This is a genomic window from Lancefieldella sp. (assembly GCF_057237245.1).
In genome coordinates this window covers 230687-346029 of record NZ_DBHHJM010000001.1, presented here as the reverse complement: position 1 = coordinate 346029, position 115343 = coordinate 230687, and the positions used below count along the sequence as shown (strand labels likewise).

The window sequence follows — 115343 nt, the reverse complement described above, 5'->3', positions numbered from 1 at the left end:
CGACGAGCGTGCTCAGCGCCGTTCCCGTCGCCAGGCGCTCATCGACACTGGCATTGACCCATACCCAATCAAGTCCACCGTCACCGCTCACGTCGCTGAGCTGGAGGAGCGCTATGCTGACCTCGAGGACGGCCAGACTGGCGAGGAAGTCTATTCCGTGGCCGGCCGCGTCCGTGCCATCCGCAACCAGGGCAAGATCGCGTTTGTCGTGGTAGAGGACTTCACCGGCCAGATTCAGCTTTTCTGTCGCATCAACAACCTTGACGAGAAGAACTGGGAGCTCCTGGGTCTTCTCGACCTTGGCGACATCATCGGCGCAACCGGCGCCATCATGCGTACGCGCCGTGGCCAGCTTTCCCTGGCAGTCACCTCGCTGGAGGTCCTCTCCAAGTCGCTGCGTCCTCTGCCTGAGAAGTTCCACGGCCTCACCGACCGCGAGGTTCGTTATCGTCAGCGCTATGTTGACCTCATCATGAACCCCGAGGTCCGCGACGTGTTTCGCAAGCGCTCCCAGATCATCTCCATCATCCGCCAGTTCATGGAGGCGGACGGTTACATGGAGGTTGAGACCCCTGTTCTTCAGGAGATTCTTGGCGGCGCAAACGCAAAGCCGTTCATCACGCACTACAACGCTCTGAACACCGAGAACTACCTGCGCATTGCAACCGAGCTTCCACTGAAGCGCCTGCTTGTTGGCGGTCTTGAGCGCGTCTACGAGCTTGGTCGTCAGTTCAGAAACGAGGGCACCGACCTCACGCATAACCCAGAGTTCACCTCTATGGAGGCATATGCCGCCTACTCTGACCTGGCCGGCATGCGCGAGCTTTCCCAGAACCTCTTCCAGGAGATTGCCCGTAAGGCTTGCGGCTGCGAGGAGGGACACGAGGTCATCACTTATCAGGGCACCGAAGTTGACCTATCCGGCAACTGGCGCGTTGCGTCCCTGGCAGAGATTGCTTCCGAGGTCACCGGCGAGGAGCTCTCCATTGACACCCCTGTCGAGAAGCTCCGCGCAGTCCTGGACCGCTATGAGATTGAGTGGAACCCAGAGTGGCAGGCCGGCAAGCTGCTGTTTGAGATCTACGACGAGCTTGGCGAGAAGAGCATCGTAAACCCAACCTTTGTCTGCGATTATCCTGCAGAGGTTTCTCCGCTCACCAAGCGTAAAGCAGACGATCCTCGTCTGACCGACCGCTTTGAGCTCATTATCTGCGGTGCAGAGTACGCAAACGCATACTCCGAGCTCAACGACCCCGTTGACCAGGAGGAGCGCTTTGCTGCCCAGATGGAGGCTAAGCGTCAGGGTGACGAAGAGGCCATGGAGTACGATTACGACTTCATCCGCGCGCTTGAGTACGGCATGCCACCAGCGGGCGGCATTGGCTATGGCATCGACCGCATGATTATGCTTTTCTGCGATCAGCCTTCAATCCGCGACGTCCTTCTCTTCCCACAGCTCAAGCCCGAGAAGCGCTAAGAGTTTGAGCGCACTGCGGATTCAACGCTCGCGACATACCACAATGAGACTTGAAACTTTGTGACACGCCTGTCTTAAAATCCTTTGTGTTCACACGATAGTCACATCAATTAAAACCGGTACCTGCACTTTTACGGGTACCGGTTTCTTGTGATTGTGGGTTTAACCTTTTGGGTACATACCTATCCAAATCAAGAGAGTTTTGAGAGGTTTCAGCACATGTTTGATAAATTCACTGACAGAGCGCGTAAAGTCATGAGCCTGGCTCAGGACGAGGCTCGCGGTCTTGGCCAGATGTATGTCGGTACCGAGCACCTGCTACTTGCTCTCATCAAAGAGGGGGAGGGCATTGCTGCTCAGGCTCTGGCTAAGCTGGAGGTCTCGTATGATGAGGCCCTAGCAACCGTAAAAGAGCTCACCACGGGCGCAGGAGATCCTATTCCTGGCGGCCACATTCCGTTTACTCCTCGCGCAAAGCGCGTGCTTGAGGACGCGTACAGAGAAACTATGACCCACGGTCAAAGCTATATTGCAACAGAGCACCTGCTCTTGGGCATTGTATCTGAGGGCAATGGTCGCGCTATGGATGCCCTGCGTACCATGGGTGTCTCGGGCGACGCGGTAAGAAACGCCGTTGATGAGCTGGTTGCCCAGACTCCAGATGATGCACCAGCTGGTCCTCGTATGGCAGAGCCTCGCATTGAGGGTGGCATCTTTGGCATGCCTGTTGGCGCTGGTCAGATGCGTCCTAACGCAAACGACGATGCCTCCATGCTGGAGCAGTTTGGCCGCAACCTTACCAAGCTTGCCGCAGATAAAAAGCTTGACCCTGTCATCGGTCGTGACCGCGAGATTGAGCGTGTCATGCAGGTTCTTGCCCGCCGCCAGAAGAACAACCCACTTATCCTGGGCGATCCCGGCGTTGGTAAGACCGCCATTGTTGAGGGCTTGGCTCAGCTCATTGCATCCGGCAACGTCCCTGACATCCTGCGCGGAAAGCAGGTTTGGACGCTTGACCTGGCAAGTCTGGTAGCAGGTTCTAAGTATCGCGGTGAGTTCGAGGACCGCATGAAGAAGGTTGTTGCTGAGCTGGAGAAATCCAAGAATGACATCCTCTTCATTGACGAGATTCACACCGTCATTGGCGCCGGCTCCGCAGAGGGCTCCATCGACGCCGCGTCCATCTTGAAGCCACCGCTGTCTCGTGGAGAAATCCAGGTCATTGGTGCAACTACGGCAGAAGAGTATCGTAAACATGTCGAGAAGGACGCTGCATTTGAGAGGCGTTTCCAGCCTGTCAACATCGGCGAGCCAAACAACGACGACACCATTTCTATCATCCACGGTCTTCAGGACCGCTACGAGAAGCACCACCACGTCCACTACACCGAGGCTGCTATCAAGGCTGCCGTTGTGCTTTCGAGCCGCTACATTCAGGACCGCTTCCTGCCAGACAAGGCAATTGACGTCCTTGATGAGGCTGGTGCTCGCGCTCGCATCCACAAGATGAGCCTTCCACCAGAGATTGCCCAGGTAGACGCAGATCTTCTCCGCGTTCGTACCCAGAAATCCGAGGCAGCAAGCGCTCAAGAGTTTGAGCAGGCAGCCCGTCTGCGCGACCAGGAGAAATCCTTGGTAGCAGAGAGGGATCGCCTAGAAACTGAGTGGCGCGAGCAGCTGGACAAGAATATTGTCACCGTTGACGAGGACGACATTGCAAAGGTTGTCTCTGGCATCACCGGCGTTCCTGTCTCTAACCTAACCGAGACTGAGGCTTCAAGGCTGCTTCGTACAGAAGACATCCTTCACCAGCGTGTTGTTGGTCAGGACGAGGCTGTTGTTAAGGTTGCAAAAGCAATCCGCAGAAGCCGTAGTCCTCTCAAAGACCCAAAGCGTCCTGGTGGCTCCTTCATCTTCTTGGGACCTTCCGGCGTAGGTAAGACTGAGCTTGCAAAAGCCCTGGCAGAGTTCCTGTTTGGCTCCGAAGACGCCCTGCTTTCTTACGACATGTCCGAGTACATGGAGCGTCACACTGTAGCTAAGCTGGTTGGTGCTCCTCCAGGATACGTGGGCTACGATGAGGGCGGAGAGCTCACCAAGGCTGTTCGTCGTCGTCCATACTCTGTCCTGCTCTTTGATGAGATTGAGAAGGCACATCCTGACGTCTTCAACATCTTGCTGCAGATTCTGGACGAGGGCCGCTTGACTGACGGTCAAGGCCGTCACGTGGACTTCTCCAACACGGTTGTCATCATGACCTCCAACATTGGCGCTCGCGAGATTGCCCGCACCAACACTATGGGCTTCTCGTCAGAGGGTTCTAAGGGCCTCTCCGACAAAGAGATTACCAGCCGCGTTATGTCCGAGCTCAAGCGTGGATTCCGTCCAGAGTTCTTGAACCGTGTGGACGAGATTGTTGTCTTCAAGTCGCTCTCTACCGAGCAGCTTCGTGGTATTGTTGACCTCATGGTTCTTGAGCTGCGCGATCGCCTGATTGCCAACGGTATGTCCATTGAGCTCACCGAGGCTGCAAAGGATCTGATTGCCAAAGACGGAACCGATCCTGTCTACGGCGCTCGTCCACTGCGTCGCACCATTCAGTCGATGATTGAAGATCCGCTGTCTGAGGAGCTTCTCTCTGGTCAGTGGGCTGCAGGAGACATTGTTGCTGTTGATGTTGATGCTGAGGGTAAAAAGCTTGTGTTCACCAAGACCACGGGCGTTATCCCTGAGCCTCGCAAGAAAGAGACCATGGCGCAGCTTGACCAGATGGATGTCAGCATGGGTCCATCCTCGCTGCCACAGGGTAGTGCAGGCGGTTCGTCCGACCTGATGTCTTCCGCCGAGTAAGACACTCCGACCCGAGGTTCTGCCTCGGGTCTTTTTGTATCGCAGCTAAAACACACAGTTCTCTTGGCAGAAGCTCTTGGCGAGAAACCCGTCTTCTCCAAACCGTCACTACACGCGCCGGCAACAAAACCGTATACTTGAAATGATGAAACAAATTGAAGCCGTAAACGTACCAGATCGCAAAACGCAGCCTGTAAGCTGCAAGTAATTGAGGGAGAGCCATGGAGCCAACGCAACTTGATCCAAGCGCAACAGAAAACGAGGACCGTATTGCCACCGCTCTGAAGATGACTGCTCCTGGCACAGCGCTCCGCGTTGCACTGGACATGATTATCGCTGGTCGTCTGGGCGCCCTCATTTGTGTAGGAGATACAGAAAACGTCCTTGCTGCGGGCGGAGATGGTTTCAAACTTGATGTTTCCTTCACAGCAAACCGACTGTTTGAGCTCTGCAAGATGGACGGCGCTGTAGTGGTGGACAAAGACCTCACCAGAATTCTGCGCGCCAACTTCCACCTCAATCCTGATGCAACGCTTCCAACTGCAGAAACAGGTACTCGTCACCGTACTGCCGCTCGCATGAGCTTGCTCACCAAGTCTATTGTGATTGCAGTGTCTTCTCGCCGTTCGTTGATTACGGTCTACGTTGATGGTCACGTTATTCCGCTGAAGTCGGTACCAGCCATTATGTCTACCGTCAATCAGCTCTCGGTTGCTATGCAAAATACGCGCCAGCAGCTTGATCGCGCTCTTTTACGCCTAACCGCGCTTGAGCTTGATAACTACGTCACCCTGGGCGATGTAGCAGGCATTTTCTACCTGTTTGAGGTGCTTTTGAGTGCCGCTGACCAGCTTGATTCTTGTCTTTTGGAGCTAGGTAGTGAGGGCAAAACCACCGCTATGCAGCGCGAGGAATATTTGGGCGGTATCGACGAGGCCTATAACCTGATGATTCGCGACTACGCTGTAGATTCTTCTGCTGAAGAGGCGCGCGCCATTCGCCGCCGCTTCCACGAGACAGCAAACACTGAGCTCCGTTCCGCAGAAAGTGTTGGCCAGATTCTTGGTTACTCCGATGGCCGCGGAGAAGATGCATCCATGGAGCCTCTGGGCCTGCGCACGCTTTCCCGCGTTCATGTGGTCAACGATGAGATTGCAGCTAGAATTGTTGACGCCTACGATAATCTGCAGCAGCTGCTTCACGTTGCAGAAAACGATACGTCTAGCCTCAAATCTCTGGGTGTCGAGAACCCCGGTGCACTTGCTAACAGTCTCCGCAGAATGTGGGGTAAGTCAGAATAATGGCTGCAAGCAGCACCTGTGCAAAGGTCGTGTCAAAGCCACGTCCTTCTCGCCTCACAACTCATGGAGCAAAAGCCGATACCGTGGCCGTCATTGTGGCTGGCGGCATTGGCGAGCGCTTTGGATATCCTGACGGTAAACAGTTTATTTCTGTCTGCGGTCTTCCGCTGATGAGCTGGTCAATCCTTGCGTTTGATCACGCGCCAAGTGTGGCTCACATTGTGATTGCTTGCTCTGACGAGAAACGCGCTGCAGTTCAGGATGGTGTTGTGGGCAAGCTTGTACTCCACAATCCTGTTCACTTTGCAACGTCTGGTGCTACCAGACAGGAATCGGTTTACAACGCGCTCCAGGTAGTACCTGCCGGATACGATTTTGTTTCTGTTCATGATGCGGTACGTCCGCTCATTGAGGTGGAGACAATTGAGCAGGTCATTGGCACGGTTCGCAAGTCTCCTAAGATTGCGGGAGCAATTTTGGCTCACCGCGCAACTGATACATTGAAGCGCGTAGACGGCGCAACCATCGTAGATACACCTGACCGCTCTACTTTCTGGGCTGCCCAGACCCCTCAAGTGTTCAAGACGCGCACGCTCGTTGAAGCTCACGAAGTAGCTCGTCAGGAGGGTTACCAGGGAACCGATGACTCGTCGTTAGTTGAGCGACTTGGTCTTACGGTATTGTGCGTTGAGTCGCAACGAGAAAACGTGAAGGTCACGTACCCGTCTGACCTTGCAATTGTTGAAGCAACGCTCAGCCGACGCCTAGTAGAAGGCGCAACCGGAAGTGGGGCTGTAGAGTGAGTATGCCAGAGCTTAAAATCGGTCACGGATACGATGTTCATCGCCTGGTAGAGGGTAGAGATCTTATCTTAGGCGGTATCAAAATTGAGCACACCAAGGGTCTTCTCGGCCACTCCGATGCTGATGTTTTGGCTCATGCACTTATGGATGCACTGCTAGGAGCCATGCGCGCTGGTGACATTGGCCAGCTTTTCCCCGATACAGACCCCGCTTATGAGGGCGCTGATTCTATGGTGCTCCTGTCCCATGTTATGCAGCTTGTTCGTAATGAGGGCTTTGAGCTTCTGGACTGTGATTGCACCGTTGCAGCTCAGGCGCCTAAGTTGCTCCCTCATCGCGATGCTATGAGAAACCGCATGGCTGAGGTCATGGGTGTTTCACCAGATAAAGTTGGTGTAAAAGCAACCACCACCGAAGGCCTTGGCTTTGTGGGCACTCAAGAAGGTATTGCTGCCTGGGCAGTTGTGCTGCTGGGACGTAGCGCGCAATAAATTACAGCTCTACGATATGATCGGCTGCCTCCACCACTTTAGGGTCATGAGATATGAGCAGTATTATGTGGTCTTGTTTGACCTTCTTTAGAAGAGTAAGTAGGACGTCAACACTTTTTTGATCTAACGCAGAAGTAGGCTCGTCAAGCAACATAACACTTGGATTCATAAGCATCATGCGGATAATTGCAATCTTTTGTTTTTCTCCACCAGAGATAGCAGAGCTTCTTTCACCCAGGCGAACGTCAAGATTTTGATCGTCACCAAGCAGCAATTTTTCCAGGTTGAATAGCTTGATATAGCTGATTATCTCTTCATCTGTTGGTTGGTTTTTGCACAGCAGCGTCAGATTATTTCTTACTGTATCGTCAACAATGCTTGGCTCTTGCTCGGTAAATCCAAGCGTATTTTTTCGAAGTTCATACTGATTAATTTGAGCTAGCAAATCTTCATTAATGGCAATATTGCCTGACAGGTGAGAAGACCACTCTCCGTTAATGAGCTTCAGAAATGTTGATTTGCCTGTACCGTTTCCACCGGTAATGGCATATATATTTCCTTTTGTAAAACTACAAGACAAGTTGTTCATTAGTACTTTATTTGCATGTGGATAAGAGAATGACACGTTTGTGCAGGTAATTTGATTGACATCGTCTGATGGGATGATGCTACCAACGGATTCTTGAGGTAAATCTAGAATCTGTTCAATTCGATTAAGACTTACCGTAATGCTCTGATAAGCCATACCAAATTCCATGAGAAGCGTAATAGAACCTAAAAGCGATACAAAATAGCTTGAGATTGTTGCAATATAGCCAGGCTGCAGTGCTCCAAGGAAAATTTGATATGCACAGGTAATAAAGACAATGGCTTGGAATACGGCAATCACAGCATTGTTTAATTCTTGTACGCCAAACTCAAGCTTGTACTGCTCATGAATGGCACTACGAAGCTTTTGATTGACGGCATAGTGCTGATTAAAGAAACGCTCAAAGAGAGAATGACGCCTGATAAAATCTACATCAGTGAACTGTGAGAGTTCAATCGATCCATACTGGGACCGTAGCTCTTTAGATTCTTTGTATCTTTTATAGGCCGAAGCTTGGATTTGCTTATAGATAATAAAGCTCACCAATAGTAGAACAGCTGTTACAAGAGCGGTTAATGGGTTCAAATATAAAATAATCGCAAGCGTGCCTATGACGGAGACCACAGTTGTTGCAAAGCTCACACATTGTGTAAGTATAAACATTGAAACGTCATTAGCGTCGTTATTTACTGTCTGGCGGTAATGTCCAGAATCATATGACGAGAAAAACGATGAATCTGCATGTTGAATCTTGTCAATTAGCTGTCGCTCAATAGTAAACGCAGAATCAATCTGCAATTGACAATAGCGCGTTTTAGCAAGATAGGAACAGCCGGCAATAAGGATTCCTAGTGCGGCAACTACAGCGCAATAGAAAAGTATTTCATTCCAAGTTGTTCCTGCAATAAAAAGATTAATTACAAATCCAACAAGAAGCGGCTGGATCACCATAAGCGCTGTGACAAAGAATGACAGAAAGAGAAAAATCGCAAGACTGCCTTTATTCAGAATGGTAGATATACAGTAGCGGATAATGTTAAAAAACTTACTCATTCGAATCACCTCTATCATTATTTAATGCGTATGAGATTAGTTTTAACTTTTTATCGAGATTATAAAGACTTGTACAACAACCAAGTTGACCTGTCTGGTTAAATTGATTTGGACAACCACCATTACACATAGGAAGGACCTTACAATTAATGCATCTTTCCTTATATGGATTATATAAAAGCCATTTACAGTGGTTGTGATTTAGTTGTATTGAATCAAATATTGTTCCGATTTTTTCAGTTGTATCTCCTATTAAGTCCCAGCATTTATAAAGGTCACCGGAAGGATCAATTACATAGGAATTGTATGAAATTGCTCCACAAATTTGCCTTCGATGCAAAAGATTATCTATAACATTAAATCCTTCTTGCATTGCTTTTTTATAGAAAATGTATTCCTCTTCTGCAAATTGAGGAGATGAAAAACACATCCCCAAATCATTATTTTTCTCATTGTAATTTGTTACCGGTGCTAAGCTTATAGAAACGTTGTCTCTTAGACCAGACTTTTTAAGGTCTTCCAGGAGTTCATCAGCATGCTCAATATTAGTCTTATCAGCATTAATTCTGATTGTAATGTCCAGTAAGTCAGCGCAAGACCGGACGTTGTTAAGGATGCGGTCAAAAGTTGGTACACCAGTTTTAGGGATTCGGCGTGAATCATGGTCGTTTCTTGAGCCATCGATTGTGACCTGAGCGTAGTTTATTCCAAGTTCAGTAAGTTGATAAGCAACTTGCCTATTTAATAGATATCCATTTGTGACGATTGAAGCTGGCAACAAGCAATAGTTGTTGTCAATCAATTTGTTAGTTATTGTAGTGATTTTTTCTAATTCAAGAAGTGGTTCTCCACCATACCAAACGATTTGAAGTGATTTTAAATTAGGAAAATTCGCTTCAATGAAGTGTGGTATTTGATCAATTGTGTTATTCGACATTGATGTTTGATTATCAATGTTTTCATAGCAGTAAGGACATCTAAAATTACAATGTGTGGTAGGTGCAATCGTCAATGTTAAATTATCTGTTGTATATCGAGCGATTTGTGACGAGCAATGAAGAGCTTTTGCTTCGTCGACAGAACTATCTACTAGGATTCCACCTGAAATTAAATCCTCTAATGTTTCATCGGATAATGAATTAAGCAAAGTTGGAATTTGCTCGAAACCCTTTTCTATTTTAAAGTATCTTTCTAAAGTTTCCTCAACTTCTAGTAATCCACCAGTGAATGAATTATAAATGTATAGATTATTTTCATTTTCAAAGACAGTATTATATTGTGAGAATTTAATATCATTATAGCTGCTTGACATATCTGTTCACCTACAGTTCAAACTGCTGGAGAGACATTCTCTCCAGCAGCAATTAAGTTAGACGTTGTGCCTTGCGCCACAAATATCAATACGAATTCCACAGTAACCTAATGTTGTGACTTGTTTTGTTGGTTTAACAATCCATTTCATTGTTCTCTCCTTATAAAGTAGAAATATATGTGTTAGCTAACACGTTTTGAATAATGTAGGAGGTTTTATAGATAAAGAAAACCTCTATATCGGTAAGCGGTTGATAATAAAATACATTAATTTTTTAATAAATGTATTTTAACTGCGAATTCTTATTCAGTTTGTATGAGTATTAATTTAAATAAATTATTTTCACCGAAGTTTTTATTTCTGAAACATTCGTTTTGTAAAATTGACTTTGATTGTGTGCTAAAAATGCTAGCCAATAATTTTAATAAAATTTTATAAACCGTTTATACTTACACCAATACACAATGGTTGCGAGGAGTATGCATGCTTGTCTATAACACTCAGACGCATAAAAAAGAAGAGTTCAAGCCAATCGACGAGGGTAAAATCCGCATGTACGTGTGCGGTCCTACGGTTTACGATCAGATTCACATCGGAAATGCCCGTACCTTCCTCTCGTTTGACGTTATTCGCCGTTATCTGATGCATAAGGGTTTTGAGGTTACCTTTGCTCAGAACCTGACTGACGTTGACGACAAGATTATTCAGCGCGCTATTGAGCAGGGAAGGACTGCTCAAGAGGTTTCTGAAGAGTTTTCTCAGGCGTTTATCGAGCAGATGCATCGCTTCAATATTCTTGATCCAGATATTCGTCCTCGCGCAACACACGAGATTGAAGCTATGCTCCAGATGATTCAATCTTTGATTGAACAGGGTCACGCATACGCGGTGCCTTCGGGCGACGTGTACTTCTCGGTTCGTTCTGACCATGGTTATGGCGTACTTTCTGGTCGCGATCTTGATCAGCTTCGCGCAGGTGAGCGCGTTGAGGTTAATGACGAGAAACGCGACCCATTTGACTTTGCACTCTGGAAGGCTGCAAAGCCTGGTGAGCCTAGCTGGCCAAGCCCTTGGGGAGAAGGTCGTCCAGGTTGGCACAGTGAGTGCTGCGCAATGATTCATCGCTACCTGGGCACTCCAATTGACATTCACGGTGGTGGCTCTGACCTGGTGTTCCCTCACCATGAGAACGAGACAGCACAGGCATCTTGCGCCTGGCACGCTCCTCTCGCCAATTATTGGATGCACACCGGAATGCTTCGCGTTGACGGTGAGAAGATGTCCAAGTCGTTGGGCAACTTCTACACGCTCAAGGAAGTTTTGGACAAGTACCCTGCAGATGCAGTAAGACTTTTGATGCTTCAGACGCACTATCGTGCGCCACTTGATTTCTCGTTTGAGCGCCTTGAGGGTACCGTTGGTACGCTTGAGCGTATGAAGACCTGCGTTGCAAATCTTCGCTGGGCTTTCAAGCAGTCTTCTGCTCAGCACGAACTTTCCGATGCTGATAGCACGCTTGCTGAGGCAATTAACACAGCTCAGAGCGAGTTTGACGCTCAGATGGATGATGATTTCAACACCGCAGGAGCACTCGCTGCTATCTTTGTGCTGGTAACTGCTGCAAATACGTATCTTGCAGAGGTTGGCCAGAACGTTGGTGCAAGTCCTGTTCTCCGTGCAGCAGATATGTTGTGCGAGCTCACGGGAGCTTTGGGAATTGATTTGACTCAGGCAGCGTCTACCTCTGATTTACCAGAGGAGCTTGTGGCACTTGCTGCCCAGGTGGCAGGCTATGAGGGCTCGTCAGCTGACGAGGCTGCAGAGGCTTTGCTTGCTGCTCGTCAGGAGGCTCGTTCCCAGAAGAACTGGGCAGTTGCCGATCAAATTAGAGACGGCATTGCTGAGCTTGGACTTTTGATTGAAGATACCGCCGCTGGCGCTCGACTTAAGCGTAAGGCAGACTAACTATGGCAAGAAATCAGCGTTCTACCTCTAAAAACACGCGCTCCGAGGGTGCTGCTGGTCGCGGCGCTGCCGGACGCGGCGGAGCTGCAGGTCGTGGTGACGCGGGTCGCGGTGGCGCAGGTCGCGGCTCCAAGAAGGCTGCCGACTGGAGCGGTTATTTTGGCGCCAAGAATGGCCAGGGCTCAAAGGGCGGCCGCTCCACACAAGGCGCACGCGCAGCTCAGGGCACTCGTGGGCAGCGAAGCGCTGGTGCTGGTGGACAGCGAGGTGCTGGTGCTGGAAGGCCTGGAAACAAAAAGCCTGCAACCGATCTTATCGAGGGTCGTCGCGCAGTAGCTGAGGCGCTGACCGTGGGTATTCCTTTGAAGAATGCGCTGGTACAGGCCGCAAGTGGACAGAAGGACCAGGAGATTGAGGCTCTTGCACGTCAGCTTGAGCAGGAGGGTATTCCTGTCGAGCGTGTTGCAAAGCCCGTACTTGACTCGCTTTCAAGTCATGGCGCTCACCAGGGCGTTATTGCCCGCACACAGCCGTTTGCCTATGCCGACCTCTCTGAAATCATTCAGCGCGCCGGTTCTGAAAACGCGCTGGTTGTGGTCTTGGATCACGTCACTGATGAGGGAAACTTTGGTGCAATTGTAAGAAGTGCCGAGGTAGTTGGCGCAGCCGGCGTTGTTATTGCAAACGCCCGCGCTGCCCGAGTTGGCGTTGGAGCATATAAGACGTCCGCAGGAGCTGTGCTTCACCTGCCAATCGCTCAGGTTTCTAATCTGCCGCGCGCTCTTGAAGAGCTTAAAGCCGCAGGTTTTTGGACATGTGGCTCTACCGAGCACGCCACTCAGTCCGTTTGGGAGGCTCCTATGGGAGGTCGCCTTGCACTTGTTATGGGCTCTGAAGGTTCAGGAATTTCTCGCCTTATGCTCGAGAAGTGCGATTTTACGTGCAAACTTCCTCAGTTTGGCCAGGTAGAGTCCCTGAACGTTGCTCAGGCAACAACGGTCATGTGCTACGAGTGGCTCCGCAGGACTCAGGAAGCGTAAGCCCAGGAAGCCCAGGAAGCCCAGGAAGCTCAGGAAGCGTAAGGTATGGCTCAGAAAAAATCGCTGCTTGTAGTCGATGGCTATAACGTCATGTTGGCAACTCCTCGCTATGAGGCGTTGCTGGATGAACGCGGCTCTTCTGCACAAGAAACCGCTGCTGAGAGGGCTTATCACCTCAATACCGATCAGTTTTATCGCGCCCGTTTGGCGCTCATCTCTGACGTTGCCACGTTTGCGCAGGGCACCTACGAGGCCGTTATTGTGTTCGACGGCAAGGGAAACGTAAACGACGAGCGCCCGGAGCGCACCCACGCTGGCGTGCAGCTGGTTTTTTCCGAGACTGGGGAGTCCGCGGATAGCGTCATCGAGCGCCTGGTCACGGACGCTCGAGAGGCTGGTCGCAAGGTATTTCTAGTCACGTCGGACAGGGACATTCGTGTCACAGCCGGCTTTGGCCATGGCGAGGTCACGCGCATTGCAAGCGCATCACTGGTCCACGAGATTTCCCAAGCAGATGACGTTGTCGAAGAGATGCGTCGTGATCAGGTCAGTACGCGCATGACGCTTGAAGACCGCATTTCTCCAGATCAGCGCGAGAAACTCTGGAAGCTTCTGGGCAAATAGGCAGCCAGGTCAGCGTCGCAAGCGCCCACGCGCTAATACGCCCGACGCGCCAATTTGACTGACGCGCCAATGCACTCGACGTGCCTGGGCGCAATCAGCGCGCCTGATTTCTGCAAAGAATCTGTAAATTTTGCCTGAAAACGTCAAAGAATCGGTGGATTTGCCTGATTTTGTTAAAGAATCGGTGGCTCAAATACAGATTCTTTGCATTTTTCAGGCGGGTCTTTCGTGACGTAGCTTTAGATCTGGGTGTGGTGTCATGGACGCTTTCAAGGAGCCTGATTTTCTCGCCATATCTGAATGATTTGCCGGAAAAGTTCACCAAGTCTGAGTAATTTGCCGGTTTTTCTCGCCATGTCTGAGCTGTTTTACTCAGACATGATGCGGTTTTCAGGCTGGCCAGACTTGATGGGCAGTGCCTTTGCACCAAGCTAGCTCCTACAGAAGGGAAGTGCTCCTACATGCTGCATCGACCAGTTTGTGGAGAAAAATTTCTCGAAAATTGAGACTAGACCAAAGTCAGAAAAGTCTATAGAATATCCTCTGCACTTGATGCCGCTATAGCTCAGCTGGTAGAGCAACTGACTTGTAATCAGTAGGTCCCGGGTTCGAAGCCTGGTGGCGGCACCACTTGAATTTTCAGCCAGGCATTGCCTGGCTTTTTTCGTGCGAATTTTAGGGCATTCGCGACGTATCGCATACGGCTCCTATGACAACCGTAAAAGCCCATATGCGCCTGGCGAGAAACCCGCTTGAAGTTGTGGCCAGAAACCCGCTTGGAGTTGTGACGAGAAACCCGCTTGGAGTTGTGGCCAGAAAACCGCATGGAATCGTGGCGAGAAAAACGCTTGGAATTGTGGAAAAAATTTGATAAGATACGCCCGGTTGGGTGGATTACGTTGACAAGATTTTTATTCAATCGTAATATTTTCCCGCTTGAGAGGTAATTGGAAGATCAACTAGACTTCCTGCGTACGTTAAACTGCAAGGTAAACAGCGTACACAATTGCTTCTAGAGTGCTTGAAAACGGCATTCGGGGATATGGCACAGCGGCAACTGCGGCGGACTGTAAATCCGCTCCCTCTGGGTTCCTTGGTTCGAGTCCAAGTATCCCCACCACGCCCGTGTAGCTCAGTAGGTAGAGCACTTCGTTGGTAACGAAGAGGTCACCGGTTCAAATCCGGTCGCGGGCTCCATGTTTCAAGCGGCATTTATGCCGGCGTAGCTCAGCTGGTTAGAGCACACGGCTCATACCCGTGACGTCACTGGTTCGAATCCAGTCGCCGGTACCAGACTCTTTACGGCGTACATGTCCTAGACATTTGCGCCGTTGAGTATAAACAGACGTTTTTTCACCACGGTCTAGCCCGAGGGTTAGTTCCAGAAGGAGGATTGGCAATGGCCAAGGAAAAGTTTGACCGCACAAAGCCACACGTAAACATCGGTACCATTGGTCACGTCGACCACGGTAAGACTACCCTTACCGCAGCAATCACCAAGGTTCTCTCTGAGACCGAGGGCTGCAAGGCAGACTATACCGCCTTCGAGAACATCGATAAGGCTCCAGAGGAGCGTCAGCGTGGTATTACCATTTCCGTTGCTCACGTTGAGTACGAGACTTGGGAGCGCCATTACGCTCACGTCGACTGCCCTGGCCACGCAGACTACATCAAGAACATGATTTCTGGTGCAGCTCAGATGGACGGCGCAATCCTCGTTATTGCTGCAACCGATGGTCCTATGGCTCAGACTCGTGAGCACATCCTTCTTGCACGTCAGGTCGGCGTTCCTTACATCGTCGTCTTCCTGAACAAGTGCGACATGGTCGACGATGACGAGCTCATCGACCTCGTCGAGATGGAGACCCGTGACCTTCTCTCCGAGTACGACTTCCCAGGCGATGACCTTCCAATCATCCGTGGTTCCGCTCTCGGCGCTCTTAACGGCGAGGAGAAGTGGGTTGAGTCCATCCGTGAGCTCATGCACACTGTTGACTCCTACATCCCAACACCAGCTCGTGACAACGAGAAGCCATTCCTGATGGCAATCGAGGACGTCATGACTATTTCTGGTCGTGGTACCGTTGCTACCGGCCGTGTTGAGCGTGGTGAGCTCAAGCTCAACGATCCAGTCGAGATCGTTGGTATTAAGCCAACTCAGAACTCTGTTGCTACCGGCATTGAGATGTTCCGTAAGACCATGGACTTCTGCGAGGCTGGCGACAACGTTGGTATTCTTCTTCGTGGTGTTAAGCGCGAGGACATCGAGCGCGGTCAGGTTCTCTGCAAGCCTGGTACCGTTACTCCACACAAGAAGTTCACCGGTGAGGTTTACGTTCTTACTAAGGAAGAGGGCGGCCGTCACACCCCATTCTTCTCTGGTTACCGTCCACAGTTCTACTTCCGTACAACTGACGTAACCGGCGACATCTACGAGCTCACCGATGCAAACGGTGGCAAGGTAGAGATGGCTATGCCTGGTGACCACATCACCGTTGGCTGCGAGCTCATTCACCCAATCGCTCTTGAGCAGGGTCTGAAGTTCGCTATCCGCGAGGGTGGCCACACCGTCGGCGATGGCCGTGTTTCCACCGTCATCGAGTAACTTCTTTAAAAGTTGCTAACTTGCCCGGCGTGCTCTTTTGCGCGCCGGGTTTTTTGTCGAGAAAAAATATGTGAACGCCTAGAGTAATTAGAGAAAAGTATTGACATCTCTGGGTAGTGGGTGCTAACCTAAGCAACCGCGTCACATTTCGAGAATACATCTCGTGACCGTGTTCAGGAGGATCAATGCGTACACTCGTTACTCTCGCCTGCACTGAGTGCAAGCGTCGTAATTACACTACGGACAAGAACAAGTCCAACAACCCAGATCGTATGGAGTTGAAGAAGTACTGCCCATGGTGCCACAAGCACACGGTACATCGCGAGACCCGCTAGGCTAGGTGGGTTCGTTCTAGGCCAGTAGCTCCAATGGTAGAGCGGCGGTCTCCAAAACCGTTTGTTGAGGGTTCGAGTCCTTCCTGGCCTGCCAGATAACTTCACCGGCCTTCCCATAAGGGTTGGCCGGTTTGTATGTAGGTATAACATCCAAGGGAGCGTAGGATGGCAAATAAGGAGCGCAATAAGAGGAGCGCACGTAAGGCTCGCGCAGAAGAGCGCGCCCAGCGTGAGGCCCTTCAGGCTGAAGCTACTCCTGAAGCTTCTGCTAAGGCCACTAAGGTCGAGGCAAAGAAGCAGGAGAAGTCCATTCAGCGTAACGCTAACCCTGGCTTCTTTGGCCGCCTGGGTGCTTATTTTGCAGGCGTTCGTACAGAAATGCACCGCGTTGTGTGGCCTTCAAGCTCTGAGCTTGCTGGTTTCTCTGTAGCCGTAATTGCAACAATCATTTTCTTTGGCTTGGTAACTTGGCTGGTTGATACTGGCATTGTTGCTGGTCTCGTCGCCTTTACTGGACTGAGGGGATAATCAATGGCTAAGCGCTGGTATGTAGTTCACACCTATTCAGGTTATGAGAACAAGGTAAAGACAGACCTTGAGCACCGTATTGAGACCTATGGTCTTGAGCGTGCTGTTGTTGATATTCAGATTCCTACTGAGGAAGTTACTGAGGTCAAGGACGGCGGTAAGCGCGAGACCAAAGAGTCCAAGGTTTTCCCAGGTTACGTTCTTGTTCGCATGGAGCTGGATGACAATACTTGGGCTGTTGTTCGCAACACCCCAGGCGTAACTGGTTTTGTTGGCATTGACGGCAAGCCAGTTCCTCTGCGTCGTGATGAGTTCGATAAGATCATGCGTCGCGGCGGTATGAAGACGGGTAGCCCTGTACCTAAGCGTACAGCAACCAATATTGAGGTCGGTCAGGCAATTCACGTTCTTTCTGGTCCTCTCGCTGACTTCGACGGAACTGTTTCTGAGGTCAACGCAGAGTCCGGCAAGATTAAGGTTATGCTCACCATCTTTGGTCGCGAGACTCCGGTTGAGCTCACCATGGATCAGATTTCCCTGATAGACTAGTAACTAACGGCTTATCCCGCACTTCTCGTCCCTTGTGGATTGCTTCTCGGGAGTGCGCGAGAATAGACTCAAACGTATTCAAACAGGAGGCTTAACATGCCCGCAAAGAAGGTTGTTAACTTTATTAAGCTGCAGATTCCTGCAGGCCAGGCAAACCCAGCTCCTCCAGTAGGACCAGCTCTGGGTGCTGCACAGGTCAACATTATGCAGTTCTGCCAGGCATTCAACGCTGCAACTCAGGACAAGGCTGGCGACATCATCCCAGTCGAGATTTCTGTTTACGAGGATCGTTCCTTTGACTTCGTAACCAAGACTCCTCCAGCAGCTCAGCTCATTAAGAAGGAGCTTCACCTCAAGGGTGGTTCCGGTGTTCCTCAGCGCGATAAGGTTGGCCAGCTCTCCCAGGAGCAGCTCACCAAGATCGCTGAGATCAAGATGCCTGACCTCAACGCAAACGACATTGAGGCTGCAAAGAAGATCGTCGCTGGTACCGCTCGTTCCATGGGTGTAACCATCGCCGAGTAGTGTTTACTCCCGTCAGCCATTAGTGTGGCTGACGGTTGTTTTGTCAGTGCATCCGACGTTAGTGCACGTAGTTGGGTTTCTCGCCAAGAGGGCGTAACTATGGACGGAAGATGCAGGAGTGGGAGGGCAGACGCCCGCTAACCACAGGAGGTACATAATGCCTAAGCACGGAAAGAACTACAAGAATGCAGTTGCCAAGGTAGACGGTGCAAACCTCTACAGCCCAAAAGAGGCAGTAACCCTGTCTAAGGAGCTTGCAACTGCTAAGTTTGACGAGACCATTGAGGTAGCAATTCGCCTTGGTGTCGATACTCGTAAGGCTGACCAGAACGTTCGCGGTTCTATCTCTCTGCCTCACGGCACTGGTAAGACCGTTCGCGTTGCAGTCTTCGCAGAGGGCGAGAAGGCCCGTGAAGCTGAGGCAGCTGGCGCTGACATCGTCGGTGGCGACGAGCTCATCGCAGAGGTCGAGAAGGGCATGCTTGACTTTGACGCAGCAATCGCAACCCCTCAGATGATGGGTAAGGTTGGCCGTCTTGGTCGTGTTCTTGGTCCTCGTGGCCTTATGCCTAACCCTAAGCTCGGCACCGTTACCATGGATGTTGCAAAGATGGTTAACGAACTCAAGGCTGGTCGTGTTGAGTATCGTGCAGACCGTTTTGGTATCTGCCACGTTGCAATCGGCAAGGCTTCTTTTGAGGTCCAGCAGCTTGTTGAGAACTATGGCGCACTTCTCTCTGAGATCATTCGCGTCAAGCCATCCAGCGCAAAGGGTAAGTACGTCAAGACCGTTGCTATTTCCTCTACTATGGGCCCTGGCATCAAGGTTGATCCAACCAAGGTTCGTAACCTCATGGAGGACTAAGCTTTACGCTTAGAAGTACCTAGCACGCTTAATCCGGTATCTGCTTTCAGGTACCGGATTTTTCTTGCAGCGTGAGTGCGGCTTGATGTGTGTGGCTGAGTTGTGCGTAGCTGCTTAGCAACTCGACCGCTCTTCTCGTCAAATTTTTGTGAAGAGAAAGAAATTGCGCGCTCAACCTTGACTTGGATAGTTTTTTGCTGCACAATATCCAACGCAAGACAGACGTCTTGTAGTTGCACGTTCGCTGCCAAAGACAGCCGGCGCCTTGAATCCAAGGCTTAATGGGAATTCCCGCCTGCCGAGGTGGTCTTGAGATTAGTACATCCAGACCCCGCTTTGGTTGCCAAAGTGGGGTCTTTTCATGTGAGGGCCGCACCTGTTGGCGCTCGTGCCCGAGACATGATAAAGGAGGTGTACTACATGCCAGCTCAGTCTAAACTTGATTTGCTCGAGAAGGTTTCCGCTTCTCTCGACAACTCCAAGGGTCTGTTTGTTATCGACTATCGTGGTCTCTCAGTAAAGGAGACTCAGGAGCTTCGCCGCGCACTTACCGCAGCAGGCGCTCACATGAAGGTCTATAAGAACAACATCGTCAAGATTGCTCTTAAGAACGCCGGTATGCCAGAGATTGACGAGATGCTCGCCGGTACCTGCGCATACGTTTTCTATGAGAATGATCCTGTCGAGGCCGCTAAGGTCATCAAGGATCAGGCCAAGAAGCTCAAGAAAGTTGAGTTCATTGGTGGTATCGCTGATGGTCAGGCACTTACTGCTGACGAGGCAAAGGCTTACGCAGATCTTCCTTCTCGCGAGGAGCTCATTGCAAAGCTTGTCTTCGTTGTTGCAAGCCCACTTACCGGTATTGCACAGGTTTGCGCTGGTCCAGCTCGTGGACTCGCAACCGCTCTTTCTGCAGTCGCAGATCAGAAGAACGCTGCATAAGCAACGTTTTGTTGTACCCGCGCATTGGCGCAAACCGCGTGAGAGTGTAGACGCACTTAAACGCACACATACAAGCCGGGCTTTTGCCCAGATGCAGTACAAAGGCTGCATCGTTTAAAAAGGAGAATTGACATGGCTGTCACTAAAGATGAGATCATTGAGGCCCTTAAAGAGATGCCAGCACTCGAGCTTTCTGAGCTCGTTCACGAGCTTGAGGACGTCTTTGGCGTTTCCGCTGCTGCTCCTGTAGCTGTCGCTGCTGCTCCTGCAGCTGGTGGCGCTGCTGAGGAGGCAGAGGAGAAGACCAACTTTGACGTTGTCCTCGAGGGCTTCGGCGACAACAAGATCGGCGTCATCAAGGTTGTCCGTGCTCTTACCAACCTTGGTCTCAAGGAGGCAAAGGAGGTCGTCGAGGGTGCTCCTAAGGCAGTCCTCGAGGGCGCTAAGAAGGAGGACGCTGAGGCTGCTAAGGCTCAGCTCGAGGAGGCTGGCGCTACCGTCACCCTTAAGTAAGTCCATCCTACATTGCTTACTGGAGAGGTCAGACTTCGGTCTGGCCTCTTTTTTATTTGCCTGGCGAGAAACCCGTGTGCTCGCAGCGCATGAAGTTGAGGTGCTTTTGCAGTAGCCTGAAAAGTGCATCAAGCTGGGACGTATTTGCTGCAGCCTGAAAAGTGCATCAAGTCTGAGCGATTTGCCGGATTTTCTCGCCTTATCTGAGCTATTTGCCTGTTTTTCTCGCCTTGTCTGAGTACTTTTGCTCAGACTTGACGTGCATTTCAGGCTCATAAATCCTGCGTGATTGCTCTAGCTTCCTGCGTGACTTACCCTAGTTTTTCTCGCGCCTGATTTCTGCAAAGAATCTGTAAAATTTGCCTGAAAACATCAAAGAATCTGTGGATTTGCCTGATTTTGCAAAAGAATCGGTGGCTCAAATACAGATTCTTTGCACTTTTCAGGCGCGTGCAGCAAAAGGCCGACGCGCCTGGCGAGAAACCCGTGCGCTCGCAGCGCATGAAGCACCGTGTGGAGCACGGCGGCGGGGGAGCGCCGCTCACCGAAAGCCATTTCTGTCTCCGTGTACCTTCTCCACAAAATCTTCATATATAGAAAAGACGAGTTAGTCAAGTATTTACCTGCAACATAACGTTTGTGCAGTTGAAAAACATAAACGCGATAATATAGTCAAAACGTCTTAAAAAATCAAGTGTTTTTCTGTTGACGCGCATTAAAATCTTGACTAAATTACTAGGTTGCGACAATTGCCACCTTCCACCCTTTTGAAGGAGGACAACCTGGTGTCTACCGCTAAAAAGACTTCCCTCACCACGCCTCAGGCGCATACTGGACGCAGGACGTTCAGTAAGATTCCCGCAGCTATGGAGCTGCCAAATCTGATTTCTGTACAGAAGGAATCATTTGAGCGCTTTATGGGAGAGGGCCTTGCAGAGTCCTTCGCTGAGTTCTCTCCAATTGAGAACAGCGCTGGAACCATGCAGGTCACCTTTGGTGACCATCAGTTCGGCGACCCTGCCAATTCAATGGCTGAGTGTCGTGCAAAAGACATTTCATATCAAGCACCTCTTTTTGTTGACGTCCGTTTTGTCAACAAAGAGACTGGTGAGATGAAGGAGCAGCTTGTCTTCATGGGTGATTTCCCACTGATGACTGAGCGCGGTACCTTCATCATCAACGGTTCTGAGCGCGTTGTGGTTTCGCAGCTCGTTCGTTCACCTGGCGTGTACTTCTCGTCAGAGATGGACAACGGTGTTCTGGTCCACAAGTCTCAGTTCATTCCTGCACGTGGTGCATGGCTCGAGTTTGAGGTTGATAAGCGCGGCCACCTGGTCGTCTCCATTGACCGCAAGCGTCGCCAGAGCGCTACCGTTTTCCTCCGTGCACTTGGCATTGCTGTTACCGACGACGAGATTCTCTCGCTCCTTGGCGATTCCGATGTTGTTCGCAACACACTTGAGCGTGATGTTGCAACCACACGTGAGGATGCACTTATCGAGATTTATCGTCGTCAGCGTCCAGGCGAGCCACCAACTGTTGACTCTGCCCGTTCTCTGCTTGACGGCCTCTTCTTCAACGAGCAGCGCTATGACCTTGCACGCGTTGGTCGTTACAAGATCAACAAGAAGCTTGAGGAAGAGATTCCTGCAGATGTTCGTGTCCTTACCAAAGAGGACATTGTCGCAGCTCTTCAGTACCTTCTTGCAGTGCATGCAGGTGATGAATCTAAGCACCTTGATGACATTGACCACTTTGGCAACCGCCGCGTCCGTACCGTTGGCGAGCTGGTCCAGAACCAGTTCCGCATTGGTATGAGCCGCATGGAGCGCGTTGTTCGTGAGCGTATGGCATCTCAGGACGCAGACGACATCACTCCACAGTCTTTGATCAACATCCGTCCAATTGTTGCTGCAATCAAGGAGTTCTTCGGTTCTTCTCAGCTTTCGCAGTTCATGGACCAGGCAAACCCACTTGCTGGTTTGACCCACAAGCGTCGTCTTTCTGCTCTGGGACCTGGCGGTCTTGCAGGACACAAGTCCGGCTCCAGCCGTCGTACCAACGTTCCTACCGCAGTCCGCGACGTTCACAACTCGCACTACTCCCGTATGTGCCCAATCGAGACTCCTGAGGGACCAAACATTGGTCTTATCGGCTCTTTGGCACTGTACGCTCATGTAAATGAGTACGGCTTTATCGAGGCTCCTTATCGTAAGGTCACAGGCGGTGTTGTTTCTGACGACATTGTCTGGATGACTGCAGACGAGGAGGAGAATCACATTATTGCTCCTGCTAACACCCCAATTGACCCTAAGTCTAAGAAGTTTGTTGAGGTTGACACAGACGGCAAGATTGTTGTTGCAGACCGCGTTATTGCACGTACCCGCGACTTCGACGGTTCCTTCGGTGCGCCTGCACAGGTTCCTGTTGAGGACGTTGACTACATGGACGTTTCTCCACGTCAGCTTCTCTCCGTCGCAGCTAACCTCATTCCATTCCTTGAGCACGACGATGCAAAGCGTACCCTCATGGGTGCAAACATGCAGCGTCAGGCAGTGCCTCTGATTCAGTCCCACGCTCCATTTGTTGGAACTGGTATGGAGGGCCGCGCAGCTCAGGACTCTGGTGAGCTTATTTGCGCAGAGTTTGCCGGCCAGGTCACCGAGGTAGACGCAGCTCACGTTGTCATCTACTCCGATGAGCACGGTTCTCAGCGCTACGATCTTCCTAAGTACGAGCGCTCCAACCAGTCCACTTGCATCAACCACCGTCCAATCGTCACTGTTGGACAGCAGGTTGAGAAAGGCCAGCCAATCGCAGACGGTCCATCTGTTGACCACTCTGAGCTGGCACTTGGTGCAAACCTTACCGTTGCTTACATGCCATGGGAAGGCTACAACTACGAGGACGGTATTATCGTCTCCGAGCGCGTTGTTCAGGAAGACCTTCTGACCTCCGTTAACATTTCCCGCCATGAGATTGATGCTCGTGATACCAAGCTTGGTGCCGAGGAGATTACCCGCGAGATTCCAAACCTTGGTGAGGACATGCTCGCTAACCTTGACGATGACGGCATCATTCGCATCGGCGCTGAGGTTGGTCCTGGCGATATTCTGGTTGGTAAGGTCACTCCTAAGGGTGAGACCGCTCTGACCGCAGAAGAGCGCCTGCTTCGCGCAATCTTCGGTGCTAAGGCACACGACGTTCGCGATACTTCCCTCAAGATGCCACACGGCTCCTATGGCCGCGTTGTTGACGTTGTCCGCTTCAGCCGTGAGGCTGGAGACGACCTGCCTCCAGGAGTAAACGACCTGGTCCGCGTCTTTGTTGCTCAGCGCAGAAAGATCCAGCAGGGCGATAAGATCGCTGGTCGTCACGGTAACAAGGGTGTTATTTGTAAGGTTCTCCCAGTTGAGGACATGCCTTACATGGCAGACGGTACCCCAGTAGACGTTATTCTCGACCCACTGGGCGTTCCTTCCCGTATGAACGTTGGCCAGCTGCTTGAGTGCCACCTTGGCTGGGGCGCTGCACACGGTTGGGATGACGACGACGCAGATTCCAAGCGTTACGTTGAGGGTCCAATCCCTGTTGCAACACCACTCTTTGACGGTGCTACTGATGAGTCCGTTGCAGAGATTGTTCGCCGCACCAACATCAACATGATCAATAAGGCTCTCAAGGAGTACGGCGAGGACATGCGTGAGGAGTTTGTTCCACAGCTCAACGAGCGTGGTAAGACTACCCTCTACGATGGCCGTACCGGTGAGGCTTTCAAGAGCCCAATTACCGTTGGTGTTTCTTACATCTTGAAGCTCGGCCACATGGTTGACGATAAGATCCACGCACGTTCAACTGGTCCTTACTCTCTTGTTACCCAGCAGCCTCTGGGTGGTAAGGCACAGTTCGGTGGTCAGCGCTTTGGTGAGATGGAGGTTTGGGCACTGTATGCATACGGTGCTGCTAACGTCCTCCAGGAGATTCTCACCGTTAAGTCTGACGATACCAACGGCCGTGTTAAGACCTATGAGTCCATTGTTAAGGGCGAGAACATTCCTACTGCAGGAATTCCTGAGTCCTTCAAGGTCCTGGTCAAAGAGATTCGCTCCCTGGCACTTGACATTGAGCCAATCTCCTATCGTAAGCGTGCAAATACCGCAAAGGTCACAGATCCTGAGGAGAAGAACGCTGTTGAGATCCTCAACGACCTTGGCTTCACTGAGGTAACCGCTTCCGACCTGTCCCAAGACGCTGAGGGTGCATCCGCACTTGTAGGCGACGCGACCACCGATAAGGAGTAGCGACTGTGGCAGATTTCGATTCCACTGAATTTGACGCTATTAAAATTTCTCTAGCGTCTGCTGATGATATCCGCGGTTGGTCCTATGGCGAGGTAAAGAAGCCTGAGACCATCAACTACCGTACCCTTAAGCCAGAAAAGGACGGTCTTTTCTGTGAGAAGATCTTTGGACCTGTAAGGGACTGGGAGTGCGCCTGCGGTAAGTACAAAGGCATTCGCTTCAAGGGCATTACCTGCGAGCGCTGCGGTGTTGAAGTAACCACCGCAAAGGTTCGTCGTGACCGCATGGGCCACATCGAGCTTGCTGCTCCTGTAAGCCACATTTGGTACTTCAAGAGCCCAACCAGCTTCCCTCTGGCACGTCTTCTTGACATCAAGAGCAAGGACCTCGAGAAAGTCCTCTACTTTGCATCTTACGTAATCACCAGTGTTGACACTGAGGCACGTGAGGCTGACGTAGACGATCTTCGTGAGGAGCTTGCAGCAGACCTCGAAGAGCTTGACGCAGAGCGTGACGATCAGATCGCACGTCTTCGCGAGCAGGGCCAGCCACAGGATGACGAGTTTGGCGATTTTGAGCCTCTTTCTGAGGACGAGATTCGTGCAGGCGTCGCTGATCTTGAGGAAGAGTACGAGGAAGAGAAGACGCTTCGTCGTGAGGCTTTCGAGAAGTTCATGCAGCTTGAGACCAGAGAGCTCATCTCCGATGAGGGTCTGTTCTCCGAGCTTAAGCGCTACTATGGCATCTACTTCAAGGGTGGCATGGGCGCAGAGGCTGTACGTGACCTTCTCTCCAACATTGACCTTGAGAAAGAGGCCAAGGAGCTCCGCGCTATTATCGCCAATGAGGATGCTCAGAAGCAGAAGCGCGAGAAGGCCATTAAGCGTCTTGAGATTGTTGATGCCTTCCTCAAGGGTGGCAACGATCCAGCTAACATGATCCTTGACGTTGTTCCAGTTATTCCACCTGATCTTCGTCCTATGGTTCAGCTTGATGGTGGCCGTTTTGCAGCTTCCGACTTAAACGATTTGTATCGTCGTGTTATTAACCGTAACAATCGTCTTAAGCGCCTGCTTGACCTTGAGGCACCTTCTATCATTGTTAATAACGAGAAGCGCATGCTTCAGGAGTCCGTTGACGCTCTGTTTGACAACGGTCGCCGTGGTCGTCCAGTCACTGGTCGTGGTGGACGTCCTCTGAAGTCTCTTGCTGAGGCCCTTAAGGGTAAGCAGGGTCGCTTCCGTCAGAACCTTCTGGGTAAGCGTGTTGACTACTCTGGCCGTTCCGTCATTGTTGTTGACCCACACCTGAAACTGCACCAGTGCGGTCTTCCATCTGCTATGGCACTTGAGCTCTTCAAGCCATTTGTCATGCGTCGTTTGGTTGAGCTCCGTAAGGTTGAAAACATTAAGGGCGCAAAGCGCGCTATTGACCGTGGTACCCCAGTTGTTTGGGACGTTCTGGATGAGGTCATTCAGGACCGCCTCGTTCTTCTCAACCGCGCACCTACCCTTCACCGTCTGTCTATCCAGGCATTTGAGCCAGTCCTTATCGAGGGTAAGGCAATCCACCTGCACCCTCTGGTCTGCGCACCATTCAACGCAGACTTCGACGGCGACCAGATGTCTGTCCACGTGCCACTTTCTACTCAGGCACAGACAGAGGCTCGCATTCTGATGCTCTCCAGCAACAACCTCAGAAGCCCTGCTTCTGGTAAGGTTCTGACCGTTCCTTCTCAGGATATGGTCTTTGGTGTCTACTACCTCACTTCCGAGAAGACCGGTGAAGACGCTAAGACTCTTACCTTTGCAAGCTTTGAGGATGCTCTTCTGGCTATTGAGGCCAACCGTGACCTTGAGCTTCAGGCAAAGGTTGTTGTCCGCGTAAGCTCCAAGGATGCAAACGTTGCTGATAGCGATCGTGCTATCTTCCGCGTTATGACTGGCCGCGGTCAGTATGAGGATCTGGACGTTACTGAGGGTACTAAGCGTTTTGAGACCACTGTTGGTCGCATTATCTTCAACCGTCAGTGCCTGCCAGAGGATTACCCATACATCAACTATAAGATGGTTAAGTCCGACATTGGTGTTCTGGTCAACGATTGCTGCGACCGTTACCCAATGGCTGATGTTGAGCCAATTCTGGATAACATCAAGAAGACTGGTTTCCACTATGCAACTCTTGCTGGTCTAACCGTTTCTGTTTGGGACGCTGTTATTCCTCCACACAAGCCACAGCTGCTTCAGGAGGCACAGGACCGCGTTGACCAGATAAACGAGTACTACGAGGACGGCTTCCTTTCCGAGCGAGAGCGTCACGTTGAGGTTGTTAACGCATGGACCGAGTGCACCGATCTTCTCGGCTCTGAGATGCTTACAGGCTTTGCAGAGAACAACCCAATTTACATGATGGCTGACTCTGGAGCTCGTGGTTCTAAGACACAGCTTCGCCAGCTTGCTGGTATGCGAGGCCTGATGGCAGATATGTCCGGTGAAACCATCGACCTTCCAATTAAGGCAAACTTCCGCGAGGGTCTTGAGCCTCTCGAGTACTTCATTTCTACCTATGGCGCTCGTAAGGGTCTGGTAGATACCGCATCCCACACCTCCGACTCTGGTTACCTGACTCGTCGACTCGTCGACGTTGCACAGGACGTCATTGTCCGCGAGGAGGACTGCGGCACTGATGAGGCAGTTACCTATCCTCTGATTAAGCCTGGTCAGACTTCTGTTGATACTGACCTGATTGGCCGCTGCACCCTTGAGGATGTCTGCGATCCAAACACTGGCGAGGTTCTTATCCCTGCTGGTGGCTATGTTGAGTCCAAACAGGATCTTGAGCGTCTTGTTGAGCACGGCCTTGCTAAGGTTCAGCTCCGTGCGCTTCTGACCTGTAAGTCTAAGTACGGCGTCTGCCAGAAGTGCTACGGCTGGGATCTTTCCACCCGTCGTCCTGTCAACATTGGTACTGCAGTTGGTATTATCGCAGCTCAGTCCATTGGTGAGCCTGGTACTCAGTTGACCATGCGTACCATTCACTCCGGTGGTGTTGCAGGCGCAGACGATATTACGCAGGGTCTTCCTACCGTTGCTCGTATGTTCGACGTCGTCGGCAACGTCAACGAGAAGATTCTTGGCCGCGAGGCTGACCTGGCTCCTGTTTCTGGTGTTCTTCACATTACCCCAGAGACCACCGAGTATCTGCTGCGTATTGTTGATGCAGACGATGCTTCTCGTGTCATCGAGGAGTGGCGTGTACCTGCATCTGTCCGCTTCATGCCTGGCATTGAGGATGGCGTTGTTGTCCGTGCTGGTGACCAGATTACCCGCGGCTTCGTCAACTTCCGTATGCTCCGTCGACTCACTGACATTGAGTCCACTATGCATACCTTCGTTGAGTCCGTTAAGGACGTCTATACCTCCCAGGGTGTAGAACTCAACGATAAGCACATCGAGGTTATCGCACGTCAGATGCTTCGCCGTGTTCAGGTTACCAACCCAGGTGACTCTTCGTACCTGCTTGGTCAGTATGTGGACCGCTATGTCTTTGCAGAGACTGTCCAGAACATTGCCCTTGCTGGTGGTACTCCACCAGAGGCAGAGCCAGCAATCCTTGGTACTCTGAAGGTTGCAAGCTCTATCGATTCTTGGCTCTCCAGTGCATCGTTCATTCGTACTGCAGGCGTTCTTACCTCTGCAGCTATCGAGGGCGACGTTGACCACCTGCTTGACCTCAAGTCTAACGTTATTGTTGGTAAGCAGATTCCTGCAGGTACTGGTCTCTCCGCATACAGCGATGTTGAGCTTACCTACCACGGCACCAAGATTGATGGCCCAACTTCTTCTCTTGCTAAGTCTCTTCCAGACTGGGCACCAGCAGAGCTTAAGGACATCGAGGAGCAGCTTCCTAAGCAGCTTGACTGGGTCAACGAGGATTACAACGGTGGCGTTTACTCCAAGAATGGCCGTACGCTTTCAAGCGAGGACGCAAAGCTGTACCTCTTCGACGATCTTGGCGTGTCACAGCGTTGGACCAACAAGTTCAGCGAGGTTGGCATTGAGACCGTAGGCGATCTTATCGGTAAGACCGAGGAAGACCTGCTTCGCATCGATGGTATTGGTGCAAAGGCAATCGAGGAGCTCCGCGATGGCCTTGAGGCTCGTAACCTCCTCTACATCCTTGAGCCAGAAGAGGATGAGGCAGATTCTGAGGATCTTTCTCAGCTGCTCAACATGGTCTTCTCGCCAGAAGGCGATGGCGGCTTGATGCTGGGCTCTGCAGCTCCATCCACGCACTCTGATTACACTGAGACACTCATCGGTTCTTCTTCCGACGAGGTTAGCCCTGATGTAATCAACGAGGACCTTGGTTCTCTGGATGACCTTCTCAATCAGGTTGTCCGCATGGACGCTGAGGCAGACGGCGAAGACGAGTAAGTAATTTCGCCTGATACATCAAACTTTTTCGGAGATTGACTCCGATACAGAAGAGGACTTCAGCCGTTAGCTGGAGTCCTCTTTTAGTTGCGCGTAGATGGGGGAGTATCGGTATATACTAATCTTTTATGATTCACGTTAAGTAGCCATGAACTCTGCGACTCTCAAAAGATAGGAAGAGCAATGGATAGTCATTCCCACGATTCTGAACAGTGCGAGCACACTCATTCTACGTGCGATTACGTTTCTGATCAGAAACTGAACGAATACCTGGTAAACGACGACATTATCTATGATGCAACTCAGATTTTTGATGCGCTGTCTGATTTCACGCGATTCCAAATTTTGGGCGCCCTGGTAAATGGCGAGAAAAGCGTCACAGAGTTGCAGGAAATGCTTTCTGTTTCACAATCAGCAACCTCTCATCAGTTGCGTCTTTTGCGAGACCGCGGTCTTGTTAATGCAAAAAGAGACGGCAGAAAGGTCATCTATTCACTTGCAGATGAGCATGTCACAACGCTGATTCGTGTTGGCCTCGCACATGCCGCACATCTGTTGGGCCACTAGGGGATACGCTACAAGCGGATACACCACTTGGGGATACCTAGGTTCTGTATTGCTTTGCAGGGTTGTTTGCGAGCACACCGGGTTTCTCGCCAAAAGTGGGTGGTAAAGAAGCTACAAAGCGATTTTTGTCTCATCGTGTAATTTCTATGAAGTATAGATACGCCCGGCACAGTGGCTTGTTGACATGTGGCTTTCATCAGCGTAAAGTACTTCCCTGCGTAATTCCAAGGGGACAGTGCTGTGTCGCCTTTCGAATATGTAAAACTGCAGGTAGATAGGTATAAGAAGGAGAAGATCTTGCCTACTATTAACCAGCTCGTACGTAAGGGCCGCGTGAGCGTCAAGTCAAAGTCTAAGAACGCCGCTCTTCAGCACAACCCACAGAAGCGTGGTGTTTGCACCCGCGTTTTCACCACTACGCCAAAGAAGCCTAACTCAGCACTCCGTAAGGTTGCTCGTGTTCGTCTTGTTAATGGCATTGAGGTAACCGCTTACATTCCTGGTGAGGGCCACAACCTCCAGGAGCACTCCATTGTTCTGGTTCGTGGCGGCCGTGTCCGTGACCTTCCTGGTGTTCGTTACAAGGTTGTTCGCGGTGCATTCGACTGCGCAGCAGTTCAGAATCGTGCTCAGGGCCGTTCCCGTTACGGCACTAAGCGTGCTAAGTAATCACGTCCACTATTCGAACTAGTTCTTAGGAGATTAATATGCCGCGTCGCGCAGCAGCAGTACGTCGTGAGGTTATGCCTGACGCCGTCTACAACAATCGTCTGGTAACCCAGCTTATTAACAAGGTCCTTCTCGACGGCAAGAAAGCAACCGCAGAGCGCATTGTCTACGGTGCATTTGACATCGTCGCAGAGAAGACTGGCGAGGATGCCCTCACTGTCTTCAAGAAGGCTATGGATAACATTCGCCCAACACTTGAGGTTAAGCCTAAGCGTGTTGGTGGCGCTACTTACCAGGTCCCAATGGAGGTCAACTCCCGTCGTGCAACTACTCTTGCTATCCGCTGGATGGTCACTTTCAGCCGTAGCCGTAAAGAGAAGACCATGGCAGAGCGTCTTGCAAACGAGATCATCGACGCAACTAACGGCGTAGGTGCATCCGTCAAGCGCCGCGAGGACCTGTACAAGATGGCTGAGGCCAACCGCGCCTTCTCCCACTACCGCTTCTAGTCGGAATTCAGGAGTAGCAAACAAATGGCTAAGACTAAGTACAATCTTAAAGACCTCCGCAACATCGGCATCATGGCTCACATCGATGCTGGTAAGACCACCACTACGGAGCGTATTCTTTACTACACCGGTAAGACCCACAAGATTGGTGAGGTCCACGACGGTGCAGCAACCATGGACTGGATGGTTCAGGAGCAGGAGCGCGGCGTAACCATTACTTCCGCAGCTACTACTTGCTTCTGGAAAGACCATGTCATCCAGATCATCGACACCCCAGGCCACGTTGACTTTACCGCTGAGGTTGAGCGTTCTCTTCGTGTTCTGGACGGCGCAGTTGCAGTCTTTGACGCAGTTGCAGGCGTTCAGCCACAGTCCGAGACCGTTTGGCGTCAGGCAACCAAGTACGGCGTACCTCGTATTGCATTCATCAACAAGTTTGACCGCGTAGGCGCAGACTTCTTCCGTGCAATCCAGACCATGCGTGACCGCCTTGGCGCAAACGCAATTGCAGCTCAGGTCCCAATGGGCGCTGAGTCCAACTTCTGGGGTCTTATCGACCTTGTCACCAACACTGCATGGGACTTCAAAGAGGATGCTAAGGGCATGATTTACCCTGAGCCACTCGACGAGATTCCTGCTGAGTTTGTAGAGATTGCAGCTGAGAAGCGTGAAGAGCTTCTTGAGGCAGCTTCTGACTTCTCTGAGGAGCTCATGATGGCTGTTCTCGAGGGTGAAGAGGTTGACGTTGAGACCCTTAAGGGTGCTCTTCGTGCTGGCGTTCTTGCTGGTCAGATTAACCCTGTCTTTGTTGGTTCCGCTTACAAGAACAAGGGTATTCAGGAGCTTCTGGACGCAGTCATCGACTTCCTTCCAAGCCCTCTGGATGTTCCAGAGATTGATGGTGTCACTCCTAAGGGTGACGAGGCTGTCCGTCACGCAGACGTTAAGGAGCCATTCTCCGCTCTTGCATTCAAGATTATGACTGACCCTTATGTTGGTAAGCTTACCTACATTCGTGTTTACTCTGGTCAGGCAGAGGCAGGTTCTTACGTCTACAACTCCGTCAAGGACAACCGTGAGCGCTTTGGCCGCATCCTCGAGATGAACGCAAACGACCGTGTTGACCGTGAAGAGTGCTCCGCAGGCGACATCGTTGCATGCGTTGGTCTAAAGAACACCACTACTGGTGACACCCTTTGTGACGAGAAGAACCCAATCATCCTTGAGTCCATCAGCTTCGCAGATCCTGTTATTGACGTTGCTGTTGAGCCTAAGACCAAGGCTGAGCAGGAGAAGATGTCCATCGGCCTTTCTAAGCTGGCTGAAGAGGACCCAACCTTCCAGGTTCACACTGATCACGAGACCGGCCAGACCATCATTGCTGGTATGGGCGAGCTTCACCTTGAGATTATTGTTGACCGTCTCCGTCGTGAGTTTAAGGTTGACTGCAACGTTGGTAAGCCACAGGTTGCTTACCGCGAGACTGCTGGTAAGGCAGTAAGCCACGCTGAGGGCAAGTTTGTCCGTCAGTCCGGTGGTAAGGGTCAGTATGGCCACGCAGTCATCGACCTTGAGCCACAGGAAGAGGGCAAGGGTTACGAGTTTGTCAACGCTATCGTCGGTGGTGTTATTCCTAAGGAGTACATCCCATCTATCGATAAGGGCATTCGTGAGGCTCTTGAGAACGGCGTTATTGCTGGTTACCCAGTAGTCGACATCAAGGTCACCCTTGTTGACGGTTCTTACCACGAGGTCGACTCCTCTGAGGCAGCATTCAAGATTGCTGGTTCTATGGCAATTAAGGATGCTCTCAAGAAGTCCAACCCAGTCCTTCTCGAGCCTGTTGAGTCTGTTGAGGTTGAGACACCTGAGCAGTACATGGGCGACGTTATGGGCAACCTTTCTTCCCGTCGTGGCAAGATTGAGGGTATGGACGATCGTATGGACGCCAAGGTCATCCGCGCTAAGGTGCCTCTTGGTGAGATGTTCGGTTACGCAACCGACCTTCGTTCCCAGACCCAGGGCCGCGCGAGCTACACCATGCAGTTCGATTCTTACGAGCCCGTTCCTAACGCTGTACGCGAAGAGATTGTCGCCAAAAACGGCGGCTCTGCATCCTAAGTAAACGACCACGAGCTCTAGCTCATGTATGGAGGTACCCAAAGTGTCAAGCCAGAAGATCAGGATTCGCCTCAAGGGCTATGATCACGAGGTCATTGATCAGTCCGCTAAGCTGATTGTTGACACCGCACAGAAGACAGGTGCGCGTGTTTCCGGTCCTATCCCTCTGCCAACCGAGCGTAACCTTTACACGGTTATCCGCTCCCCACACAAGGATAAGGATTCCCGTGATCAGTTTGAGATGCGTACTCACAAGCGTCTCATCGATATTCTCGACCCAAGCGCTTCTACCGTTGATTCGCTTATGCGTCTCGACCTTCCAGCTGGTGTCGATATCGAGATCAAGCTCTAAGCATACGGCTTAATCCAACTTGCAAACCCTCCTGCGCATCTTCGCGCGGGAGGGTTTTTGCGTGGATGGCGTTGAACCATGTGCGAATCACGCGTGAACCAAGTGCGGAGACCGTGCGAACACGGGTCGCAAGCGATTTCAACCCGGCATCCATTTCGTGTGGATACCGGATTTCTTGTGCGCATATGCTGGAAGTGGACGGGTTTTCTCGCCAGGTGGGCGGCGCGAGCCTGACGTGCGCCTGATTTCTTCAAAGAATCTGTAAATTTTGCCTAAATACATCAAAGAATCTGTGGTTTTGCCTGATTTTGTTAAAGAATCGGTGGCGGAAATACAGATTCTTTGTACTTTTCAGGCAGACTTTTCTAGACGTAACTCACATCTGCACTTGGCGAGAAACCCGTAGAATAGGGAAGCGAATACTTTTAAAGCGCGCAGGAGAAGAGATGCACCAAAGCTCGCAGAACATAAGTGGTCAGCAGAATACAAGTAGCCAGCTAAATACCGGCTGCTCGGTAAACGCTCGGCCAAATTACTCCCGCATGGCAAAAATCCTCTTTGTGTGCCACGGAAATATCTGGAGGTCAACGATGGCACAGTACGTCATGCAAGATCTTGTCGAGAAAAACGGTCTCGCAGACTCGTTTGTCATCGACTCAGCAGCAACCTCCACTGAAGAGATTGGTAATCCAGTTGACCCTCGTACGCGACGCAAGCTTCAGCAAGAGGGGATTCGTTGCGGCAATCATCGTGCGAGGCAGATGACGCGCGCAGATTACGAGAACTTTGATTACCTCATTGGAATGGACCATAATAACCTGCGCAACATGATGCGTATGCTTAAAAATGATCCGCTTGGAAAGGTTTCGCTGCTCCTTGATTGGACAGAGAAGCCTTGCGACATTGCGGACCCATGGTACTCAGGAAATTTTGATCTGACGTATGAGGATGTCACTGAGGGTTGCGAAGCATTGCTCAAGAAACTTTTGGCTGCCTGGTCTTAGTTGCCTAGCTTTAGCTGCTTAGTCTTGGCAGCCTGCTTCTAGCAAAATAATTATCGCGGATTGTTTTGGCAAAATTTTTTGAAAAAACTTTTCAAAATTTTCCGGGTTTCTCGCCAATGGATACGCCCGGGTCAGCGGTTTGACCTCGCAAAATAGGCGAGAAGAAAGATCTCGCAGCTAGAAGGTATCAAACGCTCTTCACAAAGCGTTCATCTTTTAGAGATTTTAGGCTTGTTTCTTGTCAAAAATGAGTGTAAAGTAGACGGGCTGCTCAAACAGGACAATTATGTCTAAAAGCAGTATGTACAGGACGTGGTCCGCTGGGGAAGAGTACCCGATGTGCTCTCAAGGTCCCATGACCACCGAAGGTTAGGAAAGAGCATGGTTAATACCATCCTCGGCCGCAAGCTGGGCATGACCCAGGTATGGGACGAGAACGACAACGTCGTTCCTGTTACCGTCGTTCTTGCTGGCCCCTGCACCGTTTCACAGGTAAAGACTGTTGAGACGGACGGCTACAATGCCGTACAGATTGGCTTCGGCGACATCTCCGAGAAGCATGTCAACAAGCCAATGGCTGGTCACTTCAAGGCACAGGGCGTCGAGCCAATGCGTTACCTCCGCGAGGTCCGCGTTGAGGATGCTTCTGAGCACAAGACCGGCGATGTTGTCACAGTTGCTGACTTCTCTGAGGTCACCGCTGTTGACGTAACAGGCACTTCTAAGGGTAAGGGTTTCCAGGGTACCGTTAAGCGCTGGAACTTCTCTCGCGGTCCAATGACTCACGGTTCTCGTAACCAGCGTCGTCCAGGTTCCATTGGTCAGTGCGCATACCCTGCACGCGTTCGTAAGGGCCTTCACATGTATGGTCACATGGGCGCAGAGCGCGTTACGGTCAAGAACCTTAAGCTTGTCCGCGTTGATGCTGAGCAGAACCTCATGCTTATCAAGGGTGCTGTTCCTGGCGGCAAGAATGCCCTCGTCCAGGTCCGCATGGCCTAAGGGCCTTTAGGCAAACACTTAGGCTAACAAGGAGACAACATGTCCAAGTATGAGATTAAGAACGTAGAGGGAAAGAAGGTCGGCGACGCCGAGCTCTCCTCTGACGTCTATGGCATTGAGCCAAACATCCCTGTTGTGCACCAGGTTGTAGTCTGCCAGGACGCATCCGCACGTCAGGGTACCCACTCTACAAAGAACCGTCACGAGGTATCCGGCGGTGGCGTTAAGCCTTACCGTCAGAAGGGTACTGGTCGTGCTCGCCAGGGTTCTATTCGTGCTGGTCAGTGGACTGGTGGTGGCGTCATCTTTGGACCTACCCCTCGTTCCCACGCACGTCGTATTAACAACAAGATGGTCAAGCTTGCTATGAGGTCCGTCCTCTCCGGCAAGGTTGCAGACTCCGAGCTTGTCCTCGTTGACTCTCTCGAGTTTGCTCAGCCTTCCACCAAGCAGGCAAAGGCTGCACTTCAGAACCTCGGTATTGAGGGTAAGCGCGTTACCGTCATTGTCCCAGACGACGATGTCAACACTTACCTCTCTTTCCGTAACCTTCCTAAGGTTTCAATCTTCGGCGTTTCTGAGGTTACTACTCGTTTCCTGATCGACAACGGCGCACTTGTTATGTCCGCTGATGTCGCTAAGCAGCTTGGGGAGGTGCTCGCATAATGAACTCTCCTTATGAGGTCATCATTCGTCCTATCGTTTCAGAGCGTGCTTTTGATCTGATGGAGCAGGGCAAGTACACTTTTGAGGTTGCTCGTAACGCAGGTAAAGAAGAGATTGCTGCAGCTGTAGAGAAGCTCTTCTCTGTACACGTCACCAAGGTAAACACACTTTCTGTTAAGCCAAAGAACAAGCGTGTACGTTATCAGCAGGCAGGCAAGACCCGCCAGTGGAAGAAGGCTATTGTTACCCTCGCTGCTGGTGAGACTATCGAGATCTTCGGTAATAACTCTGCTGAGTAAGGTTTTTCTCCCGTGCCTCATATGAGGTACGGGTTCGTATGCCGCGCATAGTAGATACGCGCGGTACCGTGGTAATCCGGTGTTAGCTCGACTTTCCCTTAAGCGGGCTAGCCAACGGAGAAGAAAGGGATACTGTTTATGGCAGTTAGGCATCTAAAGCCAACAAGCGCAGGCAGGCGCTTCCAGACAATCTCAGACTTTGCTGAGATTACAACTGATAAGCCCGAGAAGTCCCTTCTCGAGCCTCTGCCAAAGAAGGCTGGCCGCAACAACAATGGCCGCATCACTACCCGTCACCAGGGTGGTGGCCACAAGCGCCAGTACCGTCGTATCGACTTCAAGCGTCGCAAGGATGACATCCCAGCTAAGGTCGCTACTGTTGAGTACGATCCTAACCGTTCCGCTCGTATTGCTCTTCTGCACTATGCAGACGGCGCAAAGGCATACATCCTTTGCCCAGAGGGCCTGAGCGTCGGTGACACCGTTCTTTCTGGTACCAAGGACATCGACATCAAGCCTGGTAACTGCACCACTCTTGAGCAGATTCCAGTAGGTACTCTTGTTCACGCAGTTGAGTTCCAGCCTGGCAAGGGTGCTGCAATGGCACGTGCTGCTGGTACTTCCGTCCAGCTCATGGGTAAGGACAACGGCTATGCAGTTCTGCGTATGCCTTCCTCCGAGCTCCGTCGTGTTCTTCTGACCTGCCGTGCAACCATCGGTGAGGTTGGTAACGCTGAGCACTCCAACATTGTTGTTGGTAAGGCTGGTCGTTCCCGTTGGGCAGGCGTCCGTCCTACCGTCCGTGGTACTGTTATGAACCCTGTTGACCACCCACACGGCGGTGGTGAAGGTAAGAACCACACTTCTGGTCGTCCTTCCGTCACCCCATGGGGTAAGCCAACCAAGGGTTATAAGACCCGCGACCCGAAGAAGGCTTCTAACCGCCTGATCATTCGCCGTCGTAAGTCCAAGTAAGACACGAGTAGGAGTAGATAAATGAGCAGAAGTCTCAAAAAAGGCCCCTTTGTGGAGACTCGCCTCCTTGCGCGTGTCGCTGCAATGAACGAGGCTGGCAAGAAGGACGTTATCAAGACTTGGTCACGTTCCTCAACCATCTTCCCTGAGATGGTCGGTCACACCATCGCTGTTCACGATGGTCGTAAGCATGTACCTGTGTACGTCACCGAGTCCATGGTTGGTCACAAGTTGGGCGAGTTCTCCCCATCCCGTACCTTCCGCGGTCACAAGGCCAAATAGGGGGAGTGTAGTAAATGGCTAAGAACACCGATTCTATTGAGGTTCGCGCAACAGCTAAGTATGTTCGCGTTGCTCCTCGTAAGGCTCGCGCAGTTGTCGCGCTTGTCCGCGGTAAGTCTGTTGAGAAGGCCCTTGAGGTTCTTCAGTTCTCGACTCGCGCTGCCGCTACTGATGTTGCTAAGGTTCTGCGCTCTGCAGTTGCTAACGCTGAGAACAACAATGGTCTCCGCGCTAACAACCTGGTAGTCAAGACCGCTTTTGTTGACGAAGGCCCAACGCTTAAGCGTATTCGCCCCCGTGCAAAGGGTTCGGCTTCCCGCATTAACAAGCGCATGAGCCACATTACCGTTGTCGTTGCACCTCGAAAGGAGGCGTAGGAATGGGTCAGAAAGTACAGCCTACAGGCTTCCGTCTTGGTGTAACCGAGAGCTGGCGTTCTCGTTGGTACGCCGATAAGGACTACGCCGAGCAGCTCGGCAACGATCTTGCTATCCGCAAGTATCTTGAGAAGCGCCTTGAGAAGGCAGCCGTTGCTCGCATTGACATCGAGCGTGCTGGCGATAAGGTCAAGGTAACTATTTTCTCCGCACGTCCTGGTATTGTCATTGGCAAGAAGGGTGCAGAGATTGACGGCCTCCGTGCAGATCTTGAGCGTGTTGCTAAGGTCGGCAAGGGTCAGGTCAACGTTGATGTTGTCGAGGTTAAGCGTCCTGAGCTTGACGCAAACCTTGTTGCTCAGTCCATCGCAGAGCAGCTTGAGCAGCGTGTCGCTTTCCGTCGCGCTATGCGTAAGGCTGTTCAGTCCGCTCGTAAGGCTGGCGCTAAGGGTATTCGTATCCAGTGCTCCGGTCGTCTGAACGGTGCTGAGATGGGCCGCCGTGAGTGGTACCGTGAGGGTCGCGTGCCTCTGCACACCCTTCGTGCTGCAATCGGCTATGGTACCGCTACAGGTCGCACCACCATGGGCGCTGTTGGTATCAAGGTTTGGATTTATTACGGCGAGAAGATGCCTGGACAGCCAACACCTAACCCAGCTCTTGAGGGCTCCGCTCGTCCTCGTCGTGCTCGCAATGAGAGGAGGGGCCGTTAATGCTTGCTCCAAAGCGTGTATTGCACCGTAAGGTACAGCGCGGTTCCATGAAGGGCCAGGCAAAGGGTAATACCCAGCTGCATTTTGGTTCCTGGGGCATCCGTGCAGAGGAGGCTCACTGGATTACTAACCGCCAGATTGAGGCTGCTCGTATTGCTCTCACCCGTGAGATGAAGCGTGGCGGTAAGGTTTGGATTACTATCTTCCCAGATAAGCCAATCACCAAGAAGCCTGCAGAGACTCGCATGGGTTCCGGTAAGGGTAACCCAGAAGAGTGGGTAGCAGTTGTTAAGCCTGGTCGTATCATGTTCGAGATTGATGGCGTACCAGAGGAAGTTGCTCGTGAGGCTCTCCGTCTTGCTCAGCACAAGCTTCCAATCAAGACCAAGATTGTCTCCAAGGCCGATCAGGACGGTGAGAACTAATGAAGTACACCGAAATCAAGGCTATGAGCGATGCAGACCTCGCTAAGAAACTCGAGGAAGGCCGCGCAGAGCTCTTTAATCTTCGTTTCCAGATGGCAACTAGCCAGCTGGACAACACCGCTCGCGTCAAGGCAGTTAAGCGCGACATTGCTCGCGTTCAGACCGAGATGCGCACCCGTCAAATTGCTGCGGAAGCATCCGCAGAGCAGAACTAGATCGCAGGAGATAAGTTATGGCAGAGACCGAAAGCAGAAATGCGCGTAAGGTTCGTACCGGACTCGTTGTCTCCATCTCTGGCGACAAGACGATTACGGTAGAGATTACGTACCGTAAGCACCACCCTAAGTATGGCAAGATGATGACCATCGGCAAGAAGCTTCACGTTCACGATGAGAACAACGAGGCTGGTCTGGGCGATACCGTCCGTGTCATGGAGACTCGTCCTCTTTCCAAGACCAAGCGTTGGCGTCTCGCAGAGATCGTTGAGCGCGCTAAGTAATTAGCACCTAGGAAACAGCTTTTAGCTCAACCTAGTTTTGTATCTATCATTATTTCTCATGTGCGCAAATACGTGCACCTCTGAGAAATTAGGTTCCGGAGGAACGTCACATGATTCAGATGGAGACCATTCTCAACGTCGCTGACAACAGCGGCGCAAGGCGCGTAAAGTGCGTCAAGGTCCTTGGTGGCTCCAAGCGTCGTTACGCCGGCCTTGCCGACGTCATCATTGGCGCTGTCCAGGAGGCTACTCCAGGTGGTTCGGTGAAGAAGGGCGATATTGTTCGCTGCGTCATCGTTCGTACCGCTAAGGACACCCGTCGCAAGGACGGTAGCTACATCCGCTTTGACCAGAACGCATGCGTTCTTGTTAACAAAGAGGGTGAGCCCAAGGGTACTCGTATCTTTGGACCAGTCGCTCGCGAGCTGCGCGACCACAAGTACATGAAGATTGTCTCACTTGCACCTGAGACCCTTTAAGGAGGAACGACATGCCTAAGATGAAGATCAAGAAGGGCGACAAGGTCGAGGTCCTCACTGGTAAGGACAAGGGTAAGCGCGGCGAGGTACTTCGCGTATATCCAGAGAAGAACAAGGTTGTCGTTGAGGGCGTTGCAATTGCAAAGCGCCATGTCAAGCCAAACGCAGCTAACCAGCAGGGTGGCATCGTTGAGGCAGAGGCAGCAATCGACGCTTCCAATGTTGCTCTTATCGACCCTAAGACCGACAAGCCAACCCGTGTTGGCTACCTGATCAAGGAGGACGGTACTAAGGTCCGCGTCTCCAAGAAGTCAGGCGCTGAGCTCTAAGTTATACGTGTTTCTCGCTTTGTAGAAACATCTCAGAGCTACTTCAAACCCCGTTATCATCAGATAGCGGGGTTTTCTTTTTGGGCGAGAAGTGCGGTGTTGTGTAAGTCGTGTGATGACATGAAAAAATATCAGCTAGCTTGAAATTCTCGCCCCATTTTTGCTCAATAAGGTCTAATATTGTTCATTGCGTCTTTCTATGGGACACGTATGTCTCGAGGATGCAGATGGCTCCTAGTTCGCCAAACTAGGAGGTGCGAGGCGATCCCCGCACTTAAAACCCCAAGAGTTAAGGAGAAACCATGGCAGACGAGAAGTACACACCTCGCCTTAAAGAGCTTTACTACGCATCTGTGCGTGATGCTCTGAAGGAGAAATTTGGTTACACCAACGTTAACCAGATTCCTAAGTTTGAGAAGATCGTTGTCAACATGGGTGTTGGCGAGGCAGCTACAGACGCTAAGGCAATTGACGGCGCTGTAAACGACCTCCGTACCATTACTGGTCAGCAGCCACTCGTTACACACGCTCGCAAGTCTATCGCAACCTTTAAGCTTCGCCAGGGTATGCCAATCGGCGCTAAAGTTACCCTTCGTGGCGATCGTATGTGGGAGTTCCTGGATCGTCTGATCGCAGTTGCAATTCCTCGTATCCGCGACTTCCGTGGTATTTCTGCTAAGAGCTTCGATGGCCGTGGTAACTTCTCTATGGGCGTAACCGAGCAGCTCATCTTCCCAGAGATTGACTTTGACAAGATGGACCACACCCGCGGTATGGACATCACCATTGTCACCACTGCTAACACCAACGAGGAGGGTAAGGCACTTCTTGACGCCTTCCACTTCCCATTCAAGCAGGACTAACTTTTACCTGCGCTTAAATTAAGCGCATTCCTGTTGGCATCTTCGATGCCGGGTGACATAGTCACCAGCACTATTGTTTGAAGTCATCTTGGCGTTCGCCAAGTTGCATTTTGAAGGAGGATTTGTGGCTAAGACTTCGATGATCGTCAAAGCCTCGCGTGAGCCGAAGTACTCTACGCGCACACAGAACCGTTGCCAGCGTTGTGGACGTCCCCACTCCGTTTACCGCAAGTTTGGTCTGTGCCGTGTGTGCTTCCGTGAGCTAGCGAGCAAGGGCGAGCTTCCTGGTGTCCGCAAGGCAAGCTGGTAGGACTCAGGGCTCTGGCGTCAAGGCATCTGCGCCACGGGTGTAGATGAACCAGACACGCAGTTTCATCATTAACGAAGGAGAAGGATCAAATGAAAATTACCGATCCCATTTCAGACATGCTGACGCGTATTCGTAACGCAAACTCAGCTGGCAAGGATTCCGTATCCATGCCATCGAGCAAGGTGCTCGTTGAGATTGCTCGCGTCATCACCGAAGAGGGCTATGTCGAGGGTTACACCGTTGAGGATACTAAGCCTCAGAAGACTCTTCACATCACCCTTAAGTATGGTAAGAAGCGCGCTAAGGTTATCCGCGGCATCCGTCGCATTTCTAAGCCTGGTCTGCGCATTTACTCCACCGCTGAGAAGCTTCCACGCGTTCTTGGTGGTCTTGGTACTGCAGTGGTTTCCACTTCTAAGGGCATGATGTGCGACCGCGACGCTCGTAAGAACGGCGTTGGCGGCGAGGTCATCGCTTACGTTTGGTAAATCTGACAGGAATGAAAGGAGACAGCCGTGTCTCGTATTGGTAAGAAGCCTGTCCAGATTCCTGCTGGAGTCACTGTGACAGTTGATAACACCACCGTTACCGTTAAGGGTTCTAAGGGCGAGCTGACTCGTACTTTCTCTGAGCTGGTTGCTATCGCTCAGGAGGGCGAGGAGATTCTTGTTACTCGCGTTGACGAGTCCACTGAGTCCAATGCTCAGCAGGGTCTTGTCCGTACCCTTATCCACAACATGGTTGTTGGTGTCTCTGAGGGCTTCGAGAAGAAGCTCGAGCTCACCGGCGTTGGTTACCGTGTAGCACTTAAGGGCAAGGATCTTGACCTTTCCCTTGGTTATTCTCACCCAGTTCTCTATGTTGCACCTGAGGGCATTAGCTTTGAGGTACCTGATAACACTCACCTTACTGTTAAGGGTATTTCTAAGGAGAAGGTCGGACAGGTTGCAGCTGAGATTCGTATGAAGCGTCCACCAGAGCCTTACAAGGGCAAGGGCATTCACTACGAAGGTGAGCACATCCGCAGGAAGCTCGGTAAGGCTGCTAAGTAAAGCAACCCTACTTTTAGGCTAAAAGACCATCACCCCGTTAGGTGATGGCATGTCTCTAAGGAGAAGGAATGAACAAGCAGCAGGCGAAAAAGGCGGGTCTTGAACGCCGCAAGCGCCGCGTACGTGCCAAGGTCTTTGGTACACCTGAGCGTCCGCGTCTTGCAGTTCACCGCACAAACGCAAACATTTATGCACAGCTTATTGACGACGCTTCTGGAAGAACTCTCTGCTCTGCCTCTACGCTTGACCCAGAGTTCCGTTCTACTGGCAAGGTTGGCTCCAACAAGGAGGCAGCTGAGTTCGTAGGTGAGCTTATCGGTAAGCGCGCTGCCGAGAAGAACGTCACTGAGGTCACTTTTGACCGTGGTGGCCGTCTCTATCACGGCCGCGTCAAGGCTTTGGCAGATGGCGCCCGCAACGCGGGCCTGAAGTTCTAGGAGGATTCAATGGCACGTGATCGTAAGCGCCAGCAGGATACGGATCTTCAGGAGCGCGTCGTTTATATTCACCGCGTTTCCAAGACCGTTAAGGGTGGCCGCCGTATGTCACTCGTTGCTCTGGTAGTCGTTGGCGACGGTAAGGGTAACGTTGGTATTGGCCAGGGTCGTTCCGCTGAGGTACCTCTGGCAATTCAGAAGGGCGTCGAGGACGCAAAGAGGAACATGTTCAAGGTCCCACTGACCGAGACTGGTTCCGTACCACACGCAGTCACTGGTCACTACGGTGCAGGTTCTGTTCTTATTAAGCCTGCATTCGAGGGTACTGGTGTTATTGCTGGTGGTCCTATTCGTCCACTCTTCGAGCTTGCAGGTATCACCAATGTACTTTCTAAGTCCCTTGGTACCGACAACGCTCTGAACATGATTAAGGCAGCAGCTGAGGGTCTGAAGGAGCTTTCCAGCCCAGAAGAAGCAGCTGAGCGTCGTGGCCTAACCGTCGGCGATATGTTCGTCGGAAAGGAGAACTAACGATGGCTAAGAACCTTAGCATCAAGCTTGTCCGTGGCGCCGTTGCAGGCGTCAAGAAGGACCAGACTGCTACGGTGAAGGCCCTCGGCCTCCACAAGATCGGCGATACCGTCGAGCAGCCTGACAACCCAAGCATTCGTGGAATGATCTTCAAGGTTAAGCACCTTGTCGAGGTTGAAGAGAACTAGAGGTAGTAATAATGCAGCTCAATGATCTTCGCCCCGCAGTGGGTTCGCGCAAAAATCGTAAGCGCGTAGGTCGCGGTAATTCTTCAGGCAATGGTACTTTTGCCGGCCGCGGTATGAATGGTCAGCTCTCCCGCTCTGGTGGCGGTAAGGGCGCTGGCTTCGAGGGTGGACAGCAGCCACTGGCTATGCGTCTTCCTAAGCTTCCTGGTTTCACTAACCACAACCGTGTTGAGTACGCTCCAGTCAACGTTGCTCGTCTGAATGCACTCTTTGCAGATGGCGAGACCGTAGACGCAGAGACTCTGGTTGCTAAGGGAGTTATCAAGTACAACTTCATCCCAGTCAAGGTTCTGGGTGATGGCGAGCTTTCTAAGAAGCTCACTGTTAAGGTCGACAAGGTTTCCGCCTCCGCAAAGGCTAAGATCGAGGCGGCCGGTGGAAAGGTTGAGGCCGAGTAGTGAGTAAAGGAATCGCCAACGCATTTCGTGTTCCGGAACTAAGGGGAAAGATTCTCCTTACGGTACTGATTCTTCTTCTATACCGTTTTGGTGCGTATCTTCCTGTGCCCGGTGCTCCATTCCAGCAGATGCTTTCTGTTTATCAGAATGGTCTTTCTCAGAATGGCGCAATGGCCGTGCTTAACCTATTTTCGGGTGGCGCTCTTTCTCGCATGTCTGTTTTCAGTCTGGGCATTATGCCTTACATTACGGCTCAGATCATCTTCCAGATGATGCAGTCCGTTATTCCATCTCTTGGCGAGCTTGCTAAAGATGGTGAGAGCGGCCAGCGTAAGATTACGCAGTACACGCGTTATCTTACGGTTGGTCTAGCTCTGCTCAATGCAGTTGGTTACCTGTTCTTGTTTAAGAGCTATGGTGTATCTTTTGCATCTATGGAGGGCGTGCCTGAGGCACTTGAAAACTTCCTGGTAGTCTTTACCATGCTAGTTGGTGCCATCATTATTATGTGGCTCGGTGAGGTTATTACTCAGCAGGGTGTTGGCAACGGAATGAGTCTTATCATCTTTGCAAACATCATGGCTGGACTTCCAACAGCCCTTATTTCTTCAGTAGCTACTCGTGGAAACATTGTTCTTACTGTTGTTACTGTTGTGGTTATGCTCGCTATTATTCCGCTCATTGTTTACATTGAGCGTGGTCAGCGTCGTATTCCTATTAACTATGCCAAGCGCGTTGTTGGTCGTCGTATGATGGGTGGTCAGTCAACTTACCTTCCAATTAAGGTAAACACTGCAGGCGTTGTGCCAATCATCTTTGCATCTGCAATTCTGTACCTTCCTGCTCAGGTTGCTGTGTTCTTCCCAGGAGTAGAGTGGATTCAAAATCTTGCTACTTCACTTTCTTCTGGATGGGTTAACTGGGTTCTCTCAGTTATGTTCATTGTCTTCTTTGCATACTTCTACACCTCAATGGTGTTCAATCCAGAGGAGACAGCAGACCAGCTTAAGAAGCAGGGTGGCTTTATTCCTGGTGTTCGTCCAGGTACTGCTACTTCAACGTATATCAAGACTGTTATTGACAGAGTCACCCTCCCCGGTGCTATCTTTATGGCAGTTCTTGCAATCGTCCCAACCATTATTTTCTGGTTCACAGGCGATTCGTTGATACAGGCGTTTGGTGGAACTTCCGTCCTGATCATGGTCGGTGTTGCAATGGATACACTCTCTTCCATTGAGTCCCACCTTAAGATGCACAACTATGAGGGCTTCTTTAAGTAGTTCTTAATACGTAGCATAAAGGGGCCTGGAAACAGGCCCCTTTTATTATTTGAAAGGAAGGCGAAGCATGAACATTGTTCTTCTCGGCGCACCTGGCGCTGGCAAGGGTACACAGGCTCAGAAGCTCGTTGCAGAGTATGGACTTGCTCACATCTCAACCGGTGACCTTCTTCGTGCTGCTGTTAAAGCTCAGTCTGAGCTTGGCGTTAAGGCTAAAGAGTATATGGATGCTGGTCAGCTTGTTCCAGATCAGCTTGTAATTGACCTGGTAAAAGAGCGCCTTTCTGCAGACGATGCAAAGGCTGGTTTTATTCTTGATGGCTTCCCACGCAACACCGCTCAGGCAGTAACCCTTGATTCTGAGCTTCAGAATATGGGCCTCAAGCTTGATGCAGCTCTGCTTGTTGCTGTTGAGCCAGAGGTTATTGTTGAGCGTCTTTCTTCTCGCCGTACGTGCAAAGAGTGTGGTTATACTGCACCTGCTGGTACAGAGACTTGCCCAAATTGCTCTGGTGAGATGTATCAGCGTGATGACGATAAGCCAGAGACAATTCGTAAGCGTCTTGATGTATACGAGAACCAGACTTCTCCTTTGATCGAGTACTACAAGGGTCATGGAATTCTGAAGGAGGTCAACGGAGATCGTCCTGTTGACGAGGTATTCGCCGACGTAAAGACACTCCTCGCACTATGATTACGATAAAAACACCTGAACAAATCGAGGCAATGAAGGTGTCGGGCGCCCTTTCTAAGGCAGCTCTTCGCCGTGCTGGATCCATGATTAGACCTGGTGTTTCAACGCTCGAGATTGACCGTGCTGTTGAAGCTTTTATTAGACTTCATGGCGGAACCCCTACCTTTAAGGGCTACGGTGGATTCCCTGGATCTGTTTGCTCTTCTATTAACGAGCAGATTGTTCACGGTATTCCATCAGCTAACGTCATTTTGCAAGATGGCGATATTCTGACCATTGACACGGGTGCTACCGTTAACGGTTGGGCAGGAGATAACGCTTGGACGTTCTACTGCGGAACAGTTGACGAGAAAACCCAGGCACTTTGCGAGGTTACCCGCGATTGCCTTAAGGCAGGTATTGCAGCTGCTGTTCCTGGTGCTCGCCTTGGCGATGTTGGACATGCAGTTCAGAAACTTGCTGAGGATAATAGCTATGGTGTCATTCGTGATTTTGTTGGTCATGGTATTGGTCGCAATCTTCACGAGGATCCAGAGGTCAGAAACTATGGTCGTGCAGGCAACGGCATTGTTCTTCGTGAGGGAATGGTAATTGCAATTGAGCCTATGATTGCTATGGGTACCTACGATTGCACCGTTCTTGAAAATGGTTGGACCGTTGTTACAGATGATGGCCTGCCATCAGCACATTATGAGAACACGGTTGCTATTACTGCCGATGGTCCCGTTATCGTTTCAGAAGATGAAGTTGGTCCATGGTGCGAGATGCAAGGCGGTCTTGAGTAACACATACATTGTTTTTCTCGCTATCTAATTGTGTTGAAAAAATAAGTGATAGACGAGTGGCACATTTTTATGTATTATTGATAACCGCTGTCGATGTGTCGAGAGGATGAAAGTTGGCTAAACAAGACGCGATTGAGCTTGAAGGCAAGGTACTAGAACCCCTGCCAAACGCTATGTTTAACGTTGAGTTAGAGAACGGCAAGACCATCCTTTGCACCATCTCAGGTAAGATTCGAATGAACTATATTCGAATTCTCCCTGGTGACAAGGTTGTAGTAGAGATTTCTCCTTACGATCTTACCAGGGGTCGCATTACCTACCGTTATAAGTAAGTAATGCAAAAACCTCGTGCCATGCATGAGGTTATCTGTGTCTTTGTGCACGTCGCAAGGGCACATGTACGTAAGTACAGTCGGTATTTCACGCCAGCGGCTGGGCGAGTATATAGTTCGTATCAGCAGAACCGAAAGGAAGACACATGAAGGTACGTCCTTCGGTAAAGAAGATGTGCGACAAGTGCAAAGTCATCCGTCGCCACGGTAAGGTTTACGTGATTTGCGAGAACCCGCGCCACAAGCAGCGTCAGGGCTAAGGAAGGAGCACCAAGTTGGCCCGTATTAACGGCGTCGACCTGCCACGCGATAAGCGTGTTGAGGTCGGACTCACCTATCTTTACGGCATTGGTCAGACTCGTGCAACCAAGATTTGCAACGAGACTGGTATCGATGTAAATACTCGCGTCAAGGACCTCACAGAGGAAGAAGTCACCAAGATTCGTGACTTTATTGACGCAAATTACACCACCGAGGGCGATCTTCGCCGCGAGGTGCGTCAAAATGTTGCCCGCCTGATGGAGATTGGCTGCTACCGCGGCCTCCGTCACCGCAAGGGCCTCCCTGTCCACGGTCAGCGTACCCACACTAACGCTCGTACTCGTAAGGGTAAGAAGCGTCAGGTGGGCGGCAAGAAGAAGTAGGCGAGGAGTAGCTAATGGCACAGAAAAAGAACGCTCGCACTACACGCGTCCGCCGCTCCGAGCGTAAAAACATTGCAGTGGGCCAGGCCCACATCAAGAGCACATTCAATAACACGATTGTCTCTATTTCCGATCCCCAGGGTAATGTAATTTCCTGGCAGTCCGGTGGTACCGTCGGCTTCAAGGGCTCTCGTAAGTCCACTCCTTTTGCTGCACAGCTTGCAGCAGAGGCAGCAGCAAAGGCAGCAATGGAGCACGGTCTCCACAAGGTAGCTGTTTTTGTTAAGGGCCCAGGCTCTGGTCGCGAGACCGCAATCCGTTCCCTTCAGGCAGCAGGCCTCGAGGTTTCGGGTATTCAGGATAAGACACCTATTGCACACAACGGCTGCCGTCCTAAAAAGCGCCGTCGCAACTAGCACGAAAGGACAAGCAAATGGCAATTGATAGGACCCCGGTCCTTAAAAGATGTCGTCAGCTTGGCATCGATCCCGTTGTGATGGGGATCAATAAGACTTCTAACCGTGAGCCACGTCGCCGTCGTCGCCAGGAGAGCGAGTACGGTATGCAGCTCCGTGAGAAGCAGAAGGCTAAGTTCATTTACGGCGTCCTTGAGAACCAGTTCCACGGCTACTATGAAATGGCTAAGAAGAACCCAGGCATTACTGGTGACAACCTGATGAGCATCCTTGAGACTCGTCTTGACAACGTCATCTTCCGCCTTGGCTTTGCTCGTACACGTAAAGAGGCTCGTCAGACTGTCCGTCACGGTCACATCACCGTTAACGGTCAGCGCGTTGACATTCCTTCTTATCGCGTAAAGAGCGGCGATGTTATCGCTGTTGCTTCCAAGGCAAAGGATCTTCTTCCAATCAAGGAAGCTCTCATTTCCTCCGAGCACATGGCAGTTCCTGCATGGCTTGAGGTTGACATTGAGAAGCTGCAGGGCACTGTTCTTCAGCTTCCAACCCGCGATCAGATCGACCTTGAGATTGACGCACAGCTGATCGTCGAGCTCTACTCCAAGTAAGCCCGACCCGTTTTGGAGGTAGCAATGTCCGAATTTATCCGACCAAACGTGTCGGTAGATGAAATCGGCGCAAACGTCGCTCGTGTGAGCGTAGAGCCGCTTGAGCGTGGCTATGGTGACACGCTTGGCAACTCCCTCCGCCGCGTACTGCTTTCCTCTCTTGAGGGAGCTGCGGTTGAGGCCATCCAGATTGATGGCGTTCAGCATGAGTTCACTACGGTTGAAGGCGTCTATGAGGACGTTACTGACATCGTTCTGAACGTTAAGGGCCTAGTTTTCCGCAACACCAACAACTCTGATGAGGCTGAGGCTTCCATCTCTGTTGATGGTCCTTGCAAAGTCTCTGGTGCTGATCTTGATGTTCCTATGGGCTACGAGCTGGTTAACCCAGCTCAGCACATTTGCACCCTTGCTGAGGGAGCTCATCTTTCCATGAGACTTCGTCTTGGTAATGGTCGCGGTTATGTTTCCGGTGAGGATAACGAGCGTGAGAGCGATCCAATTGGATTCATTCACGTTGACTCGATCTTCTCGCCAGTTCGCCGCTGCGCTAAGGCTGTTGAGCCTTGCCGTGTTGGCCGTCACACCGACTATGATCGTCTGGTGCTTGAGGTTGAGACCAATGGTGCAATCAGCCCTCGCGAGGCTGTCGTTGAGGCTGCAAACATCATTAACCAGCACATGAGCGCATTCATGGGACTTACTGATTTTGACGAGACTCAGGAAGAGGCTTCGATTTTTGCTAAGGCAGACGTCGAGGACGATTCCGAGCTTGAGAAGCAGGTTGAGGATTTGGACCTTTCCGTCCGTTCTTACAACTGCCTCAAGCGTGCAGGAATTCACTCTGTCCGTCAGCTCGTTGATTTCTCTGAGAACGATCTTCTCAACATCAGAAACTTTGGTGTTAAGTCTATTGAAGAAGTCAAGGAAAAGCTCGAGAGCATGGGCCTGTCCCTTAAGGCTTAGTCGCGCCTTGTCACGCATAGGAGAATGTAAATTATGAGGCACAATAAGAAGAGGGGCATGAAGCTTGGTACTGATGCTAGCCACACCAAGGCCATCAAGAAGAGCCTGATCCAAGCCCTTTTCACTAACGATCGTATTAAGACTCTTGACGTCCGCGCTAAGGCAGTTCGCGGCGAGGTCGACAAGGTCATCACTTGGGCAAAGCGCGGCGACCTTCACGCTCGTCGTCTTGCTATGGCCAAGGTTGGTAACGCAGAGCTTGTCCGTGAGGTATTTGACAAGGCTGCTCAGGGTATGTGGGCTGACCGCAACGGCGGCTACACCCGTATCATGAAGCTTGGTCCTCGTAAGGGCGATGCTTCTGAGGTTGTTATCCTTGAGCTTGTTACCGAGCCAGTTCAGCCAAAGGCTTCCAACAAGAAGGCTAAGGCTACCAAGGTTGCTCCTGCTCCTGTAAAGGAAGAGGAGACCGAGGCTCCAGCAGAGGAGACCGAGCAGACCGAAGAGGCTGCAGAGTAACTTCTGTCAAAGTGAATCTGAAGAGGTCCTGGCTTTTTGCTGGGACCTCTTTTTCAAATGAAGGAGGGTTGTCATGATTGAGTTCAAAAACGTATCTTTCGCATACGGTACGTCAGCTGCAGCACAATCTTTGACTGACTCTGCTTCTAAAGATGCCATAGGAGCCACTGAGAGCCAATCTCCGCACCCAATGGCACTAACCCTTGATAACGTTTCATTTACCCTAAAGCCGGGCTCTAGAACAGTTGTGCTTGGCCACAATGGTTCAGGCAAGTCAACGCTTGCAAATCTTTGTAATGCATCACTTTTTCCTCTATCCGGAGAGGTTTTAGTAGACGGCAATTCAGTGACCGTAGTGCCGTCTACTCAGATTTCTTCCGTTGTGGGAATGGTTCGCCAAGATCCAACAGCGCAGCTTGTTTGTGCAACTGTCTTTGATGAAGTTGCCTTTGGCCCTGCTAATCTTGGTTTGCCAAAAGAAGAGATAGTTTCTTGCGTTACTCAAACACTGGAGCTTTGTGGCATTGCCGATTTGATTGATGCGCCTACCTACACGCTTTCTGGAGGCCAACAGCAGCTTGTTTCTATTGCAGCAGCGCTTTCAGTGCATCCACGTTATCTGGTGCTTGATGAGGCATTTGCGCAGCTTGATACTCGATTCAGAAATCACCTTTCTAACCTGGTAAATACCCTTGTTACAAACGGAATGGGTATGCTTGAGATTTCTCATTCGTTTGAGTCTCTTCCCGGGGCTGATCAGGTACTTGTTTTGGAGAAAGGCCAGCTAGTTTGGTCGGGAACTCCCACAGAGTTTCTCTTGGATGCAAACGCAATCGCAAACGCTGGTTTTGATGATGCACTCACAGCAACAGCGCATATAGCTGCACAGGCTGGCTATAAATTTGATGTGCCTTTTAACGCATCAGAGTTTGTTGCGTTTCTTGTTCAGAATAACCTTGCGTTTGATGCTTTGGATACCCTTGTGTATCAGCGTGCCCTTGAGGTGGTGCGAGCAAACAACTTTGACGGAATTCAAGCTCTTGGCGAGGAACACGAGCTGGTAGTTTGTGGCGTGTCTCATGCGTTTGACAAGCCCGTTCTGCATGACGTAACTATTTCCTCTACGGGAGAGCTTGTTGTTCTGGTAGGCGCTTCTGGCTCTGGAAAAACAACCTGCGCCCGCATAGCTGCTGGCCTCATAGAGGCTGATACCGGGCACGTATCAATCGATGCGCGACTGGTGTGCCCTGGAGATGTCGGCATGTGTTTTCAGCGCCCTCAGGATCAGCTCTTTGCCCAAAGTGTTGCTGAAGATATCGCGTTTGGTCCAACTAACAAGGGTTTCTCGCCAGACGACGTTGAGGCGCTTGTCGCGTATGCGGCAGCACGTGTGGGTCTTGACCAGCAGGTCATGGACGCGTCTCCGTTGACGCTTTCTGGTGGCCAGGCTCGTCGCGCAGCGCTTGCAGGAACGCTAGCCTGCGCAACGTACGCGGTGGTGTTTGATGAGGCAACGTCTGGACTTGATGGCGAGGCGCGCTCGCAGGTGCTGCATCTTGCTCGTGAGCTGGCTAACGAAGGCAAAGCGGTTCTTGCAATCACCCATGATGTAAGCGAATGGCTTCCTTTTGCTGACAGAGTAGTGTTTCTCGAGAAGGGCTGTGTTGTTGCAGACGTCAATGTGCAAGAAGCACAGACAACCCCAGAGATATACGAGGCTGCGCAGCTTGATTGCCCACTGTTTGTAAGCGTATTGCATGAGCTTTTGGAGGCCTGCTATGTCTAAGTGCCCCTGTGCTCTGCTTAAGCACTTCTCGCTTGCTTCATTGACAGCGCAGACAAAAATCGTTGTCACTTTTGTGGGTATTGTTGCTCTTTTCTCAGTACAGCAGCCACTTGCCTTTGCGGTGTTCGCCTTGATTTGTGTGAGCATTTTGTGGAGTGCTCGTGTAAGCTTGCCAGAGTTTTTGCGCGTAGCAAAGCCTGCGGCGTTCATTTTGCTTATATCATTTGTGGCCAATACGCTGGTGTTTATTGGACATCCCGATGTCATTTTCTCCGGATCAGTTGGTCTTTCTGTGGCGGGATTTTACAGAAGTACCGTAGCTATTGCCCGCGTGTTGCTTGCCTTGGCGCTGGTTTTATCGGTTGCGTCAACAACTACACCTACGCAGCTTGCTGATGGCTTTTCTGTACTGTTGCTGCCTCTGCGTCTTATTCGTGTTGACGTTGATGGTTTGAGTATTGTGCTCTCAATTGCTCTGAGGGCAATTCCGCTTACCTTAGAAGAACTCGACAGAATTAGAGCAGCTCAGAGGGCACGTGGATTCAATTTTGAATCGGGCAGTATTGTTGAGCGCATCAAAAAGTGGTTTACGCTTCTGGTGCCGCTGACCGTCTCGCTCTTTCAGCGCGCAGATCAGATGGCGCAAACAATGACAGATCGCTGTCTTGGTGCAGCAAAACGCACGCGTATCTCCGCAAAAATGCAGCTCATTGACTGGGTAGTGTTGCTGCTGTGGGTTGCACTGTGCCTTGGTCTTACAACGCTGTAGTGATCTTGCATTGCTGAACAACCTTGCATTGCTGTAGCGGTCTTGTGTCCAGCAGCTGCAATGAGTGCGTCAACTTTGAGCCTACGATACAATCACTCTAGTGGGCACAAGTCATTTCAGGGAGCTTCATGAACTTAGAAACATCACAGAATATTGCATCAAATTGCAGTTTTGATGCATGCGAGGAGGCTTCGGCTGAGCCTTCAGCTCCTGAGACTCTCGCTGAAGCTCCTTCTGAGCCTGAAGCTACGCTTGTTATCCAGCTGGGCTACCGCGGCGCTGCATTCTGCGGCTTTGCCGAGCAGCCCACCCAGCGCACCGTTGCAGGAGACCTTCGCCGCGCGCTTCAGACCGTTTTGCGCAGAGAGGTCGAGCTCACCTGCGCGGGCAGAACCGACGCCGGCGTGCACGCCCAAGCCCAGTACGTGAGCCTGCCTGTGTACGGCGCTGAGCTGGCGCTGTCTGGCGAGAAACTCGTTCGCTCGCTCACCGCTCTGACCGACGATGACATTTCTATCCGACAACTCTTCCGCGCCCCACAGGGTTTTTCGGCACGCTTTGATGCCCAGGCTCGCTCGTACCGCTATCGCATTTGTGCAGATAGCGCTCGTCCCGTGTTGGGCTGGGACCACGTGTGGTGGTACAACGGTCACTTGGACGCAGAGCTTATGGACAAGGCGGCGCAGGCGCTGGTGGGAGAGCACGATTTCAAGAGCTTCTGCAAGGCAATTTCTGCTGAGGGTAAGCCAACGCATCGTTTTGTGGAGCGCCTTACCGTTGAAGAAATTGAAGAGGCTGGCGAGAAACTCATTGCAGTTGATATTACGGGCAACGCCTTCTTGCATAACATGGTGCGCACGATTGTGGGCACGCTGGTTGAGATTGGCCGAGGTCACAGGCCTGTTGAGTGGATCGACGAGGTTCTAGCCGCCCAGAATAGAATTGCCGCTGGTAGTTGTGCGCCTGCTCAGGGCCTCACGTTTGTGAGCGTTCGCTATCCAGAGGGCGTTTTGCAACCTTGGTAGCGCTTTCGGTTCCTTGATTGCGTCGTAGTTTCTGTGTGCCAATCCAGCTCCATCGGTCTTCTCGCGCCGTTTACGAAGTCTTTTCTACCACTTGTATTGTGTGCGGTGGTTTCCCTCGCAAAGAAATAGCATCATAGAAGAGAGCGTCTTTTTTAGGAGCTCTTGCAGAACTGATGAACAGTGAGGCAGGGAGCCAGTATGTTTAGGAAAAGAGAAAGATTTGAGCGCAGTGATGTTCCGCGCCAGAATCCCTATACCAATGTGATTGGCCTTGCCGTAATTGCCATTGTTGCCGTGCTTGTGGGTATTGTCGTTGTAACTATTTGGGACCGCGTGCAGCTTGAGTCTCACTTGGGAGACCATGGGCTTAACAAGGCTGTAAAGAGCCAGAGCGTTTCAGGCAATCCGGATGGCACTACACAATCTGATGATGATTTTCTTACCTATGCCGTTATCAGCACAAATTCACTTAAGGCAGGGGAGTCAACGCTTCAGTCTGTGCAACTTCTGGTCATTGATCGCACACAGGGAACTGGTCATATAGTGTCTATTCCTACTGATGTTTATGCAGAAGTAGATTCAAATGCTAAAACACTGGCAGATATTTACAAAGATGACGGCCAAAGTGCTTTTGTTGGCGCGCTTGCTTCTATCACCAACATCAAGATTACACACGTTATCATTGCCACAGATGATGTGTGGGAGAAAATCTCGGCACTTTCTGGTTCGGGCGCTCGCTCACTGGTAAGCAATGCTTCCAGCCTGCTGTCCTCCATGGTTACCGATATGAAGCCCAATCAGCTTCTTGAGCTTGCAGAGATTGTGCAGCCAATTGGTGTGTCTAATCTTGAGCATGATGAAGCTCCTGTTATTGAAGGTTCAAGTGGCACTACCGTTGACGCTACGGCCTTAGGAAAGCTTGTTGGCATGCTTGTATAGACGTTATGAGCATTGTGTGTAGCGCCGCCCCTACAAAACGGTCAGATGTCCACATAACAGCAGTTAAACACGATATGTGGAGAGATTTTGATAGAATAAAAATGTCTTTTTAATTCACTTTTTATGAGTAAACTGGTATCTAAAATTTAGGACCAGTTTGGGGGATGTGGAATGCACGAGCGCTCATACAATCCACATATGATTTCGGTTCTCATGGCTGCTGATAATGATGCTGATGCTATTAGAACGGTCATTAGGCAACTTCAAGAGCAGACATATCCTCATTGGGAGCTCATCATCGTTGACAATAGCTCCGATCCCCAGATTGCTCGCATGTTAGATAACCTTGCCAATCAAGAGCCTCGTTTAGATGTCTTGTGTCAATCGGGCATTAGTCATTTTGTTGCGCTTGAGATTGCTCAGGGTCGTGCTCGCGGAGCTTATACGCTTACTACTGAGCCTTCTTATAGGTTTAATCCCCATGTTTTGCAGAAGCTCTATGCTGCAGCTACTGCTCTCGGTCCTGTTGGTTCACCTAAAGCGGCAGATATTGTTATTGCACACATGAAAACTGCCAATTCACCTATGGAATGCAAAAGGGCTTTTGGTGCAAAGGCTTCTGCATTGTCGCAGGTATTTGAGGAGTCACAGCTTCCTTGTTTGACGTCTATGAGTGGAAAGCTCTGCTCAACGCGCATTTTGGCCGAGATTAAGCATGAGCCAGAAACTGATGGTGAGTGCAATTTTGTTGGCTACTGCTTTGAGATTGCAAAAAATGTCACGTACGCCCCAGAAGCAATTTTTGTTGATGTACCAGTGGAATCTTCTGAGGAAGAAAAAACTATTGCTGCCTCTATGAATGAACTTACTCAGGAGCGTCAGGCGCTCATGGCTCTTGCCAAACATCTTGGCTTTGCAAACTCTAAAAAAGTTCAAAAGTTGATTAGCCGCTACCTGATTAGCAAACTTCTTAAGAATATGTATCCTGTATTCAACGAAGAATCCCAGCTCAGCCATGAGGAAAAAGAAAACTTTATTGTCAAGATTCTTTCTAATCCTGTAGCGCACCTTATTGTCACTGAAGCAACTTCTCCGCGACTGGTAGCTCATGCCTTGCTTGGTGCTATTTTGTCTACTACAACACGAGCTCGCTATGCCTATGTACGCCGAGCCGTATGGTATGCACGTTTTATGCGCATTCCACTTGTATAAGCTGCAGCGACACATAAGCAGCATCAAAAATTGAGCGTGCGATTCTAGAGTAGCCTGGCGATTTGTGTTTAGAGCCAGTCTTTAGGGCCAGTCTTAACGCCTGTCCATAAGCGATTTAAACGTCTGTGCTATGCCGTCATTTTTGACACGGAAAAATCCCTCTTTGGCTAGATATGCATAGCGTGCAAACTTGTTATCTTTTGGCAGAGCAATACCTCGTACCTGTGCAAAGAAAGCTTTTCCAAAGCCTGAGATTGCTGGGTTTTCAAACACGCGCTTTGCGTCCATGCGCTCAAAGCTCTTGGCGAGAAGATCGTGCACTTCTGAGTCAACCTCACCTGCAGCATCATGTTCTTCTCGCCAGGTAAGCGCGTTTTTTGTAAGCAGCGCGTAGTTGATGCCGCGCAGTGTGAGTGCGTTGAGCACCACGTCTGAGGTAATGTTGCGTGCGTCCACAACATCCATCATGTCGTTCCAGCGCTCAAGCGGAATTTTAGGCTGACGCTGCGCAAAGGTAGCGGCTTCTGCATAGCCATTCTCGCGATAGTTGTAGAGCGCAGAGTCTGTGTACACTATGCGAGCTCCGCAGCAATGCGAGGCAATGAGGAAGGGGTTGTCCACCCAGCCTGCACCGGGGACTTCTTTGAAATTGATGTGGTTCTGGGTCAAGAATTCCTTGCGATAGAGCGCCGTCCAAATGGCGGGATGATGCAATAGAAGCTGTGCCATCTGATCAATTGAACAAGGTTGCTGCTTGGGTTTGACGCGGCCCTTATATGCGCAGGGAACTCTGTACTCGGCAGCGCCGGCAGCAGCTCTAAACTGCGACTTTGCTCCCGCACGGCCATTTTTTTGATTGCCAAATACGCGCCAATAGGCAGAGCGGGCAATATCTACCTGGTCTTCTCCGCCGTTTGCTTGGATAAGATCAACAAGCTCTTGAACCATGGTTGGCTCAAGGTAATCGTCAGGCTCAACAATACCCACCCATGAGCCGTGAGCTGCGGCAATGCCACGATTACACGTTGCTCCGTAACCCTCATTTTCTTTGTCAATGATGACAATGCGACCATCACGGGCAGCGTATGCTTCCAAAAGAGCTAAAGACGAGTCAGTTGAGCCATCGTTGAGGCAGATAATCTCCAGGTTTGTGTAGCTCTGTGATTGAATACTTGCCAGGCATTGCTCCAGATAGTCTGCAACGTTGTATATGGGCACAACAAGAGAAACCAAAGGTTGGTGGTTTTGAGCGTGACTCATCTAAACTCCTTTTGATTGCTGCTTTATACTATATAGGCATCAACTCACTCACGAAGTCACATTTTGAGGAAATATGAAGCGCACCGCCCTTGTCATAGTCACCTTTAAACGCCAGGAACTGCTTTCCAACCTGCTCAATTCCATTACGCAGCTCACGCAGGCTCCATGGCGCATCATTGTTGTGGACAACGAAAACTCCTCTGTGACAGCCTCGCTTGTGTCGGAGTTTTCGGAGAAGGTCAAAACCACGTGGGGAGAAACCACTGATGATCCCGACGCTCACGGTGGCGCTAATCGCGTGTGTTACGTACCTATGGAGCAAAACACTGGAGGCTCCGGCGGCTTCTCTGAGGGTGTGCGCGTAGGTTATGAGCTGGGTGCCGAGTGGTTCTGGGTTATGGACGATGACGTAGCTGTGCTGCCTGATGGTCTTGATAAGCTTGACGCATGGTCAGATAAGGCTGAGGTTATCCAAGGTCAGCGCTACGACTTTGATGGTGGTCCTTTCTTCTGGCAGTATCGCTTTAGCACCGCCCTGGGCATCTACAATCCGCTGGCAAAGGCTGGCTTTGACGGTGTGCCTTATCGCGAGTGCAATGTGATGTGCTTTGAGGGTGCCTGCTTTAAGCGCTCTGTAGTGCAGAAGATTGGCCTACCTGATGCACGCTTCTTTATCTACTGGGATGACGCCTTATATGGCTATTTGGCCAGCAAGGTAACGCAGCCTATTTTGATTCCAGATTTTGTTCTTTCAAGATGTCGAGAAGTTCCTGGTCAGAGTATTGGTTCTGTGCGTCAGCTTAATTCAACCTCTGATATGACGCGCTATTACATCACACGTAACCGCGGCTATATTGCCCGTTACTTCCAGGTTCACGGTGATTACAACCCTGTGCTCTTTGGTGTTGGCACCGCTCTGACCTTTGCAAAAGAGATTATTCGACTCATTTTGGTAGACAGAGCACACTTCTCGTCTGGTCTTTCTCGCCTTATAAAGGGCTGGAAGGATGCACGCCTTATCTATAAAGATGCGACCTGGCGTCCACAGCCTCCACTAGACTAGCCACCAAAGCCGACATTTTGTGTCGGCTTTTTTAGTCCCCAAACGCCCAACAAAAGTGAGTACTGAGGGGTGAATTGTGGCGCATTTGTGAAAGGCGACGAATGCCTACTTACAAAAAATTGAATTATTTTATGACCATTAATAAATTTTGTAATTAGCGAAGTTTCTAGCTAATTTTCTACCTGCAGAGATATTGGTTGCCGCAACGTGTCAATACATAATTTTGTATTCGTGTGGAAATTTCACAATATATTGTTATAGTTCTCGAACTCAAACACTATAAGTTGTGGCATAGTAGTTTTCATCACACAAGCGGGTTCCCAACTACTCGCTTAGGCAAAAGCTTAGGAACCGCAGTGATAATCCAATTAAACACGCATGAAAGCGTTGCTTTCACCAACGTTTGTTCAAGGAGTTTGCACATGAAGATTATCAAGCGCAATGGCTCAGAGGTCACCTTCGAGGTTGAGAAGATTGTTAACGCAATCGCTAAGGCTAACGCAGAGGTCCCTGAGGATCAGCGCCTGACTGAGCGTGAGATTCAGTTTGCTTCCCTCAACGTTACCGATGAGTGCGAGAAGGCTGGACACACCGTCACCGTCGAGGAGGTCCAGGACCTTGTCGAGGATCAGCTCATGGCTCTTGACCGCTTTGAGGTTGCTCGTAAGTACATCATTTACCGCTACATCCAGAACCAGAAGCGTCACAAGAACACCACCGATGACAAGATTCTGTCTCTGATTGAGTGCAACAACGAGGAAGTCAAGCAGGAGAACTCCAACAAGAATCCTACTGTTGTTTCTGTTCAGCGTGACTACATGGCTGGTGAGGTTTCTAAGGACCTCGTTCAGCGTGAGCTTCTTCCGGAAGATATTGTTGCTGCTCACAATGAGGGCCTCATCCACTTCCACGATTCCGATTACTTTGCACAGCACATGCACAACTGTGACCTCATCAACCTTGATGACATGCTGCAGAACGGCACTGTTATCTCCGGTACTCTGATTGAGCGCCCACACAGCTTCTCCACTGCATGCAACATTGCAACTCAGATCATTGCTCAGGTAGCATCTTGCCAGTACGGTGGTCAGTCCATCTCCCTAGCTCACCTTGCTCCTTTTGTTGATGTTTCTCGTAAGAAGATCCGCAAGACCGTTATGGAGGAGATGAACTCCGTCGGTGTTGAGCTCTCTGCTGAGCAGCTCAACGAGATGGTTGAGAAGCGCCTTCGTGATGAGGTTTCTCGTGGCGTTCAGACCATTCAGTACCAGGTTGTCACTTTGATGACCACCAACGGCCAGGCTCCTTTCATTACTGTCTTCATGTACCTCAATGAGGCAAAGAATGAGCAGGAGAAGCAGGATCTTGCACTCATCATTGAGGAGATGCTCCGTCAGCGTTATCAGGGCGTAAAGAACGAGGAGGGTGTCTGGATTACTCCTGCATTCCCTAAGCTTATTTACGTTCTTGAAGAGGACAACGTTTACGAGGACTCCAAGTACTATTACCTCACTCAGATGGCTGCAAAGTGCACCGCTCGCCGTCTTGTTCCTGACTACATCTCTGAGAAGAAGATGAAGGAGTACAAGCTTTCTAAGGGCGAGAAGGAAGGCGAGGGCGATACCTTCACCTGCATGGGTTGCCGTTCCTTCCTGACTCCAGACCGTTCTGGTAATGGCTTCAACAACGTTGCTCGCGCTAAGAACTATGAGCCAAACAAGCCTAAGTACTATGGCCGCTTCAACCAGGGTGTTGTAACTATCAACCTTCCTGACGTTGCTCTTTCTGCTGGTCGCGATATGGACAAGTTCTGGAAGATCTTTGATGAGCGTCTTGAGCTTTGCCACCGCGCACTTCGCGCTCGTCACGATCGCCTGAAGGGCACCCTGTCTGATGCTGCTCCTATTCTTTGGCAGTACGGCGCACTTGCTCGTCTGGACAAGGGTGAGGTCATCGATCCACTGCTCTACGGCGGATACTCCACCATTTCCCTTGGTTATGCAGGTCTGTATGAGTGCGTTAAGGCTATGACTGGTCACAGCCACACTGACAAAGAGGCAACTCCATTTGCACTCCAGGTTATGCAGCACATGAACGATAAGTGCACCGAGTGGAAGGAAGCAGAGGATATCGATTACTCCCTCTACGGAACTCCTCTTGAGTCCACTACCTACAAGTTTGCTAAGGCACTTCAGCGTCGCTTTGGTGTTATCCCAGGCATCACCGATAAGGGCTACATCACCAACAGCTACCACGTCCACGTTGCAGAAGAGATTGACGCATTCCAGAAGCTCCAGTTTGAGTCTGAGTTCCAGCGTCTTTCCCCAGGTGGAGCAATCTCTTACGTTGAGGTTCCTAACATGCAGGACAACATCGAGGCTGTTCTTAGCGTCATGCAGTTCATCTATGACCACATCATGTATGCAGAGCTCAACACCAAGTCTGACTTCTGCCAGGAGTGCGGTTATGACGGTGAGATTCATATTGTCGAGGAGGACGGTAAGCTGGTTTGGGAGTGCCCACACTGCGGCAACCGTGACCAGACCAAGATGAATGTTGCTCGTCGTACCTGTGGCTACATTGGTACCCAGTTCTGGAACCAGGGCCGTACCCAGGAGATCAAGGACCGCGTCCTTCACCTCTAAGATTTATGTACTAGACAAACGAGCAGAAGAGCGCCTTGGCCCTTCTGCTCGTTTTTATTATCTCTATCAGGTAACATCCACAATATGTGGAAGTTACCCATCAAAGGTTATGTATGAACTATTCAAATATTAAGTTTTCAGATATTGCAAATGGTGTTGGCGTAAGAACAACTCTGTTTGTTTCAGGCTGCCGTCTGCACTGTGAAGGCTGCTTTAATTACGAGGCGTGGGACTTCAAGAGCGGCGGAGAGTTTACTCCAGAAGTTGAGCAAGAGATTATTGACTCTCTTGCACCTGTCTATATCAACGGTCTTTCCATCCTTGGTGGAGAGCCTTTTGAGCCAGAAAACCAAGAAGGCCTTGTTGAGTTTGTCGAGAAGGTCAGAGCTACCTACCCACAAAAGAGCATTTGGATGTATTCGGGTCACACCTGGGATCAGCTGACCGAGGGAAAGTGGCACACAGAGTACACTGACCGCATTCTGTCTTGTATTGATGTACTGGTGGACGGTCCATGGGTTCAGAGTCTCCACGATATTACCTTGCGTTTTAGAGGCTCTTCCAACCAGCGTCTTATTGATGTTCCTAAAACGCTTGCTTCAGGAGAGATTACACTTTGGTCCGATGGGCCTATGTTGAGCTCTCGTGAGATGTAAGAGCTCCAAAACGCAAAAAAGCCCGCGTATGCAGGCTTTTTGTTTAGGGTCGTGTTGTATAGAGAGCTTTAGTTTTCTGAAGAAGTTTGGGGTTCCGCGGGTTTCTCGCCAAGCTCACTGATAAAGATTGCCACAAAGATAACAATAAAGCCCAGGAAAATCGTAGGTGTAATAATTTCAGCAAGGAAGATAACGCCAAAAACTGCTGCAAAAATACTGTCCAGAGAAATAATTAGTGAGGCCTGAACAGGAGCAACTGACTTCTGTGCGCGGTTCTGCAAAACACCGGTTAGCGCGGTTGCAATAAGAGTGATGTAGGCGAGAGCAACCCAGGCATTTGTGGGCAATACCGCAAAATTGGGAACCGTTTCAAAGCAAAGCGCGTAGGCAAGGCAGGGAAGGGCGCTCACACCAAGCTGCACCACCGTAAGTGTGATGATGTCGTATTTGTGAGCAAGCTCGGCAATAAGCACAAAATCAAAGGCAAAAATAATAGCTGAAAGCAATGTCATCTGCTCGCCCAAGCCAAACGAGAACGAAAAATCAGTGCCCAGTGAGATAAGACCAATGCCAGCTACGCATAAAAAGGCTGCAAAAATACTGGTTCCATGAGGTTTTTTCTTTGCGATAAGCCAGTTTACAAACGGAATCATCGCGCAATAAATTGATGCAATAAAAGCAGCTTTGCCTGCAGTGGTATAAGCAAGAGCTCCATTTTGGAAGAGATATCCTAAACCGTTAAGAACGCCTAAAAGCACGCCGTATTTGATATGGGTGGCATCCAAGTGTTCTTTAAGGTTTTTTCTAAAGATGATGGCAACAATACCTACAGCAAAGACAAAACGTAAGGTCATAAGCCAAGCTGCCGAGATGTAACTAATTGCATCTTTGATAACAACAAAAGATCCGCCCCAGATAAGTGCGCAGACAAGAAGAGCAAGCTTCCATACAAGCGCAGAAGAAGTATCTAGTGTGAGTCTGGAAGAGTTTCTAGTAGAAAGATCTGATGATGCCACGCGCTATCCATTCCCGTCGAAGGTAAAAGTTAAGGTATAGGTAGTGTTTTGAGAAAATCAAACGCGTGCAAGTATACGTGATTTTGCACTTGGAACGCCCCACAAGCAGCATAAAAATGAGATTAGAAGTATACTCACATCTGCAAGAAAAATAAGTGTGTGCGATTGTTTTATGCAAGAAGATATTTCAAGGAGACTTGTATGTCCAACTACGTTTTGACCTGTTGTTCTACGGCCGATGTAAGTGAGAAGTACCTTCAGTCACGAGATGTGAAATACGTATATTTCAACTACGAACTTGATGGTGTTCAGTGCAAGGATGACTTTGGTCGCACTAATGCACCAGCTGATCTCTTTAAAAAGATGCTTGCAGGTGCTGAGTGCCGCACTTCACAGGTATCAATTGGTGAGTACATGGCCTTCTGGCGTCCTTTCCTGGAGGAAGGCAAAGATGTTCTTCATGTTTCGTTGAGTTCGGGCGTTTCTGGAACATACGAGTCTGCTTGCCAGGCAAAGGTAGAGATTGAGCAGGAGTTCCCTGACAGAAAGATTGAGGTTGTTGACTCTCTGCAGGCATCTTCTGGTTATGGTCTCTTGGTAGATGGTCTTGCCGATAAACGCGATGAAGGCCTGTCTTTTGACGAGGCAGTTGCATGGGCTAAAGAAGCACGTCATCGTGTGTATGGCTGGTTCTTCTCTACAGATTTGACCTTCTTTGTTCGCGGCGGTCGCATTTCTAAGACAGCTGGCCTGCTTGGCGGCATGCTTAACATTTGTCCTGTTATGGATGTCGAGGCCGACGGCTCTTTGGCTGTTAAAGAGAAGGCACGTGGCAAAAAGAAGGCAACTGCTCGCGTTGTTGAGATTATGACTCAGACTGCTGAGCGGGGAAACGCTTATGCGCGTAAGGTGTTTATCTCTAACTCCGAGTGCGCTTCTGATGCTCAGGCTGTTAAAGAGCTTATTAAAGAAAAACTTCCTCAGATAGGCGATATCAACATCTTTACTATTGGTGCAACAATTGGCGTTCATACTGGTCCTGGAACTGTTGCAACGTTCTGGTGGGGAGAAGAGCCTCGCGCTTAAGATGTTGCTCGAGTAGGTAAGAAAGGGCTTTAGTCATGGTTAATTTTGAGTACGTTGTACCTACTCAGGTTGTTTTTGGAAAAGATACTCAGCTTCGTGCGGCAGAGCTTGTCTTTGCTCATGGAGGCAGCAAGGTGCTGGTGCATTTTGGTGGCAATCATGTGGTAAAGAGCGGCTTGCTTGACCAGATTCACCAGCTTTTAAGCGATGCTGGAATTGCGTATGTTGACTGTGGTGGAGTTGTTCCTAACCCTCGTTTAGAGCTTGCAGAAGAAGCTGTAGAGCTGGGTAAACGCGAGGGTGTTGACTTCATTTTGGCTATCGGCGGCGGGTCTGTCATGGATTCCGCTAAGGCTATTGCATATGGCTTAGCCAATGAAGTCTCTCTTGAAGACCTCTATTTGCATAAGGTCAGTGTTTCAAAGGCAGCTCCTATTGGTGTCATTTCTACTATCGCAGGAACTGGCTCTGAGACCTCAGATTCTTCTGTCATGAACATTACGCTGGCCGACGGTCGCGTGCTTAAACGTTCTTATCACCATCAGAGCGGTCGTCCTTGCTTTGCCATCATGAATCCAGAGCTCACTTACTCTGTAAGCGCTTATCAGACGGCATCAACAGGCGCAGATATCATGATGCACACCATGGAGCGCTACTTTACGCTCGAGAAGGACGTGGCACTCACTGACGAGCTGGCTGAGGGACTCTTGCGTACCGTAAAAGAAGCTGTTCTGGTTGCTGTCAAAGAACCAGAGAACTACGCTGCACGCGCAGATTTGCTCTGGGCATCGTCGCTTTCTCACTGCGGACTTACCGGCACTGGTCGCGTAAGCGATTTTGCCTCTCATGCAATTGAGCATGAGCTCAGCGCAAAGTATGACGTCGCTCATGGTGCTGGCCTCACAGCTATTTGGGCAAGCTGGGCTCGCTACGTTATGGGCCAAGATCCAGAGCGCTTTGCACAGTTTGCGGTCAATGTTTTTGGAGTTCAAAACAATTTCCATAATCCTGTCGCTACAGGCCTTGCAGGAATTGAAACGTGGAATCAGTGGTGTCATGCAATTGGTATGCCAACCTCCCTTGCAGAGCTTGGAGTAGACCCTTCTGAAGAGGATATTCTTCAGATGGCTGAGGGCACTATTGCCGCTCGCGGTGGAGATCATGCAGGTAACTTTATGCAGCTTAAAACAGCAGATGTTCAACAGATTCTGAGGATGGCTCTAAAGTAAAGTTTCTCAAGGTAAATTTTGTTTCATTGCGGGTATTATTACTACATACGAAGTTACTGAGCCACTAAGCTCAAACATACGGAAGGAAGATTCATGAGCGGTTTTGTTAAAGCAGACAACGTTTTTGTTAATCAGAACGCAGCGAGCCGTAATGATGTCCTGCGTTTTATTGCCAATAAGGCTCAGGAGGCTGGCGTAACTGATAATGCAGACGCTGTTTACAATGCTTTCCTAGCTCGTGAGGAAATGGGCGAGACCGGCATGACTGACGGCTTTGCAGTTCCTCACGCAAAAGATGCTGCCATCAAGGATGCAGCTGTCTTTGTCTTCAAGAACAGCACCCCTCTTGAGTGGCCTTCCTTTGACGAGAAGCCCGTTGATGTTGCTATTGCACTGCTTGTTCCAGATGGAGAGGCTGGCACCACTCACATCAAGCTTCTTTCTAAGACCGCTGTTCTTCTGATGAGAGATGAGTTTAAGTCTCTGCTCCGTGGTTCTAATGATCAGGAAGTTATTGCTCAGGCTATTAACGAGGGCATTAGCGAGGAGTAGGGTTTCTCGCCAGGCTATAGGGAGCTTGACGGGTACTTTCTGTAACAGTTTAACTGGGTAAAATTTTGGACACTCAAGCACAAACTTGAGTGTCCTTTTTTATGTAAAAAGGCGTACACTTGTACTAGTTTTAGTCGAGAAGGGAGTCAGATGTTTACACCATGTACTGACAAGCGCGTTGCTGTCTTTTTTGCTGATGGTTGTGAAGAGATTGAGGGACTGAGCGTTGTTGACGTCCTGTATCGTGCAGGTATTCCTTGTGACAAAGTGTCTATATCTGATTCTTTGAGCGTGACTTCTTCTCACCAGGTTACTTTTTTAACAGACAAGCTGCTCAGTCAGGTCTCGTTTGATGATTACAGCATGTTGGTGCTTCCTGGTGGTCTTCCCGGAACCACTAATCTTGAGGCTTGTGAGCCACTTATGCAGGCAGTTGATGCGTTTGCAGCAGATGGTCGTGCGCTTGCCGCAATTTGCGCTGCTCCTTCAATTTATGCAAAGCGTGGATTACTTACGGGTAAAAAGGCCACTTCCAACCCAGGTTTCCAGCACTTTCTCTCAGAGAATGGCGCCAATCTTTCGCAAGATGCGGTTTGTGTCGATGGCTCTTTCATTACCAGCCAAGGTGCAGGAACCGCTCTTAAGTTTAGCCTAGAGATTGTCCGTTATCTTGTAGGTAATGACGTGGCAGAAAAAGTTTCTCAAGGTATTGTGCTTATCTAAGCCATGACACCTTCTCAAAAACAGTACCTGGTTATTGACCTAAAGAGTTTCTACGCATCGGTTGAGTGTGTTGAGCGGGGCCTTGATCCCATGAAGGCTAAGCTTGTTGTGGCTGATCTTACTAGGACAGAAAAGACAATTTGTTTGGCGGTTTCACCGGCGCTTCGTGCGTTGGGTGTTCCTGGACGTTGTCGCGTTTTTGAGATTCCCAAAAATCTTACCTATGAGGTGGCTCCTCCTCGCATGGCTTTGTATGTGGAACGCTCTGCAGACGTTTATTCGGTGTACCTCAAATACATTGCCCCAGAAGACATCCACGTTTACTCCATTGACGAGGCATTTATCGATGTAACACCGTACTTATCGCTTTACGGATGCACAGCAAGAGAGCTAGGCGAGAAGATCCGTGCAGACGTAGCAAAAACTACTGGTATCCCTGCTACTTGTGGTTTGGGCCCAAATTTGTATCTGGCAAAAATTGCGCTTGATATTACAGCAAAGCACAGCCCAAATTTCTTTGGTGAGCTTGATGAAGAGTCGTACAAACTTAAACTTTGGAATCATAAACCTTTGACTGATTTTTGGCATATTGGTGCAGGTATTCAAAAGCGTCTTGCGGCAATGAATATTCACACCATGGGGCAGCTTGCCATGGCTCCTACAGAACCTTTGTATAAAGAATTTGGCGTTGATGCAGAAATTCTTATTGATCACGCATGGGGCATTGAACCAACTACCATTGCAGATATTAAGTCCTATAAGTCTCAAAGCCATTCAGTTTCAACAGCACAGGTCTTTGATCACAACAGAGACACAGAGGGCGCGCGTCTTATCTTTAAAGAGATGGTTGAGGCGTTGACGTTAGAGCTTGTAACGCAAAAGCTGGTCTGCTCTTCTATTGGCATCTATATTGGCTACTCGGCAACAGAGGGCCAGATGGAAGAGCTGAGGCAAACAGGGGATTATAGAAACTGGAGAAGACATATTCCCTCCAGCAGTGGTACTAGGAAACTCTCTTACCCTACTAACTCTAGAGATGAGCTTATGGCAGAGGTTTTGTCTTTCTTTGACGAGCGAGTAATACCTTCAGAAAGCGTGCATCGCGTTGGCCTTACCTTTGGAAACACTCGAGAAGAAACGGGCTCAGGTATTCAGACGTCGCTTTTTCAGGACACTACCGTTTTAGAGAAAGAGCGCCAGCGCCAAGATACCATCAACGCCATAAAGAAGAAGTTTGGAAAGAACTCTTTGCTCAAAGCTATGGACTTACTTCCCGAAGCAACTGCTCGACAGAGAAATGCTCAGATTGGAGGACACCGTAGTGGAGAAGAAACCAATGAAGCCTAGACAGGATTTCTCGCCAGCGGAAGATGGTGCAAAAGAGGAGGTGTTTGCATCGCAGATGCACTACGGACATCCTCGCATGCCTCGGGCAAACAGGGCAAAAATATTTATGCCCTTTGATGCATTGAAGGGTTTAAGAGAGACCTTAGCAGAAAGAGAACAAGAAGCTCAAGACCATATAAAAGACTTTCATGACTTACCGCACTGGTCATAGGTTTATACGATAAAATAGACAGGTCGTATAAAGAAATCGAGGAGGTTTCATGAACCCCAAAGCAAAAATTGCCATCCCAGCAATTGTGGCTCTCATTTTTATCGTCATTGATTTTGTTGCACCAGTTCAGTATCTCAGCTATTTCCACACGGTATTTAACTTTGCAACTCGTCAGACAAGTCCAATTTCCCTGATACTTGCACGTGTCACCTACATTGTTTTCCTGTGTTACCTATTTGCTGCGGTTTCAGGTCTTCTGAGGGGCTTCCGTCCTCGTCTTAGGTGGGGTCTCTCCATTCTCTCTGTAGTTGGTTTAACTTCCGCACTTACAGAGCTCTCTGTGATGATTTCTATCAGCCAGGCAGTGAACTTCACCACCCTTATTCTTAACGTCATGATTGTTACCTTCCTGCTCTTTACCGCTCTTCTTGCACTTCTCATTTGGGTTCGTGCTAAGAAAGAGTTTGACCAGCGTCAGGCTGATCTTGAGGAGGAAGAGGTTGTTGTTGCTCCAATGCCTCTTGCTACTGAGGGCGCAGAGGTTGCTCCTGTTGTCCCTGTAACTGCAGAGGCTACAGCAGCATCTGTCCCAGATGCAACCATTGCACCAGCTGCACCTGAGGCTCCTGCAGCTCCAGAGGCTCCTGCGGCACCAGAGGCTCCACAGGAGTAGCTCCTCACGCACACCCCCTCTTGTTCAGGAGAATTATCTTTTCTCATAGGAGAAACGTATGTCTTTTGTTGAATTTAAAGAGGTAACAAAGACGTATACCATGGGCTCCGTCAAGGTAAACGCTGTCCATGACATGAACTTCTCCATAGAAGAGGGAGAGCTTTGCGTAATTGTCGGCCCATCAGGTGCCGGTAAAACAACTGTTTTGAATATGCTCGGAGGTATGGATACCTGTACCTCCGGGTCTATTTATTTAGACGGAAAAGAAATTGGTGGGCTTTCAGAAAAAGAAAGAACGCTCTATCGTCGTCATGATATTGGTTTTGTTTTCCAGTTTTACAATCTAGTTCCTAACCTCACCGCAAAAGAGAACGTTGAGCTTGCGTCACAGATTTGTCTTGACCCCATGCAGCCAGAAGATGCGCTACGCGCTGTTGGTCTTGAGCATCGTATGGATAACTTCCCAGCTCAACTGTCTGGCGGAGAGCAGCAGCGCGTCTCTATTGCGCGCGCTTTGGCAAAAAATCCACGCCTTTTGCTTTGCGATGAGCCAACAGGTGCGCTGGATTATAAAACAGGAAAGCAAATTCTTAAGCTCCTGCAAGATATGTGTAAAGAACAGCATAAGACCGTGGCTATTGTCACGCATAACTTTGCGTTTACTCAAATTGCTCATAGGGTTATCCACGTTAAAGAGGGTCAGGCTCAATCGGTAGAAATTAATCAGCACCCAGCTGACGCGCTTACTGTCGAGTGGTAGTCATGCCACACGCTCTTTTTACCGAGATTACTCGGACCATCAAAGGGTCTCTCGCCAGATTTCTTGCAATTGCAGGAATTGTTGCCTTGGGCTGCGGCTTCTTTGCAGGACTCAAAATGGCCAGCCCTGACATGCAAGAAGCGGCTCATACGTTTTACGCAAACCAACATCTCTACGACCTGCGTGTAATCTCTACGCTTGGGTTAAGCGAGAAGGACGTTCATGCCCTTGCGTCAGTTGAAGGCGTTGAGGCAGTTATGCCTTCTCGCACGGTAGACGTTATGGCTACACTGACATCTTCGCAATCTACTGCTCGTGTGAGTTCTTTTAGACCTGGTGAGCTTAATCAACCAATAGTTGTGGAGGGAAGGCTTCCTCAAGGGCCTTACGAGTGCGTGATGAGCGCAGATCCCAAGAAACGTGCAGATATTAGCCTTGGTCAACAGATTGAGCTGCCTGACACTTCAAACGGCGTTCATTTAAAGGGTGGTTCGTACACGGTTGTTGGTTTTGTAAATGCGCCAACGTATCCGTATGTAAGCAATTTTGGCACCACATCGTTAGGCAACGGTATTGTCCAGCAATTTGTGTATGTTACTGAAGAAGCTTTTGCAAACGATGACCCCTATACCGAAGCGTATCTAACGGTTCAGGGTGCTACCGGCTATAAAAGCGGCTCATCAGACTATCAGAGTGCCGTTGATAGCGTTGCAGAACGCATTTCGCAGATGAATCCGTCACTTGCTTCACTTCGTTTGCAAGAGCTCAAAGATGACGCTCAGACTCAAGTTGATGAGGCTCGTCAAAAGCTGGAGCAATCAAGGCAGGAAGCCGCAGATAAACTAGGGGATGCTCAAAAGAAGCTTGATGACGCGGAAGCGCAGATTTCCGCTCAACAGCAAAAACTGGCTGATGGTCAGCGTCAATATGATGCGGGACGTCAGCAGCTTACAGCTTCTCGCTACCGTGCTGAGCGGCAATTTGCACAAGCGGAGGCTCAGATTACTGCCTCAGAGGCTCAGATTGCTCAGGGTACAGCTGAGCTCAGTGCAGGAGAGGCCCAGTATCAGGCTGGTCTTGCTGCCTATAATGCAGGACAAGCAACGTTTACACAGCAAAAGAGTGCATTTGAAGCGGGTAGAGATGCGTATCTTGCGGGGCTTGCTGCGCAAGGCATCACCGCTTCAAGTCTTGAAGAAGCGCAGCAACGGCTCAGCGCTTTAGGTCTGGCAACTACGCAAGTGGACGCCCTTCTCGCCACACAAGCGCAGATTACGGCTGCAGAGACAGAATTGGCTACCCAGCAGCAGACTCTTGCAGCTGCGAGGGAAGAGCTTGATCAGCGCACAGTTCAACTGCATGAGGCAGAGTCACAAGTGGCTCAGGCGCGTCAGGATTTGAGTGAGGCGAGAAGTGCTACTGCAGATCAGCTGTCTGCGGCTCAAGAAAAACTTGCCGCGTCGCTTAGTCGCCTGAGCGCAGGACAAACAGCCCTCCAAAGTGCAGAAGCTCAGACTAACGAGGGAAGACAGAGTCTTGAGGAGCAACGCGCTGAGGTTGAGAAACAACTTGCTGACGGTCAGAAAGAGCTTGATGAAGCTCAAAAGAAGATTGATGAACTTAAAGAGCCTGATGTGTATGTACTTGATCGCACAAAAGAGATTGGTGTTGCAGCTTATCAAGCAGACTCTGAGCGTATCAATGATATTGCTAATGTATTCCCGCTGATGTTCTTCTTGGTTGCAGCTCTGGTTTCACTTACCAGTATGACGCGTATGGTTTCTGAAGAGCGTACGCTTATTGGTGTTCATAAAGCGCTTGGTTATTCAACCGCTCAGATTGCGGCAAAGTACCTGTTATATGCCTTGCTCGCCTCACTTTTGGGTGCCGTTATTGGCATAGCATGTTTAAGTCAAGTGTTGCCAGGCGTTATCATCTCTGCATACGGGTCAATTTATACCATCCCAAATGGGGGAGCTCCTTATTCTATTCAGCTTGATAGTGCGCTACTCTCTGGACTTTCCGGTATAGGCATTACGCTTCTTTCAACCATGGCTGCTGTTTTATCTTCCTTGAAAGAAGAGCCATCTAGCCTCATGCTTCCAAAAGCTCCAAAAGCGGGCTCAAAGATTTTGCTTGAACGCGTTGAGCCTCTATGGTCCAGATTGTCTTTCTCGTGGAAAGTTACAATCAGAAACCTTGTCCGCTATAAGCGACGCTTGATTATGACGCTGGTAGGAATTGCAGGATGTACTGCGCTTTTATTGGTGGCTTTTGGTCTTAGAGATTCCATTAGCGACATCATTGATAACCAATGGCCAGCTATCTCGCATTATGACTACATAGTAGGAATGACTTCTGATGTTTCTGAGGAAGAAGCAGATCAGATTAATGCAGAGCTTACTCAGGTGGGTGCTACAAATATCCGCCGCATAACCAGAGAAAACGTTCTTCTTGAGTCTTCTACACAAAAGGCAGGCTCACTGACAAGAACAACTATTATGACCAGCAATTCTCTTCAAGACCTCACGGGCTTAGCTACCCTGCGCAATCGTCTTTCTGGTCAAGCAATAGAGCTTGGAGAAGATTCGGTTGTAATTACAGAAAAGCTTGCAAAACGACTGGGTGTAGGCGTGGGAGATACCATTCAGGTCTATGCTCAAGACAGAATCGGAAACGCTTCTGGCGAGCCAAGTACGCTTACTGTTACAGGAGTTGCCGAGAATTACGTTGGGTCGTATCTGTATCTGGGATCTTCATCATGGCATTCTCTAGGTATTCAAGATCAAGCAGCGGACGGCTGGTATGCAACGCTTCCCGAAGATCAAGTAACGAGAGAGGCATTTGGAGAAAAGCTTATTAACCAGACAGGAGTTGCAACTGTTGATGACGTCAATGAAGCCATCCGCACCTATAGAGAATCACTTGCCGTAGTTAACCGTGTTGTAGCTATTCTTATTGTGGCTGCAGCTCTGCTGGCATTTATCGTCTTGTATAACCTCACCAATATCAATATTGAAGAGCGCATTAGAGAAATTGCAAGCCTCAAAGTACTTGGATTTACGCGTCATGAAGTTGATGCCTATGTCTTTAGAGAGATTGCTTTGTTGGCCATCTTTGGAGCGCTCTTTGGACTTGTTCTAGGAACATACCTTGAGGGATTTGTAGTTCAAACTGCCGAGATTGACCTTGTTATGTTTGGTCGAGCTATCCATGCACCAAGCTATTGGTTTGCCTTTGGACTTACGCTTGTCTTCTCGCTGTTGGTATATGTTGCCATGCGACCTAAGCTCAAAAATATTGATATGGTTGAGAGTTTGAAGAGCGTCGAGTAGACATCTTTTGCCCGCCCAAGAGAGGCATATTTTAGATAAGATAGAAGATAGTTGAGATTGCTTACTTATAAGGAGTTGGTATGCCTAAGGTTTCTTTTGTAATTCCTGCATACAACATCGAATCATACATTGGGCGTTGTATTCAAAGTGTAAAGAATCAGACGTTTGGTGATTTTGAAGCAATTATTGTTGATGACGCCTCAACAGATTCCACTCCAGAGAAAATCGTAGAAGCAGTAGGGGATGACTCTAGGTTTAAGGTTGTCACTCATCCAACCAATCAAGGTCTCCATCTGGCACGTAAAACTGCTGCAGCTCATACAAAAGGCGAGTGGGTCTTTTGCCTAGACGGTGATGATGAGGTTACTGCTGATTTTCTTGAGCAGGTAGTTGCTCGTATTGATCAGAACCCTGTTGATATTCTCCACCTTGGCATTACTGTTATTCCAGAAAATGGCGTTGACCCAACTGATGCAAAGTCTTTTGAGAGCTACATTAACCAACAATCAGACTTTACTCAGGGTGACGATATCCTTCGCATTATTTATGATGAAGGCTATGGACAGAAGCTTGATTGGCGAGCTACGCAACGCCTGTATCGCGGAGAACTTTTCCGCTCTGCCTTTGCAGAGATGACTTCGGAGCGCCTGGTAAGAGCAGAAGATGCCTATGAGGTATTTATCCTGGCAGATAAGGCTCAGACCGCTGATGGCTTTGAGTCTTGCAGAGGTTTTTTGTACCACTATGGTATTGGTGTAACTGGCGCTTCTCGTATTTCTTTAGATAAATTTGGAGAGTTCTGCTATCAGTTCTTGGACAACATTGACCAGGTAGAACTCTATATTGGTAAATCAGATAACATTGCGCATCTCAACTCCTTTAAGGGAATGAAGCATAGACTGTTGGAGCTTCTGAGTGCTGAGTGGAGATTCCGTCTTGCTCCTGAAGATCAAGAAGCAGCCCTTGAGCCGTTTGCCATTCTTTTTGGACCATCGGTAGCTGCTCGAGAGCTCTATCGCTTTGTAAGAGATGAGGCATACGAGGCCATTGCCACTGGCACTGAGCTTCCAGAAGACAGCGATGCATATCGCTTTAGAAAGTATGCAAAAAAGTATGCGGATCTGATGAATCAGGATGAGGGACTGTCGTTTGATAGGGCAGTTCGCATGAAACAGATTGCCGATGAGCACATGGAGTATCTAGAGAGAAAGCACATGGTAAAGATGTTTGAGCAGCAGCCTATTCGCATTCTGATTACTTCTCATAAAGATGTTGATGTTCCCGCAAGTAATTACCTTCAGCCTATCCAGGTAGGACCAGGCCAGAAGACCAATCGCTTTACGTATATGCTCCATGATGATGAGGGCGATAACATTACCGAGAAAAACCCTATGTACTGTGAGATGACTACACAGTATTGGGCATGGAAGAACATCACCAATGCTCGCTATGTTGGCTTTGGTCATTATCGTCGCTACTTCAATTTCACCGATACGGTTTATCCAGAAAATCCGTTTGGTGAGGTTATGGATGACTTCATTGATGAGGATGCCATCAAGAAATATGGTCTTGATGATCAGACCATTGCTCAGTGCATTGAGGGCTATGACCTCATTACTACTGGGGTAAAGGATATTCGCAAATTCCCTGGAAGCGCTAATACACCTCTTGAGCAGTACCATTCCGCTCCGCTACTCCATCCAAAGGATATGGATACTATGGCTGCACTCATTGTTGAGCGTCATCCAGAGTATGCAGAGGACGTAAACACTTTTCTCAACGGTCATCAGCAGTGCTTCTGCAACATGTATATCATGCGTAAAGAGCTCTTTGATCGCTATGCAGCATGGGTGTTCCCACTTGTTGACGAGTGGACCGCCCGTACTGATATGTCTACCTATAGCAAAGAGGCCCTAAGAACCCCAGGTCATCTGACTGAGCGCCTCTTTAATATCTGGCGTATGCATATGCTGCGTACAGAGGGCAAAAACTGGAAGGTAAAAGAGCTGCAGTGCATTCACTTTACTAATCCAGAGCCTCGTCAGAAGTTTATTCCTCTCTTTGAAGAGAAGCCTGAGATTGCAAGCCAGAACGTTGTTCCTGTTGTTTTTGCAGCAGACAACAACTATGTTCCAATTCTTACCTGCGCTATGGGCTCAATGCTTGAAAATGCCGATCCCAACCGTTTCTACGATGTGGTCGTTCTCAACACCAATATTGGCGGATCAAAGCAGGAGCTGGTTAAGAAGCACTTCTCGCGTTATAAGAATGCTCGTATTACGTTCTATAACGTGTGGCGCATGGTCAAAGACTACAAGCTAGACACTAATAACGCTCATATTAGTGTTGAAACGTACTTCCGCTTCTTGGCTCAAGACATTCTTTCTGCTTACGATAAGGTTGTCTATCTTGACTCTGACCTTGTGGTTAACGGTAATGTCGCAGAGCTTTATGACGTAAGAATGGGCAACAATCTTATTGCCGCAACGCTTGATATTGACTATCTGGCAAACCTTAATATTCGCGGCGGAGACCGCATGAAGTACAGCCTTGACGTGCTTAATCTTAAGAATCCTTATGCCTACTTCCAGGCAGGAGTTATGGTCTTCAATACTGCTGAGCTGCGCCGTTATCACACTGTTCCGGAGTGGTTACGTATTGCAACCAATCCGATCTTTATCTACAACGATCAAGATATTCTGAACAGCGAGTGCCAGGGTCGTGTTGTCTATCTACCAGCTGACTGGAACGTTACGCATAATATCTTTGGCCGTGCCGAGAAACTCTATCCAATGGCACCAAATAGCGTCTTTGATGACTATCAAGCAGCACGTCGTGCTCCAAAGATTGTTCACTTTGCTGGCGCTATTAAGCCTTGGCAGAACGCTAGCTGCGACATGGCTTCCTATTTCTGGAAGTACGCGCGCAACACCCCGTTCTACGAGGTTATTATTCAGGACATGGTACCAGGCGCCAGAAGCGATGCAGATGTCACGGAGTTCCACGAGCGTGCGCTTTCTGATGCAAGTCCTCTGCGCAAGATTATTGACCCTATTGCACCATATGGTAGCGCAAGGCGAGAAGCCCTTAAGGCCCTTGGTAGAACCTTAAGAGGACGCAAATAAATACCTGGTAGGTGCAAGATTTCTTGCACCTACGTTTTTATGTTTGGAGTAGTTATGGCAGCACTTTCGCCAAAAGATGCCGCTCGTGCAGCGGAGCTTAATAGAATCTTGAACCATGCGGCATATGCCTACTATGCTCTTGATAATCCAGAACTCACTGACGCTGAGTTTGACCGACTGCTTATTGAGCTTCAGCAGCTTGAGGCAGCATATCCAGAGCTTGTAACTGAGGATAGCTATACGCAGCGCGTAGGCGGCTATGTTTCTGAGCAGTTTGAGCCTGTTCAGCATGCTGCTCGTATGTATTCTATGGACGATGCCATGAATCTGGAAGAGCTGGATGCATGGCTTTCCAGAACTGATGAAGCTCTTGGTGCATCGCCCACTAATCCTGTGGCATATACCTGCGAGCTTAAGATTGACGGCTTAGGTGTTGCACTCACGTATCGTGACGGTCAGTTTGTACGAGCTGCTACACGAGGCGACGGTAGCACGGGAGAAAACGTCACAGCAAACGTTTTGACTATCTCTGACGTCCCACGAGAGCTTGCGCTTGCTGGTCTTGAGCAGGTAGAGAATAGAGGCCTCAACCAGAGTATTGAGGTCCGCGGTGAGGTCTATATGCCAAAGCACTCCTTCATTCGTTTGAATGAGGATGCGGACGCTGCTGGTAAACAGCCTTTTGCTAACCCAAGAAATGCAGCTGCTGGATCTTTGCGCCAGAAGGATCCAAAGATTACAGCACACCGAGACCTTGAGACCTTTATCTACGCAGTAGCCGATGAAGGCCCTCTTGATGTTCACAGCCAGTGGGAGTTTTTAAATTGGCTTCGTAGCTGCGGCTTTAATGTTAATCCTCATGCCCGTCGTTGCCTGAGCGCTCAGGAGGTCCACGATTTCTGTGCGCAAGCTCTTGAGCAGCGAGGAGATCTTAACTACGACATTGATGGCGTGGTAGTAAAGGTTGACTCATTTGCGAGCCAAGAGGCTCTAGGATTTACTTCTCGTGCTCCTCGTTGGGCTATTGCATTTAAGTTTCCACCAGAGGAAAAGCAGACTGTTTTGCGAGAAATTCGTATTCAAGTTGGTCGTACGGGCGTGCTTACTCCTGTTGCTGAGTTTGATCCCGTTACTGTTGCGGGTTCTACCATTGCGCGCGCAACTCTCCACAACCTTGATGAGATTCGTCGTAAAAATGTGCGCGAGGGCGACACCATCATTGTCCACAAGGCAGGAGATGTTATTCCAGAGGTCGTTGGACCAGTTTTGAGTCTTCGACCTGCAGATGCTGTTGAGTTCCAGATGCCAACTACCTGTCCAAGTTGTGGCAGCCCTGTTATTCAGGAAGAAGGAGAAGTGGCCTTCCGCTGCGTCTCTATTGATTGTCCTGCTCAGGCAGTTGAGCGCCTGATTCACTGGGGCAGCCGTAAGGCCATGGACATTGACGGCCTTGGTGACGAGCTTATTAACCGTATGGTTGAAGAGGGTGTTCTCTCTGACGTTGCCGACTTCTACGATAAGCTCACTGAAGAAACGCTGGCAAGCATGCCTACAGGTCGTGTCTACGATACTGATACTGCAGATCACCTTTCTGGCGACAGCATTCCTGTGGGTCACACAATTGCCAAGAAGGTTATGGCAAAGGTTGAGGAATCAAAGACGCGCGGTCTTGGACGCGTGCTCTTTGGTATTGGCATGAGGCACGTTGGTGCTAACGTCGCAGAGCTGCTTGCCCAGGAGTTTGGCTCTATTCAGGCGCTTGCTACAGCACCTGTCGAGAAGATCGCTGAAATCCCAGGTATTGGCCCCAAGATTGCAGAATCTGTACACGAGTTCTTCTCGATACCAGAAAATGTTGCCGTTATTGAGCGTCTTCGTCAGGCAGGCGTAGTGCTAGAGGAAGAGAAGGCAGAAAACGAGCTTCCTCAGACTCTTGCTGGACTTACGTTTGTTTTAACGGGAACTCTTGAACACTTCACACGTGATGAAGCTGGCGCCAAGCTCAAAGCTATGGGTGCAAAGGTTTCCGGCTCTGTATCTAAGAAGACAAGCTTTGTAGTAGCAGGAGAAGCCGCGGGATCTAAGCTTACAAAGGCTGAGGGCTTGGGCGTTCCTGTACTTGATGAGGCCGCGCTCCAGCAAATTCTTGAAACAGGTCAGGCACCTGCATAAATGTGCATGGTCAGTAACAAGGTGTTGATTTATAATGCTTCGTTACCGTCAGTAAAAAGGAGGCGACCAAATGAACCTACTAAAAAGTAAGTATGTTTCTCTTGGAATGATGTTTTTGATTTTAGCAATCATCCTGGGCGCAGCATCAAACGTTAATGACCTCTTTATCGGTATGATCTATGGCGTTTCTCTAGGAATATTGATTTTGGGATTGCTTGTAACTCAAAAAAGATTGCCTTTATGTAATCGATAATTGATTCAAAAGGAACAGCTATGGCAGATAAAAGCATTCTGGTTCTTTGCTATTCTCGCTGCACTACCTGTAAGAGAGCTCTTAAATGGCTTGATGAACATGGTGTTTCTTATACGCTGCGCGATATTAAAGAGGAGAACCCAACTGCAGAAGAGCTTGCTGAGTGGCACAAACTGAGCGGTCTCTCCATCAGGAAATTCTTCAATACTTCAGGCATGGTGTATCGCGATAATAACATCAAGGAGCAGCTTGATGCAGGTATGAGCGATAGCGATGCCTATAAGCTGCTCGCCACTACAGGCATGCTGGTCAAGCGCCCATTGGTTGTTGCAGGCAATACTATTCTTCTTGGATTTAAAGAGTCTGCATGGGAAGAAGCACTTCTGTAAAACCAGCTTCTTCAGCATGCATCAGTTTGCAGATAAGCGTTAGTAAAAAAGCGGCTATTCAAGTAGCCGCTTTTCTCTTACGTGTTTGAATGCTCAACGCATTTGTATTTTGCTGCGAGTTAGTCCTCGTCATCAACCATTTCTACAACGGGTTTGCCCATGTAATTGATACCGTCGACCAGCTCTTCCAAGGTGATTCTTTGACCTAAGATAGTTGCCTGAACAAGCTCTTTGTAGAACTCACGAGCTTCATCCATAAGATCAAGAATACTTTCAGTCTTAATTTCTCCTGTGTAAGGCTCTTTCCAGGGAAGACGCTTGAGATTAGCGGTAGGGAAGTCCTCAGTCATAACAATACGGTGAGCCATTGCGGCAACGTACGAATTGTTTGAAGGGCGCATGAACTTCTCGGTCTTGTATAAAACGTCAGGAAGCTTGGTAGTGTACTTAGGATCAGTACGCTCTACCGTGTGGTAAATGCGAGCGTAGTCTTGGAGGGCTTTCTCGTACTCACCAACGCCAACATTAAGGCCAAATACCTGAAGCGCTACTTGCGAGAAAAGCGCGCCACCAACGTGTTTGGTGGATTCAATGGCTTCAAGCACCTCAGCTGGTGGAAACGTCTCAACGGTAGTGTGGCGCATGTGCCAAAGAAGATATGAATCCAAATCCGTTTCGATAATAGGATGGAGCTCTCTGTAGGCATTTTTGAGAGATGGTTCCGCCTCAATCAGCGCATCTTGCTGGGAATACACAAACGGATGGACAATCCTATCTAGTGCGTAGTGTGCTAAGAGGCCAAGTGCAAACGCACGACCAGCTGGCATGTCGCTCTGCGGGAGGCGAGAAACCCCATCGCGAATGGATAAAAATGCGTCAACAATATGGCCTGCGTGCATACGACGATGCAGCCTATTGCAGGCAAGTGAGTGGTTTGGCCAGGCTAGATGACGTGCAAGGAAGGGATCAGGCCCCTGGTTTCCGAGCAAAAATGCATTAACCTCAGCTTCAGTGGCAATGAGCTCTTTGGGCAAATCATTAACCACCTCTGCACCAAACAGATAGTGGGTTATTAAAGCAGGCATAACACTCCTTGTAGTTTTTCAGTATAAGAGTAGCTGAAAAACGCTCATAGGCGTTAAAATTTCATCTTTGTGTTACAAGATTTAATGATACCTAGGAACTCACACATGGGTCTACTGGAAATTTTTCTGCTTGGTGTGGCGCTTGCAACAGATGCGTTCTCTGTCACCATCTCTAATACTTTTGCCTTCGATGACCATAGGTTTTCTCGCCTCATGCGCATGCCTCTTTTCTTTGGCCTCTTTCAGTTTGGTATGCCTCTTGCCGGTTATTTTGTTGGCGGCATTGCAGCAGAATTGATTGAAAAGTATGCAGGAATGGTCTCTTTAGTCATCCTTGGCTTCATCGGTTCAAACATGCTGTACAGCGGCTATAAGGCGCTCAAAGAAGACGCTTCTGAGGAAGATGAGGAAGAAGCCCAGCAAAGTGCTACGACGCTCTCTTATGGAAAGCTGCTCTTTCAAGCTGTTGCTACGGCAATCGACGCATTTGCTGTTGGGGTAAGTTTTAGGGCACATAGCGTAGACATTTTGGTTGCCTCAGCACTCTTTGGCATTATTACCGCTATCCTCTGCACTATTGCATTGTTCATTGGTAAAAAACTCGGCTCGCTTTTGGGCGACCGTGCCGAGATGGTGGGCGGTATAGTACTTATCCTGATTGGACTAAAAGCCTTTTTTGGATAAAATCTGTTTGACCAGACGGATTATGTAGCAGGTAAGGAGGTAGCGTGAAGTTTATCCCAGATTGTCTGCGCCAGAAGATGCATAAAACTTTTGGACCAAAAGACCCTGACGAGAAGATCACTCCACCAACTGCCACTTCTGTTACAAGAACCTCATTTATTATCCTGGCTGTCTCGGCGGTTGCTGCACCTGTAATAGCTACGGTAGCAAACGTTTTGAGTCCAGGAATTTCTTATGTTCAGCAGGAGCTTCTTCCTCCACAGCTTAATTCAAAAGTTCCAGGCTACGCTCGAGCGCTTATTCAACTTGCGCAACGAGAGGGCTCCCTCAATCTTTTATGTACTTCCAAAGATGCGGTAAAGCCCCTGGTAGAAACATATTCAAGAATGTTTTCTATGCCTGTTACGGTGGGTGAGGCAACGGAGGAAGAAATTCAGGAGTTTATTCAGCAAACATATACTTCTGGTAAGAGTTCGGAGTCTGAAACTTCTGATACCAAATCTGGTACTGATTGGGGTTTTGAGAAACCCGATGTCATTTTCTTGGCAAGCGAAGCTCTTATGCAAAATTTTGAGACTTCCGCATATTGTCAACCGTTTGAAGTTTCTTCAACAGACCAGTACGTGCGCCCTGAGTTTTTTGACGCCAACGGACACTGGTATGCCTACGCTGCAGATCCATTGGTTTTACTGGTAAATCAAGAACGCCTTAATGAGAAAAAGATTTTGCGTCCTCACGAATGGACCGATCTTCTTACAGATGGCCTGCGTGGAAGGTATGTTATTCCTGACCCCGCACTTACGTATACGGGCAAGAAGTTTGAATCGCTCTTTTTAGGCCAGTATGGTCTGGATAAAGGCGCTCAAATTATCCAAAGTTTGTTTGAAAATGTTGACGCATTTTCTGAGAGTACCCATCAAGCTATTAGAGACACAGGATTTGGCAGGTACAGGGCTTGTGTTTGTCCGCTGAGCGCTGCTTATAGGGCAATTACTAAAGACGATTTTGATAATCTTTCAGTTATTCTGCCAGGCACTTCTTATTTCTCTACGATAAGGTCATTTGTATGTCAGGGGTCAAAACATACGTATTCAGCGTATTTATGGCAGGAATTTATTACTAAGCGAGATTCTGCTGAACACATGGGAGAAATGGACTCGTTCTTCTCGCCAGTTATTGAGGGAACACCAACGCCTTGGTATGCAGATCGTCTGAATTTGACAGCAGTAAGTGAATCAATGCAGATAGCTTCTGCTCCAACCGATGCAGAAGGCAATCTCATCAAGCTTGAAGACGTTCATGCTCTCTACAGTAAGTTGATCAATGGATAGCTCTTAACACATAGCTCTTTCTAAACGTTAAGCATTTGGACACCAAAAACGGCCCAGGTAAACTGAGCCGTTTTGCTTTAAAGATGGAGTGGCGAGAAGACCGGTTTTCTCGCCAAGAAGCTCTGATGAAGAACTAGACGTAGAAGAGCATCTTGTTGTAGCTAGGAACTGGCCACCAGTCATGTCCGCAGATGAGCTCCATGGAGTCAACGGCGCTACGCAGGCGGGCCATAGCAGGAAGAACCTCATTGCAGTAGTATTCGCACTGCTCCTGAGGTTGATCTTTCATCTGGTGAGCTGTGGTGTTGATCTCATCAAGACTGTTGGTAGCTGCGTAAATCTCGTCAATACCTGCGGTGAGTTTCTCGACGATCTCTGTCTCTGCTGCACTCTTGATGCCAATGGCCTGCTTAGCAGCAACTGAAGAGGCAACATCACTTGAGTAGGTAAAGAGAGCAGGCAGGTACATGTGGCGCGTCATATATAGCATAGTACGAGCTTCGATGTTAAGGACCTTGGTGTACTGCTCAGCCTTTGCAATGTAGCGAGCCTGTGCTTCTGCCTGAGAAAGAACGCCGTAGCGCTCAAAGAGCTCAATGTTCTCTGGAGCAACCATTGCAGGGAGTGCCTCAGGGGTGGTGCGGAGGTTTGGAAGACCGCGCTCCTCGGCAAGTTTCTCCCAATCGCCTGAGTAGCCATTGCCCTCAAAGAGGATGCGCTCGTGAGCCTTAAAGGTGTCAATAACCCAGCTCAAAGCTTCCTTAGTGAAGTTCTCCCCAGAAACGTTTTCAAGGTCATTTGCAAAGCGGTCACACTGCTCAGCAACAATGGTGTTCAAAATAACATTAGGGTCAGAAAGATTCTGCTGGCTGCCGCACATGCGGAACTCAAACTTGTTACCAGTAAACGCAAAGGGGCTGGTACGGTTTCTGTCTGTGTTGTCCCTAAGAACTGCAGGAAGTGTTGGTACGCCCAGATCCATACGAGTGCGCTTTGCACCGTGAACATCAGAGCCAGTGATGAGGTCATCAACAATTACAGAAAGCGCAGCACCCAAAAAGACTGAGACAATCGCTGGTGGAGCCTCGTTTGCGCCAAGACGGTGATCGTTTCCAGCAGATGCAACCGACATGCGCAGAAGGTCTGCATGAGAGTCAACAGCGGCAACAAGGCACGCAAGGAAGACTAGGAAGCGGAGGTTCTCGCCAGGCTTATCGCCAGGTTCAAGCAGGTTCTCGTTATCTGCGGAGAGTGACCAGTTGTCGTGCTTACCGGAGCCATTGACGTACTCAAAGGGCTTCTCGTGCTCAAGGCAGGCAAGGCCGTGGTGAGGAGCAAGAAGCTTAAGCTTCTCCATGGTTAGAAGGTTGTTGTCAATAGCAAGTGCTCCCTGCTCAAAGACAGGTGCAAGCTCATGCTGGCAAGGAGCAACCTCGTTATGCTTGGTTTTTGCAGGAATGCCTAGCTTCCAGAGCTCGTCATCAAGTTCTTTCATGAAGTTGTTGACGGTTGGACGAATAGCGCCAAAGTAGTGCTCGTCAAGTTCCTGACCCTTGCTTGGTTCGCAGCCAAAGAGGGTACGACCACAAAGGATAAGGTCAGGACGCTGCTCAAAGTCTTCCTCTTTGATAAGGAAGTACTCCTGCTCAGGACCAATGTTTGTGACAACGCGAGAAGGCTCTTGTCCAAAGAGGGCAAGAACGCGCTTGGCCTGCTTTTCTAGGGCAACCTGGGAACGAAGCAGAGGGGTGCGCTTATCCAGAGCTTCTCCGGTGTATGAAATAAATGCAGTTGGAATGCAGAGAACCTCGTCTTTGATGAAGGTTGGACTTGCAGGATCCCAAACCGTGTAACCACGAGCCTCAAACGTGGCTCGAAGACCACCAGAAGGGAAGCTTGATGCGTCAGGCTCGCCCTGTACCAGCTCTTTTCCCGAGAAGGACATCAAAATGGTGCCGTTTCCCTGAGGAGTCATAAAGCTGTCGTGCTTCTCGGAAGTAATACCTGTGAGAGGCTGGAACCAGTGCGTGAAGTGAGTAGCACCTTTTTCAAGTGCCCACTCTTTCATGGCATGTGCAACCTCGTTTGCAATGTCGAGGTCAAGCGGTTTGCCGTCCTGGATGACACTACGAAGTTTCTTGTACGTTGGCCTTGGCAGACGTTCTTGCATGTCTGCGTCGGTAAAGAGAAGTGAGCCAAATTCCTGAGAAACTTTGTCGTGAGCCACAGCCCCTCCTTGTGGGTAAATGCTGGCAGTTAGTCTGTTTTCTCGCGTGCTGGGCACGTTATGTTGGTTGTTATTTTCGCACGTTTGGCAGAGGCAGAGTGGCGAGGATACAAACAGAAACATAACGATTACAAAAAATTTTGGCCGCTGCCCAAATGAGATGTGGGCTTTGTTTCCATGGGCTCTGGCGCGCATAAGCAGAGGAACTCTTAGTACAATAGAAGCACACAAAACTAAGAGGAGCAGGTATGTCTGATACTACTATGCCAGTTGATACTACAGATCAAAACGAGGTTGCATCAATCAAAGAAGGTGCAGTTAAACCACGTAGGACCATTGCCGTTATTGACGGAAACTCGCTCATGCACCGAGCATTCCATGCAATCCGTCAGCCAATGGCAGCTCCAGATGGTACGCCAACTGGCGCGTTGTTTGGCTTCTTCAACATGTTTATCAAGCTTGTTGAGTCCTTCTCGCCAGATGGTGTCATTTGCGCCTTTGATAAGGGTAAACCACAGGTTCGCATTGATATGTTGCCTCAGTACAAGGCTCAGCGTCCTCCGATGGACCCCGCTTTGCATGCACAGTTTCCCATAGTCAAGGAGCTGCTCAAGACGCTTGATGTTCCTGTCTGCCAGCTTGAAGGCTGGGAGGGCGACGATATCTTGGGCACCCTTGCTCGCCGCGGTGAGGCAGAGGGCTATCAGATGCTGCTCTTCACGGGCGACCGCGATATGTATCAGCTCTCCACAGAAAACGTCAAGATTGTCTCTACGCGCAAGGGCGTCTCTGACGTCTCAATTATGACACCAGAGACTGTGGCAGATCTCTATGCAGGTATTACGCCTGAGCTTGTTCCAGATTTCTATGGTCTTAAGGGAGATTCTTCCGACAACATTCCGGGCGTTCCCGGAATTGGCCCCAAGAAAGCCGCTGCGCTGATTGTGGAGTATGGCTCGCTTGACCAGGTCATTGCTCACGCTGACGAGGTCAAGGGCAAGGTGGGAGAAAACCTTCGCGCCCACATTGATGACGCGCTGCTTTCCCGTAAGGTGGCAACTATTCGCACTGATGCGCCGCTTGATATCAACCTGGACGACGCTCAGTTCCCAACATTTGATCCAAATGACGTAGTCAAGGCTTTCTCGGCTTTGGGCTTTACCGGTATGACCTCAAGGCTTGCTCGCATGGCTGGTGGGTCTGCTGCTGGCGCAGTCACACAAACTGCCTCCGCTACACCCGCACTTCCTATTCCGTCAGAATTTCTGCAGGCAGGAGACGCATCTGCTGCACTCACTGCTGCAATTGAGAACCAGGAGTGGATTGGTGTTGCAGAGGATTCTGCGGCGGACTCCGGAGCGCTCTTTAGCCTTTCTCGCACACTTTGGGTGTCTACCGAAAAGGCACTCCTCAAATTTGAGGGAGAAAACGCAACTGCAGCGCTCTTGCGTATTTTGCGAGAAGCCCGTGTTGCCGCAGATGATGTTAAGGCACTGCTTCACGAGGTAAGCCCTGTTGATTCGTCTGAGCCACAGAAACTGGATATTGAGACCATTGATTCTGATCGACTTTTTGACACGGGTGTTGCCGCGTATCTGCTTGAGTCCGATCGTTCAAGTTTTGATATCAACGGCTTGGTTGAGCTGTACTTTGGCTCTGAGCTTCCTGAGCCTACAGATGAGATTCCCGCTGCAGCACTAAGAGCTGTAGCTGCTAGGGTTCTTGTGCCTGTGCTTACTAAAAAGCTTGAAGATGATGGTTCTTTGGAGCTCTTTACTTCTCTGGAGATGCAACTTTTGCCTGTACTTGCTGCGATGGAGCGTCGTGGTCTCTACGTTGATCCTCAAGAGCTTGCTAAGCAGTCTTTGGAGCTGGGTGAAGATATTGCGCAGCGTGTGGCAAGTATTCACCAGACAGCAGGCGAGGATTTTAACTTGGATTCTCCAAGCCAGCTTTCACATATCCTGTTTGACGTGCTCAAGCTTCCAACTTATGGCCTTAAAAAGACGCGCACCGGGTTCTACTCCACCAACGCAAAGGTGCTTGGAGACCTGGCGCAGGAGTACCAGATTGTTGCTGACGTTCTTGAGTATCGTGAGCGCGCCAAGATCAAATCAACCTATCTAGATGCACTTCCTGCACTTATTCGTGGCGACAAGCGCATCCACACTACACTCAATCAGACTGTTGCTGCTACCGGCAGACTTTCCAGCTCTGATCCAAACCTGCAAAACATTCCTACCCGCTCTGAGCTGGGTCATCGTGTCCGCACTGCCTTTACCGTTCCCGAGGGTAGCGTTTTTCTCGCCTGCGATTACTCCCAGATTGAGCTTCGCTTGCTTGCACATCTCTCTGCTGACGAGCATCTGGTAGCAGCGTTCAATTCTGGCGCCGACTTCCACGCAGCAACTGCCGCGCGTGTCTTTGGCGTTCCTGTTGAAGAGGTCACCCCGGCACTTCGTAGCCGTGCCAAGGCAGTTAACTTTGGTATTGTCTATGGTCAGCAGGCCTTTGGTTTGGCAACATCTCTTAAGATTTCTCGCAAGGAAGCGCAGGAGATGATTGACCGTTACTTTGACGCATATCCTGGTGTTCGAGCATACCTTGACGATTCCGTTCGTACTGCTCATGAGTGTGGCTACGCTATTACCATGTATGGTCGCAAGCGCCATATCAGAGAATTCAACCAGTCAAATCGCCAGCTCATTGCCTTTGGCGAGCGCACCGCTATGAATCACCCTATGCAGGGAAGTGCTGCTGATATCATCAAAATTGCAATGATTAATGTCGAGAAACGCCTGCGTGATGAAGGTCTTACGTCAAAGCTAATTCTTCAGATTCACGACGAACTTGATCTAGAAGTTCCAGAGTCAGAAATTGAGACTGTTTCTAAGCTGGTTAAAGAGACCATGGAAGATGTTGTGACTCTGCGAGTTCCTTTAATTGCTGATGTCAGCTATGGTTCTAACTGGGCTGAAGCAAAGTAGATGCGTAAGTACTACGTTCTAGAGGAGATTTTATATGGAGGCAGCAACCTCATACATGCACGTTACCGTCTATACAGATGGTGCATCTAGAGGAAACCCTGGACCTGGTGGTTATGGGGCAGTGCTTCTGTATACCGATCCTTCTGGTCAGCAGCATACAAAAGAGTTTAGCCAGGGTTATAAAACTACTACCAATAACCGTATGGAGCTCCTTGGTGTTATTGTTGCGCTTGAAGCTCTTAAACGCCCTTGTCAGATAGAGCTTTATTCCGATTCCAAGTACGTTGTTGATGCGTTTAATCAAAAATGGGTTTCGGGATGGATTAGAAAAGGCTGGAAGACAGCATCTAAAGAGCCTGTCAAAAACGTAGACCTTTGGAAGCGCCTCCTTGCTGCTATGGAAGATCATGAGGTGAGCTTCAAATGGGTCAAGGGTCACGCTGGTCATCCACTTAACGAGCGCTGTGATCAGCTGGCAACTGAGGCTGCTGACGGCTCCAATCTTCTTGACGATCAAGGATTTTTTACAGATTAGCCATTGCTGCAGCCCTAGGTACATAGGGCGAGAAGATCTTTTTGCCGTAAGTACGTGATATAAGAAAACCGCCGTCTTTGGACTGCCTCCCATTTCTTGGACATAAGAAATGGGAGGCAGTTCAGAATTGCTCCTGTGTGGTTTGCTCTTAATTGAGATAGCTGTTTAGAATATCCGCTGTCTTACCAGTCAAAGATTCGAGTTTCTTTTCCGCTGCAACTATCAGGACTTCGATTTCCTCGATTTTTGAAATTGTGGCATCCTGTATTGCTCTATCCGGAGCAGTGAAAGTTATACCCTGAACCCGATCAATAGACGCGCGAAACGAGCGGGAGAATCCCATTTTTCTGCCTTCTGCTTCAAGAATATGAACCAGATAGCGAGGATTGACTTCATCCGTTCTGCATCTAAGCACGCCGCAATGATCAGTGGGATAAAACTTAGAATCTGCCGGGACAAAGCTTGTCATCCAGTCTCCGTCAATACCCCACAGTACAGATGGAACAGAAAAATCGGTAATCAGCAGTTCGTCTATGTATCCAAAAGCTTCTGTTACATTGGCACTGTACACAGGAATATTTCCATCCGGAACAAGCCGCTTATTAAGGACACGCTTTCCAATCGATACATCAAACTTACTCTTATCAGCGAGACTCAGTCTGTACCCCCCCCTGTTAGCAATGTCTAACTTGGCGAACAGGTCTTCAATTTTCTTCCTGTAGGCTACGATAGACATACGGGTGGTTTCATATTCGACATCTATCTTGGCACATTCATCAATTATTTGTTGCTGAACTGAAATGGGGGGAACTGGGATTCTTATCTCTTCGCGAAGGTATGTTGAATTTAAACTCTTACCAAAAGCTTTGTTTTCTACTCTTTCGAGATCAATCAGTTTGCCCTTAAAAAGGTAATAGAGATACATGTTGAGTATTTCTGCCCGATTCGACGGGATTAGTGCAGCAATGGCTTCATTTGTATATAAGTCTCTTCCTGCGATAGCTACTTTTCCTATGCTGAGTTTAAAACTTAATAATGTTGTTCCTTTTGGGACCAGTTTTACGTTTGATGCAGCAACAGCTTCATCTGTGATTTTTTCTTTTGTATCTATAATGGTTTGCCCTTGCATTTCAGCAATAGATACCCATAAATTGCTCCCTGTAAAAAAATCCGGGTTTCTTCTTGATGGAGTACCACCAATTGCAACATCACAAACCTTGCCGAGAGCAAGCAAAGGATATTTACTGTTTAGTTCAATTAACCCTTCTACACTTAAACGCATAGCTTTATTAAAACCAACACGAGAAAAATCCATCATATCTTTTGTATTGACAACGGAAGCATATGATTGCTGCTCATTATCAAAGGACGGCATCATACCATTGAAAGACTGTTTAATTGCACTTGCAAGTGTACCTTCCGCCTCACGGTCAGAATCATCATACATTTTGCCACCGGGCGTGATAATCTGAATACCTTCGTTTCCTTTACGGTTGGACCAATCGTAGCCAAGGAAATCTTTCTGAGCCTTATTGTCCACGGGAGAAGTAATGATTACCGTTGTCTGCTGGTATATCAGTGAGAAGTAGAACAGTTTTTCTGCTTCAACGGAACGGGCATAGTCATAGAATTTTTCAAGATATTCGGCGGCTTGCTCGTCATCACTTTTGCTTTTATACGCCTTTGTTTTCTTCAGGTTTTTGGCATCCGCTGACTCTGCAAACGCTCCCACATACATTTTGAAATAATCTATATCCTTTAGTTCATCCAAAGAATAATTCTTTTTTAGGAATGAGCAGTATACATCTTCATCGACTTCGATCTTCGCAATATACGCATCGAAAATTTCTTTATCCTTCCAATCCTTTAGCTCGGCATCGCTGAATATAGCGTCCACGGAATCAGAGGACAGATCAATCTGCTTCGGCGGTTCATTGAATTTCTCAAGGAACATAACCACAGTGTTCGTCCCGGTCGCGCCGAATGTTTTGGAACCGAATGCTACGATTGCGCGGATATAGAAATTCTGCAGGAACTGTTCACGGGCACCGGTGTAGCTTGCGCTGTCATTTGAAAGAATAGAGCTTGGCAGGATAACCGCAGCAATACCTTGCGGCTTCAAAAGCTGTCCGATACGCTCTACAAAAAGCGTTTCGATTTCTCCACCATTCAATCCAATGCGGTCAAGAAGAGCAAAGCAGTTATTTTTCAATTGAAGATGCTGTTTGAAGTCTTTGACTGAATACGGAGGATTGGCAACAAGAATATCAAACGAACCGTTTTCAATCCCCTTGTCAGGAGTGTTTTCAAGACCGTCACCGAAGATGATACTGCCTTCTCCGGCACCGTTCATAAACAGCGATATCTTCGCAACACGAGCAAGGCGATAATCCTTTTCGATGCCGAAGATATGATCTCTTGCCCACGAGTTGTCACCATTTGAATATGCAAAATGGTTGATGGCTTCGACTGCCTCTGTAAGAAAATGCCCTGCGCCACAGGCGTAGTCTATAACTTTAGGGTATACCGTTCCTCTCTCGGATTTCACCATGCGGTCAACGGGAAGGCTATCCCATATAAACCGGGTAATAGGCATCGGTGTGAAGAACTGCCCTTCATTCTGTTTAAAGCCCTTATTCAGAAGTTGTTCAAAGAGATCGCCAAGGAACTGATGCTTTGACGGGTAGACGATTCTGTATTTTTCAAACAGTTGCACCATTTCTACGAGTATCTTTCCGTTCTGATAGAATAGCTCCTCGTTGTGGACATCCTTAAAGGCAAAATCGTTATTGGAATAGAACTTCAGGATACGAATGGTATTCTGCAAGTCCTCGATAGCCTTTTTCCTTTTTGACCCTGTATAGGTTGAAAACAGCCACTCTGGGTAATCCGCAGATACATAGTATATTTCTTCACGCATGAATTTTTCCATGCCGTCACGATGCAAACGCTGGAGGCGATCCTGCAAAGTTTCATAGGTATCTGTTCCTTGTTTGTACTGAAATTCAACCTCGTCATCCTCGCCCTTTGTGCTTTCATCAACAAGTTTGCATATGAACAGGGCAATCAGACGGTTAAAGGCATTTTCTTTGTCGCTGACATTGTTATGACGTAAGATTTCTTCAAATCTGTTGACGATTTTATCATCCGGCGTAAAATCCCGCAGACTCTTTTTGAGAAGCGGCTTGACGCCAATTTTATATGCAATGGAATCATCGGAGAAAACCAAATCATCGTGAATTTGCCCAGAATAGGTTTCTTTCCACGCTTCATGTTTTTCCGGCGCAGTATGTGCGTCACGGTATAGTTTAATGGATTTATCTTTCTTTGCGAGAAGAATGATGTTCGCGTCATCCGAGCAATCGATTGTTGGAGCTTTATATTCGACAGTACCGCCTTTAAAATCCGACGCATACAAAATAAGCCATCTACATGACTGTTCCTGTTGCCAATACGAGAATAACTGAGCACCGTCATTTTTTGTGTCGTTTAATGCCTTGTCGAACTCTCGTCCCCAAGTCTTGCATTCAACGATAAAAAGCATGGAACCTTTTGCATCCGTTACGCATATATCGGCACGTCCGCTTTTTGCATCATGTCCAAGATGCCATTCTTTCTCCAGCTCGATATGCTCCGGTCGGTATCCTTTTTCAAAAAGACGGTTTACGCATTCAAATACAACAAAATTCTCCGGCGCATCAAACCCGTCATTTCTTTCTCTGCCTTTTATAGCATCAGGATAATATATTTTCTTCTTTAAAAAATCCACGCTCATAGAAGCACCGAAATGAAGGAATTTTTTTTCGTATCGCTCCCCGTTGTTTACAAAGCCCAATGAGAGTAGCAAATTCTTGAAATTGGATTTTGTAATCATATCTATTACCCCTTTGATTATGCCATTACTGCTGACACTTTTTATTCTGCCGTTATATCTAATCCGAGCATCTTGATTATCTTATGTATGAATTCCTGTACGAACATATGAAGTTGCCACAGGAAATAGCCATCGATGTCCAGCCCTTTGAAATGCGCCTTCATTTCATCTGTCATGCTCTGTATTTTCCGTAGACCCTCAACATGATAATGTAGGGCATCTAGAAATTCATAAGACTCCTTGTTAGAGAGTGGCTCGTTCAGATACGACATCGTTCGCGTTGATTCAAGGTCTGTCTGCGGGTACGTTTCTTTTGCCCGTTTCAGAAATTCGACGGCTTTTTCGGACAAGCCAAACTCCTCGCTGTATTCTTTATTTTAGGAATTGACTCCCGTATGGATGGCTATTCTTAGTTGGGTGGAGTGCTGGTTAGTAGCCAAATACGGTATAGCCAACAAGGCCTGGTCCTGTATGAACAACAAGGTCCGAGCCAGCCTCAACATACCTAAAGTCGGTGACATTGGGGATTGCTTCTTTAATCATTGCCTCCATTTCGGAGTAAATGATATTAGGAGCAGAGCAGCAAATTCCTACATGAACGTGATCAAACTGTTGAGCAAAAGCTGCTCCCAAAGAAATTTGTCCTTCAAGAGATTTATGCCAACCTCGAGTCTTTTTAGCAATAACGTACTTACCGTTTTCATCGCAGGTAAGAACTGGTTTGATGTTTAGTATGGAGCCAATACGATAGATTGTCTCGGAAATACGACCGCCTTTGCGCAGGTACTCAAGACTTGGAACAGAGAAGTACACACGTGTGTTACGAGAGGCTTGATCAAGTTTGGGACCAATCTCTTCAAGAGAAAGGCCTTGTTCAATAAGGCGTTGAGCCTCAATAACAATAAGGCCAGAAGCAATGCCAATGTTTTTGGTATCAACAACATAAATAGGGAAGTCTGTAATGGACTCCGCAATCATGCGAGCAGTATCGCAGGTAGCAGAAAGTCCAGAGGAGATAGCAACGTAAACAGCACCCTCGTACCCCGCTGCTTTTGCATCATCAAAGGCAGCTTTAATGCCCTCAGGAGAAGGAAGTGATGTCTTAGGAACTTCTTCTTCAAAGCGAGCAACAAGATCAGCTGGCGTGATGGTAATACCAGACTCGTAGGAAGAGCCGTCAGAATAGTTAATGCGAAGTGGGGTGATACGAATATTGTGTTCAGCAACAAAATCAGGTGGGACATTAGTTCCTGAGTCTGTGATGATGGCAATTCGTTTAGTGTCCATTATCCGCTCCAAATATATACGTGCTACAAGTAGCTAAACGTTGACTTTCTATTACCCACATTTTACATAGAGATATACCCCGTTTTCTTGAGATATGACAAGTTGCCCTCAACGGTAGGTAGACGGTACACTAGGCATATACATCGAGAAAAACTTTCATAGCTAACGGTCAATACCATTTAGATAAAGAGAGAACGGCAGATAATGTCTAGTATTTATAGAGAGCCCGCAGTTGTAAGAAGAATTAGTCAGCGCTCTTCTCTAAAGAGAATCACCTCTAACAGCACTATTGCGGCAGCAGTCATGGTACTTGCAGCTCTTATTGCGCTTGTAGTTGCCAACTCACCTGCTCATGAGGTGGTTCGAGAAATTCTTGAAGTGCAAATGAGTTTCTCGCTTGGAATGATTCATGCACATATGGCTCTAGAAACCTTTGTGAATGATTTCCTTATGGCAATCTTCTTCTTGCTGGTAGGTATTGAGCTCAAGTATGAAGTAACTGTTGGCCAGCTTAGAAAGCCAAGACAGGCAATGCTTCCTATGCTTGCGGCTGTTGGTGGCGTTGCAGTTCCTGCTCTTATTTATCTGGCGCTTAACGCAAGCACTGCCCCTCATGGATGGGCAACACCAATTGCAACCGATATTGCCTTTGCGCTTGGCGTTATGTCGCTCTTAGGAAACAGAATTAGTCCGCAGACTAAGGTGTTCTTCCAGACACTTGCTATTGCCGACGATATCCTGGCTATTGTGGTCATTGCGCTTTTCTATGGTCACACGCCAAATATTGCCTGGTTAGCAGCTTCTCTTGGTATTCTTGTTATTTTGTGGGGAATGAATCGCCTGAAGATTTATTCTTCTGGTCCTTATTTGCTTGTTGGTTTGGTTCTCTGGGTCTGCATGTACCACTCGGGAATTCATGCAACCCTTGCAGGCGTTCTTCTTGCCTTCTTCTTGCCATCTCACTCTGATGTTCGCTTGAGCAAGCTGGGAAGCTGGCTTTCAAGACGCGCTCGTGAGCTTGACGATCACTACGACGATGAGCATCACGTTTTGGGTCAGCATGACTTTACACATGGTGCTAACTCTATTGAGCAGGTCATGCACCACGTAACTCCACCGCTTCAGCGTGTTGAGCACTATATTTCCGTCTTTGTAAACTTTGTTGTTCTTCCTATCTTTGCGTTTGTTAATGCACAGATTACGCTGGTAGGTGCTGATTTTGGTGCGCTTCTTAGCAGTAACATTGCTCACGGCGTATTCTTTGGCGCCGTTCTTGGAAAGCCATTGGGAATTATTCTTGTGACATTCCTGTTGGTAAAGGTTAAAATCTGCAAACTTCCTGCAAAGGTTGACTGGGTTCAGATTGCAGCCGTTGGTCTGATGGGTGGCTTAGGCTTTACCATGTCAATTCTTATTTCTAACCTTGCATTCCCAGATGCAGGAGAGATTCTTGCAGCTAAAGTAGCCGTTCTTGCTGCATCATTTGCTTCAGCTATCTTGGGCCTACTTTTTGTACACCTCGCAGAGTTTTACAAGCGCCAAAGGCAGAGTAGCTTAAGGGAAGACGCCGTACAAGAATGAACCTAATGAGACGTACGACTCTTTCTATCCTTGACTATTAAAATGCAGAGCCCCACAAAATAATACGCAGAAGTTATTAAAAAACTGGCACGTAGAATGTTCACTCCGCCTATTGAGGCATCTTGTCCTGCAGGAGAGAGACACATCAAGACAATGGTGAATAGCCATATAAGAAGTAAACAAATATTGACTATCTTATTAATAAGATAAGCTCTTGGAGTAGAAGCATCAAAAAATATACCTCTATTAAAGATGCTTATGAAAAAATCTTTCCAAGAGTCATACATAACGAGCCTCCAACTTGTCAGAAAAAGACCCCGTATATATGCAATTTTATCACTTATATAAAATCAATAAGCTATAGTTACTCAACAGTGCCGTAGGTAAAGCCCCAACCGTGCGCTGTAACAATTGAGTTAATCTGATCGCAGAGGCGAGCGCGGACATATGTGCCAGAGGGAATCAACTCAATAACTTCTTGCAAATCTTCTTCAAGATCGTCTACTTCAGCTTGAATCAGCACGTCAACCTTAGTGACTGTGCCCGAAGGTTTGCGCTTATAAAGATTATCAACAAGGTGCTGGAGCTCGCCATATGCCTCCGAGCGCATGCCAGGCTGTGCAGAATTTGCCATGATTCTCCTTGTCGCGTCGATTTTCAAATCACCTATACTTTGTATCACGCAGAGATCGAAAAGGGGAGTGTCATGTTTGAGCTAGTTTCTCGCGAGCTGTTCCAGCCAAAGTCAACCTCTGAGCAAAACGCTTATCAAAAGATGAGCGATGCTGAACTTAACCAGGCTCTTGAGCTTATTGGACAAGAAGCTCGTGCACTTGGCGAGAAAAACCTCAAGCTTGATATGGCCCGCGGAAAGCCAAGCCCTGCACAGACGGCGTTGTCTAAGCCTATGCTTGACGAGCTGAACTCTACTTCCGATCTGACTGACAGCGGCTCTTTTGCAGATAACTACGGAGACCCTTGGGGTCTTCCTTCTGCGCGAGCTTTTGCTGCAGAGCTCACAGGCGTACCTGCTGATCAGGTCATCGTAAACGGCTCTTCTAGCCTTAACCTTATGCACGACATCATTTCTCATGCCGTAACCCATGGTCTTGCTGGTCAGCCTTCTTGGGCAGAGCAGATGGCGTCTGCAAAGGCTCAGGGTACCACGCTCAAGTTCCTGTGCCCTGCTCCAGGCTATGACCGCCATTTTGCTATTACACAGCATTACGGACTTGAAAACGTTGCCGTACCTATGACTGAAGATGGTCCAAATATGAACGTGGTCAAGGAGCTTGTTGAGAACGACAACTCTGTTAAGGGAATTTGGTGCGTACCACGTTTTGCTAATCCCACCGGTATCACCTATTCAGACGAGGTTGTTCGTGCGTTTGCAAACCTCAAACCTGCAGCCCCTGACTTTAGAATCTTCTGGGATAACGCCTACGCAATTCATGCCTTTGTACCAGAATCTGAGGCTCCTCAGCTCCTCAATATCTTTGATGCACTTGCAGAGGTTGCTGTAGACGATGCTCAAAAGAACCTGGTTATTGCTTTTGCCTCAACGGCAAAGGTAACCTTCCCAAGCTCAGGCATGGCATGGGTTGCCGCAAGCCCTGCGGACATTAAAGAAATCCAGAGCGCGTTCAAGGTTGCTCGTGTTTCTCCCGAGAAGATCTCTCAGCTGGCACATGTACGTTTCCTCAAAGACGCTCAAGGCGTTGAAGCTCATATGCAAAAGCATGCTGAACTGCTTAGGCCACGTTTTGATCTGGTGGAACGCAAGCTGCAGGAAGGACTGGGTGATTTAGCTGTTGCAACCTGGTCTCATCCAAAGGGCGGCTACTTTGTCTCGTTTGATGGCCCTGTTGGCTCTGCGCGTGCAATTGTTTCTCGCGCACATGAGCTTGGCGTTACTATGACACCTGCAGGTGCTACGTGGCCAAGTGGCAAGGATCCCTTTGATACTAATATCAGAATTGCTCCAAGTTACCCAACGCTGGAAGAGCTTGATGCGGCACTTGATGTCTTTATCGTTGCTGTTAAACAGGTAAGTGCTCGACTAGCAAAAGTTGATCGTGGTCAGAGCGTCTGGGGATAGCTTGTGTAACTTTGGTATTTACTTTGAAAGTAAGCCCATTCTGCCGTATCTTGATTAACTATGTTTAGAAAAAGCGATTGGATGTTGAATGCCAACTAATACTTCAAAGCCAGAACTTACACCAGAACAGAAGGCAGAAAAAGAGCTGGTTGCTATGGCAAACCAGACCGCAAAAAAGAAGGCAAAGGACCGCAAGCCCGATGAGGCTCCTAAAAAACCAGGTCCTTCTACAGGCATGAAGATTGCTATTGGAGTATTCTCGCTCTTTATTGCTATTTCTATGATGTTGCCTTCCCTGGCCAGCATTTTCTCTAACTCCCAAAAGCAGAATCAGAACCATCAGAATTCTCCTGAGGCTATTAACCAGGTCTATCAGAAACAGGCAGAAGAAAAAGAGTCTGCTATTCAGTCCAATCCAGATAATCTACCAGCACATCTTGATTTGGCTCGTACGTATCTAGGCTGGGGAATGGCACTTAAGAGCTCCTCTCAAGATGACTCTGTTCAGAAGCAGTCTTTACAGCTGATCAACAAGGCAATTGCCGAGTACGATACGTATCTTGCTTCAAATGATTCTGATGAGGTTCGTGTTGATAGGGCTATTGCGCAGTTCTATGCAGGAGACCAAACAGGCGCTGTTGAGGCACTTAAGGCAGTAACAGATCGTTCTCCAGACTATGCTAACGGTTGGCTTAATTTGGGAATGATGTATCGTGTTACTGATCAAGTAGATCTTGCAAAAGAGGCACTGCAGAAGGCAATTGAGAAAGATTCCGATAATAGCGCCGGTGTGAGGGATAATGCACAGAAAGTTCTTGATGCATTAAACGGTAACACCTCTGCCTCTTCAAATAACACTAAGTAAGGAGGAGTTATGGCACTAGAAATAAGCTCTGAAATTACAGATGGAAAGGCCATTATTCGCATTGAGGGCGAGGTAGACGTATCAAACGCCTCTGAGCTTCGCGATGCTTTGGATACCGCGCTCGCCGATGGAGCAAAAGAAGTTGAAGCTGATTTTGCTGAGGTAGCTTATATTGATTCGACGGGCATTGGCGTTTTAGTGGGTGCCGCACATCGAGCACAAGAGAGTGGTTCTGTGCTTGTTGTTGCAAATCCTCAGAAAAACGTGGAGCGTGTCTTTTCGCTTCTTGGGGTCGATAAAGACCTTAACGTTCGCAAGTAGGTTTGGTAACTTGCAAGCTCTTTGAGAAACGGTTCAAAGAGCTTGTTTATGTTTGTTCCAGAAAGGTATTGCTTGTGTTTGGCATTGGAGAAACAGAGCTCGTACTAATTTTGCTCTTTGCATTTTTAGTATTTGGTCCTGATAAATTACCTGGTATGGGTCGCACGCTTGGCCGTGCTCTTAGACAGTTCCAGAACGCGCAAGAAGGCTTTAATAAAGTTGTCCGTGCAGACTTACTTGACCCTGCAGCGGATGCACTTCACGAGAAGCCCAAGCGCTCCGAGCAGCTCAAAAATGCTGCATCTGATGCTGACCGCGAGGATACTGACCATCAGGAGACCTTTGCTGAGCGTCGTGCTCGCCTCAAGGAGGAGCGCGAGGCAGCTGAGAAGGCTGCTGCTGAGGCGGCTGAGCAGAATAAGCAAGCTGAGCAGACCCAGGAGGCTGAGCAGCCAGAGGCCGTTTCTGCTGAAGAAGCTCCTGCTGCTGCACCACAAGCTACGTCTTCTGTTGCTTTCTCCGATGATTCTACAGAGGCAACTAAGCACGTGGCACCTAAGGCTGCAGAAGAAACTCCTGCTGCAGCTCCATCTGCAAAAGACCTCTATAACCTTGGATCTGCACGTTCTTCTCGCTCCACGGCAGAAGACAAGAAAGAAGAAATTGCTGGAGAGGAGGGAGAAAGCCAGGACGCATAAGTCCAGCTTTCGTGTGTAATGCCTATTACTCCAGCTCGTATGCCACTTTTTGATCACCTGGGAGAACTCCGTCGCCGCGTGACCATTGTGGTGGTATCGCTTTTTGTTACCGCGATCATTATTTATTTTGCAACGCCTGCATTGATTGAGATCTTGATTGACCCTATCAGGGAGTTTTTGACCGATGGTAAGCTTACGGTTATCTCGGTCCTCGGCGGCTTTAGTATCAGGTTTAAGGTAGCTTTTTTCTTCTCGGTGATTATCTGCACACCTATTATCATCTGGGAGATTATGGCTTTCTTCTTGCCTGCGCTTAACGCTAAAGAGCGCAAGTGGGTTGTTCCTACCGTGGCAGCCATGATTACCTTGTTCTTCTTGGGTATGCTGTTCTGCTACTTCATCATTTTGAACACTGCAATTGGTTGGATGATTGGTCAGTCGCAGGAGTTTGCAGGAACTATTAATGAGGCAAGCGATTATCTCAACATTATTATGATGTTTGAGATTGGCTTTGGCGTTGCGTTCCAGCTTCCACTAGTTATCTTCTACCTGGCTATTCTTCACCTTGTTCCTTACAAGGATATGCGTGAGCAGTGGCGCTATGTCTATGTTGGCCTGATGATTCTTTCTGCAGTAGTCACTCCTGACGCATCACCTGTCACCATGATTTTGATGTTTGCAGCTCTTATTCTGCTGTACGAAGTTGCTCTGGCCGTTGCTCGTTACGTCATTATTGCCCGTGATGGCAAAGCCGCTCTTAAGTGGAGCCGCGAGGACTACGAGCAGCATGAGCTAGACAAAATCTAATAGTTTCATTTTTACTTTGGAGAGTGTTGTTCTTTGATTCTAGTTGTTACCGAGAAAAACGACGCAGCGCAGCAGATTGCTCGCCTTCTGTCTGAATCGGGTAAGCCTGAGACAGACAAGGTATACAACACTCCTGTTTATCGTTTTAGACGTGGCGGAGAAGACCATGTTGCTATTGGTCTTCGTGGTCATATTCTGCAACCGGATTTTCCTTTGGCTCTCAAGTTTGACAAGGAAGAGGGCTGGTATGGAGAAACTGCAGAAGGGGAACACCTTCCTGCAGATGTTCCAGATGGCCTTGAGCGTCCTCCTTATAAGGTTAAGCGCAAGCCTTTTATGGCAGATGGCGTTGACCTTAAGGGCTGGAAAATCCCCAGCTTGCCCTATTTGATTTGGGCTCCTGTAGATAAACAGCCTGCAGAAAAAGAAATTATTCGCGCCCTCAAGAACCTTGCTAAGAAGGCAGAGTCTGTCATTATCGGCACAGACTTTGACCGCGAGGGAGAGCTTATTGGCTCTGATGCGCTGGCACAGGTTCTCTCGGTTAATCCTAATCTGGCAGTATTTCGTGCACGCTACTCCGCCTTTACTAAGACAGAGATTGAGACTGCCTTCAATAACCTGGTGGATCTTGATTACAACTTGGCTGCAGCAGGTGAGTCCAGGCAGTATATCGACCTCATTTGGGGTGCTGTACTGACCCGTTACCTGACCACTGCACGCTTTGGAGGTCTGGGCAATACGCGCTCTGCTGGTCGTGTTCAGACTCCTACGCTGGCACTTGTTGTTGAGCGCGAGCGTGAGCGCTTGGCATTTAAGCCAGAAGATTATTGGGTTATTTCTGGTGTTGCTGCTCCAGAAGATGATGCGGATGCAACCTTTAAGATGGTTCATCAGACCGCAAGGTTCTGGGATCAAGCTGAAGCAGATGCAGCTTACGCAGTTGTTAAAGATCAGACGCAGGCAACGGTTGTCGAGATTGAGTCTCGTAGCAGAAAGCAGCAGCCACCAGCTCCGTTTAACACCACGTCGCTGCAGGCAGCTGCAGCTGCAGAGGGTATCTCGCCAGCTAGAACTATGCGTTTGGCAGAGTCTCTGTACATGGACGGCTTGATTTCATACCCTCGTGTTGATAACACCGTTTATCCAAGTTCGCTTGACTTGAAGGACTGTGTCCGTACGCTGTCTGCAGTTCCTCAGTATGCTCCTACCTGCAAAAAGCTTTTGGGTCAGCCAAAGCTTCACGCTACTCGTGGTAAGCAGGAGTCTACTGACCACCCACCAATTTATCCAACGGCAGCAGCAAATCCAGATTCTTTGCAGCCTGCAGCTTGGAAGCTCTATAACTTGATTGCTCGTAGATTCCTTGCAACTCTTATGGGTCCGGCTACTATGAGCGGCACTAAGATCACGCTTGATGTTGCTGGTCAGCCGTTTGTTGCAAATGGAACCGTACTGGCTGAGCCAGGCTTTAGAGAGATTTATCCCTTCGGCCTTAAAAAAGACGATCAGATTCCTGATGTCGGCGAGGGAGAGATTGTCTCTATTCAGTCTTTGTCGCTTGACGCTAAGCAGACAGAGCCGCCTGCTCGCTATAGCCAGGGCAAGCTTATTCAAGAGATGGAGAAACGCGGTCTAGGCACAAAGTCTACGCGTGCCTCCATTATTGATACGCTTTACCAGCGTAAATACCTCAAAAATGATCCTGTTGAGCCCAGTCAGCTTGGTATGGCAATTGTTGATGCACTCTCGCAGTTTGCACCACACATTACCTCGCCTGATATGACAGCAGAGCTTGAGTCCGATATGACAAGCGTTGCTGAGGGCAAGGATACGCGTGATGGCGTTGTTACCCACTCAAGAGCTTTACTTGCAGGCATGATTGATACGCTCATTGACCACAAAGAAGACCTGTCTGAGGCTATTGCAGATGCGGTTACTGCTGACGCGAAGGTGGGAACCTGCCCTAAGTGCGGCAAAGACTTGGTTGCTAAGAGCTCTCTGAAGACCCGTGGAAGCTTTGTTGGCTGCATGGGTTGGCCAGACTGCGATGTTACCTATCCACTGCCTCAGGGACGCGTGGAGCCGCTTGAGGGAGAGGCTGGCGTTTGCCCCGAGTGTGGTGCCCCTCGCGTAAAGGTTCAGCCGTTTAGACAGCGCGCGTATGAGACTTGCATTAATCCTGCTTGTCCTACAAATGCGGAGCCAGACCTTATTGTGGGCGAGTGCCCAACCTGTAAGGCTAATGGCAAGCATGGGGATCTGGTAGCTCATAAGTCAGAGCGCACGGGTAAGCGTTTTATTCGCTGCACCAACTACGAGGAGTGCGAGACCAGCTATCCTCTGCCTGCTCGTGGAAAGCTCGAGAAGACCGATGAGGTGTGCCCAGACTGCGGTGCTCCTATGGTGGTTGTTACTACTCAGCGTGGTCCTTGGAAGCTTTGTCCAAACTATGATTGCCCTGGTAAAGAAAAGAAAACTGCCTCGCGTAGAGGCGCTCGTAAGAGTACTAAGGGCACCAAATCCACCAAGGCAGCAAAAAAGTAAACGTATGACGGTGCATCGAGAGGTGCACCGTTTTCGGAAGAACGAGCGTCCCTCTCCAACGCCCGCTCCATACGTATTTTTACCCATTTTTGAGCGCTCTTCATGTGGAAATGCGCAAAACCTTTAGAATATTCATGGCGAGAAACACAATCTGTCTGTATCGTGAGATAGTTAAGAGGGAGGGAAGCATGAACAAAGACGCACGTACATCTCAAGGCTTGTTTATCACGCTTGAAGGCGTTGATGGCTGTGGTAAGTCAACACAAGCTTCTCTTCTGCGAGAAGATCTTGAAGCTCTTGGCTTTGACGTGGTCTTTGTTCGTGAGCCTGGCGGCACTGCTATTTCTGAGCAGATTAGAGGCATGGTACTTAATCCAGAAAACGGCATGATGTGCGATGAATGCGAGCTGTTGCTCTATGAAGCAAGTCGTGCCCAGCTGGTAGGAGAGGTTATCCGACCAGCTCTAGCTGCGGGCAAAGTTGTCTTGTGTGATCGCTTCTATGACTCCACTTTTGCCTATCAAGCAGCTGGTCGCGGTCTTGATACAGACCTCGTGCACCGCGCAAATCGCTTAGGAAGCTGTGGGGTTTCTCCTGATAGAACTCTTGTTTTTATGCTCGAGCCAACAGTTGCTCATGCGCGTGCTACGCAAAATGACGCCGATAGACTAGAAGCAGAAGGCGTTGCCTTCCAAGAGCGTGTTTTTGCTGGTTATAAGCAACTTCTGCAAAATGAGCCAGAGCGTGTAAAAGCTGTAGATGCAGATGGCACAATTGATGAGGTTCGCGCACGTACTCGTCAGCTGTTAGCAGATCTTATTCCTGGTATTTGTGAGCTTGGTGAGTGACGCGTTTATGACTCAAGAGAGCACACATACTACTCATAGCACCTATCCACTTCCTCAGGCACTTACCCGTCTTCAGGATCAACCTCAAGTTCAAAATCTGCTTGCGCGCGCACTTCATGAGCACAAGCTTGGCCACGCCTATCTGTTTGTAGGAGCTCCTGGCTCGGGTAAAGGTCTTGCAGCTAAAGCTTTGGCGCAGTGCGTGCTTTGCGCTCAAGGCGGTGACGCTGCCTGTGACGACTGCATTCGTATTTCTCGCGGTACTCACCCTGACGTTCACGTACTTACTCCAGCTTCCGCAAATGGCTACCTCATTGAGCAGATTCGTCAGCTCATCGCTGATGTTAGTCTGGCGCCTATGCGCTCAACTCATAAGATTTACGTGATTGACCGCGCTGATTTGCTCAGAGAAAATTCTGCAAATGCACTGCTCAAAACTATTGAAGAGCCACCTGTAGATACCATCTTTATTCTGTCTGCACGTTCTTCTTCTGCGGTGCTTCCCACCATTGTTTCTCGTTGTCAGGTAGTTGCGTTTAGAACGCTCACTGACGCTGCTGCTAAAGCCGCTATTATGCGAGAGATTTCCGCCACAGAGCAGGAAGCTCGTATTGCGCTTGCAGCAACAGGAACCCCTGGTAGAGCTGTGGAGTTTTTGCAGTCTTCTACGAGAAAAAACATTCGCAGACAGCTCATTGATGTTTTTGGCAACCTGCTCAGAAATGACTCGTGGGATGTACTCACTTCCGCAAAAGAGCTGATAGAAGCTGCAAAAATTCCTCTTGGTGACGTAAGGCGAGCTCAAGAAGAGGCCCTCGCTCAAAATGAAGACTTTCTTACCAGCGCTGCGTTAAAGCAGGTTGAGGCGGCAAATAAGCGAGAACTCACAGCGCGCGAGCGTTCGGGTATCATAGAAATGTTGGCAATTCTGGAATCGCTTCTTCGCGACGTACTGTTGTGTTGCGAAGCGGTTGATGAAGAGATAGTAAATACGGATGCAGCAGGCATTATTGACCGTGTTGCATCTCAAACTCATACCCAGGGTGTTTTGGGGGCTCTTGCTGCGGTGCAAGAGGCTCAATACAACCTGGACCGCTCTGTTTCTCCCCAGCTAACCCTTGAGGTTATGCTGCTGCATATCAAGGAGGCACTTACATGCCCACCGTTGTCCCGGTGAAATTTGAATACGCCGCGCGCGACCTTTGGTTTGATCCAAAGGAGTCCGGCGTTCTTGAAGGTGACCACGTTATCTGCCAGACCGAGCGCGGTCTAGAGATTGGTCTTGCTGTTGCTGATCCTCGTGAGATTTCTCAAGAGGAGTTTGAGTACAAGACAAATAAAGCCGAGCTCAAAGACGTTATTCGTGTAGCAACTGACGAGGACCTTTCTCGCGCAGAAGAGCTTGCCGCTAAGGGCGAGGCTGCGCTTCCTGTGTTCAGGAAGTTTGCTGTTCAAGAAGAACTTGAGATGAAGCCAATTGGCGTCGAGTACCTTTTTGATGGCGAGAAGGTCGTGTGTTACTTCTCGGCTGATGATCGCGTGGACTTTAGGCAACTTGTGCGCGAGCTTTCTCACGAGCTTCACGAGCGCATTGATATGCGTCAGATTGGCGTCAGAGAAGAAGCAGCAGTTATCGGCGGTTATGGTCATTGTGGACAAGAGCTCTGCTGTAGAAGGTTTGGCCTCTCTTTTGAGCCAGTTTCTATTCGCATGGCAAAAGAGCAGGATTTACCGCTGAACTCCACCAAGATTTCCGGTGCTTGTGGCCGCTTAATGTGCTGCTTGCGCTATGAGTTTGAAGCGTATCGTGACTTCAAAAACCGTGCTCCAAAGCGCAACGCCGTTATTGAGACTCCTTTGGGCATGGCAAAAATTGTTGAATACAACACGCCAAAAGAAGAGATTGCCCTTCGCCTAGAGAGTGGCAAGGTAGTACGCATTCCTCTTGCTGATATGGACGCCTCGCCTGCAGCACAGCAGAAGTCGGAAGACCTGGGTTGTTCTTGCAGGCCAGACAGCGTTTCTCGCGCTGCACTTGAGCGCCTCGACTCTGTTGAGGTTCAAATGGCGCTGGCAGAGCTTGATCGAGCAAACGGCCTCATTGTTGATGAAGAGCCAGAGATTAATCCAGACCTCTTTGTTACTGAGGCTCCAAGGCGTAAACGTGAACGCTTTGAGCAGAACTCTGCAAATAAGCAGGAAAACGCCAAGAATTCTGGTGCAAGAAATGCCCGAGAAGAGCAAGGCGCCCAAAGTTCTTCTCGCACCCGTCGTGTAAGAACTTCAAAGAATGCTCAGGTAAATCCTGGTTCTAGTACTTTTGATGCTGCAACAGATACGCTTCGTCGTACCCGCCGCCGTCATCACGCAACAGAAGAGGGCACTGCAAATACTCAGGCTCCTCAGAAAAATGAGCAGGGTTCAGCTCCTGCACAGAAGCAGCCACAGGGTAAGCGCTTTAGAAGGACAGATGCTCCTCAGGCACCACAGAAAGCCGATGAGGCACAGGCACCAGTTCGTGCAAAAAGGACTCGTCGTCCAGGTGATAGGGCGGGCATGAAGACCCAGAACGCCCCACAGAGTGCTTCTGGTTCTAATGGTGCACCTAACGCTGCATCTAGAGACACTCAGCCACAAAACGCTGCACGTCGTAGACATAGAAGAACTGGACGCGATGATCGCGGTCGCGGTTCAAAGGACAACGCGTAATGTATACGCTTAAGACTGAATATGCCTTTGACTCAGCGCATTTTCTTACCAACTACTATGGCAAGTGTGAGAATCTGCATGGTCATCGTTGGCATGTGACTGCTTGTATTTCTGCTGCAGAGCTTGGTGAGTCTGGTACAGAAAAAGATATGGTTATGGACTTTGGTGTCTTTAAGCGCAAGGTCCGCGCGCTATGTGATTCCCTTGATCATACGTTTTTGATTGAGGAGGGTTCTCTTTCTGAAAAGACGCTGACTTGTCTTAAAGAAGAGGGTTTCTCGCTCACTATTTTGCCGTTTAGAACAACAGCAGAAAACTTGGCTAAGTATCTCTTTGAGCAACTTGAGTCAGAAGGTTTGCCTGTCTCTTCCGTTGAGGTCGATGAGACCCCTAACAATTGCGCCATATATTTAAAAAATATGAAGTAACCTGTTGTTTTTTAAAGCTCGTGCGAGCAACGTAACCTCGATGGGTATACTCTACGTATGTAGAGGTTTTATCTTTTGGCGAGGTGGAATTTCATGGCTCACGGAGCGTTGCGAGGTGTCAATTTAACTGGTTGGCTTACGCTTGAACCGTGGGTAACTCCTGAGCCGTTTGCACGCACAGGGTGCGTTGATGAGGCTCAGCTCATTAAAGCGCTGGGCGTTGAGGACTACCACAATCTTGTTAAAGCGCATCGTTCTTCATTTATTCAGAGTTCTGACTTTGTCAGCATTGCCGCTCGTGGTTTTAATGCGGTAAGAATTTCTGTGCCTTGGTACGTTTTTGATGAAGAAGCTGCGGGGACTCCATATGTTAGCTGCATTACCGAGCTTGATAGAGCTCTTGAATGGGCAGAAGAACTTGGCCTGCACGTTATTTTTGTACTGGCAGTAAATCCAGGTTTGCCTGATGGCTTGAATGACCAGCCAGGTGGTGCTCCGCGCACGAGAATTTCTGGGGAGAAGTCGCTTTCTATTCTGCATAAACTTGCTCTTCACTATGCTCACCGCAGCGGTTTTTATGGCATTGAGGTAGCCGATGAGGTTAAGCCTCGTGTGCGCAGGGGCTTTAAGCTCACAGATGGTATTCCTGGTCACTCGCTTAGAAACTATTATCGCCGTGCTTATGAGACCATTAGATCTGTGGCGGGAGAAGAGCCTGTGGTCATTCTTCCAGATGGTGGCTGGCCTCAGGGATTTAGGCGTTTTATGAGCCAGCAGGCCTATCAAAACGTTTGGCTTGATGCACACCTTGATAAACCCTGCGAGGGAATTGATTGCTCAGGTCCTCGCGGTGTACAGCAGCTTATTGATAAAAACGAAGCGTATTTGAAGACTTCTGCTTCAGGCGGTCTGCCGGTCATGGTGGGTAAGTGGTCAGCATCACTTCCAAGCATTGACGGCGCTATGACGGCAGAGGGAAGAATTGCACTTGAGCGCATTTACACTTCCGGCCAGCTCAAAGTGTACAATACGTGTCCTGCATGGTTCTTCCAGACCTGGAAGACCTCCGCATTTTTGGCTGCATGGGACGCACGCGTTGCGCTTGCAACGTTTGAGAGGGGAATGCTCGAGTAATGACAGAATCTACTCTTTTAGCAGGTAAACTGTCTATTGTGGGCACGCCTATTGGTAACCTTTCGGACGCGTCAGCGCGCGTTAAAGAAACGCTTGCAGCAGCAGATGTCATTTTATGTGAGGACACGCGCGTGACCTCAAAGCTCCTCTCGGCGTTTGACATTCATGTACCGCTACAGCGCTGTGATCAAAATATTATTGAGTCGCAAATTGAGCCAACGCTTGAGAGGCTTCGCGCGGGTCAGCGTGTTGCGTTTGTGTCAGATGCCGGCATGCCAGGCATCTCTGACCCGGGTCAGCATTTGGTTGATGCGGCGCTTTCAGAAGGACTTGCAACGGAAGTTATTCCGGGTCCTTCTGCGGTAACCTGTGCGCTTGTTGCATCGGGCCTAGCAAGTGAGCATTTCTTCTTTGAAGGATTCTTGCCCAGAAAACACGGGCAGATTGTTCAGCGCTTGCAGCAGCTTGCGCAAATTCCTGGCACTATTGTGCTGTATGAGTCTCCGTTTAGGGTGCTCGCAACGGTCGAGGCCATAGCCGAGGTGTTTCCAACCAGGCAGGTGGCTCTTGTCAGAGAGCTTACTAAGCTGCATGAAGAAGTGATTCGTGACGTGGCTCCTTGCCTTGTTGAGACACTTGCTGCAAAAGAAAACCTCAAAGGCGAGTGTGTTTTGGTTATCGCGGCTCCCACAGATGAAGAGCTTGCCTCTGCATCATTGCAGGCAGAAGGAGAGTCTCAGCTCTCGCTTGAAGATGCAATAGAGGCTGGTCTTGCTGGTGGTACTAGAAAATCAGCCCTGGCCAAGGAGCTTGCTCAGAAGTTTGGTATTGCGCGTGACGAGGCATACCAGGCAATTCTTGCTCACAAGGCATAATCACCATACCAACACAAAGAACGCCCAGCATTTGCTCTATACTGGATAAGTTATTGCAACTTACACAAAGGGAGTCATTATGCCCGAGGCCAAGCCGTCATACTTTATTACCACCCCAATTTATTACGTCAACGCAAAGCCACACCTGGGAACTGCGTACTGCACCCTGCTTTGCGATATCCAGGCTCGCTTTAGACGCGCTGCTGGTTACGATGTATTTTTCCTCACCGGTATGGACGAGCATGGCGAGAAGGTCGCTCTTGCTGCAGCTGATCACGGTTTGTCTCCACAGGCATGGTGTGACTCGCAGGTTCCTTTCTTCAAGGGACTCTATGAAGAGCTGAATATCTCATATGACGACTTTATCCGTACCACCGATGAGCGCCACGTAAAAGCAGTCCAGTATCTGTGGGAGCGCATGCGTGAGGCTGGCTTCATCTATAAGGGATCTTACGATGGTTGGTATTGCATCCACGAGGAGACCTTCTTCACCGAGACTCAGGTAGAGAAGGCAGATGAAGAGGCTGGTTGCAAGGACGCACATCTCTGCCCAGATTGCCATCGTGAGCTTGAGCGTGTCTCTGAGGAGTCTTGGTTCTTCAAGCTCTCTGCATTCCAGGATAAACTGCTTGAGCTCTATGCTAAGCACCCAGATTTCATTGAGCCAGATTTCCGCGCCAACGAGGTTCGCAGCTTTGTTGAGTCTGGTCTTCAGGATATTTCTGTATCCCGTACCAGTTTTGACTGGGGTGTTCCAGTTCCTTTTGATGAGTCTCACGTAACCTACGTCTGGTTTGATGCTCTTCTTAACTACTACACCGCTGTTGGCTATGGTGATGATAGTCCAGAGGCTGCTGCCATGAGAAAGCGTTTCTGGCCAGCTCAAATGCACGTTGTTGGTAAGGACATCATCCGCTTCCACTGCGTCATTTGGCCTGCAATGCTTATGGCTCTTGGTGAGGCTGTGCCTGAGCACATTTTTGCTCACGGCTTCCTTAACGTCCGTAACTCTGAGACCGGCGTTGTTGAGAAGATGAGCAAATCTCGCGGAAACGCTATTGCACCTAAGGATGTTTTGGATCTTCTGGGTGTTGAGGGCTACCGCTATTACTTCATGACCGATGTCACCCCTGGTGAGGACTCGGGCATTTCCTTCGAGCGCATGGAGCAGGTCTATAACGCCGACCTGGCAAATAGCTGGGGTAACTTGGTTTCTCGCGCCCTTAACATGAGCGATAAGTACTTTGAGGGTGTCACCCCAACCTTTGATGGTTCTTCTGTTGCTGCAGACCATCCACTGCGCAAGCTAGCTGAGGGCATCTATGACCGCTACGCCGCTTGCATGGAGAAGATGGACTACGTGGGCGCTAAGAACATCATCATGGAGCTTGTCCATGCAGCTAACCACTACATTGAAGACGCTGCTCCTTGGACGGTAGCAAAAGACCCTGAGCGCGCATCAGAGCTTGCAGAGATTATCTATACGCTGCTTGAGTCTATCCGCATTTGCGCACATCTCTTTATGCCATTTATGCCTACTACGTCTGCAGAGGTCCTGCGCCGTATGAGCCTTGATGAGGCAGAGATTAACTCCACAGATACCCGCAGCGAGTGCGTATGGGGCAAGCTTCAGGGCGGCCTGGCTGTCTCTAAGGGAGACGCTCTGTTCCCACGTCTTGCAAGCAAGTAATCGTGGTGGAGCACGCATCGCATCAAACATCGTGGCTTGCCAATCAGCGCGCCACTAAAGAAACGCTGGAACGTTTTGGCCTTGCCACCAAATATAGGCTGGGCCAAAACTTCCTGGTACAAGAACACGTTATCGAGAAGATCGTTCAGCTTGCTGAGGTTCAGCCTACTGACGTGATTGTTGAGGTTGGGCCCGGTTTGGGTACCCTTACGGTGGCCTTGCTCGACAACGCCCGTGCGGTTTGCTCGCTTGAAGCAGACTCTGAGCTGGAGCAAGTCTTGGCGGTAACCTGCAAAGAGCCTCATCCAGACTCGTTTGCGCTGGTTATGGGAGATGCTCTGGCAATCACGCCGCAGAAGCTTGCCGATGCCTACGGTGCACTTCCTGCCGTTACTCAGAGCGCAATCCCGGTTGCCCCGATGCCAACTAAGTTTGTATCTAATCTGCCGTATCAGGTGGCAGCTACGCTGATCCTTAAGTTCTTCCAGGAGCTTCCTTCACTTGAGCGAGCGGTAGTCATGGTGCAGGCTGAGGTAGCCGACAGAATTGCTGCCAAGCCTTCTACCAAGGCATATGGCGCTTACACTGCAAAGTTGTCTTTATTTGCGCAGGTTACTGGCAGATTTGAAGTGGGTCCTGGCAACTTTATGCCTCCACCACGCGTCAACTCTGCTGTGGTCCGTCTTGATCGCACCCAGGCGAGAAACCCGGTGACCTCCAAGCTTCTTTCTGAGGAAGAGCTCTTGCATACCATGAGGGTCATTGACGCCGCCTTTGCACAGCGTAGAAAGACCATTCGTAATTCAATGAGTGCTTCTGGTTTTGATAAAGACAAGCTAGACCAGGCGTTTCTCGCCACAGGAATTGCGCCTACGGCGCGTGCAGAAGTTTTGACCAGCCAAGACTTTATTTGTCTTGCGGCTGCTTTGGAGCCTTTGAGTGAGTAAGAAAAAGCATCATCTACCAGCAGAAGAAGTGGAAGCACTTTCGTTTTCTGACGGTCAGTTATTCCACGATATTTACGGTACGCCTCGGCCGACACCGCTTGTTTTGGCGCCTGTTGCCGATACCCATGGTCATTTGGGCAGTCTTCACGAGTACAGCGCTGCAGAGTCTCTTGCACGAGCAGCAGCAGCGGGCGTTCGCATGCTTATTGTGCCCGTAGACATTGCAACGGAGTTCCCTCGTAAGTGGGCAGATACCAGCGCTTTTATTGCATGGTTTGAGGATACTTTGAACAAGGCTCGCGCTGCTTATACAAAGCTGGCTGAGGCAAATCTCTGCATACCCTGCGATTTACCTGCAGAGTATTTGTTTGAGCACACGTATTTTGTAGTTGGTGCACATCCGTATAGTGCACCAGACTACAACCAAGAAGCTGAACAGCGCTTGTTTGAGTTGCTTGAGTATCCTCTTTGTGTTGGCGTGGGAGAGATTGGCCTTGATTTTGGACCGTACTGCGAGGTTTCAGAAGAGGTCCAGCGCCAAGTATTTGAGCGCCAGCTCTCCATTGCACACGAGCATAATCAACGCGTTGAATTACACCTACGTGATGGTGCTGATGATACACATGCTCATGATTTGGCGCTTGAAATTTTGAACCGTATGGGAGTGCCTAAGGCTGGCTGTGACCTGCATTGCTACACCGATGGTCCTGAGATCATGAAGCCCTTTGCAGATCTTGGTTGCTTCGTGGCCTTTGGTGGCGCAGCAACCTTTAAGCGCTCAGATGATATTCGAGCTGCAATGATTTCCTGCCCAGAGGCACAACTGCTCTCAGAGACTGATTTCCCCTACATGGCACCAGAGCCTTTACGTGGAGGGGAGTGTACGCCAGCGATGGTGGTGCACACGGTTGAGCGCTTGGCGGAGCTTCGTTGGCAGCGACTTGATATCCCCAAAGAGAAGACGTATACCATACTGTGGGAAAACGCCCAGCGCTTTGTAGGACTTGCATAGCACAGTAGGAGGTGAGCACATATGACAAAAATCCTGGTAGTAGAGGATGACCATCAGATTCAGCAAGAGTTGGTGCTCCTGCTACAAAGAAACGGCTTTGAGGCCCAGGCTCTCACGTCTTTTGAGTCTGCACCTCAACAAATTGTTGCTGCTCATCCAGACCTGGTTCTGTTGGACCTTAACCTCCCAGGTATTGACGGACAACAGATTTGTCGAGAAGTACGACAGCTCTCAAACGTTCCCATCATTGTAGTTACCAGCAGAAATACTGACCTTGATGAGCTCATGGTGCTTTCGTTAGGAGCGGACGATTTTATCGCCAAGCCCTATAACACTCAGATTTTGCTTATGCACATAACCTCGGTTTTGAGGCGTGCAAATAGCGATGTCACAACAGGAACAAAGCTTTCACATGCAGGCGTGACACTTGATTCTTCTTCCTGCAAAGTTTCTGCAAATCAGAAGAGCGTTGAGCTGACTAAAAACGAGCTTAGGATACTTTCACTTTTGATGCAAAATGTGGGAACGGTTGTTTCTCGCCAGCGTATTCAAGAGGAGCTGTGGCAGTCGGACGAGTTTGTTGATGACAATACGTTGACGGTCAACATTAGCCACCTCAGAAATACTCTTGCAAGCATTGGCGTTGAGGACTTTGTGATGACACGCCGCGGACTTGGCTACGTTATTGAGTAGGCTGTCATGACGTTTTTTAAGTATCTAAAAAATCGGACTATCTTTTTTCTTGCGCTTATAGCTAGCAGCACGTTAATTGGCTTTATGCTTAAGGGCGTTGGACTTAACGCGTTTGCTATTGCCTACTGTATCTTGGTCTTGTGGGTAGTAGGAGTGGCGGCACTTCTAGCCGATTATTTTCATCGTCGTTGGTTCTACCAGCAGCTTGCTGAGAATTTGGCGGCAACTGATAAAGAGAGCTATCTGGTTCCTACCATGCTGGACACACCTTCAACGCTGGAGGAAAAGCTTTTTAGGGACGCGCTTTCAAGCATGTCCAAGTCTATGATGGATCAGCTTGCTGATGAGCATATGCGATCAAAGGAATATCGCGAGTACATTGAGATGTGGGTGCATGAGATTAAGACTCCCATTGCTGCAGCTCATTTGGTTGCTCAGAATAATCCATCACTACCTATGGATGATGTACAAACGCAACTTACCAAGATTGAAACTCTGGTAGAGCAGGCGCTCTTTTATGCACGCAGCGCATCTGTAGATCGAGATTTTTCTATTCGAGACGTCAATTTGCAGTCCATCGTAAAAGATGCTCTTAAAAACAACGCACGCGTCTTCATTGACGCTGGTGTATCTCCGCATTTTGATGACTTGGCCCACGTGGTCAAGGCTGACCCAAAGTGGCTTGAGTTTATTTTGCGACAGCTCCTCATTAACGCTGCAAAGTATTCAAATCCAGAGCTTTCACCTGGCGAGAAGAACGTTTGGATTTCTGTCTCTGTCTCAGAGCCACGTGAGGGAACTACTTCAACCACTCTCTTCATTAAGGATAATGGCATCGGTATTCCTGAAGAGGATCTTGCCCGTATTTTTGATAAGGGTTTTACCGGTCAAAATGGTCGCAAGTACGCAAAATCTACCGGTATGGGTCTCTATCTCTGCTATGAACTCTGTAATAAGATGGGCCTTAAGCTGGCTGTGAGCAGTACAATTGGTAAAGGTTCAACCTTTTCTATTACGTTCAACCAGTCTTTTACGGATTTAAAATGAAACTAATTAATAATGAAAGTACGAGCAAAGCAGACTACATCGTAGCTGCTTTGCTCGTACTGAATACAGCAATTCATTTTTATCCAGAAGTATTCCCTTATCCACAGCAGATAAATGCATGCATTTTTGTCTCTATCTTCCTCTTGCAAATTTTTAGGATAGTCAAATTAAGAGAAAGAAAAGTAATCACCTATGCACTTTTGGCTATGAGCCTTTTAGCAGCAATTGCGTTAGTTCTCAATTAGAAGCTCCCACAATTCATCCGTTTGAGGATCGCTTCCTACTGGGAAGGTATGCTGACTAAAACGCTTGAATCCCCAATGTGAATAAAATGCCTTAGCAGGCTCATTGTGTTCCCAAACACCCAGCCACACGCGCTTCTTACCCTTCTCTTTTGCTAAATCAAGGGCAAATTTCATGAGCTTTGATCCAAGGTGTAGGCCTTTGTAACGCGGAAGGATATACAGGCGTTCAATTTCAAGCGAGTCATCGCGCTGACCCTCGGTTTGCTCATAACGCGTATTGAGCTTCAGGTAACCAGCTACTTGACCTTCTACCTCAACAAAATAGAAATATGAGTGTTTAGCAGCAAGCTCACGGGTAAGCTTTTCTGTGTTGTAGAGCGAGTCAATGCAACTTGCTAAATCATCTGCTGTATTTGAGTCAATAAAAGTGTCTACAAATGTCTCAACGCTAAGCTTCTGCAGTGTGCGCAAATCGGCTGTTTCAAGCGGTCGGATTGAAACGTGCACGTCATCAATATTAATTGTGTTTCTCGTCTGACGATATGCATCAAGGTCAAGAGAGAGCACATGGTGGAGGACGCCAAAGTGATCAAGCACCTTAGAAGATACCTGCGTAAATCCAGCTCGCTCATAGAAGGGCTGAGCTTTGAGTTGCGACTCAACTAACACCTTGGAAGCACTACTTTCTTGTGCCAGGTAATCGAGGGTATCGTGCAGCAGCTTTGAGCCAATGCCGGCGCCTTTGTTGCTGACACATACGCGCCCAATAAGAGGGGAGTTGTATGACTGTCCTGTATCAATGATGCGTAAATATGCAGCTACCGAGTCAGTATCCTGATAAAAGACATGGGTAGAAACTTGATCAACGTTATCAAGATCGTTGTACATAATCTGCTGATCAACAATAAACGTTTCTGCTCTTAGAGAAAGAATTTGATATAACTCTTTAGCGGTAAGCTGCCCAAATCTTTTAATTACTAACTGCATAGCATGCCCCTCCCGTATGCTTGATAGTGATATTTTGACACATCAAAGTGAGAAAAGCGTAAGGTTTCCGTAAGGTCAATCGATGGCAACGTAAACGGTAGTGCGGGAGTATATATCTCAAGATTTACTCGCTCCCAACGAAAGGACGCAACATGGCAGCTACTCAAGTAACTCCAACTCAGCCAACTGTTGTGGCTGGACAATCTTCAGCACTTACCCCTCACACCGTCTTGGTTTGCCAAAACCTCGAGAAGTACTATGGAACTCGTGGAAATGTCACTAAGGCGCTGGACGGCATTAATCTTTCTGTAGCTCGCGGTGAGTTTATCGCTATCATGGGTCCTTCCGGTTCTGGCAAAACTACACTTTTGAACTGCATCTCTACCATTGATCAGGCATCTGCGGGCCACATCTTTATTGATGACCAAGAGCTTTCCAGACTACGCGGCGCAGAGCTTTCTGCCTTTAGACGCGACCGCTTAGGCTTTATTTTCCAGGACGCAAACTTGCTTGATAGCCTTACTGCTCGTGAGAATATCGCGCTCTCTTTAACCATTGGTCACGTCCGTGCACAGGAAGTTTTGGAGCGCGTTGAAAACGTTGCCAAGCTGCTTCAGATTTCTGAGGTGCTTGATAAGTTCCCTTACGAGATGTCCGGTGGTCAGCGCCAGCGTGTTGCCGCAGCCCGAGCAATTGTTACCAACCCTTCGCTGGTCCTTGCAGACGAGCCAACCGGCGCACTTGACTCAAAGAACGCCCGCACGCTCCTTGAAAGCCTTGAGAACCTCAATCGTAACGGTGCAACCATTGCTATGGTTACTCACGATTCATATGCAGCTTCTTATGCTCATCGCGTCATTTTCATTAAGGATGGCCGCATCTTTAATGAGATTGTTCGTGGTGAGAAACCCCGCAAGCAGTTCTTTGACCAGATTATGGACGTTGTTTCATTCCTGGGAGGAGAGGGTGCTGATGTACAGTAAAATCGCGCTTGGTAACGTCAAGAAATCACTGCGCGATTTCAGCATTTACTTTCTGACATTGGCAGTAGGCGTTGCACTATTTTATTCCTTCAATTCAATTACTCAACAATCTATGGTGTTGAATCTTTCTGAAG

At 49.2% G+C, this 115343-nt stretch carries 112 protein-coding genes, 5 tRNA genes and 1 other annotated feature (2 of these 118 running past the window's edge); of the genes, 105 read left to right on the top strand and 12 right to left on the bottom strand.

Features of this window, described 5'->3' with window-relative positions; genetic code table 11:
- The 5 genes from lysS to ispF all read left to right on the top strand — a co-directional run.
- Positions 1-1477 carry the 3' portion of a lysine--tRNA ligase gene (gene lysS / locus ACO5GU_RS01660; protein WP_484847863.1) on the top strand. 104 nt of this gene lie to the left of the window's left edge, so only the last 1477 of its 1581 coding nucleotides appear in the window; its start codon lies off the left edge, out of view; its stop codon occupies positions 1475-1477.
- A gap of 219 nt (positions 1478-1696) precedes the next feature.
- A complete protein-coding gene (locus ACO5GU_RS01655) occupies positions 1697-4327 on the top strand; it encodes an ATP-dependent Clp protease ATP-binding subunit (protein WP_484929760.1) in 2631 nt (876 codons plus the stop codon).
- A gap of 221 nt (positions 4328-4548) precedes the next feature.
- Positions 4549-5628 (top strand): DNA integrity scanning diadenylate cyclase DisA, encoded by a 1080-nt coding sequence (disA, locus tag ACO5GU_RS01650; protein WP_035432082.1) that lies wholly within the window; start codon positions 4549-4551, stop codon positions 5626-5628.
- Positions 5628-6431, top strand: a complete 804-nt coding sequence (ispD, locus tag ACO5GU_RS01645; RefSeq protein ID WP_484929758.1) for a 2-C-methyl-D-erythritol 4-phosphate cytidylyltransferase — start codon at positions 5628-5630, stop codon at positions 6429-6431. Before disA ends, ispD begins: the two co-directional genes overlap by 1 nt.
- A gap of 2 nt (positions 6432-6433) precedes the next feature.
- Positions 6434-6922, top strand: coding sequence for a 2-C-methyl-D-erythritol 2,4-cyclodiphosphate synthase (gene ispF / locus ACO5GU_RS01640; RefSeq protein WP_035435836.1), 489 nt, complete (start codon positions 6434-6436; stop codon positions 6920-6922).
- 1 nt (position 6923) lies between these two features.
- Here ispF and ACO5GU_RS01635 read toward each other — a convergent pair whose 3' ends face one another.
- Both ACO5GU_RS01635 and ACO5GU_RS01630 read right to left on the bottom strand, forming a co-directional pair.
- Positions 6924-8564, bottom strand: coding sequence for an ATP-binding cassette domain-containing protein (locus ACO5GU_RS01635; RefSeq protein ID WP_484857285.1), 1641 nt, complete (start codon positions 8562-8564; stop codon positions 6924-6926).
- Positions 8557-9876, bottom strand: a complete 1320-nt coding sequence (locus tag ACO5GU_RS01630) for a radical SAM protein (protein ID WP_484902623.1) — start codon at positions 9874-9876, stop codon at positions 8557-8559. Before ACO5GU_RS01630 ends, ACO5GU_RS01635 begins: the two co-directional genes overlap by 8 nt.
- A gap of 483 nt (positions 9877-10359) precedes the next feature.
- On the opposite strand from ACO5GU_RS01630, the gene cysS reads away from it, so the two are divergent.
- The 16 genes from cysS to rplL all read left to right on the top strand — a co-directional run bounded on the left by cysS (position 10360) and on the right by rplL (position 20367).
- Positions 10360-11841 (top strand): cysteine--tRNA ligase, encoded by a 1482-nt coding sequence (gene cysS / locus ACO5GU_RS01625; protein WP_484929756.1) that lies wholly within the window; start codon positions 10360-10362, stop codon positions 11839-11841.
- Between the two features lie 2 nt (positions 11842-11843).
- A complete protein-coding gene (rlmB, locus tag ACO5GU_RS01620; RefSeq protein ID WP_484929755.1) occupies positions 11844-12881 on the top strand; it encodes a 23S rRNA (guanosine(2251)-2'-O)-methyltransferase RlmB in 1038 nt (345 codons plus the stop codon).
- A 45-nt stretch (positions 12882-12926) separates the two neighbouring features.
- Positions 12927-13505, top strand: a complete 579-nt coding sequence (locus ACO5GU_RS01615) for an NYN domain-containing protein (RefSeq protein WP_484929753.1) — start codon at positions 12927-12929, stop codon at positions 13503-13505.
- 554 nt (positions 13506-14059) lie between these two features.
- Positions 14060-14135, top strand: a tRNA-Thr gene (locus tag ACO5GU_RS01610).
- A gap of 406 nt (positions 14136-14541) precedes the next feature.
- A tRNA-Tyr gene (locus ACO5GU_RS01605) sits at positions 14542-14625 on the top strand.
- A gap of 1 nt (position 14626) precedes the next feature.
- A tRNA-Thr gene (locus ACO5GU_RS01600) sits at positions 14627-14702 on the top strand.
- 19 nt (positions 14703-14721) lie between these two features.
- A tRNA-Met gene (locus ACO5GU_RS01595) sits at positions 14722-14798 on the top strand.
- A gap of 106 nt (positions 14799-14904) precedes the next feature.
- Positions 14905-16110 (top strand): elongation factor Tu, encoded by a 1206-nt coding sequence (gene tuf / locus ACO5GU_RS01590; RefSeq protein ID WP_035426981.1) that lies wholly within the window; start codon positions 14905-14907, stop codon positions 16108-16110.
- Between the two features lie 185 nt (positions 16111-16295).
- Positions 16296-16445, top strand: a complete 150-nt coding sequence (gene rpmG / locus ACO5GU_RS01585; protein ID WP_012809261.1) for a 50S ribosomal protein L33 — start codon at positions 16296-16298, stop codon at positions 16443-16445.
- Between the two features lie 18 nt (positions 16446-16463).
- A tRNA-Trp gene (locus ACO5GU_RS01580) sits at positions 16464-16539 on the top strand.
- Between the two features lie 71 nt (positions 16540-16610).
- Positions 16611-16973, top strand: coding sequence for a preprotein translocase subunit SecE (secE, locus tag ACO5GU_RS01575; protein WP_035426979.1), 363 nt, complete (start codon positions 16611-16613; stop codon positions 16971-16973).
- 3 nt (positions 16974-16976) lie between these two features.
- A complete protein-coding gene (gene nusG / locus ACO5GU_RS01570; RefSeq protein WP_012809259.1) occupies positions 16977-17522 on the top strand; it encodes a transcription termination/antitermination protein NusG in 546 nt (181 codons plus the stop codon).
- A 96-nt stretch (positions 17523-17618) separates the two neighbouring features.
- Entirely contained in the window at positions 17619-18047 is a 429-nt protein-coding gene (gene rplK, locus ACO5GU_RS01565; protein WP_012809258.1) for a 50S ribosomal protein L11, read from the top strand.
- A 157-nt stretch (positions 18048-18204) separates the two neighbouring features.
- A complete protein-coding gene (gene rplA, locus ACO5GU_RS01560; RefSeq protein ID WP_314007675.1) occupies positions 18205-18912 on the top strand; it encodes a 50S ribosomal protein L1 in 708 nt (235 codons plus the stop codon).
- A gap of 229 nt (positions 18913-19141) precedes the next feature.
- Positions 19142-19281, top strand: a sequence feature (ribosomal protein L10 leader region).
- 51 nt (positions 19282-19332) lie between these two features.
- A complete protein-coding gene (gene rplJ, locus ACO5GU_RS01555; protein WP_035426975.1) occupies positions 19333-19854 on the top strand; it encodes a 50S ribosomal protein L10 in 522 nt (173 codons plus the stop codon).
- A gap of 132 nt (positions 19855-19986) precedes the next feature.
- Positions 19987-20367, top strand: a complete 381-nt coding sequence (rplL, locus tag ACO5GU_RS01550; RefSeq protein ID WP_035426972.1) for a 50S ribosomal protein L7/L12 — start codon at positions 19987-19989, stop codon at positions 20365-20367.
- A 372-nt stretch (positions 20368-20739) separates the two neighbouring features.
- On the opposite strand, the gene ACO5GU_RS01545 is transcribed toward rplL, so the two are convergent.
- Positions 20740-20922 (bottom strand): hypothetical protein, encoded by a 183-nt coding sequence (locus ACO5GU_RS01545; RefSeq protein WP_484929750.1) that lies wholly within the window; start codon positions 20920-20922, stop codon positions 20740-20742.
- A gap of 230 nt (positions 20923-21152) precedes the next feature.
- On the opposite strand from ACO5GU_RS01545, the gene rpoB reads away from it, so the two are divergent.
- From rpoB to ACO5GU_RS01330, 43 genes are all read left to right on the top strand, one after another.
- On the top strand, positions 21153-24668 hold the full coding sequence (rpoB, locus tag ACO5GU_RS01540; RefSeq protein ID WP_484929748.1) for a DNA-directed RNA polymerase subunit beta: 3516 nt from the start codon (positions 21153-21155) through the stop codon (positions 24666-24668).
- Positions 24669-24673: 5 nt separating this feature from the next.
- Positions 24674-29104, top strand: a complete 4431-nt coding sequence (locus ACO5GU_RS01535) for a DNA-directed RNA polymerase subunit beta' (protein ID WP_484929746.1) — start codon at positions 24674-24676, stop codon at positions 29102-29104.
- A 183-nt stretch (positions 29105-29287) separates the two neighbouring features.
- Positions 29288-29671, top strand: coding sequence for an ArsR/SmtB family transcription factor (locus ACO5GU_RS01530; RefSeq protein WP_035435856.1), 384 nt, complete (start codon positions 29288-29290; stop codon positions 29669-29671).
- 297 nt (positions 29672-29968) lie between these two features.
- Complete coding sequence (gene rpsL / locus ACO5GU_RS01525) at positions 29969-30340, top strand: 30S ribosomal protein S12 (RefSeq protein WP_035427082.1); 372 nt, start codon at positions 29969-29971, stop codon at positions 30338-30340.
- 38 nt (positions 30341-30378) lie between these two features.
- Entirely contained in the window at positions 30379-30849 is a 471-nt protein-coding gene (rpsG, locus tag ACO5GU_RS01520) for a 30S ribosomal protein S7 (protein ID WP_012809249.1), read from the top strand.
- 24 nt (positions 30850-30873) lie between these two features.
- Complete coding sequence (fusA, locus tag ACO5GU_RS01515) at positions 30874-32970, top strand: elongation factor G (RefSeq protein ID WP_313995614.1); 2097 nt, start codon at positions 30874-30876, stop codon at positions 32968-32970.
- Positions 32971-33013: 43 nt separating this feature from the next.
- On the top strand, positions 33014-33322 hold the full coding sequence (rpsJ, locus tag ACO5GU_RS01510) for a 30S ribosomal protein S10 (RefSeq protein WP_012809247.1): 309 nt from the start codon (positions 33014-33016) through the stop codon (positions 33320-33322).
- A 446-nt stretch (positions 33323-33768) separates the two neighbouring features.
- On the top strand, positions 33769-34326 hold the full coding sequence (locus ACO5GU_RS01505) for a low molecular weight protein-tyrosine-phosphatase (RefSeq protein ID WP_484929744.1): 558 nt from the start codon (positions 33769-33771) through the stop codon (positions 34324-34326).
- Between the two features lie 381 nt (positions 34327-34707).
- Positions 34708-35328 (top strand): 50S ribosomal protein L3, encoded by a 621-nt coding sequence (rplC, locus tag ACO5GU_RS01500; RefSeq protein ID WP_035426957.1) that lies wholly within the window; start codon positions 34708-34710, stop codon positions 35326-35328.
- Positions 35329-35367: 39 nt separating this feature from the next.
- Positions 35368-35994 (top strand): 50S ribosomal protein L4, encoded by a 627-nt coding sequence (gene rplD, locus ACO5GU_RS01495; RefSeq protein ID WP_035426955.1) that lies wholly within the window; start codon positions 35368-35370, stop codon positions 35992-35994.
- Positions 35994-36293, top strand: coding sequence for a 50S ribosomal protein L23 (gene rplW, locus ACO5GU_RS01490; protein ID WP_035426953.1), 300 nt, complete (start codon positions 35994-35996; stop codon positions 36291-36293). The genes rplD and rplW overlap by 1 nt, the downstream gene beginning before the upstream one ends.
- 138 nt (positions 36294-36431) lie before the next feature.
- Entirely contained in the window at positions 36432-37268 is an 837-nt protein-coding gene (gene rplB, locus ACO5GU_RS01485) for a 50S ribosomal protein L2 (RefSeq protein ID WP_035426950.1), read from the top strand.
- A 21-nt stretch (positions 37269-37289) separates the two neighbouring features.
- Positions 37290-37550, top strand: a complete 261-nt coding sequence (gene rpsS, locus ACO5GU_RS01480; RefSeq protein ID WP_035426948.1) for a 30S ribosomal protein S19 — start codon at positions 37290-37292, stop codon at positions 37548-37550.
- Positions 37551-37564: 14 nt separating this feature from the next.
- On the top strand, positions 37565-37927 hold the full coding sequence (rplV, locus tag ACO5GU_RS01475; protein WP_012809240.1) for a 50S ribosomal protein L22: 363 nt from the start codon (positions 37565-37567) through the stop codon (positions 37925-37927).
- Between the two features lie 2 nt (positions 37928-37929).
- A complete protein-coding gene (gene rpsC / locus ACO5GU_RS01470; protein WP_035426947.1) occupies positions 37930-38640 on the top strand; it encodes a 30S ribosomal protein S3 in 711 nt (236 codons plus the stop codon).
- The gene (rplP, locus tag ACO5GU_RS01465; RefSeq protein ID WP_035426946.1) at positions 38640-39065 is read left to right on the top strand and encodes a 50S ribosomal protein L16; all 426 of its coding nucleotides are present in this window, start codon (positions 38640-38642) and stop codon (positions 39063-39065) included. The genes rpsC and rplP overlap by 1 nt, the downstream gene beginning before the upstream one ends.
- Positions 39065-39280, top strand: coding sequence for a 50S ribosomal protein L29 (gene rpmC, locus ACO5GU_RS01460; protein WP_035426945.1), 216 nt, complete (start codon positions 39065-39067; stop codon positions 39278-39280). The genes rplP and rpmC overlap by 1 nt, the downstream gene beginning before the upstream one ends.
- 17 nt (positions 39281-39297) lie before the next feature.
- Complete coding sequence (gene rpsQ / locus ACO5GU_RS01455; RefSeq protein ID WP_035432053.1) at positions 39298-39564, top strand: 30S ribosomal protein S17; 267 nt, start codon at positions 39298-39300, stop codon at positions 39562-39564.
- A 110-nt stretch (positions 39565-39674) separates the two neighbouring features.
- The gene (gene rplN / locus ACO5GU_RS01450) at positions 39675-40043 is read left to right on the top strand and encodes a 50S ribosomal protein L14 (protein ID WP_012809235.1); all 369 of its coding nucleotides are present in this window, start codon (positions 39675-39677) and stop codon (positions 40041-40043) included.
- Positions 40044-40054: 11 nt separating this feature from the next.
- A complete protein-coding gene (rplX, locus tag ACO5GU_RS01445; RefSeq protein WP_035426943.1) occupies positions 40055-40372 on the top strand; it encodes a 50S ribosomal protein L24 in 318 nt (105 codons plus the stop codon).
- Between the two features lie 302 nt (positions 40373-40674).
- On the top strand, positions 40675-41235 hold the full coding sequence (rplE, locus tag ACO5GU_RS01440; protein ID WP_035432050.1) for a 50S ribosomal protein L5: 561 nt from the start codon (positions 40675-40677) through the stop codon (positions 41233-41235).
- Positions 41236-41359: 124 nt separating this feature from the next.
- Positions 41360-41545: a type Z 30S ribosomal protein S14 gene (locus ACO5GU_RS01435; protein ID WP_012809232.1), complete on the top strand. Its 186-nt coding sequence runs from the start codon at positions 41360-41362 to the stop codon at positions 41543-41545.
- 89 nt (positions 41546-41634) lie between these two features.
- The gene (rpsH, locus tag ACO5GU_RS01430) at positions 41635-42033 is read left to right on the top strand and encodes a 30S ribosomal protein S8 (RefSeq protein WP_035426940.1); all 399 of its coding nucleotides are present in this window, start codon (positions 41635-41637) and stop codon (positions 42031-42033) included.
- Positions 42034-42060: 27 nt separating this feature from the next.
- Positions 42061-42597, top strand: coding sequence for a 50S ribosomal protein L6 (gene rplF / locus ACO5GU_RS01425; RefSeq protein WP_035432048.1), 537 nt, complete (start codon positions 42061-42063; stop codon positions 42595-42597).
- Positions 42598-42665: 68 nt separating this feature from the next.
- The gene (gene rplR / locus ACO5GU_RS01420) at positions 42666-43034 is read left to right on the top strand and encodes a 50S ribosomal protein L18 (protein WP_035426936.1); all 369 of its coding nucleotides are present in this window, start codon (positions 42666-42668) and stop codon (positions 43032-43034) included.
- 9 nt (positions 43035-43043) lie between these two features.
- Positions 43044-43565 carry a 30S ribosomal protein S5 gene (gene rpsE / locus ACO5GU_RS01415; protein WP_035426935.1) on the top strand — a complete coding sequence of 174 codons (522 nt, stop codon included), beginning with the start codon at positions 43044-43046 and terminating at the stop codon, positions 43563-43565.
- A 2-nt stretch (positions 43566-43567) separates the two neighbouring features.
- Complete coding sequence (gene rpmD / locus ACO5GU_RS01410; RefSeq protein WP_012809227.1) at positions 43568-43753, top strand: 50S ribosomal protein L30; 186 nt, start codon at positions 43568-43570, stop codon at positions 43751-43753.
- Positions 43754-43764: 11 nt separating this feature from the next.
- Positions 43765-44211 (top strand): 50S ribosomal protein L15, encoded by a 447-nt coding sequence (gene rplO / locus ACO5GU_RS01405; RefSeq protein ID WP_484929742.1) that lies wholly within the window; start codon positions 43765-43767, stop codon positions 44209-44211.
- A complete protein-coding gene (secY, locus tag ACO5GU_RS01400; protein WP_035426931.1) occupies positions 44211-45491 on the top strand; it encodes a preprotein translocase subunit SecY in 1281 nt (426 codons plus the stop codon). The genes rplO and secY overlap by 1 nt, the downstream gene beginning before the upstream one ends.
- A 67-nt stretch (positions 45492-45558) precedes the next feature.
- Positions 45559-46185, top strand: a complete 627-nt coding sequence (locus ACO5GU_RS01395; RefSeq protein ID WP_314006617.1) for an adenylate kinase — start codon at positions 45559-45561, stop codon at positions 46183-46185.
- Positions 46182-46970, top strand: a complete 789-nt coding sequence (gene map / locus ACO5GU_RS01390) for a type I methionyl aminopeptidase (RefSeq protein WP_484929740.1) — start codon at positions 46182-46184, stop codon at positions 46968-46970. The genes ACO5GU_RS01395 and map overlap by 4 nt, the downstream gene beginning before the upstream one ends.
- A gap of 113 nt (positions 46971-47083) precedes the next feature.
- Positions 47084-47302 (top strand): translation initiation factor IF-1, encoded by a 219-nt coding sequence (gene infA, locus ACO5GU_RS01385; protein ID WP_012809222.1) that lies wholly within the window; start codon positions 47084-47086, stop codon positions 47300-47302.
- Between the two features lie 146 nt (positions 47303-47448).
- Positions 47449-47562 (top strand): 50S ribosomal protein L36, encoded by a 114-nt coding sequence (gene rpmJ / locus ACO5GU_RS01380; RefSeq protein ID WP_002563183.1) that lies wholly within the window; start codon positions 47449-47451, stop codon positions 47560-47562.
- 15 nt (positions 47563-47577) lie between these two features.
- The gene (rpsM, locus tag ACO5GU_RS01375; RefSeq protein WP_035426925.1) at positions 47578-47946 is read left to right on the top strand and encodes a 30S ribosomal protein S13; all 369 of its coding nucleotides are present in this window, start codon (positions 47578-47580) and stop codon (positions 47944-47946) included.
- Positions 47947-47960: 14 nt separating this feature from the next.
- A complete protein-coding gene (rpsK, locus tag ACO5GU_RS01370; protein WP_012809220.1) occupies positions 47961-48362 on the top strand; it encodes a 30S ribosomal protein S11 in 402 nt (133 codons plus the stop codon).
- Positions 48363-48379: 17 nt separating this feature from the next.
- Positions 48380-48973, top strand: coding sequence for a 30S ribosomal protein S4 (gene rpsD / locus ACO5GU_RS01365; protein WP_012809219.1), 594 nt, complete (start codon positions 48380-48382; stop codon positions 48971-48973).
- Positions 48974-48997: 24 nt separating this feature from the next.
- On the top strand, positions 48998-49939 hold the full coding sequence (locus ACO5GU_RS01360; protein ID WP_035435877.1) for a DNA-directed RNA polymerase subunit alpha: 942 nt from the start codon (positions 48998-49000) through the stop codon (positions 49937-49939).
- 33 nt (positions 49940-49972) lie between these two features.
- Positions 49973-50458: a 50S ribosomal protein L17 gene (gene rplQ, locus ACO5GU_RS01355; protein WP_035426920.1), complete on the top strand. Its 486-nt coding sequence runs from the start codon at positions 49973-49975 to the stop codon at positions 50456-50458.
- A gap of 73 nt (positions 50459-50531) precedes the next feature.
- Entirely contained in the window at positions 50532-52244 is a 1713-nt protein-coding gene (locus tag ACO5GU_RS01350; RefSeq protein WP_484929738.1) for an ABC transporter ATP-binding protein, read from the top strand.
- Positions 52237-53013, top strand: a complete 777-nt coding sequence (locus ACO5GU_RS01345; protein WP_484929736.1) for an energy-coupling factor transporter transmembrane component T family protein — start codon at positions 52237-52239, stop codon at positions 53011-53013. Before ACO5GU_RS01350 ends, ACO5GU_RS01345 begins: the two co-directional genes overlap by 8 nt.
- A gap of 128 nt (positions 53014-53141) precedes the next feature.
- Entirely contained in the window at positions 53142-54038 is an 897-nt protein-coding gene (truA, locus tag ACO5GU_RS01340; protein WP_484929734.1) for a tRNA pseudouridine(38-40) synthase TruA, read from the top strand.
- Between the two features lie 198 nt (positions 54039-54236).
- Positions 54237-54977 (top strand): hypothetical protein, encoded by a 741-nt coding sequence (locus ACO5GU_RS01335; RefSeq protein ID WP_484864733.1) that lies wholly within the window; start codon positions 54237-54239, stop codon positions 54975-54977.
- Between the two features lie 171 nt (positions 54978-55148).
- The gene (locus tag ACO5GU_RS01330; protein WP_484929732.1) at positions 55149-56189 is read left to right on the top strand and encodes a glycosyltransferase family 2 protein; all 1041 of its coding nucleotides are present in this window, start codon (positions 55149-55151) and stop codon (positions 56187-56189) included.
- Positions 56190-56282: 93 nt separating this feature from the next.
- Here the strand turns inward: ACO5GU_RS01330 and ACO5GU_RS01325 are convergent, their stop codons facing one another.
- The gene (locus ACO5GU_RS01325; protein ID WP_484929730.1) at positions 56283-57449 is read right to left on the bottom strand and encodes a glycosyltransferase family 2 protein; all 1167 of its coding nucleotides are present in this window, start codon (positions 57447-57449) and stop codon (positions 56283-56285) included.
- A 73-nt stretch (positions 57450-57522) separates the two neighbouring features.
- Here ACO5GU_RS01325 and ACO5GU_RS01320 point away from each other — a divergent pair, with 73 nt between their 5' ends.
- From ACO5GU_RS01320 to nrdG, 3 genes are all read left to right on the top strand, one after another.
- Positions 57523-58512, top strand: a complete 990-nt coding sequence (locus ACO5GU_RS01320; protein WP_484856992.1) for a glycosyltransferase — start codon at positions 57523-57525, stop codon at positions 58510-58512.
- Between the two features lie 422 nt (positions 58513-58934).
- Positions 58935-61157 carry an anaerobic ribonucleoside-triphosphate reductase gene (nrdD, locus tag ACO5GU_RS01315; protein WP_035435898.1) on the top strand — a complete coding sequence of 741 codons (2223 nt, stop codon included), beginning with the start codon at positions 58935-58937 and terminating at the stop codon, positions 61155-61157.
- A 113-nt stretch (positions 61158-61270) separates the two neighbouring features.
- Complete coding sequence (nrdG, locus tag ACO5GU_RS01310; protein WP_313996374.1) at positions 61271-61813, top strand: anaerobic ribonucleoside-triphosphate reductase activating protein; 543 nt, start codon at positions 61271-61273, stop codon at positions 61811-61813.
- A 68-nt stretch (positions 61814-61881) separates the two neighbouring features.
- On the opposite strand, the gene ACO5GU_RS01305 is transcribed toward nrdG, so the two are convergent.
- Positions 61882-62829, bottom strand: coding sequence for a DMT family transporter (locus ACO5GU_RS01305; protein ID WP_484929728.1), 948 nt, complete (start codon positions 62827-62829; stop codon positions 61882-61884).
- 201 nt (positions 62830-63030) lie between these two features.
- On the opposite strand from ACO5GU_RS01305, the gene ACO5GU_RS01300 reads away from it, so the two are divergent.
- The 13 genes from ACO5GU_RS01300 to ACO5GU_RS01240 all read left to right on the top strand — a co-directional run bounded on the left by ACO5GU_RS01300 (position 63031) and on the right by ACO5GU_RS01240 (position 78684).
- Complete coding sequence (locus tag ACO5GU_RS01300) at positions 63031-63915, top strand: DegV family protein (RefSeq protein WP_035432023.1); 885 nt, start codon at positions 63031-63033, stop codon at positions 63913-63915.
- A 35-nt stretch (positions 63916-63950) separates the two neighbouring features.
- Entirely contained in the window at positions 63951-65144 is a 1194-nt protein-coding gene (locus ACO5GU_RS01295) for an iron-containing alcohol dehydrogenase (protein WP_484929726.1), read from the top strand.
- 93 nt (positions 65145-65237) lie between these two features.
- On the top strand, positions 65238-65696 hold the full coding sequence (locus ACO5GU_RS01290) for a PTS sugar transporter subunit IIA (RefSeq protein WP_313993982.1): 459 nt from the start codon (positions 65238-65240) through the stop codon (positions 65694-65696).
- Positions 65697-65846: 150 nt separating this feature from the next.
- Positions 65847-66419 carry a DJ-1 family glyoxalase III gene (locus tag ACO5GU_RS01285; protein ID WP_484904633.1) on the top strand — a complete coding sequence of 191 codons (573 nt, stop codon included), beginning with the start codon at positions 65847-65849 and terminating at the stop codon, positions 66417-66419.
- A 3-nt stretch (positions 66420-66422) separates the two neighbouring features.
- Entirely contained in the window at positions 66423-67766 is a 1344-nt protein-coding gene (locus ACO5GU_RS01280; protein WP_484929723.1) for a Y-family DNA polymerase, read from the top strand.
- Positions 67741-67977: a hypothetical protein gene (locus ACO5GU_RS01275; RefSeq protein WP_484929721.1), complete on the top strand. Its 237-nt coding sequence runs from the start codon at positions 67741-67743 to the stop codon at positions 67975-67977. The genes ACO5GU_RS01280 and ACO5GU_RS01275 overlap by 26 nt, the downstream gene beginning before the upstream one ends.
- A gap of 49 nt (positions 67978-68026) precedes the next feature.
- Positions 68027-68650: a hypothetical protein gene (locus tag ACO5GU_RS01270; protein ID WP_484874639.1), complete on the top strand. Its 624-nt coding sequence runs from the start codon at positions 68027-68029 to the stop codon at positions 68648-68650.
- A gap of 58 nt (positions 68651-68708) precedes the next feature.
- Positions 68709-69410: an ABC transporter ATP-binding protein gene (locus ACO5GU_RS01265; RefSeq protein WP_484876921.1), complete on the top strand. Its 702-nt coding sequence runs from the start codon at positions 68709-68711 to the stop codon at positions 69408-69410.
- A gap of 2 nt (positions 69411-69412) precedes the next feature.
- Positions 69413-72745 carry an FtsX-like permease family protein gene (locus tag ACO5GU_RS01260; protein ID WP_484929719.1) on the top strand — a complete coding sequence of 1111 codons (3333 nt, stop codon included), beginning with the start codon at positions 69413-69415 and terminating at the stop codon, positions 72743-72745.
- An 80-nt stretch (positions 72746-72825) separates the two neighbouring features.
- Entirely contained in the window at positions 72826-75870 is a 3045-nt protein-coding gene (locus tag ACO5GU_RS01255) for a DUF4422 domain-containing protein (RefSeq protein WP_484929717.1), read from the top strand.
- A 54-nt stretch (positions 75871-75924) separates the two neighbouring features.
- Positions 75925-78042, top strand: coding sequence for an NAD-dependent DNA ligase LigA (ligA, locus tag ACO5GU_RS01250; RefSeq protein WP_484929715.1), 2118 nt, complete (start codon positions 75925-75927; stop codon positions 78040-78042).
- A 70-nt stretch (positions 78043-78112) separates the two neighbouring features.
- Positions 78113-78295, top strand: coding sequence for a hypothetical protein (locus ACO5GU_RS01245; RefSeq protein ID WP_475003566.1), 183 nt, complete (start codon positions 78113-78115; stop codon positions 78293-78295).
- 20 nt (positions 78296-78315) lie between these two features.
- Positions 78316-78684 carry an arsenate reductase family protein gene (locus ACO5GU_RS01240; RefSeq protein ID WP_484929713.1) on the top strand — a complete coding sequence of 123 codons (369 nt, stop codon included), beginning with the start codon at positions 78316-78318 and terminating at the stop codon, positions 78682-78684.
- 119 nt (positions 78685-78803) lie between these two features.
- Here ACO5GU_RS01240 and ACO5GU_RS01235 read toward each other — a convergent pair whose 3' ends face one another.
- Positions 78804-79769, bottom strand: a complete 966-nt coding sequence (locus tag ACO5GU_RS01235; protein ID WP_484875989.1) for a zinc dependent phospholipase C family protein — start codon at positions 79767-79769, stop codon at positions 78804-78806.
- A 105-nt stretch (positions 79770-79874) separates the two neighbouring features.
- On the opposite strand from ACO5GU_RS01235, the gene ACO5GU_RS01230 reads away from it, so the two are divergent.
- Both ACO5GU_RS01230 and ACO5GU_RS01225 read left to right on the top strand, forming a co-directional pair.
- A complete protein-coding gene (locus tag ACO5GU_RS01230; protein WP_484817770.1) occupies positions 79875-80453 on the top strand; it encodes a manganese efflux pump MntP in 579 nt (192 codons plus the stop codon).
- A 44-nt stretch (positions 80454-80497) separates the two neighbouring features.
- Positions 80498-81784 (top strand): ABC transporter substrate-binding protein, encoded by a 1287-nt coding sequence (locus ACO5GU_RS01225; protein ID WP_484929710.1) that lies wholly within the window; start codon positions 80498-80500, stop codon positions 81782-81784.
- A gap of 133 nt (positions 81785-81917) precedes the next feature.
- On the opposite strand, the gene ACO5GU_RS01220 is transcribed toward ACO5GU_RS01225, so the two are convergent.
- On the bottom strand, positions 81918-84011 hold the full coding sequence (locus ACO5GU_RS01220; protein WP_484881226.1) for a glutamine synthetase III family protein: 2094 nt from the start codon (positions 84009-84011) through the stop codon (positions 81918-81920).
- Positions 84012-84259: 248 nt separating this feature from the next.
- Here ACO5GU_RS01220 and polA point away from each other — a divergent pair, with 248 nt between their 5' ends.
- Entirely contained in the window at positions 84260-86998 is a 2739-nt protein-coding gene (polA, locus tag ACO5GU_RS01215; protein ID WP_484929708.1) for a DNA polymerase I, read from the top strand.
- Positions 86999-87032: 34 nt separating this feature from the next.
- Positions 87033-87533, top strand: a complete 501-nt coding sequence (rnhA, locus tag ACO5GU_RS01210; RefSeq protein ID WP_484844951.1) for a ribonuclease HI — start codon at positions 87033-87035, stop codon at positions 87531-87533.
- A gap of 148 nt (positions 87534-87681) precedes the next feature.
- Here the strand turns inward: rnhA and ACO5GU_RS01205 are convergent, their stop codons facing one another.
- The 3 genes from ACO5GU_RS01205 to ACO5GU_RS01195 all read right to left on the bottom strand — a co-directional run bounded on the left by ACO5GU_RS01205 (position 87682) and on the right by ACO5GU_RS01195 (position 92694).
- Positions 87682-91407 carry an N-6 DNA methylase gene (locus ACO5GU_RS01205; RefSeq protein ID WP_484929706.1) on the bottom strand — a complete coding sequence of 1242 codons (3726 nt, stop codon included), beginning with the start codon at positions 91405-91407 and terminating at the stop codon, positions 87682-87684.
- 41 nt (positions 91408-91448) lie between these two features.
- A complete protein-coding gene (locus ACO5GU_RS01200) occupies positions 91449-91757 on the bottom strand; it encodes a hypothetical protein (RefSeq protein ID WP_484844949.1) in 309 nt (102 codons plus the stop codon).
- Positions 91758-91836: 79 nt separating this feature from the next.
- Positions 91837-92694, bottom strand: a complete 858-nt coding sequence (locus tag ACO5GU_RS01195; protein ID WP_484844948.1) for a DegV family protein — start codon at positions 92692-92694, stop codon at positions 91837-91839.
- 204 nt (positions 92695-92898) lie between these two features.
- On the opposite strand from ACO5GU_RS01195, the gene nhaA reads away from it, so the two are divergent.
- Positions 92899-94275: a Na+/H+ antiporter NhaA gene (gene nhaA / locus ACO5GU_RS01190; protein WP_484929704.1), complete on the top strand. Its 1377-nt coding sequence runs from the start codon at positions 92899-92901 to the stop codon at positions 94273-94275.
- Between the two features lie 364 nt (positions 94276-94639).
- On the opposite strand, the gene ACO5GU_RS01185 is transcribed toward nhaA, so the two are convergent.
- Positions 94640-94909 (bottom strand): hypothetical protein, encoded by a 270-nt coding sequence (locus ACO5GU_RS01185; protein ID WP_012809184.1) that lies wholly within the window; start codon positions 94907-94909, stop codon positions 94640-94642.
- Between the two features lie 72 nt (positions 94910-94981).
- On the opposite strand from ACO5GU_RS01185, the gene ACO5GU_RS01180 reads away from it, so the two are divergent.
- The 18 genes from ACO5GU_RS01180 (at position 94982) to ACO5GU_RS01095 (ending at position 113239) form a co-directional block, all read left to right on the top strand.
- The gene (locus ACO5GU_RS01180) at positions 94982-96373 is read left to right on the top strand and encodes an aspartate aminotransferase type Ic (protein WP_484929702.1); all 1392 of its coding nucleotides are present in this window, start codon (positions 94982-94984) and stop codon (positions 96371-96373) included.
- A gap of 88 nt (positions 96374-96461) precedes the next feature.
- On the top strand, positions 96462-97238 hold the full coding sequence (locus ACO5GU_RS01175) for a tetratricopeptide repeat protein (protein ID WP_484857226.1): 777 nt from the start codon (positions 96462-96464) through the stop codon (positions 97236-97238).
- A gap of 9 nt (positions 97239-97247) precedes the next feature.
- Positions 97248-97559 (top strand): STAS domain-containing protein, encoded by a 312-nt coding sequence (locus ACO5GU_RS01170; protein WP_484857224.1) that lies wholly within the window; start codon positions 97248-97250, stop codon positions 97557-97559.
- 74 nt (positions 97560-97633) lie between these two features.
- Positions 97634-98257 carry a Sec-independent protein translocase subunit TatA/TatB gene (locus tag ACO5GU_RS01165; RefSeq protein ID WP_484929700.1) on the top strand — a complete coding sequence of 208 codons (624 nt, stop codon included), beginning with the start codon at positions 97634-97636 and terminating at the stop codon, positions 98255-98257.
- An 18-nt stretch (positions 98258-98275) separates the two neighbouring features.
- Positions 98276-99064, top strand: a complete 789-nt coding sequence (tatC, locus tag ACO5GU_RS01160; RefSeq protein ID WP_035426889.1) for a twin-arginine translocase subunit TatC — start codon at positions 98276-98278, stop codon at positions 99062-99064.
- 33 nt (positions 99065-99097) lie between these two features.
- Positions 99098-101611 (top strand): DNA topoisomerase I, encoded by a 2514-nt coding sequence (locus ACO5GU_RS01155; RefSeq protein WP_484894283.1) that lies wholly within the window; start codon positions 99098-99100, stop codon positions 101609-101611.
- A 188-nt stretch (positions 101612-101799) separates the two neighbouring features.
- On the top strand, positions 101800-102459 hold the full coding sequence (tmk, locus tag ACO5GU_RS01150; protein WP_484812535.1) for a dTMP kinase: 660 nt from the start codon (positions 101800-101802) through the stop codon (positions 102457-102459).
- 7 nt (positions 102460-102466) lie between these two features.
- Complete coding sequence (locus ACO5GU_RS01145) at positions 102467-103636, top strand: DNA polymerase III subunit (protein ID WP_484929697.1); 1170 nt, start codon at positions 102467-102469, stop codon at positions 103634-103636.
- Positions 103615-105168 carry a PSP1 domain-containing protein gene (locus ACO5GU_RS01140; RefSeq protein WP_484929696.1) on the top strand — a complete coding sequence of 518 codons (1554 nt, stop codon included), beginning with the start codon at positions 103615-103617 and terminating at the stop codon, positions 105166-105168. Before ACO5GU_RS01145 ends, ACO5GU_RS01140 begins: the two co-directional genes overlap by 22 nt.
- The gene (locus ACO5GU_RS01135) at positions 105168-105596 is read left to right on the top strand and encodes a 6-pyruvoyl trahydropterin synthase family protein (RefSeq protein WP_484929694.1); all 429 of its coding nucleotides are present in this window, start codon (positions 105168-105170) and stop codon (positions 105594-105596) included. Before ACO5GU_RS01140 ends, ACO5GU_RS01135 begins: the two co-directional genes overlap by 1 nt.
- A gap of 93 nt (positions 105597-105689) precedes the next feature.
- Entirely contained in the window at positions 105690-106730 is a 1041-nt protein-coding gene (locus ACO5GU_RS01130) for a glycoside hydrolase family 5 protein (protein ID WP_035431958.1), read from the top strand.
- Positions 106730-107605: a 16S rRNA (cytidine(1402)-2'-O)-methyltransferase gene (gene rsmI, locus ACO5GU_RS01125; protein ID WP_484929691.1), complete on the top strand. Its 876-nt coding sequence runs from the start codon at positions 106730-106732 to the stop codon at positions 107603-107605. The genes ACO5GU_RS01130 and rsmI overlap by 1 nt, the downstream gene beginning before the upstream one ends.
- A 79-nt stretch (positions 107606-107684) precedes the next feature.
- Entirely contained in the window at positions 107685-109295 is a 1611-nt protein-coding gene (gene metG / locus ACO5GU_RS01120) for a methionine--tRNA ligase (RefSeq protein WP_484929689.1), read from the top strand.
- A gap of 2 nt (positions 109296-109297) precedes the next feature.
- Positions 109298-110242 (top strand): 16S rRNA (adenine(1518)-N(6)/adenine(1519)-N(6))-dimethyltransferase RsmA, encoded by a 945-nt coding sequence (rsmA, locus tag ACO5GU_RS01115; RefSeq protein WP_484929687.1) that lies wholly within the window; start codon positions 109298-109300, stop codon positions 110240-110242.
- Positions 110235-111254 carry a TatD family hydrolase gene (locus tag ACO5GU_RS01110; protein ID WP_484814363.1) on the top strand — a complete coding sequence of 340 codons (1020 nt, stop codon included), beginning with the start codon at positions 110235-110237 and terminating at the stop codon, positions 111252-111254. The genes rsmA and ACO5GU_RS01110 overlap by 8 nt, the downstream gene beginning before the upstream one ends.
- Positions 111255-111275: 21 nt before the next feature.
- Positions 111276-111947 carry a response regulator transcription factor gene (locus ACO5GU_RS01105; protein ID WP_484929685.1) on the top strand — a complete coding sequence of 224 codons (672 nt, stop codon included), beginning with the start codon at positions 111276-111278 and terminating at the stop codon, positions 111945-111947.
- A 6-nt stretch (positions 111948-111953) separates the two neighbouring features.
- Positions 111954-112994, top strand: coding sequence for a sensor histidine kinase (locus tag ACO5GU_RS01100; protein WP_484929683.1), 1041 nt, complete (start codon positions 111954-111956; stop codon positions 112992-112994).
- Positions 112991-113239 carry a hypothetical protein gene (locus ACO5GU_RS01095; RefSeq protein ID WP_484929681.1) on the top strand — a complete coding sequence of 83 codons (249 nt, stop codon included), beginning with the start codon at positions 112991-112993 and terminating at the stop codon, positions 113237-113239. Before ACO5GU_RS01100 ends, ACO5GU_RS01095 begins: the two co-directional genes overlap by 4 nt.
- Here the strand turns inward: ACO5GU_RS01095 and ACO5GU_RS01090 are convergent.
- Positions 113225-114226, bottom strand: coding sequence for a GNAT family N-acetyltransferase (locus tag ACO5GU_RS01090; protein ID WP_484929679.1), 1002 nt, complete (start codon positions 114224-114226; stop codon positions 113225-113227). The genes ACO5GU_RS01095 and ACO5GU_RS01090 overlap by 15 nt on opposite strands.
- Positions 114227-114378: 152 nt before the next feature.
- On the opposite strand from ACO5GU_RS01090, the gene ACO5GU_RS01085 reads away from it, so the two are divergent.
- Both ACO5GU_RS01085 and ACO5GU_RS01080 read left to right on the top strand, forming a co-directional pair.
- On the top strand, positions 114379-115209 hold the full coding sequence (locus ACO5GU_RS01085) for an ABC transporter ATP-binding protein (protein WP_484849347.1): 831 nt from the start codon (positions 114379-114381) through the stop codon (positions 115207-115209).
- Positions 115199-115343 carry the beginning of an FtsX-like permease family protein gene (locus tag ACO5GU_RS01080; protein WP_484812523.1) on the top strand. 1961 nt of this gene lie beyond the right edge of the window, so only the first 145 of its 2106 coding nucleotides appear in the window; its start codon is at positions 115199-115201; its stop codon lies beyond the right edge, outside the window. The genes ACO5GU_RS01085 and ACO5GU_RS01080 overlap by 11 nt, the downstream gene beginning before the upstream one ends.

Bases quoted from the DNA above. Each gene is read 5' to 3' on its own strand.
- rpmG (WP_012809261.1), top strand. From the start codon at position 16,296: ATGCGTACACTCGTTACTCTCGCCTGCACTGAGTGCAAGCGTCGTAAT.
- map (WP_484929740.1), top strand. From the start codon at position 46,182: ATGATTACGATAAAAACACCTGAACAAATCGAGGCAATGAAGGTGTCG.
- ACO5GU_RS01630 (WP_484902623.1), bottom strand. From the start codon at position 9,876: ATGTCAAGCAGCTATAATGATATTAAATTCTCACAATATAATACTGTC.
- metG (WP_484929689.1), top strand. From the start codon at position 107,685: ATGCCCGAGGCCAAGCCGTCATACTTTATTACCACCCCAATTTATTAC.
- ACO5GU_RS01255 (WP_484929717.1), top strand. From the start codon at position 72,826: ATGCCTAAGGTTTCTTTTGTAATTCCTGCATACAACATCGAATCATAC.
- ACO5GU_RS01345 (WP_484929736.1), top strand. From the start codon at position 52,237: ATGTCTAAGTGCCCCTGTGCTCTGCTTAAGCACTTCTCGCTTGCTTCA.
- rplL (WP_035426972.1), top strand. From the start codon at position 19,987: ATGGCTGTCACTAAAGATGAGATCATTGAGGCCCTTAAAGAGATGCCA.
- rplK (WP_012809258.1), top strand. From the start codon at position 17,619: ATGCCCGCAAAGAAGGTTGTTAACTTTATTAAGCTGCAGATTCCTGCA.
- rplW (WP_035426953.1), top strand. From the start codon at position 35,994: ATGAACTCTCCTTATGAGGTCATCATTCGTCCTATCGTTTCAGAGCGT.
- cysS (WP_484929756.1), top strand. From the start codon at position 10,360: ATGCTTGTCTATAACACTCAGACGCATAAAAAAGAAGAGTTCAAGCCA.
- ACO5GU_RS01325 (WP_484929730.1), bottom strand. From the start codon at position 57,449: ATGAGTCACGCTCAAAACCACCAACCTTTGGTTTCTCTTGTTGTGCCC.
- ACO5GU_RS01265 (WP_484876921.1), top strand. From the start codon at position 68,709: ATGTCTTTTGTTGAATTTAAAGAGGTAACAAAGACGTATACCATGGGC.
- tmk (WP_484812535.1), top strand. From the start codon at position 101,800: ATGAACAAAGACGCACGTACATCTCAAGGCTTGTTTATCACGCTTGAA.
- ACO5GU_RS01130 (WP_035431958.1), top strand. From the start codon at position 105,690: ATGGCTCACGGAGCGTTGCGAGGTGTCAATTTAACTGGTTGGCTTACG.
- rpsS (WP_035426948.1), top strand. From the start codon at position 37,290: ATGAGCAGAAGTCTCAAAAAAGGCCCCTTTGTGGAGACTCGCCTCCTT.
- rplJ (WP_035426975.1), top strand. From the start codon at position 19,333: ATGCCAGCTCAGTCTAAACTTGATTTGCTCGAGAAGGTTTCCGCTTCT.
- rplQ (WP_035426920.1), top strand. From the start codon at position 49,973: ATGAGGCACAATAAGAAGAGGGGCATGAAGCTTGGTACTGATGCTAGC.
- rpmC (WP_035426945.1), top strand. From the start codon at position 39,065: ATGAAGTACACCGAAATCAAGGCTATGAGCGATGCAGACCTCGCTAAG.
- ACO5GU_RS01140 (WP_484929696.1), top strand. From the start codon at position 103,615: ATGCCCACCGTTGTCCCGGTGAAATTTGAATACGCCGCGCGCGACCTT.
- ACO5GU_RS01300 (WP_035432023.1), top strand. From the start codon at position 63,031: ATGTCCAACTACGTTTTGACCTGTTGTTCTACGGCCGATGTAAGTGAG.
- ACO5GU_RS01270 (WP_484874639.1), top strand. From the start codon at position 68,027: ATGAACCCCAAAGCAAAAATTGCCATCCCAGCAATTGTGGCTCTCATT.
- tuf (WP_035426981.1), top strand. From the start codon at position 14,905: ATGGCCAAGGAAAAGTTTGACCGCACAAAGCCACACGTAAACATCGGT.
- rplR (WP_035426936.1), top strand. From the start codon at position 42,666: ATGAACAAGCAGCAGGCGAAAAAGGCGGGTCTTGAACGCCGCAAGCGC.
- secE (WP_035426979.1), top strand. From the start codon at position 16,611: ATGGCAAATAAGGAGCGCAATAAGAGGAGCGCACGTAAGGCTCGCGCA.
- ACO5GU_RS01295 (WP_484929726.1), top strand. From the start codon at position 63,951: ATGGTTAATTTTGAGTACGTTGTACCTACTCAGGTTGTTTTTGGAAAA.
- ACO5GU_RS01195 (WP_484844948.1), bottom strand. From the start codon at position 92,694: ATGGACACTAAACGAATTGCCATCATCACAGACTCAGGAACTAATGTC.
- ACO5GU_RS01260 (WP_484929719.1), top strand. From the start codon at position 69,413: ATGCCACACGCTCTTTTTACCGAGATTACTCGGACCATCAAAGGGTCT.
- ACO5GU_RS01395 (WP_314006617.1), top strand. From the start codon at position 45,559: ATGAACATTGTTCTTCTCGGCGCACCTGGCGCTGGCAAGGGTACACAG.
- ACO5GU_RS01655 (WP_484929760.1), top strand. From the start codon at position 1,697: ATGTTTGATAAATTCACTGACAGAGCGCGTAAAGTCATGAGCCTGGCT.
- disA (WP_035432082.1), top strand. From the start codon at position 4,549: ATGGAGCCAACGCAACTTGATCCAAGCGCAACAGAAAACGAGGACCGT.
- ACO5GU_RS01205 (WP_484929706.1), bottom strand. From the start codon at position 91,407: ATGATTACAAAATCCAATTTCAAGAATTTGCTACTCTCATTGGGCTTT.
- rplC (WP_035426957.1), top strand. From the start codon at position 34,708: ATGGTTAATACCATCCTCGGCCGCAAGCTGGGCATGACCCAGGTATGG.
- truA (WP_484929734.1), top strand. From the start codon at position 53,142: ATGAACTTAGAAACATCACAGAATATTGCATCAAATTGCAGTTTTGAT.
- ACO5GU_RS01615 (WP_484929753.1), top strand. From the start codon at position 12,927: ATGGCTCAGAAAAAATCGCTGCTTGTAGTCGATGGCTATAACGTCATG.
- rplO (WP_484929742.1), top strand. From the start codon at position 43,765: ATGCAGCTCAATGATCTTCGCCCCGCAGTGGGTTCGCGCAAAAATCGT.
- ACO5GU_RS01095 (WP_484929681.1), top strand. From the start codon at position 112,991: ATGAAACTAATTAATAATGAAAGTACGAGCAAAGCAGACTACATCGTA.
- ispD (WP_484929758.1), top strand. From the start codon at position 5,628: ATGGCTGCAAGCAGCACCTGTGCAAAGGTCGTGTCAAAGCCACGTCCT.
- rpsE (WP_035426935.1), top strand. From the start codon at position 43,044: ATGGCACGTGATCGTAAGCGCCAGCAGGATACGGATCTTCAGGAGCGC.
- ACO5GU_RS01085 (WP_484849347.1), top strand. From the start codon at position 114,379: ATGGCAGCTACTCAAGTAACTCCAACTCAGCCAACTGTTGTGGCTGGA.
- fusA (WP_313995614.1), top strand. From the start codon at position 30,874: ATGGCTAAGACTAAGTACAATCTTAAAGACCTCCGCAACATCGGCATC.
- ligA (WP_484929715.1), top strand. From the start codon at position 75,925: ATGGCAGCACTTTCGCCAAAAGATGCCGCTCGTGCAGCGGAGCTTAAT.
- ACO5GU_RS01360 (WP_035435877.1), top strand. From the start codon at position 48,998: ATGTCCGAATTTATCCGACCAAACGTGTCGGTAGATGAAATCGGCGCA.
- ACO5GU_RS01230 (WP_484817770.1), top strand. From the start codon at position 79,875: ATGGGTCTACTGGAAATTTTTCTGCTTGGTGTGGCGCTTGCAACAGAT.
- rpsH (WP_035426940.1), top strand. From the start codon at position 41,635: ATGAAAATTACCGATCCCATTTCAGACATGCTGACGCGTATTCGTAAC.
- ACO5GU_RS01145 (WP_484929697.1), top strand. From the start codon at position 102,467: ATGACTCAAGAGAGCACACATACTACTCATAGCACCTATCCACTTCCT.
- ACO5GU_RS01100 (WP_484929683.1), top strand. From the start codon at position 111,954: ATGACGTTTTTTAAGTATCTAAAAAATCGGACTATCTTTTTTCTTGCG.
- ACO5GU_RS01170 (WP_484857224.1), top strand. From the start codon at position 97,248: ATGGCACTAGAAATAAGCTCTGAAATTACAGATGGAAAGGCCATTATT.
- ACO5GU_RS01545 (WP_484929750.1), bottom strand. From the start codon at position 20,922: ATGGCTTTCGGTGAGCGGCGCTCCCCCGCCGCCGTGCTCCACACGGTG.
- nrdG (WP_313996374.1), top strand. From the start codon at position 61,271: ATGAACTATTCAAATATTAAGTTTTCAGATATTGCAAATGGTGTTGGC.
- nusG (WP_012809259.1), top strand. From the start codon at position 16,977: ATGGCTAAGCGCTGGTATGTAGTTCACACCTATTCAGGTTATGAGAAC.
- rplE (WP_035432050.1), top strand. From the start codon at position 40,675: ATGGCAGACGAGAAGTACACACCTCGCCTTAAAGAGCTTTACTACGCA.
- ACO5GU_RS01240 (WP_484929713.1), top strand. From the start codon at position 78,316: ATGGCAGATAAAAGCATTCTGGTTCTTTGCTATTCTCGCTGCACTACC.
- ACO5GU_RS01505 (WP_484929744.1), top strand. From the start codon at position 33,769: ATGCACCAAAGCTCGCAGAACATAAGTGGTCAGCAGAATACAAGTAGC.
- ACO5GU_RS01180 (WP_484929702.1), top strand. From the start codon at position 94,982: ATGTTTGAGCTAGTTTCTCGCGAGCTGTTCCAGCCAAAGTCAACCTCT.
- rlmB (WP_484929755.1), top strand. From the start codon at position 11,844: ATGGCAAGAAATCAGCGTTCTACCTCTAAAAACACGCGCTCCGAGGGT.
- rsmI (WP_484929691.1), top strand. From the start codon at position 106,730: ATGACAGAATCTACTCTTTTAGCAGGTAAACTGTCTATTGTGGGCACG.
- rpmJ (WP_002563183.1), top strand. From the start codon at position 47,449: ATGAAGGTACGTCCTTCGGTAAAGAAGATGTGCGACAAGTGCAAAGTC.
- rplV (WP_012809240.1), top strand. From the start codon at position 37,565: ATGGCTAAGAACACCGATTCTATTGAGGTTCGCGCAACAGCTAAGTAT.
- ispF (WP_035435836.1), top strand. From the start codon at position 6,434: ATGCCAGAGCTTAAAATCGGTCACGGATACGATGTTCATCGCCTGGTA.
- nrdD (WP_035435898.1), top strand. From the start codon at position 58,935: ATGAAGATTATCAAGCGCAATGGCTCAGAGGTCACCTTCGAGGTTGAG.
- rplP (WP_035426946.1), top strand. From the start codon at position 38,640: ATGCTTGCTCCAAAGCGTGTATTGCACCGTAAGGTACAGCGCGGTTCC.
- rpsK (WP_012809220.1), top strand. From the start codon at position 47,961: ATGGCACAGAAAAAGAACGCTCGCACTACACGCGTCCGCCGCTCCGAG.
- ACO5GU_RS01635 (WP_484857285.1), bottom strand. From the start codon at position 8,564: ATGAGTAAGTTTTTTAACATTATCCGCTACTGTATATCTACCATTCTG.
- rpsG (WP_012809249.1), top strand. From the start codon at position 30,379: ATGCCGCGTCGCGCAGCAGCAGTACGTCGTGAGGTTATGCCTGACGCC.
- rpsC (WP_035426947.1), top strand. From the start codon at position 37,930: ATGGGTCAGAAAGTACAGCCTACAGGCTTCCGTCTTGGTGTAACCGAG.
- ACO5GU_RS01235 (WP_484875989.1), bottom strand. From the start codon at position 79,769: ATGCCTGCTTTAATAACCCACTATCTGTTTGGTGCAGAGGTGGTTAAT.
- ACO5GU_RS01350 (WP_484929738.1), top strand. From the start codon at position 50,532: ATGATTGAGTTCAAAAACGTATCTTTCGCATACGGTACGTCAGCTGCA.
- rpsQ (WP_035432053.1), top strand. From the start codon at position 39,298: ATGGCAGAGACCGAAAGCAGAAATGCGCGTAAGGTTCGTACCGGACTC.
- ACO5GU_RS01245 (WP_475003566.1), top strand. From the start codon at position 78,113: ATGAACCTACTAAAAAGTAAGTATGTTTCTCTTGGAATGATGTTTTTG.
- nhaA (WP_484929704.1), top strand. From the start codon at position 92,899: ATGTCTAGTATTTATAGAGAGCCCGCAGTTGTAAGAAGAATTAGTCAG.
- rnhA (WP_484844951.1), top strand. From the start codon at position 87,033: ATGGAGGCAGCAACCTCATACATGCACGTTACCGTCTATACAGATGGT.
- rpsD (WP_012809219.1), top strand. From the start codon at position 48,380: ATGGCAATTGATAGGACCCCGGTCCTTAAAAGATGTCGTCAGCTTGGC.
- ACO5GU_RS01530 (WP_035435856.1), top strand. From the start codon at position 29,288: ATGGATAGTCATTCCCACGATTCTGAACAGTGCGAGCACACTCATTCT.
- rplB (WP_035426950.1), top strand. From the start codon at position 36,432: ATGGCAGTTAGGCATCTAAAGCCAACAAGCGCAGGCAGGCGCTTCCAG.
- polA (WP_484929708.1), top strand. From the start codon at position 84,260: ATGTCTGATACTACTATGCCAGTTGATACTACAGATCAAAACGAGGTT.
- rplX (WP_035426943.1), top strand. From the start codon at position 40,055: ATGCCTAAGATGAAGATCAAGAAGGGCGACAAGGTCGAGGTCCTCACT.
- rplD (WP_035426955.1), top strand. From the start codon at position 35,368: ATGTCCAAGTATGAGATTAAGAACGTAGAGGGAAAGAAGGTCGGCGAC.
- ACO5GU_RS01335 (WP_484864733.1), top strand. From the start codon at position 54,237: ATGTTTAGGAAAAGAGAAAGATTTGAGCGCAGTGATGTTCCGCGCCAG.
- ACO5GU_RS01105 (WP_484929685.1), top strand. From the start codon at position 111,276: ATGACAAAAATCCTGGTAGTAGAGGATGACCATCAGATTCAGCAAGAG.
- ACO5GU_RS01285 (WP_484904633.1), top strand. From the start codon at position 65,847: ATGTTTACACCATGTACTGACAAGCGCGTTGCTGTCTTTTTTGCTGAT.
- ACO5GU_RS01320 (WP_484856992.1), top strand. From the start codon at position 57,523: ATGAAGCGCACCGCCCTTGTCATAGTCACCTTTAAACGCCAGGAACTG.
- rplA (WP_314007675.1), top strand. From the start codon at position 18,205: ATGCCTAAGCACGGAAAGAACTACAAGAATGCAGTTGCCAAGGTAGAC.
- ACO5GU_RS01280 (WP_484929723.1), top strand. From the start codon at position 66,423: ATGACACCTTCTCAAAAACAGTACCTGGTTATTGACCTAAAGAGTTTC.
- ACO5GU_RS01290 (WP_313993982.1), top strand. From the start codon at position 65,238: ATGAGCGGTTTTGTTAAAGCAGACAACGTTTTTGTTAATCAGAACGCA.
- ACO5GU_RS01135 (WP_484929694.1), top strand. From the start codon at position 105,168: ATGTATACGCTTAAGACTGAATATGCCTTTGACTCAGCGCATTTTCTT.
- ACO5GU_RS01090 (WP_484929679.1), bottom strand. From the start codon at position 114,226: ATGCAGTTAGTAATTAAAAGATTTGGGCAGCTTACCGCTAAAGAGTTA.
- tatC (WP_035426889.1), top strand. From the start codon at position 98,276: ATGCCTATTACTCCAGCTCGTATGCCACTTTTTGATCACCTGGGAGAA.
- ACO5GU_RS01175 (WP_484857226.1), top strand. From the start codon at position 96,462: ATGCCAACTAATACTTCAAAGCCAGAACTTACACCAGAACAGAAGGCA.
- ACO5GU_RS01330 (WP_484929732.1), top strand. From the start codon at position 55,149: ATGCACGAGCGCTCATACAATCCACATATGATTTCGGTTCTCATGGCT.
- ACO5GU_RS01185 (WP_012809184.1), bottom strand. From the start codon at position 94,909: ATGGCAAATTCTGCACAGCCTGGCATGCGCTCGGAGGCATATGGCGAG.
- rplN (WP_012809235.1), top strand. From the start codon at position 39,675: ATGATTCAGATGGAGACCATTCTCAACGTCGCTGACAACAGCGGCGCA.
- rpmD (WP_012809227.1), top strand. From the start codon at position 43,568: ATGGCTAAGAACCTTAGCATCAAGCTTGTCCGTGGCGCCGTTGCAGGC.